Below are 115,343 nucleotides of genomic sequence, written 5' to 3' on the forward strand. Positions count from 1 at the left end.
CGGCAATCTGGCGCAGATGGCCAGCGAGATGCGCCGTTCGGTGTCCGGTTTCACCTTGCCGGCGCCCAGTGCCGATGCAACTGCGGAGTGATCATGGCTGAACGGCACGAATACGTACTTCCCGCGTTGTGCGAGGAGTTGCTCAAGGTCAAGGAGCAGCTGGACCTGTTCGTGCGCGGTGGTCGCGAGTACACCCAGGAGTTGAACGGCCTGACGGCATCGTTGCGACAGATTGCCGATGCCCTGGCTGTGCTCGGTTTCGGCCAGCCGCGCAAGGTCATCATCGACCAGTTGGCGGTGATCCAGAGCCTGGTGCAGGGGACCCGCGAGCCCAACGATGCCGTGTTGATGGACGTCGCCGGGGCACTGCTCTATGTCGAAGCCACGCTGGCGGGCATGGCGGGACCCAGCGATACGCCGGGGCGCGATGAGCAGCAGACGTCCAGCACCGACCTGGTGCAGATTCGCCAACTGGTGATGCGCGAAACCCGCTTCGGCCTGCAGGAGGCCAGGGACATACTGGCCGATTCCAGCGACGGCCGCTGGGACCGGCAACGGCTGCGCACCTTGGTGCCGCTGCTCACCCAGCTGCGCGGTGCGCTGGTCATGCTGCCGTTGCCCAGGGCCGCCGCGGTGCTGCAAGGCTGCAATGACGCCGTTCAAGCGCACCTGTTGGACGAGCCGACGGCATCGGTACCTGTGCCCCTGGAGCAGGTGACGGCTGCACTCGCGGCGGTCGAGCATTACCTGCAGCGCACCAGCGAAGCACCGCAGCTTGCCCATGAGAGCCTGCTGGCGGTGGCCGAGGCTGGCCTGGCAGCGGCTGCGCCAACAGACCCACACGGCGAGGCGCATGCCGCGACGGGCCCGGAGCCCGACCCCGTGGATACCCAATTGCTGGAGATCTTCCACAGCGAGGCCTTGAGCCACCTGAGCGCCGTGGAGCGATTTCTCGCCCTGGACGAGCAGGGCAACGACGTCGCCGTCACCGACGAATTGCAGCGTGCCCTGCACACGCTCAAGGGCAGCGCGCTGGTGGCCGGTGTCACGCCGCTGGCCGAACTGGCCACGGCCTTCGACGTCATGGCCCGCGAGCTGCGTGCCCACCGGCTGCCGTTCCAGGCCCGAACGCTGGGCCTGCTGGGCGATGCCCACTATCTGATGCGGCAGAAGCTGCTGCAATTGCCTGCGCAGCCGCTGACGCCCATTCCCGGTGCCGGCGAGCTGATCCGGCAGGTACAGGAACACACCACCGAACGCCTGCAGGGCGTACAGACGCTGGGCGATGCCCGGCAGGTCCAGGCGCCGCAACTGATCGAGCGGTTGCTCGACGAGGGCATGGATATCCTGCTCGATGCCGAGCGCTTGCTGCAGCGCTGGCAACAGACGCCGGCCAGCCGTGTGGAGTTGCCACGGCTGCTCGACCAGCTGACCCTGCTGGGCGAACAGGCGCAACTGACGGACGTGCAGGCGCTCGACGAGCTGTGCGAGGCGCTGCTCGATCTGTATGGCGCGGTCGAAGAAAGCAGCCTGAGTGTCAGCACGGATTTTTTCCAGCAGGCCGAACAGGCCCAGGAGGCCATGATCGGCATGCTCGATCAATTGGCGGCCGGCCAAGAGGTCAAGGCCCAGCCCACTCACGTGCGTGCCCTGCGGGCACTGCTGCAGGGTGCCCTGGCCCCGCACGCCATGGGTGTGGTGCAACGCGAAGGCGGCGCGGTGATCGATCTTGCCCTGCTTGGCAACGTCGCTGCGGCAGATGCCGACGATGAAGGGTCATTCACCGAGGAATCCATCGAGCAGACCCAGCGGCGCTGGCTGAGCGAACCCGGCTACGAAGGGGCATCTCGGCACTCGTCGCATCCAGGCCCGCTGGAGCCTGGAATCGATCAGGTGGACGACGCCGACGGTGAATTGCTGGGTATCTTCATCGAAGAGGGATTGGACATCGTCGAGAGCGCAGGCGCGGCACTGGTGCGCTGGCAGGCCGAACCGGGCAACCATCTCGAAGCGGAAAACCTGCTGCGCGACCTGCACACGCTCAAGGGCGGCGCCAGGATGGTGGAGATCGGTCCGCTGGGCGACCTGGCCCACGAGCTGGAATCGGTGTACGAGCGCATCTCCCAGGGGCAGTTGCAGGCCTCCAGCCAACTGTTTGGCTTGCTGCACAAGGGTCACGACCGCCTGGCCCAGATGCTCGACGCGGTCCGCTCGCGGCAGGCGTTGCCGGCCGCCGGAAAGCTGATTGCCGCGATCGCCGAATTCGCCGCGGGCAGTGAGCCAGCCGGGCACGCCGGGCCAGCTGCTTCGGCCAAGCCCGCAGTTGCCGAACCGGTGGCCGCCGAACGTGGTCCCGTCGATGTGATCAAGGTCGGCGCCGAGCTGCTCGATGAATTGGGCAACCTGGCGGGGGAAACTGCAATCTTTCGCGGACGCATCGAGCAGCAGGTCAATGACGCCCAGGCGGCGCTGCAGGAAATGGAAACCACTATCGAGCGCATGCGCGATCAGCTGCGCCGCCTCGATACCGAAACCCAAGGCCGCATCCTCAGCCGTCAGCAGGTCGATGGTCAGGCTTACGAAGACTTCGACCCACTGGAAATGGACCGTCATTCACACCTGCAGCAGCTGTCGAGGGCCCTGTTCGAGTCGGCCTCGGACCTGCTCGATCTGAAGGAAACCCTGGCCGGCCGCAACCTGGAAGCACAGACGTTGCTGCAGCAACAGGCGCGCGTCGACAGCCAGTTGCAGGAGGGCTTGATGCGCACGCGCATGGTGCCGTTCGAGCGCCTGCTGCCGCGCCTGCAGCGTGTAGTGCGCCAGGTGGCCGAAGCGCTGGGCAAGGAGGTCGAGTTCGAAGTCAGCCAGGCCCAGGGCGAGATGGACCGCAGCGTGCTGGAACGCATGATCGCGCCGCTCGAACACATGCTGCGCAATGCCGTCGATCATGGCCTGGAGCCGCTCGAGCAGCGCCTGGCCGCCGGCAAGCCTGCGGCGGGGCACATTCGCCTGGCACTGCTTCACCAAGGCGGCGACATCGTCATCGAAATGAGTGACGACGGTGCCGGGGTGCCCCTGCAAGCGGTGCGCGCCAAGGCCATCAAGCGTGGTTTGCTGGATCCGCACAGCGACCTCAGCGACCACGACGTGCTGCAGTTCATCCTCCAGCCTGGCTTCTCCACCGCCACCAAGGTGACGCAGATCTCCGGCCGGGGCCTGGGCATGGACGTGGTCCACGAAGAGGTCAAGCAGCTGGGCGGCGCCATGAGTATCGACTCGCGGCCGGGGCAAGGTGCGCGGTTCCAGATTCGCCTGCCGTTCACCGTGTCGGTCAACCGCGCCCTGATGGTGCAGTGTGGCGAAGAGCAGTATGCAATTCCCCTGAACAGCATCGAGGGGATCGTGCGGGTCATGCCAGGCGAGCTGCACGATGCCTATCAGTCTGCCCCACCGCGCTACGGCTACGCCGGGCGGGTGTATGACCTGCGCTACCTGGGCACCCTGCTGCACGGCCTCGCCGTCCCCTCGCTGACGGCGCAGAGCCAACCGTTGCCCGTGCTGCTGGTGCGCGCGTTCGATCAGCAGGTGGCGGTGCAGGTCGATGCCTTGGCCGGCTCCCGCGAAATCGTGGTGAAAAGCCTGGGAAGCCAGTTCGCGGCCGTGCCGGGCCTGGGCGGCGCGACCATCCTGGGCGATGGCAGCGTGGTGCTGATCCTCGACCTGCTGGCTCAGCTGCGGGCCCGTCAGGGTGTGGCCGTGGCTCGCGCCGGTTATCAGCACGGCGCGCAGGTACGGCGCCTGCAAGTCCTGGTGGTCGACGACTCGGTGACCGTGCGCAAGGTCACCAGTCGCTTGCTCGAGCGTCATGGCATGCAGGTGCTGACCGCCAAGGACGGGGTCGACGCCATGGCGCTGTTGCAGGAACACAGCCCCGATATTCTCCTGTTGGACATCGAGATGCCGCGCATGGACGGTTTCGAGGTCGCCCGGCGCATCCGCCAGCATCCCACGCTCAAGGACCTTCCCATCATCATGATCACCTCACGTACGGGGCAAAAGCATCGCGAGCGGGCGATGGCCATTGGCGTCAACGAGTACCTGGGCAAGCCTTATCAGGAGAGCCAGTTGCTGGAATGCATCGAACGCTGGGGCCAGGTCCATGCTTGATCGGGCGATCGGCCGCCGCGACAGCCTTACCGCGCTGGTGCTGCCCCTGGCCGATCGAAGCCTGTTGCTGCCCAACGTGGCGGTGGCCGAGCTGATCGACTATCTGCCCGGTGAACCGGTGCTCGGCGCCGCGCGCTGGCACCTGGGAATGATCGAGTGGCGCAACCTGCGCCTGCCGCTGGTCAGCTTCGAAGCGGCCAGCGGCGGCGAAGCGGTGATCGGCGAGCGCGCCCGTATCGTCGTGCTCAATGCACTGGGTGAAACCTCGACGCGTTTCATTGCCGTACTGATCCAGCACGTGCCTCGCTCGTGCCGGGTCGACAGCCAGCTCAGCTACGTTGACGTGCCGCTCAAGCCGCTGGAAATGGCGGCGGTGCAGGTCGGCGAAACCGTAGCGCGGGTGCCGGACCTCACAGCCTTGGAAAACCTGCTGCACAGCGCGGTGTAGACACCTTGTCACGTAATCGTTGCAGGGCTTTACAGCCGTCGGCCTGACCGGCACTCTGGCGTTGCCTTTGCTGCAGGGACCTCGTAATGCTCGACCGCACTTTTCTCGCCTTTGCCTTCTGTGCTGCGCTGCTCAGTGGCAGCCCCGTGCGCGCCGAGGTCCCGGCAGGCTATTCGATGGTCTTGCTGACCGAAAACTTCCCACCCTACAACATGGCCAGCAACGACAAGAACTTCGCCCAGGAAGAGAACATCCGCGGCATCGCAGCGGAACTCGTGCGCGAAATGTTCCGCCGGGCGGACATCCCCTACAGCATGACCCTGCGGTTTCCCTGGGACCGTATCTACAAGCTGGCCCTGAGCAATGCCGGCTATGGGGTGTTCGTCACCGCGCGCCTGCCCGAGCGCGAACAGGCCTTCAAATGGGTTGGCCCACTGGGTCCGGATGACTGGATCATGCTGGCCCGTGCGGACAGCCCGATCACCCTGGAGACCCTCGACCAGGCCCGACCCTACCGGATCGGCGCCTACAAGGGCGATGCCATTGCGCAGAGCCTTGCCGAGCGCGACATGCGCCCGATCGTCGCCCTGCGCGACCAGGACAACGCACGCAAGTTGCTGGATGGCCAGATCGACCTGTGGGCCACGGGCGATCCGGCTGGCCGCTATCTGGCACGTCTGGAAGGGATCAACGGGCTCAAGACCGTGCTGCGCTTCAACAGCGCCGAGCTGTTTCTGGCGCTGAACAAGGACACACCGCAGGCAGTGGTCGAGCGTCTGCAACGATCACTCGATGAGATGCGCCGCGACGGTTTCGTCGATCGGGTATTCGCCGACTATCTATGAGACACGGCACTCCATGAAACAGGGCGATGGCGAATCAGTGGTAGATCCCGCCCTTGCCATGGGCGGCCGTGGCGCGATTGCCGCGCTCGCCGATCATCTGCCGGACCGGTATCCACTCCACTCCCCTGGCCTTCAAGCGCGGTAGTTCGCGCTCCAGCACTTCCAGGGTCTGTGGATAGGGGTGTCCGATGATCACCACCGTGCCCTGTTTGTGTGCCAAGGCAATGGCTTTTTCGAGCTGGCCAGCGATGGCCTCGACGGTGCGCGTGTCATCCAGGAAGACGTCCCGGGAGAGGCTGGCCAGGCCGATGCCCTGGGCTTTGGCGGCGGCCACGGTGGCGGCGCTGGTGCGGCTGTCGACGAAGAACATGCCGTGCTGCTGCAGCTCGTTCATCAACAGGGCCATGGCCTCGGGCTGCGAGGTCATGCGGCTGCCTTCGTGGTTGTTCAAACCGGCGGCATACGGCACGGCGCGCAGCGCGGCCTGCAGGCGAGCGAGTAGCTCACTGGCAGGCATGTCGGGTCGCCAGGCGAACGGGCCGGTCGCAGGATCCATGGGCATGTGCACCATCACGGTCTTCCCGGCCTTGTGCGCCTGGCGGGCAAAGTCTGCGGCGTGTGGCGTGTCGGGCATGATTGCCAGCGTCACTGGGCCGGGCAGAGCCAGGGTGCGGCTGTCGCGAGCCGGGGACTGGCCCAGGTCATCGATGATCAGGCTCAGGTACGCCGGCCCGGCGAAGGCCGGGCCGGCAGTCAGCAACAGCACGGCCAGCAACAGGATGCGGCGCATGTCAGTTGCCGCGCGTCACGCTCAGGCCCTTGAGCAGGCTGAGCGCCTGGCTGATCTGGAAGTCGTCGTCCTGTGGCCGGGCCTTGCGGGCGCCGATCACCGGCTTGCCCGAAGGTCGATCGGCGCCGCCGTTGCCGTTACCCAGATGACCCTGCAGGTCGGCTTCCTTGAAGCTTTCGGTGTCGGCATCGCGGGTGACCTTGCCCTGACGTACCTCAACATCCGGGATGATGCCCTGGGCCTGGATCGAGCGGCCATTGGGCGTGTAGTACAAGGCCGTGGTGATCTTCAGGGCACGATCGTTGTTGAGCGGCAGCACGGTCTGCACCGAGCCCTTGCCGAAGCTGTCGGTGCCCATGAGGATGCCGCGCTTGTGGTCCTGCAGTGCGCCGGCGACGATTTCTGCCGCCGAGGCGCTGCCGCCGTTGATCAGTACCACCAAAGGCACCCGTTCGCTGGCATCGGCAGGGTCTGCCGAGAAGCGCAGTTCCGAGTTGGCGATGCGGCCCTTGGTGTAGACGATCAAGCCCTTGGTGAGGAAGTGGTCGGCCACCTCCACGGCGCTTTGCAGTACGCCGCCGGGGTTGTTGCGCAGGTCCAGAATCAGGCCCTTGAGCTTGCCGTTGTTGTCCTTGCGCAGCTTTGCCAGGGCCTTGCCGACTTCTTCGCCGGTTTTCACCTGGAACTGGGTGATGCGCAAATAGCCATAACCGTTTTCCAGCAACTGCGCCTTGACGCTCTTGACCTGGATAGTGGCGCGGGCCAGGGTCACGTCGAACGGCGTACCGCCGTCGCGCACCAGGGTCAGGGTAATCTTCTCGCCGAGCTTGCCGCGCATCAGGTCGACGGCTTCGGTCATGCTCAGGCCCTGGGTGGGCTGGTTGTTGATCTTGACGATCAGGTCGCCGGCTTCGATGCCGGCCTTGGAGGCTGGCGTGTCGTCGATGGGCGATACCACCTTGATCATGCCGTTCTCGCTGCCCACCTCGATACCCAGGCCGCCGAACTCGCCACTGGTGCTTTCCTGCAGCTCCTGGAAGTCCTCGGGGCCCAGGTAGGCAGAGTGGGGGTCGAGGTTGCTGAGCATGCCCTTGATGGCATTCTCCAGCAGCGTCTTGTCATCCACAGGCTCGACATAGGCCGCCTTGATGCGGTCCATCACCTCGGCGAAGGTCCGCAGCTCGTCCAGCGGCAACGGTGCGGCGGCCGGAGCCGAGCCGACCGACCGGGCAGGCTGGGGAGCCAGATCGGCGGCGATCACTGCCGGGGCAGCACAGGCCACGGCGATCGTCAGGGCCAGCGAGGTAAGGCGGGACAGATGCGGCATGTCTAACAGACTCCTGATACGGGTTCGCGCCTTTGAGGGCTGCTTTTGAACGACTGCGCCAGTCAGCCTCGACACCATTGCGAGGGGTCGGTCGGCTTGCCTTGCTGGCGTATTGCAAAATACAGCGCTGGCGTGCTTTGCCCGCCGCTGGTACCTACGGTGGCGATGGCATCACCAGGCTTGACCACGTCACCGGCCGATTTGAGCAGGGTCTGGTTGTGCCCGTACAGGGTGAGGTAGCCATTGCCATGGTCGAGAATGACCAGAAGCCCGGCGCCGCGCAACCAGTCGGCGAACACCACGCGGCCACCGTGCACCGCATGCACCTGGCTGCCGGCCGATGCGCTGATCATGACCCCGTCCCATTTGGTGCGGACATCGTCGCCGCGGGTTTCCCCGAAACGTGCCAACAGTCGACCATCGACAGGCCATGGAAGTTTTCCCCGCGCCGAAGCAAATGCACCACCGAAGCTTTCGCCGCTGCTCGACACCAGCGGGCCGCTCGGTGCGCGAGGGGCCTGTGGTGCGGGTGCTGGCGCTTCTCGGGTGGCGGCCGCCTGCGCTTCGCGCTGGCGACGGTTTTCAGCCTCCTGGGCGGCCAGCAGGGCCTTCTGCCGCGCTTCCTCGGCTTCGCGAGCCTGGCGTGCCAGGGTTTCCTCGATGGTCTTGAGCACCTTGGCCAGGTCTTCCTGGTCCTGCTGACGCGTCTGCAGCTTCTGATCGCCTTGCTTGTACTGATCGTTGAGCTTGGCCAGGGCGACCTGACGCTCCTTGCGCACCTTGTCGAGGTCTTCGCGCTGGCTGTCCAGATTGCCTTGCTGCACCAGCAACTGCGCCTGCTGCAGATTGATGTCCTTTTCCACACCCGCCAGCTTGTGCAAGGTCTGGTTGAAGTTCTTCAACTGTTCCAGGCGCGCCTGGCTCAGATAATCGTAATAAGTCAGGGTGCGGGCGAACTTCTCCGGATTCTGCTGATTGAGCAGCAGTTTCAGGTATTCCTGGCGCCCGCTCTGATAGGCCGCGCGGGCCTGGATGGCAATGAGACGTTGCTGTTCGACGCGGGCGGCCTGGAGCTTGGCTTTCTCGCCTTGCAGACGCTCCAGTTCGCCCTCAGTCTTTTTTAGTTCTTTCTGCAGGGCCTCCACCTGCTTTTCCAGCTTGCCCATCTCGGTTTCGGTGGTGCGCAGCTCCTTCTGCACCCCGGAGCGTTCCGCCTGCAACTTGCCAAGGGTTTTCTGCAGCTCGGCGATGTCCTTGCGGGTGGCGTCGATCTGCTGCTGGGTTTGCGCGCGCTCGTCGGCGAAGGCCGGGCCGAGCAGGCATGTCAGGGTCAGGAACATCAGGGCGCGGAGCATGGGTCAGCCTTGTACCAGGATCGAGGTGCCGGTCATCTCTTCGGGCTTGGGCAGGCCCATGAGCCAGAGCATGGTGGGCGCCACGTCGGCCAACACGCCGCCGGCGCGTACCTTGACGTCACGCTGGCCGACGTAGATGAACGGCACCGGCTCGGTGGTGTGCGCGGTATGCGCCTGGCCGGTGCAGACGTCTTCCATCTGCTCGCAGTTGCCGTGGTCGGCGGTGATCAACGCTTCGCCGCCGACCTTGTCGAGTGCCGCAGCGATGCGACCCACGCACGTGTCCAGGCACTCGACCGCCTTGATGGCTGCAGCCATGATGCCGCTGTGGCCGACCATGTCGCCGTTGGCGTAGTTGACCACGATGACGTCATAGCGCTGCTGCTCGATGGCTTCGACGATGCGGTCGGTCACTTCCGGCGCGCTCATCTCGGGCTGCAGGTCGTAGGTCGCCACCTTGGGCGAGGGCACCAGGATGCGCTCTTCGCCAGGGAACTCTTCTTCACGGCCACCGGAGAAGAAGAACGTCACGTGGGCGTACTTTTCGGTTTCGGCGATGCGCAGCTGGGTCTTGCCGTTCTTGGCCAGGTATTCGCCCAGCACGTTGGTCAGGCCGGTGGCAGCAAAGGCCGCCGGTGCCGGGATCTTTGCCGAATACTGGGTCAGGCCCACGTAGCCGGCCAGTTTGGGCTGGCGATTGCGCGGGAAATCGTGGAAATCGTCTTCGACGAATACGCGGCTGAGCTCGCGCGCACGGTCGGCGCGGAAATTCATGAAGATCATGGCATCGCCATCTTCGACGCGAACCGGCTCGCCGACCGTGGTGGCCTTGACGAATTCGTCGCTCTCGCCGCGCTCGTAGGCGGCCTGCAGGCCTTGCACGGCAGTGGCCGCGTGGAATTCGGAGGCAGCATCGACGATCAGGTTGTAGGCCGCGCTGACGCGCTCCCAGCGGTTGTCGCGATCCATGGCGAAGTAGCGGCCGATCAGGCTGGCGGTGCGCCCACGGCCAAGGCGGGCGAACGTGGCATCCATCAGTTCCAGCGAGGCCTGGGCGCTCTTGGGCGGGGTGTCGCGGCCGTCGAGGAAGGCGTGCAGGTAGATCTTCTGAGCACCGCGCCCCGCGGCCAGTTCGGCCATGGCCACCAGGTGATCCTGGTGGCTGTGCACGCCACCGTCCGACAGCAGGCCCATGAAGTGCACCGCCTTGCCGGCGGCCACGGCCTTGTCCACGGCTGCACAGATCGTGGGGTTGGTGAAGAACTCGCCGTCGCGGATGGCCTTGGTCACGCGAGTGAAATCCTGGTACACCACACGCCCGGCCCCCAGGTTCATGTGGCCGACTTCCGAATTGCCCATTTGCCCGTCGGGCAGCCCGACATCCATGCCCGACCCCGAGATCAAGCCATTGGGCTGGCGTGCCATGAGGGCATCGAGCACCGGCTTGCGAGCCGAATAGACCGCGTTGTACTCGTGGTTTTCACTGTGACCGAAACCATCGAGGATGATCAGGACCAAGGGTTTGGGCGTGGCTGTCATGGATCCCACTCGCTATGTCAGAAGAGCATTCAGGAGAAGCCCGGCATTTTAGGGCATTGCGGGCCTGCGTGACGAATCATGGCGGTTTATTTCACCGCGGGTGCAAGAACAACAAGCACAGACCCGCAATCAGGCCGAGCGGTTCCGTCCGGCGGGCTTTGGCCGGACTTGGCGGCTGTGTATACTGGCCGACATTTTAACGCCCTGGAACCCGCTGATGGTCGCTCACCTGATTGAATTCGCCACAAATCACTATCTGCTCGTGACCGCGTTCGTGGTCCTGCTGGTCATGCTGATCATGCTGGAAATGAGCAAGGGCGCCAAAAGCCTCAGCCCCCGCGAGCTGACTGCGCTGGTCAACAGCGACCAAGGCGTGGTCGTGGATATCCGCAACAAGAAGGACTACGCCGCGGGCCACATCGTCGGCGCGCTGAGCATTCCCCAGGACAAGCTGGCCAGCCGCGTCGGCGAGCTGGAAAAATACAAGGGCAAGACCCTGATCGTGGTCGATGCCATCGGCCAGCACGCCGGCACTGCCTGCGCCGAGCTGGTCAAGGCCGGCCACACCGCCGCCAAGCTGGCCGGTGGCGTCTCGAGCTGGCGCGCCGACAACCTGCCTGTGGTGAAGTGACATGAAGCCGATCCTCGTCTACTCCAGCGACTATTGCCCCTACTGCTCGCGCGCCAAGTACCTGCTGGAAAGCAAGAAGGCGCCGTTCACCGAGATCAAGGTCGACGGCAAGCCCGAGCTGCGCCGCGAGATGGCCGCCAAGGCTGGCCGTACGTCGGTGCCCCAGATCTGGATCGGCGAGTTGCACGTCGGCGGCTGCGACGACCTGTTCGCCCTCGAGCGCGCCGGCAAGCTGGACGCGTTGCTGGGGGCCTGATCGGTCCCCTTACCCCCACACCTCTGAAGATCACAAGGATCTGCGATGACCGACCAAGCGAACAATGGCGCTGCTGCCGCCGAAAACGAACCGCAGTTCTCGCTGCAGCGCATCTACGTGCGTGACCTGTCGTTCGAGGCGCCGAAAAGCCCGGCGATCTTCCGCCAGCAGTGGGAACCCAGCGTTTCCCTGGACCTGAACACTCGTCAGAAAGGCCTGGAAGGGGACTTCCACGAGGTCGTGCTGACCCTGTCGGTCACGGTCAAGAACGGTGAAGAAGTCGCGTTCATCGCCGAAGTGCAACAGGCCGGTATCTTTCTGATCAAGGGCCTGGACGAGGGTTCGATGAGCCACACCCTGGGTGCGTTCTGCCCCAACATCCTGTTCCCGTATGCCCGCGAGACCCTGGACAGCCTGGTGACCCGCGGCTCGTTCCCGGCGCTGATGCTGGCTCCGGTGAACTTCGACATGCTCTATGCCCAGGAACTGCAGCGCATGCAGGAATCGGGCGAAGCGCCTGCGCCTCAGTAAGCGTTGGCTTGCAGTGAACGAAAAGCGCCTTTCGGGGCGCTTTTTCGTAGGTGCGTGGTGCCCATTTCGCGAGCCCTCTGCCCGCGAAGAGGCCCTCAAGCCTTACTCGAACCCCAGCTGCCGCCAAGCCTCATACACCGCCACGGCCACCGTGTTCGACAGGTTCAAACTGCGGCAGCCTTCGCGCATCGGCAGGCGCAGCTTGTGCTGGCTGTCCAGCGCGTCCAGCACCTCGGCCGGCAGCCCACGGCTTTCCGGACCGAACAGGAACGCGTCGCCCTTCTGGAAGCTGGCATCATGGAACGGTCGCGAGCCCTTCGTGGTGAAGGCGAAAACCCGTGGCTGCCCCAGGCTTTCCAGGCAACTGGCCAGGTCGGCGTGGCGCTGCAGGGTGGCGTACTCATGGTAATCGAGGCCGGCGCGGCGCAGGCGCTTGTCGTCCAGCTCGAAGCCGATCGGCTCGATGAGGTGCAAGGCGCAGCCGCTGTTGGCGCACAGCCTGATAATGTTGCCCGTATTGGGCGGAATCTCTGGTTGAAAAAGGATCACGTGAAACATGCGCGGCACCGAACTGAAGGACGGGCAGCATTCTACTCCTGATCCGAGCGAGCGTTCGCAACTGTGGCCACGGGTGTTGGGCTCGCTGGCGATCATTGGCTTGCTGGTCGGACTGATGATCGGTCGCCTGACCAATCCCGAGCCTGCCCGCTTGGACAACATCGAAGTGCACCGCGACCAGTTGGTGCTGTGGTTCAACGATGAGCCGCGGTTGCATGGCGAGGTGGTGGAAGGAACGGTGGCGATGCTGTTCGACGCCACCGGCGCTCCGGCCAGCGGGCGGTTGCTGGTGGGCGGCAAGCCGGTGACCTGGCGCATTCAGCGCAGTGATCAGGGGTTGTTGTTGACGGTGGTGGCAGCGCGTCCGTTGCAGATGCAATGGCGCGCGGTGCAGCTCGATGGACGCTGGCAAACCACCGTCGAGCTGCGCGAGCAATAAAAGAGGGGACCCCAGCCTGCCTGTACCGGGGCCCCCCAAGCGGGGATGAAATACCCGACCTTGCAGCCGGGCGTTTCGATGTAAAGAAGGGGAGTCCCGGCCTGCCTGTACCAAGGTCCCCAAAACAGTTGTTCGGTATTCCAGCTTTTGGCTGGAGTCGCGGTGTAAAGAGGGAATCCCCGGCCTGCCTGTACCGAGGTTCCCGAAACTGGGTAATGGTTAGTACATTGCAGCGTGCGTGCCAGTTTTGTTGCAGAAGCTTTCTGAACGCCAAAAACGTTTTGTCTTGGAATCTATCTGATTGGAATGTAAGGGAAAATTATTTTTATCGGATAACAGTCTTTTAGCTTATTGAAACGGACGAGGTTTTATCCGAGCAATAAGCGATGTTCGCTAGCGCATCGTGTGGGTGCACTGCACAAGGCGAATGCACAAAAGCGGAGAGTTTCTTCAAACCCCCTGTAGCAGCGGCGCAAGCCGCGTCGGCGGTACGTGCGGTGCATCAGACCCAGCGCGGTGAGGCCGGACGCGGCTGGCGCCGCTGCTACAGGGATCGGGTATGCCGTGGGGGTGTGTGCTGGGCATCTGACGTACCCCTGTAGCAGCGGCGCAAGCCGCGTCGGCGGTATGTGCGGTGCGTCTGCCCCAGCGCGGTGAGGCCGGACGCGGCTGGCGCCGCTGCTACAGGGATCGGGTATGCCCGTGGTGGTGTGCGGAACCTCAGGCTTCTTCGACTTCGTCTTCGTCGGCGCCGTCGACCTTCATGCCCAGCTCCTTGATCTTGCGCGTCAGGGTATTGCGACCCCAGCCCAGCAGCACGGCCGCGTCACGACGACGCCCGGCGGTATGCTTCAGGGCGGTCTCGATCATGATCCGCTCGAAGCTGGGCACGGCGCTGTCGAGCAGGCTCGATTGCCCGCGTGCCAGCGCCTGGTCGGCCCATTGGCGCAACGCCTGCTCCCAGTTGGTCACCGGTGCCGCGTCCTGCGGCAGGCTCAGCAGCTCGGGCGGCAAATCGCCGGTGTGCACTTCGCGACCCGAGGCCATCACCGTGATCCAGCGGCAGGTATTCTCCAGCTGACGCACGTTGCCGGGCCACGGCAGGTTCTTCAGGTAGTCCTCGGTCTCGCTCTTGAGCAGCTTGGGCTCGACCGCCAGCTCCTGGGCGGCGCGGCTGAGAAAGTGTCGGGCCAGGGTCGGGATGTCTTCGCGACGGTCCGACAGGCGCGGAATGTGGATGCGAATCACATTGAGGCGATGGAACAAGTCCTCGCGGAACTTGCCGGCGTGCACCAGGGTTTCCAGATTCTGGTGGGTGGCGGCAATGATGCGCACGTCGACCTTGACCGGTATGTGCCCGCCGACGCGGTAGAACTCGCCATCGGCCAGCACGCGCAGCAGGCGCGTCTGGGTGTCGGCCGGCATGTCGCCGATTTCGTCGAGGAACAGTGTGCCGCCGTCGGCCTGTTCGAAGCGGCCTCGGCGCAGGTTGGCAGCGCCGGTGAAGGCGCCTTTTTCATGGCCGAACAGCTCCGACTCCATCAGGTCCTTGGGAATCGCCGCCATGTTCAGCGCAATGAACGGCGACGCGGCCCGCGGGCTGTGCCGATGCAGGGCGTGGGCGACCAGCTCCTTGCCGGTGCCCGACTCGCCATTGATCAACACGGTGATGTTGGAGTGGCTGAGGCGGCCGATGGCGCGGAAGACTTCCTGCATGGCCGGTGCTTCGCCGATGATCTCGGGCGTGCGGGTAAGAGCCGGTACTTCGGTCAGGCCTTGCTGTTCCTGGGCGTGCTGGTTGGCACGCTTGACCAGCGACACTGCCTCGTCGACGTCGAACGGCTTGGGCAGGTACTCGAACGCGCCGCCCTGGTAGGAAGCGACCGCGCTGTCCAGGTCCGAGTGCGCGGTCATGATGATCACCGGCAGGCGTGGATGCTGTTCGCGAATGCGCGCCAGCAGGTCCAGGCCACTGGCGCCGGGCATGCGGATGTCGGAGATGATCACGTCGGGCTGCTGGCGTGCCAGTCGGCTCATGACACCATCGGCGCTGTCGAAGCTCTGGGTGGTCATGCCTTCTTGCTGCAGGGCCTTTTCCAGTACCCAGCGGATGGAACGGTCGTCATCGACGATCCAGACAGTTTCACTACGGCTCATGACGAAGCGGCTCCTTGTTCCAGCGGCAGGAAGATCGAAAAGGTGGTGTGGCCGGGGTGGCTTTCACACTCGATCAAGCCCTGGTGCTGACTGATGATGTTCTGGGTAATGGCCAACCCCAGGCCGGTGCCGTCGGGACGGCCACTGACCATGGGGTAGAAGATGGTTTCCTGCAGTTGCGCAGGAATGCCCGGACCGTTGTCGGTGATCTCGATCTTGCTGACCAGGCGATGCCGCACATGGCCGATGGTGAACTGGCGCATGGCGCGGGTGCGCAGGCTGATGCGTCCCAGGCGTAGCTCGTTCTGGCCGCTGATCGCCTGCATGGCATTGCGCACGATATTGAGCACGGCCTGGATCATCTGCTCGCGGTCGATCAATACATCCGGAATGCTCGGGTCGTAGTCGCGCACCAGAGTGATGCAGCCCTGGCTTTCGGCCTCGACCAGGTTGGCCACGCGCTCAAGCACCTCGTGGATATTGGTCATGGCCAGCAAAGGCAGCTTGTTCGAACCGAGCATGCGGTCGACCAGATTACGCAGGCGGTCGGCTTCCTCGATGATGACGTTGGTGTAGTCCTTGAGGCTTTCCTCGGGCAGCTCGCGCGCCAGCAATTGAGCCGCGCCACGGATGCCACCCAGCGGATTCTTGATCTCGTGGGCCAGGCCGCGCACCAGCATCTTGGTGGTCTCCTGCTTGGACAGCTGGGCCTCTTCCTTGGTGATGCGCAGCAGACGATCGCGCGGATGCACTTCGAGCAGCAGCCAGGTGGCGCCGTTGCTGAGGATCGGCGTCACTGCGTAGTCGACCGTCAGCGTCTGCCCGGCCAGCGCGGTCAGCATCGCTTCGCGCTTGGTGAAGGGGTGAGCCTGTTCGACTGCCTGGCGCAGGGAGTTGAGGGCTTCGGTGGATTCGGTGAACAACTCGCTGATGAACTGACCATGGCTGCGTTGGCCACTGATCGCCAGCAGCATCTCGGCTGCGGGATTCATGTACTCAAGGCGCAGGTCGGCATTGAGCAGAATGGTGGCAGTGGTGAGGTTGTCGAGTAACAGTCGGTGCAGGGCATCGCTGATGGTCATGGGGACAGGTGACCTCTTTTGGCACAGGGCGCCCGTGGCAGCGCCCGGGTTCGCGCGCGAAACAAACTCGCTGGTGCAGGGAAAATGCAAGAACCAAACCAAGGCTCCGAAAAGAAGCGCGGATCCTGCAAATGGGTACCATTAGTGCTTCGCAGCAGGGGATCGTCGGTCTGTGAAATGCCATGGCGACCCAAAATGGCACGGCATGCCTGGCAATGACCAGCATAGCGCACCAAAAAAGTGCGGGCAGGGATATATCGTTTTCGGCTGCCGCTGCTCAGTCGTCCTCCGGCTTGTCCTTGAGTGGACATTCCGGGCGTACACCGTAGTCGGAACTTCGGCAGGGGTGAACCCGGCGTTTCTGGATCAGCGAGATACGCTGCAGGTGGACCGGCTGGGCTGGCGTGCGCTCGATCACATGGTCGTCCTGATCGATGATCTCGGCGGCCAGGGTATGAGTGCCGCGGTCGACGTTGCTCAGGGCGAACACCGGACTGCGCCCCGGCGCCTGTGCCACTTCGCCGTCGAGCAACAGGCGGTAGCGATGGTTGGGCTGCAAGGCCGGCTCACTGGTCAGGGTCACGATCAGTGAACCGTCTTCCTCGCGCACGGCGGTGTCCGGCAGGGGCCCGAGGATGCGCAGCATCTGATAACGCGTCGCCGCGGTTCTGTTCGGCACTGGCACCTTGCTGGTGCGCGGCGGCATCACGGTAGCCGGGGCGGTGGGCGTGGCGCGTGCAGGCATCGGCACCCGTTCGGCGCCCTTGCGCGGCTGGTCGGTGAAAACCCGGTTGCCATTGGCGTCGACGTAGGTGTACACCGCGGCATGGGCCGACGCGGCGATCACTACCAGCCAGAGCAGCGTCCAGCGCATCACGGCAGGTGAACCCGCTGGACCGTGAAGGTGACGGTGGCGCTCTGCTGGATCACGGCTTCGCGGGCATCGAGGACCTGTACCGCCAGGCCATGTTCGCCGCGATCGACATTCACCAGTTGCAGGCGCGGCACGTTGCTTGGCTGACCATAGGGCTCGCCGTCGAGCACCAGGCGCAGGCGATCTCCCGAACGCAGGCGTGGCACGATCGCCACGCCCACATCGAAGGTGCCGTTGTTGGCCCGCAGCGCTTCGTCGGTTGGCAGCCCGGTCAGTTCCAGCTGGCTGTACTGGGTCTGCGGCACCGCGACGGTGGTGCTCGGCAGGGTGGTTGGCGCGGGCTTGCGCAGCGACTCGACGCTGTTGAGCGGCGGCAACTCGACCGTTTGGCTGGCACGCCCCTGGGGCGGCTGGTTGCTGTAGGCCGTGTTGCCCTCGGCGTCGGTGTATTTGTAGATCTGCGCCACGGCGGGCAGCGCACACAGCAGCAACAGGCAGGCTAGGGGTGAGCGCATGGAAACTTCTCTGAGTGGCGCTTGCATGGGGGCCAGCATAGAGCAATTGAGGGGGTGCGTGCAGCGTTGCCATGGTAGGCGCAGAACGAAAAAAGGCCACCCGAGGGTGGCCTTTCTGTCACATCACAGGGATCAGACGCTGTAGTACAGGTCGTATTCCAGTGGGTGTACGAAGGTGCGGACCTTGATTTCTTCTTCGCTTTTCAGGGCGATGAAGGCGTCGATGAAGTCATCGCTGAACACGCCGCCCTTGGTCAGGAACGCACGGCCCTTGTCCAGCTCTTCCAGGGCTTCCTTCAAGCTGCCGCAAACCTGCGGGATTTCCTTGGCCTCTTCGGGCGGCAGGTCGTACAGGTTCTTGTCGGCGGCATCGCCGGGGTGGATCTTGTTCTGGATGCCGTCCAGGCCAGCCATCAGCAAGGCTGCGAAAGCCAGGTACGGGTTGGCTGCCGGGTCTGGGAAGCGCGCTTCGATACGACGGCCTTTCGGGCTGTTGACGTAAGGAATACGGATGGAAGCCGAACGGTTGCGGGCCGAGTAGGCGAGCATGACCGGCGCTTCGAAACCTGGGACCAGACGCTTGTAGGAGTTGGTCGACGGGTTGGTGAAGCCGTTCAGCGCCTTGCCGTGCTTGATGATGCCGCCGATGAAGTACAGCGCGGTGTCGGACAGGCCGGCATAGCCTTCGCCAGCGAAGGTGTTCTTGCCATCCTTGGAGATCGACATGTGCACGTGCATGCCCGAGCCGTTGTCACCGTACAGTGGCTTGGGCATGAAGGTAGCGGTGCGGCCGTAGGCGTCGGCAACGTTGTGCACGACGTACTTCAGGGTCTGCACTTCGTCGGCCTTGGCGACCAGGGTGTTGAACTTGACGCCGATTTCGTTCTGGCCGGCAGTCGCCACTTCGTGGTGGTGAACTTCGACGACCTGACCCATCTCTTCCAGTGCGTTGCACATGGCGGTACGGATCTCGTGGTCATGGTCGACCGGTGGCACTGGGAAGTAACCGCCCTTGACGCCTGGACGGTGGCCTTTGTTGCCGCCTTCGACGTCCTGGTCGGTCATCCAGGAAGCCTGTTCCGAGAAGATCTTGAACATGGAGCCGGAAATGTCGGACTTGAACTTCACTTCGTCGAAGATGAAGAACTCAGGCTCCGGGCCGACGAACACGGTGTCGCCGATACCGGTCGACTTCAGGTATTCCTCGGCGCGATGGGCGATGGCGCGTGGGTCGCGATCGTAGCCCTGCATGGTGGACGGTTCGATGATGTCGCAGACCAGGATCAGGGTCGGCTCTTCGGTGAACGGGTCCAGAACGGCAGTGCTGTCGTCCGGAAGCAGGATCATGTCGGAGGCTTCGATGCCTTTCCAGCCTTCGATGGAGGAACCGTCGAACATCTTGCCGACTTCGAAGAAGTCGTCATCCAGGGCATCGCGCGCTGGCATGGTCACGTGCTGCTGCTTGCCTTTGGTATCAGTGAAGCGCAGATCAATCCACTTGACGTCATGATCTTTGATGAGTTGAACCGACTTCGACATGTTGTCCTCCGGGGTGGAATGGGGCCGATTGTGAAAGGGGGCCCCTAAGTATGTGTGATGCCGGGCCCGATAGTCGGCCAAGGCAACCTGCCTCACAAGGGAGCAATTTGCATGCCAGTGCCCTGTGATGGGCGCAACGCTGATTCTCACTATCCGCAGGTTCGAACCCATTCCCCTGTAGCAGCGGCGCAAGCCGCGTCACGCTTCGTCCCTGGCATTAATAGGTATGAAGGCGGGACGCGGCTTGCGCCGCAGCTACACGAGGTGGGTTTGAATAGGGGTGCGCTGGTTTGGTGCGGGTCTGTTTTGGGTGGTCGATATTGGTGCGTTTGCCCGTTCGTACGATAACTGGTCAAACCTTGAGCAATTTCCGCTATAATCCGCGCCCCTCTTTTCAGGCTGGCATTTCGCGCGCTGTTTTCATGAAACTTATCGTAAAAGTCTTTCCAGAGATCACCATCAAGAGCCCGCCGGTGCGCAAGCGCTTCATCCGCCAGCTCGCCAAGAACATCCGCATGGTGCTCCGTGACCTGGACCCGCAGCTGATGGTTACTGGCGTGTGGGACAACCTTGAAGTCCAGACCAAGCTGACGGACGCCAAGGTGTTGCGTGAGATGACCGAACGCCTGAGCTGCACGCCAGGTATCGCGCATTTCCTGCAAGTGGACGAATACCCGCTGGGCGATATGGATGACATCGTGGCCAAGTGCAAGGCGCACTTCGGCCCGCTGCTGCCTGGAAAGATCTTTTCGGTACGCGCCAAGCGTGCCGGCAAGCATGCTTTCAGCTCGATGGATGTGGAACGCACCGTCGGCAGCCAATTGCGCCGCGAGTGTGGTGCTGCCGGCATCGACCTGAAAAAGCCCGACGTGGTGGTGCGCCTGGAAATCCGCGACCAGCGCCTGTTCGTCATCCATGACCAGCACGACGGCATGGGTGGCTACCCCTTGGGCGCGCTGGAACAGACGCTGGTGTTGATGTCGGGCGGTTTCGACTCCACCGTTGCCGCCTACCAGATCATGCGCCGTGGCCTGATGACCCACTTCTGCTTCTTCAACCTGGGCGGTCGCGCTCATGAGCTGGGGGTGATGGAAGTTGCCCACTTCCTCTGGAAGAAGTACGGCAGCTCCCAGCGCGTGCTGTTCATCAGCGTGCCGTTCGAAGAAGTGCTGGGCGAGATTCTCGGCAAGGTCGACAACAGCCACATGGGCGTGATCCTCAAGCGCATGATGCTGCGGGCCGCCACGCGCCTGGCCGACCAACTGAAGATTCCCGCGCTGGTCACCGGCGAAGCCATCTCGCAGGTGTCCAGCCAGACCCTGCCCAACCTGTCGGCGATCGACAGCGCGACCGACAAATTGGTACTGCGCCCGCTGCTGGCGAGCCACAAACAAGACATCATCGATCAAGCAGTTGAAATTGGGACTGCCGATTTTGCCAAACACATGCCAGAATATTGCGGCGTGATTTCGGTCAACCCGACCACCAGTGCAAAATTGCCGCGCGTCGTCCATGAAGAGAAGTCTTTCGACATGGCCGTTCTTGAGCGAGCGCTGGAACGCGCCAAGCTGGTGTCCATTGATGAAGTCATCGACCAGCTGGGCCGGGATATCGAGGTCGAAGAGGTCAGCGAGGCGCTGTCCGGACAAGTCGTCATCGATATCCGCCACCCCGATGCCCAGGAAGACCAGCCGCTGTCACTGGCCGGCATCGAGGTCAAGGCAATGCCTTTTTATGCCCTGAACAGCCGCTTCAAGGAACTGGATTTCACTCGCCAGTACTTGCTGTATTGCGACAGGGGCGTCATGAGCCGACTGCATGCTCACCATCTGTTGAGTGAGGGACATGCCAATGTGCGCGTTTATCGTCCGACATAGAGTCCCAGGGTTGAATGGTGGAAGTATCCGCCATCGCCCTCCCGACCCCCAGACAGCGTAGGAACTACTGCGCTAGGCAATGCTGCGTCAGAAACAGGCTCGGAATGCTCATTTACAACCAGTAAACTGTGCTTCCTCGCCTATTTCTTCCTTGCCTTGCCGTCGCTCGCTACGTTCCTACGCTGTCTGGCCCGGATAGCTTTTTGTTTAATATTCGCCACGTAGAATGCGCGGCAACCGAATCCTCTGATCGAGATACACAAGTGATCGAAAATCTACGCAACATCGCCATCATTGCTCACGTTGACCATGGCAAGACCACCCTGGTAGACAAACTCCTGCGTCAGTCCGGCACCCTGGAGCGCAACGAGCTCAACGACGAGCGCGTGATGGACTCCAACGACCAGGAAAAAGAGCGTGGCATCACCATCCTGGCCAAGAACACCGCCATCAACTGGAACGGCTACCACATCAACATCGTGGACACCCCGGGCCACGCCGACTTCGGTGGTGAAGTAGAGCGCGTGATGTCGATGGTCGACTCCGTGCTGCTGCTGGTCGACGCCCAGGACGGCCCTATGCCGCAAACCCGTTTCGTGACCAAGAAGGCGTTCGAAGCCGGTCTGCGTCCGATCGTCTGCATCAACAAGGTCGACCGTCCAGGCGCGCGTCCGGACTGGGTTCTGGACCAGATCTTCGACCTGTTCGACAACCTCGGTGCCACCGAAGAACAGCTGGACTTCAAAGTCGTCTACGCCTCGGCCCTGAACGGCATTGCCGGTCTGGAACACACCGACATGGCCGAAGACATGACCCCGCTGTACCAGTCGATCGTCGACAACGTACCGGCTCCGAAAGTCGACCGCGACGGCCCGTTCCAGATGCAGATCTCGGCACTGGACTACAACAGCTTCCTGGGCGTCATCGGTGTTGGCCGTATCGCTCGCGGCAGCGTCAAGCCGAACACCCCGGTGGTCGCCATCGGCGCCGACGGCAAGAAGCGCAACGGTCGTATCCTCAAGCTGATGGGTCACCACGGCCTGCACCGCATCGACGTCGAAGAAGCCTTCGCTGGCGACATCGTCTGCGTGAGCGGCATGGACTCGCTGTTCATCTCCGACACCCTGTGCCAGCCGGACAACGTCGAAGCGATGAAGCCGCTGACCGTCGACGAGCCAACCGTTTCCATGACCTTCCAGGTCAACGACTCGCCATTCTGCGGTAAAGAAGGCAAGTTCGTGACGTCCCGCAACATCAAGGAACGTCTGGACAAAGAGCTGCTGTACAACGTTGCTCTGCGCGTTGAAGAAGGCGACTCGGCCGACAAGTTCAAGGTCTCCGGCCGCGGCGAGCTGCACCTTTCGGTACTGATCGAAACCATGCGTCGCGAAGGCTTCGAAATGGGTGTCGGTCGTCCTGAGGTGATCATCCGCGTCATCGACGGCGAGAAGCAGGAACCGTTCGAAAACGTCACCATCGACACCCCTGAGGAATCCCAGGGCAAGGTCATGGAAGAGATGGGCCTGCGTAAAGGCGACCTGACCAACATGGTGCCGGATGGCAAGGGCCGTGTTCGTCTGGAATACAACATCCCTGCTCGCGGTCTGATCGGTTTCCGTAACCAGTTCCTGACCCTGACCAACGGTGCGGGCATCCTGACTTCGATCTTCGATCGCTACGCTCCGATGAAGTCGGGCCACATGTCCGGCCGTCAGAACGGCGTACTGGTTTCGGTCGAAACCGGCAAGGCACTGACCTACTCGCTGGAAACCCTGCAGGCGCGCGGCAAGCTGTTCGTCGAGCACGGCCAGGAGATCTACAACGGTCAGATCGTCGGCTTGAACAGCCGCGACACCGACATGGGCGTAAACCCTACCAAGGGCAAGAAGCTGGACAACATGCGTGCGTCGGGCAAAGACGAAACCATCGCTCTGGTTCCACCTGTTCGCTTCACCCTGGAACAGGCTCTGGAATTCATCCAGGACGACGAGCTGTGCGAAGTCACGCCGAAGTCGATCCGTCTGCGCAAGAAGATCCTGGACGAAGGCGAGCGTACCCGCGCTGCCAAGAAAGCCAAGAACTGATCCGTAGTTCCGGTTGATTGAAAAAGCCCCCGGCGCGAAAGGGTCCGGGGGTTTTTTTATGGCTGTGTGTTGGCAGGTCTGGCCGCGAAAGGGCCGGCCCTGGCACCCTGCATACCTTCCATCGCCCACTTCTCGAGTTTCCTCGGACCGAGCCGATAGCGCAGGCAATATCGATTCCCTCCGAAGGGTGCCCCGTGAGCCTGCTACCTACCAAGATCATGTCCCGCTTCAGCTTGGGCATCCTGTTCATCCTTCTGGTCACGACGGTGGCCATCTACGCGGTCATGGTACTCAGCGGCGAGCCCAAGCTGATCCAGTCCAACACCAAGAGCGCCGAGCAGTCGGCCACGGCCATCGCTCGGCAGCTGTCGATCCAGCTGGCCGAGGTCGAGGGGCGCGTCGCCGCGCTGGCGAGTCTGGGCGCGACGCTGCCGGCCGACGTCGAGCTGGTGAAGGGTGCATTGGCACCGATCATCGACTCACAGGGCGATGCCGCCATTGCCGGCGGTGGCCTGTGGCCCGAGCCCAATGCGTTCAGCGCAGGCGTGCCGCGGCGCAGTTTCTATTGGGCGCGCAGTGGGCAGGGCCTGGGTTATTCCGAGGAATACAATGCCGGCGCCGTCGATGACTATCACGCCGCCGACTGGTACGTGCAGGGCAAGGCATCCGCGCCTGGCCGCTGCGCGTGGTCGGATGCCTACGAGGATCCGGTCAGCAAGATCCTGATGACCACCTGTACCGTGCCCTACAGTCGTGACGGACGTTTCGCCGGTGTGGCGACCATCGACCTGACACTCACGGGCTTGGCCAACTTCCTCAAGTCCAATGGGCAGGTCACCGGTGGTTATGCATTCGCCATCGACCCATCAGGCAAGGTCCTGTATTTCCCGGCCGCCAACGACAAGCCGGCACCTGCCGACGAGGCGGCGATGCTCGCTGCCTACCCTTGGTTCAAGGGCGTTGCCGATTGGCGCAGCAGCGGCCAGCGCGAAGCCCAGACGTTTCATATCGATCAGGACGCGCAACTGGGTGGGGCGGGCTACATCAGTCTCACGCGGGTGCCGGCCAGTGGTTGGGTGGTGGGCCTGGCCACGCCGCAGGCACACATGACCGGCATTGCCAGCAAATTGACTGTGGATATCCTCACCACCTTGCTGCCGATCCTTGCATTGGTGTTCGGTCTGGCCTGGCTGGCCGGGCGCGCGGTGTTCAGTCAGATCAACGAAACCACGGCACAGATCGACAAGCTGGGCGAGCAGGGCGGTGGCGCCAGCGCCGAACTGGACGTGGCTCGCGCGGACGAGATCGGCCTGCTGCGCGGGGCGGTCAACCGTTACGCCGGCAACCTGCGCAGCATGCTCAAGGCCATCGCCGATGAGGCGCTGCGCCTGCAGAAACAATCCGATGACGTTGCTCGGTTGTCGGTGATCATGGCCGAACGCGCCGAAACCCAGCGTCAGGACAACACCTTGCTGGCCACGGCGATCACCGAGATGTCGTCCAGTGCCCAGGAGGTTGCCTCCAACACCACGGAGTGTTCCGACACCGCGCAGCTGTCGCTGTCGACGGCGCGCCAGAGCCAGGGGCATGTTCAGCAGAACAGCCAGACGATCAATTCCTTGACCGGTGATATCGCCAGCGTGGCACAGGCGATTACCAGCCTGGGTCAGGACATCGAAAGCGTCAGCGGCGTGCTCGACGTGATCAAGTCGATTTCCGCGCAGACCAACCTGCTGGCACTCAATGCCGCGATCGAAGCCGCTCGCGCCGGTGAGCAGGGGCGAGGCTTCGCAGTGGTCGCCGACGAGGTGCGCACCCTGGCAGGACGGACCCAGGCTTCGGCCGACGAGATCCAGGAGATGATCGGCGAACTGCGCCAGGCGTCGGTGAAGGCGGTCAATACCATGGTCGCGGGCGAGGACCGCACGCGGACCGTGGCGCAGCAAGCTGACGTGTTGAGCGTGTCGCTGGGGAGCACGGTGGTCGGTTTCGACGACATCGTCCAGCGCACCCAGCAGATCGCTGTGGCCGCCCAGGAACAGAGCCATGTCACCCAGGAGATCAACGAACTGGCAGTGCGCATTCACGCAGCCAGCGAAGACGGCGCGCGCGATGCGTCGAGCCTCAGTGAACTGAGCCAGGGCATGCAGGCTCTGTCGACCCGTCTGGCAGGGCTGAGCCGACAGGGGTGACCGGCGGCAATTGGGCGGCGCTCCCTTCGCGGGCAGAGCCCGCTCCCACAGGGGGCAGGCGTGTGGCGATGTTCTGTAGGAGCGGTCATTGGCCGCGAAAGGGCGCTGCAGTGTGCCTGGCAGGCCGTGGTATGGCCTTCGCGGGCAGGGCCCGCTCCCACAGGGGTAGCAGGGACGTTACTCAGCCTTGGCGCGATACTGGCTTGGGCTGGTAGGCACAGAAGCCTGGGCGAGGCCCGATCTTCGGATGATTGCGGCAGGTGTCCGGACGCTTTTCATAGATGGTGCACAGGCGGCTTTTCTTGTCCAGGTACAGGCAATCGTTGTTGCTCATGCGCGTCAGGGTGAAAATGCCCGACTTCTGGTTGAAGCGCTCGACGATGCCTTCCTTCTGCAAGCGCTTGGCAACGTTCTTGGGGGGGTCGCCTTTCTCGAATTCATCCACCACGCCGATACGGATCAGGTCCTTGATCTTCACTTCCACCGGCAGCGTGCAGCAGGTCGAGATACAGGCGCCGCACATCGGCGCGGAATATTTCTGCCAGGTGTCCAGGCGGTCCACTTCGGCGGCGGCAATCAAAGAGCTTTTCATCGTCAGGTCATCAGGTAACGTGGATCAGGGCGCGAGATCATACCGGCATTGGTGAAAAAGTGAACAACCATCTGCCTGAAACCCTGCTAATCGTGCAAAGTTACGAACCTGAGCTTTCAGCGTGTGTCGAAGCGTCTAGGCTCAGGTATTCCATCTAGAATCGTCAATTTCCCCGAGGACGCATTGCATGTCTCAGGAACCGCTTGTCCGTGACGCCGAGGTGGCCGATTTCCGCGCTGCTGTACTCGCCAAACTCACCTACGCGGTGGGCAAGGACCCCGATCACGCATTCGACCATGACTGGTTCGAGGCCATTGCCCTGGCGGCGCGCGACCACATGGTCGAGCACTGGATGGATCACACCCGGCAGATCTACCGCAAGGGTCAGAAACGGGTCTATTACCTTTCGCTGGAATTCCTCATCGGCCGGCTGCTCTACGACAGCCTGAGCAACCTCGGGCTGCTGGACATCGCCCGTGAAGCGTTGACCGACCTGGGCGTGGACCTGGAACGCATCCGTCTGCTCGAGCCCGATGCAGCGCTGGGCAATGGTGGCCTCGGCCGCCTGGCCGCCTGTTTCATGGAAAGCATGTCGACCCTGGGCGTCGCTGCCCACGGCTATGGCATCCGTTACGAGCACGGCCTGTTCCGCCAGGCCATCGTCGACGGCTGGCAGCAGGAGCAGACGGAAAACTGGCTGAATTTCGGCAACCCCTGGGAGTTCGAGCGTCCTGAAGTGATCTACCCGATCAGCTTCGGTGGCCATGTGGAAACCGTCACCGACAGCGAAGGCCAGCAAAAGCAGGTGTGGTGGCCCAGCGAGACTGTGCGCGCGGTTGCCTACGACACGCCAGTGGTCGGCTGGCGTGGCTCCAGTGTCAACACGCTGCGTCTGTGGCGTGCGCGGGCACTGGAAGAGCTGCATCTGGAACGCTTCAACGCGGGCGACCACCTGGGCGCCGTGGCCGAAGTGGCACGCGCCGAGAGTATCTCGCGGGTCCTGTACCCCGCCGACAGCACCGAGGCGGGCCAGGAGTTGCGCCTGCGCCAGGAGTACTTCTTCGTTGCAGCCTCTCTGCAGGACCTGTTGCGTCGTCACCTCAATGGCAACGACAGCCTGCTCAACCTGTCCGACAAGGCCGCCATCCAGCTCAACGACACTCACCCCTCCATCGCCGTGGCGGAGCTGATGCGCCAGTTGGTGGACGAACATGGCCTGGCCTGGGACACGGCGTGGGAAATCACCGTCAACACCCTGGCCTACACCAACCACACACTGTTGCCCGAAGCGCTGGAAACCTGGCCCGTGGGCTTGATGGAACGCATGCTGCCGCGGCATATGCAGATCATCTACCTGATCAACGCCTATCACATCGATTCGCTGCGTGCCAAAGGCCAGGACGACGTCGATGTGCTGCGCGCGGTATCGCTGATCGAGGAAGACAACGGCCGTCGCGTGCGCATGGGCAACCTGGCGTTCCTCGGCTCGCACAGTGTCAACGGCGTGTCGGGCCTGCACACCCAGTTGATGCGCAGCACCGTGTTCTCCGAACTGCACAAGCTCTATCCCGACCGGATCAACAACAAGACCAACGGCATCACCTTCCGCCGTTGGCTGTACCAGTCCAACAGCGAGCTGACCGCCATGCTGGTCGACAAGCTCGGGCCGCAATTGCTCGACAACCCGGAAGGGCTGCTGAAAAACCTCGAACCTTTTGCCGACCAGCCCGAGTTCCGCAAGGCGTTCGCTGCACAGCGATTGAACAGCAAAAAGGCGCTTGCGCGCATCATTCATGAGCGCGTGGGGGTGGCGGTCAATCCGGAGGCGATGTTCGACGTTCAGGTCAAGCGCATCCACGAGTACAAGCGGCAGTTGCTCAACCTGATGCACACCGTGGCGCTCTACCAGGCCATTCGCGCCGAGCCGGAGACGAACTGGGTGCCGCGGGTGAAGATCTTCGCCGGCAAGGCCGCGGCCAGTTATCACCAGGCCAAGCTGATCATCAAACTGGCCAACGACATCGCCCGGGTGGTCAACAACGACCCGACCGTGCGCGGCCTGCTCAAGGTGGTGTTCCTGCCCAACTACAACGTCAGCCTGGCGGAAAGCATCATTCCGGCAGCGGATCTGTCCGAGCAGATTTCCACGGCCGGCTACGAAGCATCGGGCACCAGCAACATGAAGTTCGGCCTCAATGGCGCCTTGACCATTGGTACGCTGGACGGCGCCAACGTCGAGATGTGCGAATTCCTGGGCAAGGAAAACATGTTCATCTTCGGCATGACCGCCGCTCAGGTGGAAGAACGCAAGCATGCCGGGGGCTACAGTGCCCATGGCGATGTCGCGGCTTCCCATCGGTTGAACGATGTACTGCAGGCCATCCGCGGCGGGGTGTTCTCGCCGGACGATCCATCGCGCTATGTCGGGTTGGTCGATTCGCTGACCAACTACGACCGCTTCCTGTTGTGCGCCGATTTCGACGCGTACTGGGATGCCCAGCGCAAGGTCGAGGACACCTGGCACGACGCCGACAAGTGGTGGCGCATGGCGGTATTGAACACGGCGCGCATGGGCTGGTTCTCTTCCGACCGAACCATCCGCGAGTATGCGCAGGATATCTGGCAGGCGTTGGAGTAGGGCCAGGATCGGCGGCGCTCTTTTCGCGGCCGAAGACCGCTCCTACGGATGTCTGTAGGAGCGGTCATCGGCCGCGAAGGGCTCGCCGCATACTCGGCGGCGAACTATATTCCCTGATAGCGATCTGATGGCTGCCGCGGCGTGGCTAGCGCTCGCTAGGTTTGACCGCACCCGTGTAAACTGTGCGGGCTTTCCCCAACCCCTTTTCTACTCCGGAGTCGTCCATGTCCCGCGTTACCCTGAGTCGCTACTTGATCGAGCAGACCCGCAGCAACAACACGCCGGCCGATCTGCGCTTCCTGATCGAAGTGGTGGCGCGCGCGTGCAAAGAGATCAGCCATGCGGTGTCCAAGGGCGCCCTGGGTGGCGTGCTTGGCAGCATGGGCACCGAAAACGTCCAAGGTGAAGTGCAGAAGAAGCTGGACGTGCTGTCCAACGACATCCTGCTCGAAGCCAACGAATGGGGCGGTCACCTGGCCGGCATGGCGTCCGAAGAAATGGACAACGCCTACCAGATTCCCGGCCAGTACCCCAAGGGTGCCTACCTGCTGGTATTCGACCCCCTCGACGGCTCTTCCAACATCGACGTCAACGTGTCGGTCGGCACCATCTTCTCGGTCCTGCGCTGCCCTACCGAGCACCTGAGCCAGAACGACAGCCTCAAGGAACAAGCCTTCCTGCAGCCAGGCACCGAGCAGGTTGCTGCCGGTTACGCCATCTATGGCCCGCAGACCATGCTCATCCTGACCCTGGGCAACGGCGTCAAGGGTTTCACCCTGGATCGCGAAATGGGCAGCTTCGTGTTGACCCACGAGAACATGCAGATTCCGGAAACCACCGCCGAGTTCGCCATCAACATGTCCAACAAGCGTCACTGGGAAGCCCCGGTGACCAAGTATGTGGACGAGCTGCTGGCCGGTGAAGAAGGCCCGTTGAAGAAGAACTACAACATGCGCTGGATCGCCTCGATGGTCGCCGACGTGCACCGTATCCTGACCCGCGGCGGCTTGTTCATGTACCCACGCGACAGCCGCGAGCCAGAGAAGCCAGGCAAGCTGCGCCTGATGTACGAAGCCAACCCGATGTCGTTCCTGGTGGAGCAGGCCGGTGGTGCTTCGACCGATGGCCGCCAGCGCATCATGGACATCAAGCCCGAGGGCCTGCACCAGCGTGTTGCCGTGTTCCTGGGTTCCAAGCAGGAAGTCGAGCGCGTCACCGGTTACCACACCGAGTAAACGCCGCAAGACCGCATTGAAGCCGGGCGCTGGTGCAGGGGTTGGCGGATTCGTCTGTAGCAGCGGCGCGAGCCGCGTCGGCGGTGCATGCGGTGTGGATGAATCACCGCTGTGCCCCTGACGCGGCTTGCGCCGCTGCTACAGGGGCCGCGTTGAAGACAGGCACTGGTGCATGGGGTGCCTCTGGCCCACCGCGGTAGGCGCACCGTTGCCAATTGGAACCCGCGCCGTTTGCGCTCTTCTAAGCAGCACATCCCCTGTGTCTGCCGTTCAAGGAGAGCCCCCCATGTCGTTGCGCACGTTTGCCTTGCTGCCGTTGTGCCTGTCGCTGTTGATCGCCGGTTGCAGCAATGCCCCCGACGCCAGCATGGCGCCACGTACCGTCGACAGCGTAGACCTGAAGCGCTACCAAGGCACTTGGTACGAAGTGGCCAGGTTGCCCATGTTCTTCCAGCGCAACTGCGCCCAATCCGAAGCCCATTACACCCTGCAGGCCGACGGCAACATTGGCGTGCTCAACCGCTGCCGCACCGACAGTGGCAAGTGGCAGGAAGCCAACGGCACCGCTTCGCCGCAGGTCCCCGGCAAGACCGACAAGCTGTGGGTGGTGTTCGACAACTGGTTCTCCAGAATGGCCCCGGACCTGGCCAAGGGCGACTACTGGGTACTGGACGTGGACGACGGCTACCAGCACGCGCTGGTCGGCAGCCCGAACCGCAAGTACCTGTGGCTGCTGTCGCGCACGCCGCAGGTCTCCACGGCCGTGCGCGAGCGCATGCTGGCGAAAGCACGCCAGCAGGGCTATGACACCACGCGCCTGATCTGGCGCGCGGCGGATGCCGATATCGGCAAGTGATGGCGTGACCCCGCTCGCGCCCGGCCCGTGCAGAGTTGTCCTGCCCAGGCGCGAGTCGCGTTACAATGTCACTCGCTGTGCCCCACGAATCAATCCAAGGAATTCTTGTGCCGACTCCGCCCGTTGTCCCTGCGCTGGCTGCCCAGATGGGCGAAAGTCCGGCGCCCTTGTATGCCCGCGTCAAACAGATGATCGCGGTGCAGATCCTCAACGGTACCTGGCCACCGCACTACCGGGTGCCCTCGGAAAGCGAGCTGGTCAACCAGTTGGGCTTCAGCCGCATGACCATCAACCGCGCCTTGCGCGAGTTGACGGCCGAAGGCCTGTTGGTGCGCATGCAGGGCGTAGGGACGTTCGTGGCCGAGCCGAAAAGCCAGTCGGCGCTGTTCGAAGTGCACAACGTCGCCGACGAGATCGCCGCCCGCGGCCACCGCCACAGCAGCCGCCTGGTATTGCTGGAAGAAGAAGCGGCCGGCGCCGAGCGCGCCTTGACCTTGAACATGCGCGAAGGCCAGCGAGTGTTTCATTCGATCATCGTCCACTACGAAAACGACATCCCGGTGCAGATCGAGGATCGCTACGTCAACGCCCAGATCGCCCCGCAATACCTGCAGCAGGACTTCGTCGAAGAGACGCCGTATGCCTACCTGACCCGTGTGGCACCGCTGACCGCCGGCGAGCACCTGGTGGAAGCCATGCTCGCCAACCCCAGCGAGTGCGAACTGCTGCAGATCGAGCGCGGCGAGCCCTGCCTGCTGATCCTGCGCCGCACCTGGTCGGGCAAGACGCCGGTCACGGCGGCGCGCTTGATCCACCCAGGTTCGCGTCATCGGCTGGAAGGACGCTTCACCAAATAGGCCTGCTGGCGACACAAATACGCCAATCTGCCACAGGTCGCGCAGAACAATGGCTCATCGCGCGGTCACAGCCATAGACCGCCGTGACCCATGGCCCATGTGGAGCAGGACCCAATGAAACTGAACAAGACCCTCCTGGCAACGACCCTTTCCCTGGGCTTGCTGGCCGCTGCCGGTAACAGCCAAGCCGCCGGGTGGTGCGAATCGGGCAAACCGGTGAAATTCGCCGGCCTGAACTGGGAGAGCGGCATGCTGCTCACCGACCTGCTGCAGTTCGTGCTGGAACACGGCTACGACTGCAAGACCGACAGCCTGCCGGGCAACTCCATCACCATGGAAAGTGCCTTGGGCAGCAACGACATCCAGGTATTCGCCGAGGAATGGGTCGGTCGCAGCGAGGTCTGGAACAAGGCCGAGCAGGCGGGCAAGGTGGTGGGTGTAGGCGCGCCGATCACCGGCGCCGTGGAAGGTTGGTACGTGCCGCGCTATGTGGTCGAAGGCGACGCCAAGCGCGGCCTCGACGCCAAAGCGCCCGACCTCAAAGCCATCGCCGACCTGGGCAAATACGCCCAGGTGTTCAAGGATCAGGAAGAACCGAACAAGGGTCGTTTCTACAATTGCCCGGCCGGCTGGACCTGCGAGCTGGAAAACAGCGAAATGCTCAAAAGCTACGGCCTGCTGGACAGCTACACCAATTTCCGCCCAGGCACAGGGCCCGCCCTCGATGCGGCGGTACTGTCGAGCTACAAGCGTGGCGAACCGATCCTGTTCTATTACTGGTCACCGACCCCTCTGCTGGGCCAGGTCGACGTCGTCAAGCTGGCGGAAAAACCCGGTGTGGACAAGACCATCAGCATCAAGGTCGGCCTGTCCAAGGCCTTTCACGACGGTGCGCCGGAATTGCTCGGCGTGTTCGAAAAGGTCAACCTGCCCATCGACCTGCTCAACCAGAATCTGGCGCGCATGAGTCGCGAGCGTATCGAGTCGCCCAAGCTGGCGCGCCTGTTCCTCAAGGAGCACCCGGACGTCTGGAAACCATGGGTCAGCGAAGCGGCCGCCACCAAGATCGAAGCAGCGCTTTGACCTGGTCTTTGGTATCGACAAAGCCCCCAGCATCGAGAGCGCCCCATGTTTCCTGAAAGCTTCACTTTTTCCATCGCCAACTGGGTCAATGACGGCGTCGATGCGCTGGTGACCCGCTATGGCGATGTCTTCCGGCAGATATCCGACACCCTGCTGTGGGCCATCGTCAACCTGGAAAGCCTGCTGCGCATGACGCCCTGGTGGCTGATGCTGGCAATTGTCGGCGGCATCGCCTGGCATGCATCGCGCAAGTGGCTGACCACCGCGGTCATCGTCGGCCTGTTGTTTCTGGTCGGCGCGGTGGGGCTGTGGGACAAGCTCATGCAGACCCTGGCATTGATGCTGGTTGCCACGCTGATTTCCGTCGTGATCGCCATTCCCCTGGGCATCCTTGCCGCACGCAGCGACCGTCTGCGCGCGGTGCTGATGCCGCTGCTCGACATCATGCAGACCATGCCCAGCTTCGTGTACCTGATCCCGGTACTGATGCTGTTTGGCCTGGGCAAGGTACCGGCCATCTTCGCCACCGTGATCTACGCGGCGCCGCCGCTGATACGCCTGACCGACCTGGGCATTCGCCAGGTCGATCGCGAGGTCATGGAAGCGATCAATGCCTTCGGTGCCAATCGCTGGCAGCAGCTGTTCGGTGTGCAATTGCCGTTGGCCCTGCCGAGCATCATGGCCGGCATCAACCAGACCACCATGATGGCGCTGTCGATGGTGGTGATTGCCTCGATGATCGGTGCCCGTGGCCTGGGCGAAGACGTGCTGGTGGGTATCCAGACCTTGAACGTGGGCAAGGGGCTCGAGGCCGGGCTGGCAATCGTCATTCTGGCGGTCGTGATCGACCGCATCACCCAGGCCTATGGTCGTCCCCGTCACGAGGCAGGCCGATGAACGCGCCGAAGATCGAAGTGCGCAATGTCTACAAGGTGTTCGGCAAGCGCGAGAAAGAGGCACTGGCGCTGAGCCAGCAAGGGCAGAGCAAGGAGCAGGTGCTGGCCGCCACCGGTTGCGTGGTCGGGGTCGACGACCTGTCGTTGTCGATCGCCGCAGGCGAGGTGTTCGTCATCATGGGGTTGTCCGGTTCGGGCAAGTCCACCTTGGTGCGGCATTTCAACCGACTGGTAGATCCTTCCAGTGGCCAGATACTGGTGGATGGCGAGGATATCCTGCGCTACGGCATGCCGGCGCTGCGCGAATTTCGCCGTCGCAAGATCAGCATGGTGTTCCAGAGCTTCGGCCTGTTGCCGCACAGAAGCGTGCTGGACAACGTCGCCTATGGCCTCAAGGTGCGGGGCGAGAGCAAGGCGCTGTGCGAGGAGCGCGCGCAGCACTGGGTCGAAGCGGTGGGCCTCAATGGCTACGAACACGCCTACCCGCAGCAGCTTTCCGGCGGCATGCGCCAGCGTGTGGGCCTGGCGCGGGCACTGGCCGCCGACACCGACATCATTCTCATGGACGAGGCATTCAGTGCCCTGGACCCCTTGATCCGCGCCGAAATGCAGGACCAGTTGCTGGAACTGCAGACCCGCCTGCACAAGACCATCGTGTTCATCACCCACGATCTGGACGAAGCGCTTCGCCTGGGCAACCGGATCGCCATTCTCAAGGACGGACGCCTGATCCAGGCCGGCACCGCCAGGGAAATCCTGCACAACCCGGCCGACGACTATGTGGACCGGTTCGTCCAGCGGCGCAGCGTCGCGATCTGAAGCCCCAAACGGCCTGTTATTCAGAAACGTCCGACAGACGTTTCTGAATAACAGGCCTTTCAGACTTTTCTGATTGTGGTCCCCCCATACCCTGCCTAGCGTGCAGGCATTCGCCTCGAACAAGGAATGCCTGCATGCCCGTCACCAAGCACTATCTCAGCCATGAAGCGATACACAAGGCGCTGCGCATTGCCGACCTGACCGACGCCTGCGAGCCGCCCCATGCCGTGCGCCTGCTGGTCAAGGATCTGCTTGCCGGCCTGGTGCGACAAGGCTGGCCCTTGGCCGAGGTGCACAAGGGGCCGCGGATCATCTCTGCCGTGGAAAACTTCCAGCTGTGCGGCGATGATCCCCAGGTGATGGATGAGGTAGGCAACCACAGCTGCTGGGTGGATGACGAACTGCTGCTGCGCACCCAGACCAGCAGCGCGATCATCACCGGCCTGCAAGCGGCGGCGGCGCGTCGGGCACCGGGCGAAACCATCATGCTTGCCGCACCTGGCATCACTTTCCGTCGCGATATCCGTGATCGCTGGCATTGCGCCGAGCCGCACCAGATGGACATCTGGGTACTGGGCGACGCCGAACTGGGCAATCGTCAGGATCTGCTGCGTCTGGTCGGTGATGTGCTGGACATCGCCGTGCCGGGGCGAATGTGGGGGCACAGCTGCGGAGCCTGCGGTTTTACCCGCGATGGCCTCAACGTCAGTTTGGTGACCCGCCAGGCACCGGTGGACATCCTCGCCTGCGGCTGCATCTGCCCGGCGTTCCTGCAGCGTCTGGAGGTCGATCCCCAGGCCCATGGTGGTCTGGTTCTGCGCCTGGGGCTGGACCGCCTGGCCATGCTGCGCAAGGGCGTTCCGGACATCCGCCTGCTGCGCGATGGCCATCCCCAGGTGCAGGCGCAGATGGGCGACCTCAAGGCCTGGCAGCCCCTGTACCGCCAGCCGGCGATCAGCCGTGACCTGTCGCTGGCGGTGGCGCCGGGGTTGGGCATCGAGGACATCACCGAGCAGGTCCTGCAGGTGGCCGGCTACCGCGCCAGCTGGATCGAGGAACTGCACATACGCGGCTGCTGGCCGTTCGAGGAATTGCCCGCGCTGACCATCAAGCGCCTGGGCATCGTTCGCGGCCAGCACAACCTGGTGCTGCAGGTGGTGCTGCGCGACCACGCCCAGTCCCTGACTGCGCAGCAGGCCGACGGCTTGTATCGCGATATCCGCACGGCTTTGCACCAGGGCGTGCCGGGTGGCGCCTATCTGGTAGGGGAGCGCTTGTGAAACCCTGCAGTGGAAACCCTGCAATGAATAGGGAGAATGCGCCGAGCGGTCATTCGGGTTTATGATGGCCAACGGCAGAGACCCAACATCCAACGGAGCGCACGATGCAAACCTTGTACCCGCAGATCAAACCCTACGCCAGGCATGATCTGGCCGTGGAAGAGCCGCACGTGCTGTATGTCGACGAAAGCGGCTCGCCCAAGGGCTTGCCGGTGCTGTTCATCCACGGCGGCCCGGGTTCCGGGTGCGACGCGCAGAGCCGTTGCTACTTCGATCCCAACGTCTATCGCATCGTGACCTTCGACCAGCGCGGCTGCGGCCGCTCCACGCCCCATGCCAGCATCGAGAACAACACCACCTGGCGGTTGGTGGCAGACATGGAGCGCATTCGCGAACACCTGGGCATCGACAAGTGGGTGCTGTTCGGCGGTTCCTGGGGCTCCACGCTGGCCCTGGCCTATGCCCAGACCCATCCCGAGCGGGTCCACGGCCTGATCCTGCGCGGCATTTTCCTCTGCCGCCCGCAGGAAATAGAATGGTTCTACCAGGCCGGCGCCAGTCGCCTGTTCCCCGACTATTGGCAGGACTACATCGCGCCGATACCGCTGGATGAGCGCGGCAACCTGTTGCAGGCTTTCCACAAGCGTCTTACCGGCAACGACCAGATTGCCCAGATGCATGCGGCCAAGGCCTGGTCCACCTGGGAAGGGCGTACCGCGACCCTGCGGCCCAACCCGCTGGTGGTCGATCGTTTCTCCGAGCCGCAGCGTGCGCTGTCGATCGCGCGCATCGAAACCCATTACTTCGTCAACAATGCCTTCCTCGAGCCCGACCAGCTGATCCGCGACATGCCGCGCATCGCCCACCTGCCGGCAGTCATCGTGCACGGCCGCTACGACGTGATCTGCCCGCTGGACAACGCCTGGGCGCTGCATCAGGCCTGGCCAAACAGCGAGCTGCAGGTCATTCGCGACGCGGGTCATGCCGCCTCGGAGCCGGGCATTACCGACGCTTTGGTGCGCGCTGCCGAGCAGATGGCGCGGCGTTTGCTGGACCTGCCCCTGGAAGAAGCGTGAAGGGGCTGCTGCAGCGGGTCAGCCAGGCCCGCGTCGAGGTGGCCGGGCAAACCATCGGGGCCATCGACCAGGGGCTGTTGGTGCTGGTAGCGGTCGAGCCGGACGACACCGCCGCCAGCGCCGACAAGCTCCTGCACAAGCTGCTCAACTATCGAGTGTTCAGCGACGAGCAAGGCAAGATGAACCTGTCGCTGAAGGATGTTGGCGGCGGCCTGTTGCTGGTGTCGCAATTCACCTTGGCGGCGGACACCCGCAGCGGCCTGCGCGCAGGCTTCTCCACTGCGGCTGTGCCGGCCCTGGCGCAGGCGCTTTTCGAGCACCTCGTGGACGCTGCAAAAAAAGCGCATCCACAGGTTCAGGTCGGGCAGTTCGGTGCCGATATGCAGGTAAGCCTGACCAACGATGGCCCCGTAACCTTTTTGTTACAAATTTAATGGCCTATTGCTGGCGAGTTTGCAGTCGTCGTCCGTTTCTCACAGCATAAATACTTGAGCTACCCTGATGCGTTGTGACGCGACGTACTAGATAATCGCGCGCCAGGGGGCCACATTTCGCTACCCGGTATGTCCCGTTTGAAGCGTGTCCGGCTCCGCTTGGGGAATCATTGTGCCCTTTTGGAGTCGGAACAGTGCTCGCCAACCCGGCGCAAGACTGCTGGCCGTTGGTTTTTCGATATGTTTTCGGCGAGGGTTGCTCGTGATTGTTAGTCCTTTAAATGCTTCAAGAACACCCCGCACTCGGTTGCGCAATGCGATGCTGGCCGGGTCTGCACTGTTCTGCCTGTTCAGCGCCAGCCAACTCTGGGCCTTCAGCCTGGATGATGTTGCCGGACGCGCCAAGGAGCTCGCCGGTCAGAAATTCGAAACTCCGCGCAGCAATCTGCCCAAAGAGTTTCGCGACATGAAGTTTGCGGACTACCAGAAGATCCGTTTCCGCAACGAAAACGCCGAATGGGCCGACGCCAAGACCCCGTTCAAGCTGTCCTTCTATCATCAGGGCATGCACTTCGACACCCCGGTGAAGATCAACGAAGTCACCGCTACCACCGTCAACGAAATCAAGTACGACCCAGCGCGTTTCGATTTCGGCGACCTGCAGTTCGATCCCAAATCCACCGATCAGTTGGGCTACGCCGGTTTCCGCGTCTTGTTCCCGATCAACAAGGCGGACAAGCAGGACGAAATCATGACCATGCTGGGCGCGAGCTACTTCCGCGTCATCGGCAAAAACCAGGTCTACGGTCTGTCGGCCCGCGGCCTGGCTCTTGATACGGCATTGCCGTCGGGCGAAGAGTTCCCGCGGTTTCGCGAGTTCTGGGTCGAACGGCCGAACGAAGGCGACAAGCAGTTGGTGATCTTCGCCCTGCTCGATTCGCCGCGCTCAACCGGTGCCTACAAATTGACCTTGCGTCCGGGCAAGGACACGACCGTCGACGTCGAGTCGCGGGTGTTCCTGCGTGACCGTGTCAGCCGCCTGGGCATTGCGCCGCTGACCAGCATGTTCCTGTTTGGCTCGAACCAGCCGTCCCGTGTGCAGAACTACCGTCACGAGTTGCACGACTCCACCGGCCTGTCCATCCATGCCGGCAACGGCGAGTGGCTGTGGCGCCCGCTGAACAATCCCAAGCACCTGGCCGTGAGCAGCTTCACTGTCGAGAACCCGCGCGGTTTCGGTCTGCTGCAGCGTGGCCGCGAGTTCTCCCGTTACGAAGACCTCGATGACCGCTATGACAAGCGTCCGAGCGCCTGGATCGAGCCCAAGGGCGATTGGGGCAAGGGTACCGTCGACCTGGTCGAAATTCCGACCGCCGACGAAACCAACGACAACATCGTGGCCTTCTGGAACCCGGAAAAGATCCCGGAGCCCGGTCAGGCGCTGGAGCACAACTACCGCCTGCACTGGACCACGGACGAAGACGAGTTTCACTCGCCCGACGTTGCCTGGGTCAATCAGACCCTGCGTTCGACCGGCGACGTGAAGCAGTCCAACCTGATCCGTCAGGCCGATGGCAGCATTGCCTTCCTGATCGACTACGAAGGTCCGGTGCTGGCCGCTCTGGCTGAAGACACCGCCGTTCGCAGTCAGGTCAGCGTCGATGACAACGCCGAGCTGGTCGAGAACAACGTCCGCTACAACCCGCAGACCAAAGGCTGGCGCCTGACCCTGCGGGTCAAGGTGAAGGATCCGAACAAGGCCGTGGAAATGCGTGCAGCGCTGGTCAAGGATCTGCCGGTGGAGCCTGTCAAGGCAGCCGAGCCGGTCGAAGACAAGGCTGCGCCCAAGCATGACAAGGCACACGGCAAGGCCGACAAGGCTGCCGAGGTTGCACAGGCTCCGGCACCCGCCGCGCCTGAAACCGCTCCCGTCACACCGACCGAACCGGTCAAGACCGAGCAGGTCCTGACTGAAACCTGGAGCTACCAGTTGCCCGCCGATGACTAATTCTCCAGCTCGGCCAGAATCGCTTGGCGAATATCTGGCTCATTTGCCCCTGGGGGACGCACAGCGCGCAGAACTTGCCGACTGCACGTCCTTCACCGAACTGCACGAGCGCCTGTCCGGGCGCCCGTCGCACGATGCCGTGCTTGGCGCACAGAACTCGGTCGAGCAGCGCCTGCGGCTGGACTCGGCTGCCGAGCTGGAAGAGGCCGAGATGCTTGGCGTCGACGCCAGCGGTCGCCTGCAGCTCAAGGCCACGCCACCGATCAACCGCACGCTGGTGATTCCCGAGCCGTGGCGCACCAACGTGCTGGTGCGGGTATGGCGCAAGCTGACCGGCAAGGCCAGCAAGCCCGAGCCCACCAGCGACAAGCGGGTGCTGCCGAAGGCACGCTGGCGCTGGGTCGGTTCGATGCGTCGCTACATTCTGCTGGTGCTGATGCTGGGCCAGACCATCGTCGCCGGCTGGTACATGAAAGGCATCATGCCGTACCAGGGCTGGGGCATGGTCGACCTCGACGAAGTGGTTCGTCAGCCGATCATGCAGACCGCTACGCAGGTTCTGCCGTACTTCCTGCAGACCAGCATCCTGATCCTTTTCGGTATCCTGTTCTGCTGGGTATCGGCGGGTTTCTGGACGGCGTTGATGGGCTTCCTCGAACTGCTTACCGGTCGCGACAAGTACCGCATCTCCGGTGCCAGCGCGGGCAACGAGCCGATCGAGGCAGGCGCGCGTACCGCGCTGGTCATGCCGATCTGCAACGAAGACGTGACACGCGTCTTCGCCGGTTTGCGCGCCACGTTCGAATCGGTCAAGGCGACTGGTGACCTGGATCGTTTCGACTTCTTCGTGCTCAGCGACACCAACGACCCCGATATCGCGGTTGCCGAGCAACAGGCGTGGTTGGAAGTGTGCCGCGAAGCCGGTGGTTTCGGGCATATCTTCTACCGTCGTCGCCGCCGTCGGGTCAAACGCAAGAGCGGCAACCTCGACGACTTCTGCCGTCGCTGGGGCAGCGAATACCGCTACATGGTGGTACTCGACGCCGACAGCGTAATGAGTGGCGAATGCCTGACCAGCCTGGTTCGCTTGATGGAAGCGACCCCGGATGCGGGCATCATCCAGACCGCGCCCAAGGCTTCGGGCATGGACACCCTGTACGCGCGCATGCAGCAGTTCGCTACCCGCGTGTACGGTCCGCTGTTCACCGCCGGCCTGCACTTCTGGCAGTTGGGCGAATCGCACTACTGGGGGCACAATGCGATCATTCGCATGAAGCCTTTCATCGAGCACTGCGCCCTGGCGCCGTTGCCGGGCAAGGGTGCGTTCGCCGGTGCGATTCTTTCTCACGACTTCGTCGAGGCGGCACTGATGCGCCGCGCCGGCTGGGGCGTGTGGATTGCCTATGATCTGCCGGGCAGCTACGAAGAACTGCCGCCCAACCTGCTCGACGAGCTCAAGCGCGATCGCCGCTGGTGCCACGGCAACCTGATGAACTTCCGGCTGTTCCTGGTCAAGGGCATGCACCCGGTTCACCGGGCGGTATTCCTCACCGGCGTGATGTCGTACCTGTCGGCACCGTTGTGGTTCTTCTTCCTGGTGCTGTCCACCGCGCTGCTGGCGGTGAACACGCTGATGGAGCCGACCTACTTCCTGGCGCCGCGTCAGCTGTACCCGCTGTGGCCGCAATGGCACCCGGACAAGGCGGTGGCGCTGTTTTCCACCACCATCGTGCTGCTGTTCCTGCCCAAGCTGCTGAGCATCATCCTGATCTGGGCCAAGGGCGCGAAAGAATACGGCGGCCGTTTCAAGGTCACCTTGTCGATGCTGCTGGAGATGCTCTTCTCGATGCTGCTGGCGCCGGTGCGCATGCTGTTCCATACCCGTTTCGTGCTCGCCGCGTTCCTGGGTTGGGCCGCGACCTGGAACTCGCCGCAGCGTGACGACGACTCCACGCCCTGGAGCGAGGCGATCAAGCGTCATGGCTCGCAGACGCTGCTGGGCGCGGCCTGGGCTGCCCTGGTGATCTGGCTGAACCCCAGCTTCCTGTGGTGGCTGACTCCGATCGTGGGTTCGCTGATGCTGTCGATCCCGGTGTCGGTGATCTCCAGCCGGACCAATCTGGGCATGCAGGCACGCGATGAGAAGTTGTTCCTGATTCCCGAGGAGTACGACACGCCACAGGAGCTGCTGTCCACCGATCGCTATACCCAGGCAAACCGTGATAACGCGCTCAAGGATGGTTTCGTGCGTGCCGTTGTCGATCCGCGCCAGAATGCCTTGGCCTACGGCCTGGGCACGGCGCGGCACGGCAAGGCTGCGCCGATCGAAAGCATGCGCGCGCAGTGGGTGCATCAGGCACTGGAGGGTGGCCCGCAGAAGCTCGACAACAGCACGCGCATGTCGCTGCTCAGTGATCCGGTAGCGATCTCGCGTCTGCACGAGCATGTCTGGGCTGACCAGAACGTTGCGTGGCTGGAAGCGTGGCGTCAGTCCAAGCAGGCGGAGCGGCAATCGCCGGCTGTGCCAACGCTGGACACCGCTGCAGCGGCAGGCTTGCAGAACGCCTGACCGTGTTGGCCTCATTCGCGGGCAGAGCCCGCTCCCACAAGTAGCAAAAGCACTCCTGTGGGAGCGGGGCGGGCGGCTGAGCCCTCTGCCCGCGAATGCTGCACCTCGATATTCCTGCCATGCCCCCCAACAGCGCCATCTGGCACCCACAGGCATGCTGCAGTTCTTTGTAGGAGCGGTCAGCGGCCGCGAAGGCCGCACCACGGTTACTCCGCCATGCCCTCCAACAGTGCCACCTGGCACTCATTTCATCGCCAAACTTTGTTCAACCCCCTGTTTGAGTTAGGATCGCACCCCGAAATGGTGCGCCCAGGCTTGGCCGTGCCCGAAGTTGGCTAGGGGAATTGGTAATGAACAAGTATCTGTCGCGGCTGCTGCTCGGCGTCATGGCCATGGCGGTCGTGGGTTCGGCGCAAGCGGGCGCTATCGACGAAGCGGTCAAGCGCGGCACTTTGCGGGTGGGCATGGACCCGACCTACATGCCGTTCGAAATGACCAACAAGCGTGGCGAAATCATCGGTTTCGAAGTCGACCTGCTCAAGGCCATGGCCAAGTCCATGGGCGTCAAGCTGGAGCTGGTATCGACCAGCCTGGATGGCATCATTCCAGCGCTGATGACCGACAAGTTCGACATGATCGGCAGCGGCCTGACCCTGACCCAGGAGCGCAACCTGCGCATCAACTTCAGCGACCCGTTCATCGTCGTCGGCCAGACCCTGCTGATCCGCAAGGAATTGGCCGACAAGGTCAAGACCTACAAGGACCTGAACTCGCCGGACTACCGCATCACCTCCAAGGTCGGCACGACCGGCGAGTTCGTGGCGCGCAAGTTGATCGCCAAGGCGCAGTACCACGGCTACGACAACGAGCCTGAAGCGGTACTCGACGTGGTCAACGGCAAGGCGGATGCGTTCATCTACGATTCGCCCTACAACGTGGTGGCGGTGGACAAGGTCGGTAATGGCAAGCTGGTCTACCTCGACGAGCCTTTCACTTACGAGCCCTTGGCGTTCGGCTTGAAGAAGGGCGACTACGACAGCCTCAACTTCATCAACAACTTCCTGCGCCAGGCCCGTGAAGACGGCAGCTACGATCGTATCCACAAGAAGTGGTTCGTGAGCAAGAACTGGCTCGACGAAATGCAATGACTGCGCCTCTGGCCAGACTCTCCCTGACGCGCAGGCCTGCCCTGCGCGGCGGTCTTCTAGCGGATTGAACCCCCTGTGATCAAACACCACAAAGCTCAATGGCCCTGGCACGGGCTTACCGCGCTGGTGCTCATCGGCCTGGCTTTCAGCTTGTACGCTGCCACCTCGCGCATTTCCTATGAGTGGCATTGGAATCGAGTGCCGCAGTACTTCGTCTATCAGGCCGAGCTGCCGCAGCGCGCCGAGGGCTATGGCAGCGTCGAGCAGATCGTCCGGCAGGGCGGGCAGACACGGGTCACCCTGCGCGACGAAGACGGTGGCGAACAGGTGTTGCTGGCGGACAGTGGCAGTGTCGTGCTCGAAGAGGGCGATGACGTCTCCGAAGGCGACCAGATCGGCGTGACGCGCCACTGGACCGCCGGACCGATCGCCTGGGGGCTGTGGACCACGCTGTGGCTGTCGCTGGTGTCCGGCGTGGCCGGCCTGCTGCTGGGCCTGGTCACCGGGCTGTGCCGGTTGTCGAGCAACCCCACCTTGCGCCATCTGTCGACGATGTATGTCGAGCTGGTGCGGGGTACGCCGCTGCTGGTGCAGATTTTCATCTTCTATTTCTTCATCGGTACCGTGCTCAACCTTTCGCGCGAATTCGCCGGGGTGGCGGCGCTGGCGCTGTTCACCGGTGCCTACGTGGCCGAGATCGTGCGCTCGGGCGTGCAGTCCATTGCCAAGGGGCAGGGCGAGGCCGCCCGCTCCCTGGGCCTGGATGCCGGACAGTCGATGCGTCACGTCATCCTGCCGCAGGCTTTCAAGCGTGTTCTGCCACCCCTGGCCGGGCAGTTCATCAGCCTGGTCAAGGACACGTCGCTGGTGTCGGTGATTGCCATTACCGAGCTGACCAAGAGCGGTCGCGAAGCCATCACCACGTCGTTCTCGACGTTCGAGATCTGGTTCTGCGTGGCAGCCCTGTACCTGGTCATCAATCTGCCGCTGTCGTATTTCGCCAGCCGGCTCGAGCGGAGGCTTGCGCAAAGTGATTGAAGTACGCGACCTGTTGAAGGTGTTCAATACCCGTGGCCAGGTGGTGCGCGCGGTCGATCAGGTTAGCACGCAGGTGGCCAAGGGCGAGGTGCTGGTGGTACTGGGCCCCTCGGGCTCGGGCAAGTCCACCTTCCTGCGTTGCCTCAATGGCCTTGAGGCATTCGATGAAGGCTCGGTAAGCATCGATGGCCTGCGCCTCGACGATCCCAAAACCAACATCAATGCCTACCGACGCGAAGTCGGCATGGTGTTCCAGCACTTCAACCTGTTTCCGCACATGACCGTGCTGGAAAACCTGTGCCTGGCGCAGAAAGTGGTGCGCAAGCGCGGCAGGGCCGAGCGAGAGGCCAAGGCACGCGCATTGCTGGCCAAGGTAGGCATCGGCGAGAAGGCCGATGCGTTTCCTTCACGGCTCTCCGGTGGCCAGCAGCAGCGCGTGGCCATTGCCCGGGCGCTGTGCATGGACCCGAAGGTCATGCTGTTCGACGAGCCGACATCGGCACTTGATCCGGAGATGGTCGGTGAGGTGCTGGAAGTGATGAAGACCCTCGCCGAAGAAGGCATGACCATGGTGTGCGTCACCCATGAAATGGGCTTCGCCCGTGAAGTGGCGGACCGTGTGCTGTTCTTCGACCATGGCCGTTTGCTGGAAGACGCGCCCCCGGCCGAGTTCTTCGACGCACCCAAGGATCCAAGGGCACAGGCGTTTTTGCGGCAGGTGTTGTAGTCCGGGTTCTGCGCCGATCCGCAGGCCGCATTCGCGGGCAGAGACCCGCTCCCACAGAAGTATCGCAGGTGTTGTAGTTCTGCTGCCTGTCTGGCTGTGGGGCCTCTTCGCGGGCAGAGACCCGCTCCCACAAGATCGCTGCAGATTCCTGTGGGAGCGGGTCTCTGCCCGCGAAGAGGCCCTCAGGCTCACCCAACCAGGGTCAGACCTTGAACTGACCCACCAACCCCTGCAGATGTGTCCCCAGACGCGCCAGCTCGATGCTCGACGCTGCCGTTTCCTCGCTCGCCGCCGATGTCTGCTCGGAAACGTCGCGCACGTTGAGCACGCTGCGGTTGATCTCTTCAGCCACCACGCTCTGTTGCTCCGCCGCGGCGGCGATCTGCTGGTTCATCGCCTGGATCGTCGACACGGTACGGGTAATGTCGCTCAACGACTCACCGGCACGCCGGGCCAGTTGCACACTGCTGTCGGTCATCGCCCGGCTGCTGTCCAGTGCGCTGGAAACCTCATGGGTACCGGTCTGCAGCGAAGCGATCAATGACTGGATCTCTTCGGTCGATTGCTGAGTGCGTTGGGCCAGGCTGCGTACTTCATCGGCCACCACGGCAAAACCGCGACCTGCCTCGCCGGCACGGGCCGCCTCGATTGCCGCGTTCAGAGCCAACAGGTTGGTCTGCTGCGCCACCGACTTGATCACATCGAGCACGCCGCCGATCTTGCTGCTTTCCTGCTTCAACTGATTCATGGCCTCGCTGGAATGCAGCACCTCGGCGGCCAGTCGCTCGATCTGGCCCACGGCCTGGCTGACCACTCGATCACCTTCACGGGCCTGCTGATCGGCAGCCACGGCAGCTTCCGAGGCTTCCTCGGCGTTGCGCGCCACTTCCTGCACCGTCGCCGCCATTTCATTCATGGCCGTGGCCACCTGGTCGGTTTCGACTTTCTGCGCGTTGACGCCGGCGCTGGTCTGCTCGGTGACCGCGGAAAGCTCCTCGGCGGCACTGGCCAGCTGCGTGACGCCCTCGCTGATGCCACCTACCAGTTCGCGCAGGTTAAGGGTCATGCGCTGCAGGGCCAGCTGAACCTGGCCCAGTTCGTCACGTCGGGTGATGGCGGGCGACTGCCGCAGGTCGCCGGAAGCGACGCGCTCGACACTCGCCAGGGTCTGCCGCAACGGGCCGACGATCTGCGCGGTGATCGCCCATGCCGCAGCGATAACAAGCAGTGTGGCCAGGGCGGCTGCAGTGGCCAGCCACGCCTTGGCCTGGGCCGTATCGGCATCGCGCTTGGCCGTCTGCGAGTCGCCCAGTCGGTCGCTGAGCTCGAGCAGGGTGGTGCCCAATGCCGTCATCTTGTCGATGCTCTGCAGTGTGGCCTGCTGGTTTTCGCTGAATTGCGCCACCGCCGCGCGATAGGCACGCAGGGACTCGCCGGCCTGTTGCAGCCGACCGGTGAACTCGCCGGAGACACTGGCCCCCGCAGCGGCGACCGAAGCGATCGCCTGGTCGATGGCCGCCAGCGCGGGCTGACGTGCTTCGTCCTTGGCGCTATAGGTGTAGCCACGCACTTGAAAGCGCGCCTGCTGGATCAGCCGGCTGGTTTCCACCAGGGTGCTGTAGGCCGTCAGCTCGCCCTGGCTCAGCAGCGCTGCCTGCGCCTGATTGACTTCGGCCACGGCGCGGTCGGCGGTGCTGCCCAGTTGGCTGCGGGCTGTCTCGCGACCCTGGATCGACGCCAGCGATGCGGTGAATTCCCGGCGATAGGCTTGGGTGGTGGCTATTTCCTGCTCGACGAGCGCGATGTCTTCGGGCTGTACCAGAGTGTGCTGGGCGGCCGCAAGATCGGTATCGAGCTGGTCGAGAAGACGGGTGACATTGTCGGCACCGGAACTGCCTTTCTGCAGTTCGAACGACTGAGCGGCAATGCGCAGGTCACGCATGCGGTCGTCGAGTATGGAAATACTGGTGATCTTGTCGGCGCGCTCGATCAAGCGGGTCAGGCCAGACCAGCCCGTGGCGGCAATCAAAAGAGTAAGCAGTAGCACCACACCGAAACCAATCCCCAGTTTCAGGTTGACGCTCAGATTGCCCAGGTAGCGGGCAAAGGTGTTGGACATGATGAAGCTCCCTGACAGGCCGACAGCATGATTGTCGGCAGTTCAGGGGCATCGGCAGGTGTCGCCGAAACTCGATGGTGGCTAAGTGACGTGACCCACCGGGAATCGTCAAGCCTGGACGACGGTGGGTCAGAACAGCCGCGCCAGCAGCACCGCCACGGCGGTTTCGACCCGCAGGATACGTTCGCCCAGCTGCACTGGCTGCAAACCTGCAAGGCCCAGCAGGTCGACCTCGTAGGGAATCCAGCCACCTTCCGGGCCGATGGCCAGGGTCACTGGCTGCTCCGGATGGCGCGGGCAGGGCGGGTAGTCGCCCGGATGCCCGACCAGCCCCAGGGTGCCGGCGCTCACAGCAGGCAGGCGATCCTCGACGAAGGGCTTGAAACGCTTTTCGATCAGCACTTCGGGGAGCTGGGTATCGCGTGCCTGTTCCAGGCCCAGAATGAGCTGCTCGCGAATGGCAGCCGGCTCGAGAAAAGGGGTTTGCCAGAAACTTTTCTCGACCCGATAGCTGTTCACCAGGACCAGCTTGGCCACCCCCATGGTGGCAATGGTCTGGAACACTCGGCGAAGCATTTTCGGGCGGGGCAGCGCAAGCACCAGTGTCAGCGGCAGTTTCGCCGGTGGCGGTTGGTCGAGCACCACGGCGAGTTCGGCCTCGTGATCTTCCAACCTCGTGACCTGGGCACGCCCCATCAAGCCATCGACCTTGCCCACCCGCAGGCTGTCGCCCAGCTCGACACGGTGCACGGCCTGCATGTGGGTGAAGCGTCGATCACGCAGCACTACCTTGTCCGGCGCGGTGAAGTCGGCCGTTTCGAGCAGCAGCAGGTTCATGCCTGAGTCGCAGGCGGCTGGCCGTTGCGGTCATCGTCCTCGGTCGGTTCATCACCGCGCTTGCGGATCAGGGCACCGAACAGGATGCCGATCTCGAACAGCAACCACATCGGCACGGCCAGCAGTGTCTGCGAAAAAATGTCCGGTGGGGTCAGAATCATGCCGACCACGAAGCAGCCGATGATCACGTACGGGCGGATCTTGCGCAGGTACTTGACGTCGACCACGCCGATCCACACCAGCAGTACCACGGCCACCGGAATCTCGAACGCCACACCGAAAGCGAAGAACAGCGTCATGACGAAATCGAGGTAACTGGCGATGTCGGTGGCCATGGTCACGCCCACGGGCGTGGCACTGGCGAAGAACTTGAAGACCAGCGGAAACACCAGAAAGTAGGCGAAGGCCATCCCGGCATAGAACAGGAAGATGCTCGACACCAGCAATGGTATGGCAATGCGTTTTTCGTGCTTGTACAGGCCCGGTGCGATGAAGCCCCAGACCTGGTGCAGGATGATCGGCACGGCCAGGAACAGCGAGACCATCATGGTCAGCTTGAATGGCGTGAGAAACGGCGAGGCCACGTCGGTGGCGATCATCGTTGCCCCTTCGGGCAGGTACTCGCGCAGCGGCGCCGACACCAGGGTGTAGATCTGTTGGGCGAAGGAAAACAGCCCGGCGAAGACCAGGAAAATCACGGCAACGCAACGCAGCAGGCGCGTGCGCAATTCGGTCAAGTGCGAGACCAGCGGCATGGGCTGGTCGTTTTCCGGAATTTCGCTCATGGGGCCCGCGGTGGCTGTGTAGGTTCATTGGAGGATACGGGTATCGCAACAGCCTGGGCGCTGCTCGTGTCACGGTCAACCACAGCCGGTGTCTGCGTGGCAGTGGGCACCGTGGTAGGCGTCACATCGGTGCTCACCGCATCACGATCAAGCACCGGTTGCGCCTGGGCGCCGGGTGGAATCGGATCGGCCAGCGGTGCGGGCGGCTCGCTCGGACGCGCAGCGCGCTGCGGATCGAGGATCTTGCGCGCCTGCTCCTCAAGCGAAAGCACGTGCTCGTTGTGCAGTTGGCGACGGATTTCGTCGGCGCCTATCTCGCGTTCCACTTCGGTCTTGATCGCGTTGAAGCTGCGTTTCAGGCGCCCGATCCACAACCCTGCGGTGCGCGCGGCACCGGGCAGTCGCTCAGGGCCCAGCACCAACAGGGCGATGAGGCCCACGAGCATGAGTTCGCTGAAGCTGATACCGAACATTGATCAGTCTTTCCTGATGGGTTCTTCGACTTTCTGATGCTGGCCGTCGAGGGTATGCGGCGGAGTCAGCGGCGAGCTGGCCTGCGGGTGGACCGGCTGTGTCGGCTGCTCGGCACCCGGTTTGTCGTCGTCGTTCATGGCTTTGCGAAAGCCTTTGATCGATTCACCGACGTCGGTGCCCAGGTTCTTGAGTTTCTTGGTGCCGAAGACCAGTACCACGACAATCAGGATGACGATCCAGTGTTTCCAATCAAACAGACCCATGATTCAACTCCTCCAAAAAGACATTTCAGGCTGACGGCAGGCGGGCGGCTTTCTCATCGTGACCGGACAGGCCGAATCGGCGATCCAGTTCATCGAGTACAGCCTGTGGGTGTTGGCCCAGTTGTGCAAGCATGACCAGGCTATGGAACCACAGATCGGCGGTTTCGTAGATGACATCGCTGCAGTCGCCGCTGTGGGCGGCATCCTTGGCGGCAATGATGGTCTCGATCGATTCTTCGCCGAGCTTTTCCAGAATCTTGTTCAATCCCTTGGCGTACAGGCTGGCGACATACGAGCTGTCGGCGCTGGCGCCCTTGCGTTCTTCGAGCACCGCAGCGACGCGGTCCAGAGTGTCATTCATGGCCATGGCCTGCGGAATAGATGGCAGCGGGATCTTTCAGGACGGGGTCGACGACGGTCCATTGGCCGTTCTCGAAGACCCGATAGAAGCAGCTTTGGCGACCAGTGTGACAGGCGATGTCACCGACCTGCTCGACGCTGAGCACGACCACGTCGGCGTCGCAGTCCAGGCGCAGCTCGTGCAGTTTTTGCACGTGACCGGATTCCTCACCCTTGCGCCACAGCTTGCCACGCGAACGGGACCAGTAGATCGCCCGGTTTTCGGCAGCGGTCAATGCCAGTGCCTCGCGGTTCATCCAGGCCATCATGAGGATGCGCCCGGTGTGGTGATCCTGGGCAATCGCCGGCACCAGGCCGTCGCGGTCCCATTTGATCTCGTCCAGCCAGTCTTTCATGTGCGACTCCGACAACAGAGAGGGCTAGTGTGCCAGCCGATGGCGCGACTGGCTATCGGCGCACGACCAGGTACAAGCCCGATGCCAGCATCAACCAGGCGGGCCATGCCTGGACGCTGTCCAGGGCTATGCCGGAGACGGCGGTGACCGTTCCACCCACCAGCAAGGCGCCGCCGAGCAGCCGCAGGGCCCAGCGATCGTGGCGTTGCTCCCAGGGCGGCGGTGGATCCTTGCGATGGGGCTGAGACATTCGTTCGAGCAGATCGCGGGTCATGTTGGCTAGGTGAGGCAATTGCTCGACCTGCGATTGAACATTCTGAAACAAAGATTTCGGGCTGACCCGCTGGCGCATCCAGCGTTCCAGGAACGGCTGGGCGGTGCTCCACAGGTCGAGGTCCGGGTACAGCTGTCGACCCAGGCCTTCGATGTTGAGCAGGGTTTTCTGCAGCAGCACCAGTTGCGGCTGGACTTCCATGTTGAAGCGTCGTGCGGTCTGGAACAGGCGCATGAGCACCTGGCCGAAGGAGATGTCCTTCAGTGGCTTCTCGAAGATCGGCTCGCAGACGGTGCGGATCGCCGCTTCGAATTCGTTGAGCTTGGTCTCGGCCGGTACCCAGCCCGAATCGATGTGCAGCTGCGCCACGCGGCGGTAGTCGCGCTTGAAGAAGGCGAACAGGTTGCGCGCCAGGTAATCCTGATCTTCGGGGGTCAGGCTGCCGACGATGCCGCAGTCGATGGCGATGTAGCGCGGGCTCCACGGTGCCACGGTGCTGACGAAGATGTTGCCGGGGTGCATGTCGGCATGAAAGAAACTGTCGCGAAACACCTGGGTGAAGAAAATCTCGACGCCGCGCTCGGCCAGTAGCTTCATGTCGGTGCGCTGGTCGGCCAGGGCAGCCATGTCGGTGACCTGCACGCCGTAGATGCGCTCCATCACCAAGACCTTCGGCCGGCACCAGTCCCAGTAGACCTGAGGCACGTAGAGCAGGTCGGAGTCTTCGAAATTGCGCCGCAGCTGGCTGGAGTTGGCCGCTTCGCGCAACAGGTCGAGTTCGTCGTAGATGGTACGTTCGTAGTCGGCGACCACGTCGACCGGGTGCAGCAGGCGCGCGTCGGCGGACAGCCGCTCGGCCTGGCGGGCGAGCAGGAACAGCCAGGCCAGATCCTGGCTGATCACCGACTTGAGCCCCGGGCGAACGACCTTGACCACCACCTCTTCACCGGTCTTGAGCCGAGCGGCGTGAACCTGGGCCACCGAGGCCGACGCCAATGGCTCGACGTCGAAGCGACTGAACACGTCGGTGATCTTCGCACCCAGTTGCTGCTCGATGAGGGCCATGGCCTGCTTGGGGTCGAACGGCGGCACCCGGTCCTGCAGCAGCATCAGCTCATCGGCGATGTCTTCGGGCAGCAGGTCGCGGCGGGTGGAAAGGATCTGCCCGAACTTGATGAAGATTGGCCCCAGGTCCTGCAAGGCCAAGCGCAGGCGCGCGCCACGGTTGAGTTCCTGGCGGCTGCGCGGCAGCCAGCGCCAAGGCATGGCGAAACGGGTGATTTTCAGCCACCACGGCAGTGGCAGGGCGAACATCAGGTCATCGAGGCGGTAACGAATGATGACGCGCTGGATGCGCAACAGACGGCGGACGGCAAGCAGCTTCATGCGTTATCGCTGGAATTGTGGGATCGGGCGAGGCGCTCAATACGCGCCTCGAGGCGTTCGACGTCGACTTTCAAAGCATCCAGCTCACTGAAACGGGCCTGGGCTTCCTGCTCGCCCACCAATGTACGCGCTTCCTCGGCCAGGTATTCGCCCAGGTTCTGCGTCGCCGTGGCCAGACTCTGACGGGTCCAGCCCGTGCGGCTGCGCAAATGCCCGGCCAACAAGGCGGTGGGCACCGGACCCAGCCAGCGTGAGACTTCGTATTCCCAGTCCAGTTCAAGGTCCTGCAGCACCTTGACCAGGTCCAGCAGCGCGGCGCTGTCGCCGTCCAGATCGACCTGCGGGCTGTGCAGCACCGCGGTCTTGTCCTTGCGCAGTGCCAGCTGCACCAGGCTGGCAGCCGGCGCGCGCAACGTGCAGTCGGGCGGCGTGGCCCACTGCTGGGCCAGCATCAGGCCATTGGCACTGGGCAGTATGTACAGGGTAAACGCGGGCTGGCGGCCCTGGATGGCAATCACCTTGCCGTGCAGGTGCGCCAGGCGCGGCAACGCCGTGGCGTCCAGGCGCAGCACACGGTTCAGACCGTGTTCGACACTGGCGATCAGGCCACCGAGCAGCATCAGGGCTTGATCCCGCGGTGCAGGGCAACGATGCCACTGGTCATGTTGTGGTACGTGACGCGGTCGAAACCGGCCTGCACCATCATGGCCTTGAGGGTTTCCTGATCGGGATGCATGCGGATCGATTCGGCCAGGTAACGGTAGCTTTCCGAATCGTTGGTGATCAGCTTGCCGGCCAGCGGCATGAACGCGAATGAATAGGCGTCGTAGACCTTGGACATCAGCTTGTTGGTAGGCTTGGAAAACTCCAGCACCAGCAGGCGCCCGCCTGGCTTGAGCACGCGCAGCATGGAAGCGATGGCCGCTTCCTTGTGGGTGACGTTGCGCAGGCCGAAGGCGATGGTCACGCAATCGAAGTGATTGTCGGGGAACGGCAGCTTTTCCGCATCGGCCTGGACGAATTCGATGTTGCCGGCCACGCCGCGGTCGAGCAGCCGGTCGCGACCGACCTTGAGCATCGAGGCGTTGATGTCGGCGAGCACCACCTGGCCGGTAGGCCCTACCAGGTCGGAGAACTTGCGTGCCAGATCGCCCGTGCCGCCGGCGATGTCGAGCACCCGGTTACCCACGCGCACGCCCGAGAGCTCGATGGTGAAGCGCTTCCACAGCCGATGCATGCCGCCGGACAGCACGTCGTTCATCAAGTCGTACTTGGCCGCTACCGAGTGGAACACCTCGGCGACCTTTTCGGCCTTCTGGCTTTCCGGTACGTGCTTGTAGCCGAAGTGAGTGGTGGGTTCGGCATCGCCGCCTTTGCGCTGATCATTCATATCGCTGTCACCAGGAAAAATTACGCACCATTCTAAGCCGCACAAGGGCGCTTTGTCTTGGCACGATGGATTGCCGGGGCAACCGGGTTAAACTGTGCGCCATTGAACCCTTACCTGTTGGAATCCCCGATGACCCAGATCAACGTCGAACGCAAACACAATCTGGGCCGCGACGCGGCGCGGCAGAAAGCTGAAGTGGTGGTCCAGAAGCTGATCGACCGCTATGACGTGCAGGCTACCTGGCAAGGCGACACGGTGGCGGTCAAGCGCAGCGGTGCACAGGGCACCGTGCAGATCGACGACGAAGCGATTCGAATCGATCTGAAGCTGGGCATGATGCTGGCGATGATGAGCGGCACCATCCAGAGCGAGATCGAAAAGGCCCTGGACAAGGCCCTGGCGGCTTAAAGCATCAACCTGACCACGGATTCGGCGGGGTCGCGGGATTTGCCGGCCGCGCGCAATTGTTCCAGGTAGTCGGCCCAGAGCTGCTCCTGGCGCAGCGCCAACTGGTACAGGTAGTCCCAGGTGAACAGGCCGCTGTCATGGCCGTCGTCGAAGGTCAGTTTCAAGGCGTACTGGCCTGCAGCTTCGACCTTGGCCAGGCCAACCCCCAGTTTGCCGACCTGCAGGATCGGCTTGCCGTGGCCCTGGACCTCGGCGGACGGCGAGTGCACGCGCAGGAACTCGGCGGGCAGGTGAAACACCTCGTCGGGGCCATAGGTCAGGCTCAAAGTCTTGGAGGCCTTGTGCAAATTGATGGCGCTGGGGATTCTGGTCATGGTGGGTCTCGAAGTCGCGCGGTGTCTGTTTCGCGGCCACGGACCGCTCCTGCGAACCCGGCCTGTGCGAACGATCATTGACGTCGCCCGCGAGCCGCGTTCCGTAGGCGCGGTCAGCGGCCGCAAAGGCCGCACCGCGCATGACAGGCCGTCTTACAGAATGTAGCGCGACAGGTCTTCGTTCTGCGCCAGCTCACCCAGGTGGCTGTTCACGTACTCGGCATCGATCTGGATCGGCGCCTCGCTGTGCGCAGCGGCCATGTCGCCGGCGCTGAACGAGACTTCCTCCAGCAACCGCTCGAGCAACGTGTGCAGGCGGCGCGCACCGATGTTCTCGGTCTTCTCGTTGACCTGCCAGGCGATCTCGGCCAAACGCTTGATCCCTTCGGGCACGAACTCGATGTTCAAGCCTTCGGTCTTCAGCAACTCGCGATACTGCTCGGTCAGCGAGGCATGTGGCTCGCTGAGGATGCGCTCGAAGTCCTGCGGGCTCAACGCCTTGAGTTCGACGCGAATCGGCAGGCGACCCTGCAGTTCGGGAACCAGATCGCTCGGCTTGCTCAGGTGGAACGCACCCGAAGCAATGAACAGGATGTGGTCGGTCTTGACCATGCCCAGCTTGGTGTTGACCGTGCAGCCTTCGATCAACGGCAGCAGGTCGCGTTGCACGCCTTCACGGGACACGTCGGCACCGCCCACATTGCCGCGCTTGGCCACCTTGTCGATTTCATCGATGAAGACGATACCGTGCTGCTCGACGGCTTCCAGTGCCTTGGCCTTGAGCTCTTCCTCGTTGACCAGGCGGCCGGCTTCTTCGTCGCGGACCATTTTCAGCGCGTCCTTGACCTTGAGCTTGCGGCTCTTCTTCTTGCCCTTGCCCATGTTGGCGAACAGGCTCTGCAGCTGGTTGGTCATTTCTTCCATGCCGGGAGGCGCGGAGATGTCCACGCCACCCATCTGCTCGGCCACCTCGATCTCGACTTCCTTGTCGTCCAGCTGGCCTTCGCGCAGGCGCTTGCGGAACAGCTGACGGGTGTTCGAATCGTTGCTCACCGGCTCTTCGTTGAAGCCTGCACGGGCGGCGGGCAACAGCGCATCGAGAATGCGCTCTTCGGCCGCATCCTCGGCGCGGTGGCGAACCTTGACCATTTCCTGCTCGCGCAGCAGCTTGATAGCCGCATCGGCCAGGTCGCGGATGATCGATTCGACATCGCGGCCGACATAGCCAACTTCAGTGAACTTGGTCGCTTCGACCTTGATGAACGGTGCATTGGCGAGCTTGGCCAGGCGCCGCGCGATTTCGGTCTTGCCGACGCCGGTAGGGCCGATCATCAGGATGTTCTTGGGCGTCACTTCGACGCGCAGTTCTTCGGGCAGCTGCATGCGCCGCCAGCGGTTGCGCAGGGCAATGGCGACAGCGCGCTTGGCATCGTCCTGGCCGATGATGTGGCGATTGAGTTCGTGGACGATTTCGCGGGGGGTCATGGACATGGTGTGTTCCGGACTCGGAGGTTCAGGCAGGGAAGGGGTGAAGGCTTGCGACGCATAGCGTGCAGGCCTGGCACCACAACCGTCTGATCACTCGGCGAGATCCTGCTCCTCGATGGTCATGTTGTGATTGGTGAACACGCAGATGTCGCCAGCGATGCCCAGGGCGGTCTCGACGATTTCCCGTGCGCCCAGCTCGGTCTTCTTGAGCAGCGCACTGGCCGCGGCCTGCGCGAACGCGCCGCCGGAGCCCATGGCGATCAGGCCGTCTTCGGGCTCGACCACGTCACCGTTGCCGGTGATGATCAAGGAAGCGTCCTTGTTGGCCACCGCCAGCATCGCCTCGAGACGGCTGAGCGAGCGGTCGGTGCGCCATTCCTTGGCCAGTTCCACGGCGGCACGGACCAGATGGCCCTGATGTTTCTCCAACTGGCCTTCGAAACGCTCGAAGAGCGTGAAGGCGTCGGCGGTGGCACCGGCAAAGCCGGCGATGACCTGGCCGTGGTACAGGCGACGGACTTTCTTGGCGTTGCCTTTCATCACGGTATTGCCGAGAGAAACCTGGCCGTCGCCGCCCATGACGACTTTGCCATGACGGCGGACTGAAACGATGGTGGTCAAGGGGAGAGTCTCCACGCAGCGGGGCGAAAATGCCCTGATGGAAACGAATATGGGGGTGGGTGAGAGGATTTCAACCTTTGCAGGTTGTGGGGCGCGTGGAGACAGCTTGCGGGGGGTCAGGAGGTTCGTGTAACGGCTTTCGCGGCCGATGACCGCTCCTACGGTCTGTAGGAGCGGTCATCGGCCGCGAAAGCCGCCCTGCGGCTTACTGCCGGATCTGCCTTTGCTGCAACAGCAGGTTACTAAAGCCACTGCCGGCCAGCTGTTTCTGCGCCACGGTCAGCTGCTCGCGGTTGCTGAACGGACCCACCAGTACCCGGTACCAGGTGTCTTCCTTGACCGTCCCGGACTCCACGTTCACCGACTGCCCCAGCAGGATGATCTGCGCCCGCACCCGGTCGGCATCCGCCTGCTTGCGGAACGAACCGGCCTGCAGGTAGAACTGCGTGGTTGCGGCAGGCTTGATCACCGGCGGGGCCGGCGGCGGGGTCGCGCCACTGAGTGCCGCCTGGGCACGGGCGGTATCGATCTTGGCTGCCTCGGCCGGGGTTACCGGCGCCTGGGCCGGAATCGGTGGGGTTTTCTCGGGCACCGCTTCGGGTGGCACGATCACTTCGGATTCAGGCAGCAGCGTATAGAAGTCGTACTTGGGTTTGACCGGGGCCTGCGGGCTGGGCGGCGTCTTGTTCGCCTCGGCGATCTTTTCCGCTTTCAGTTGCTCGGCCTTGACCCGCTTGACGTCGCTGTTGCCCGGCTCGAGCTTCATCAGGAACACCACGAAGGCCCCCACGCTCAGGCCGATCGCCAGCCACAGCCAGCCTGGGATGGGCTTCTTCGCAGGTGCGGAATTGCGGCTGGCGCCGCGTTTGGGTGCGGGTTTTTTCTTGGCAGCCAACTTACATACGCTCCAGTGTTTCCAGGCCCAACAGAGCCAATCCTTGCTTGAGGGTGCGACCGGTCAGCGCCGCCAGGCGCAGGCGGCTGTTTTGCTGAGCGGGGTGTTCGGCCGCCAGAATCGGGCAGTTCTCGTAGAAGCTGGAGAACAGCCCGGCCACATCGTACAGGTAAGTGCACAGCACATGGGGCGTGCCTTTCTCGCCGACGTTGTTCAGTACTTCGGTGAACTGCGCCAGCTTGGCAGCCAGTTCCTTCTCGTGCTCGGCTTCCAGCACGATCTGCCCTTCGACGTCCGCGAAGTTCTTGCCCAGCTTGCGGAACACACCGGCCACGCGGGTATAGGCGTAGAGCAGGTAGGGCGCGGTGTTGCCTTCGAAATTGAGCATAAGGTCGAAGTTGAAGCTGTAGTCGCTGGTGCGGTGCTTGGACAGGTCGGCATATTTCACCGCCCCGATGCCCACGGCTCGGGCGATCACGCGCAGGTCGGCCTCGGCGGTCTCGGGGTTCTTTTCCTTGACCAGGGTGTAGGCGCGTTGCTCGGCTTCATCGAGCAGGTCGACCAGTTTCACGGTGCCACCGTCACGGGTCTTGAACGGACGTCCGTCGGCACCGTTCATGGTGCCGAAACCCATGTGCTCCGGCTGCATGCCGTTGGTGATGAAACCGGCACGGCGCGCGACCTCGAACACCTGCTGAAAGTGCAGGGCCTGGCGCTGGTCGACGAAGTACAGCGCGCGGTCGGCCTTGAGCACGTTGCTGCGATAGCGCACCGCTGCCAGGTCGGTGGTGGCGTACAGATAACCGCCACCGGCCTTCTGCACGATCACCGGCAGGGGCGTGCCTTCGGCCGTCTTGAATTCTTCGAGGAACACGCACTGCGCGCCGTTGCTTTCCACCAGCAGACCCTTGGCCTTCAGGTCGGCGACCACGTTGGCGAGGTCGTCGTTGTAGGCGCTTTCGCCCATCACGTCGGCCGGCGTCAGCTTGACGTTCAGGCGCTCGTAGGTGCTTTGGCAGTGCGACAGGGAAATTTCGTTGAAGCGCTTCCACAAGGCCAGGCATTCGGCATCGCCGGCCTGCAATTTGACCACCAGGCCGCGGGCACGCTCGGCGAACTCTGCGGATTCATCGAAGCGCTGCTTGGCCGCGCGGTAGAAATTCTCGAGGTCGGACAGCTCGTCGCTGGTGGCGGGCTTTTCCTGAAGATAGGCCAGCAACATGCCGAACTGCGTGCCCCAGTCGCCAACATGGTTCTGGCGGATCACGGTATCGCCTAGAAACTCAAGCACATTGGCCACGCCGTCGCCAATGATGGTCGAGCGCAGGTGGCCTACGTGCATTTCCTTGGCGAGGTTGGGTGCAGACAGATCGACCACCACACGCTGCGCGGGGCCGGCCTTGCGCACGCCGATGCGGGCATCGGCCAGGGCGGCGTCCAGGCGCGCGGCCAGGGCCGCACTGTTCTGGAAGAAATTGAGGAAGCCGGGGCCGGCGATTTCCACCTTGCTCACCTGCTCGTCGGTCGGCAGTGCGGCAATCAGCTTTTCTGCCAGGTCGCGCGGCTTCATGCCGGCAGGCTTGGCCAGCATCATGGCGATGTTGCTGGCGAAATCGCCGTTCTTCTTGTCGCGCGAGTTTTCCACCTGGATTGCCGGCGTCAGACCTTCTGGCAGCACACCTTCGGCGACAAGGTGGGTCAGGGCTTGTTGAATCAGCTGGCGAATGGTGTCTTTCATGGGGTTCTCGGTCGACCGCAGGTACGGCGGTGCTGGATGCACGGGTGGAAAAACTGGGCATTATCCGGTTGTTGGCCGGGGTTGCCAACCCGCAAATCCCCCCTGCAAACCACCACCCCTGTAGCAGCGGCGCCAGCCGCGACGGCGGACGCCGCCGATCCCTGCCTCAGGTGCGCCTATCTCAATACAAATCCACCGGGTCCACATCCAGCGACCAACGCACCTGTCGCCCGCTCGGCAGTTGCTCCAGTTGCAGCATCCAGGCATTGAGCAGGCGGTGCAGCGGGGCGCGCAGCGTTGCCTGGACCAGCAACTGTGCGCGATAGCGTCCGGCGCGCCGTTCCATGGGCGCCGGGACCGGCCCCAGCAGCTCCAGGCCGCCCAGGGCCAGTTGCGCCACCAGCACTTCGGCTGCCGCACAGGCCTCATCCAGAAAGGCTTCGGCCTGGCCCGGCTTGTGCGCTTCGGCACGCAGTAGCGCCAGGTGCGCGAAGGGCGGCAGGCCTGCGCCCCGTCGCTCGGCCAGGGCCTGCTCGGCGAAAGCGAAGTAGCCCTGCTCGGTCAGTTGCACCAGCAGCGGGTGGTCGGCCAGGTGGGTCTGAATGATCACCTTGCCCGGTTCCTCCGCGCGACCGGCGCGGCCTGCCACCTGAACGATCAACTGTGCCATGCGCTCGCTGGCGCGGAAGTCGCCGGAGAACAGCCCGCCGTCGGCATCCAGAATCGACACCAGGGTGACCCGTGGAAAGTGATGCCCCTTGGCAAGCATCTGGGTGCCGACCAGGATGCACGGATGGCCTTTCTGGATGGTTGCGAACAGCTGGTTCATCGCGTCCTTGCGCGAGGTGCTGTCGCGGTCGACGCGCAGCACCGGGTAATCGGGAAAGAGGATCGCCAGGCGTTCCTCGGCGCGCTCGGTGCCTGCGCCGACCGGACGTAGGTCCACCGTGCCGCACTTGGGGCACTGGCGCGGCACGCGTTCGACATGCCCGCAATGATGGCAGCGTAACTCGCCCGAGCGTTGGTGGACCGTGGTACGGGCATCGCAGCGTGGGCACTCGGACAACCAGCCGCAGTCGTGGCACAGCAGGGTGGGCGCGAAGCCGCGGCGATTGAGAAACACCAGCACCTGTTGGCCATTGGCCAGGGTCTGGCCGATGGCCTGCTGCATCGGTCCGCTGATGCCGCTGTCCAGCGGCCGGCTCTTTACATCCAGGCGCATGAACTTGGGTTGCTGGGCGCCACCGGCGCGATGGTCGATGCGCAGCAGGCCGTAGCGGCCGGTATGGGCGTTGTGCAGGCTCTCCAGGGAAGGCGTGGCCGAGCCCAGCACAATGGGAATGTTCTCTTGGCTGGCGCGCACCAGCGCCAGGTCGCGTGCGTGGTAACGCAGGCCTTCCTGCTGTTTATAGGAGCCGTCATGCTCTTCGTCGATGATGATCAGCCCAGGGTTCTTCATCGGCGTGAACAGCGCCGAGCGGGTGCCAATGATGATGTCGGCCTCGCCATCGCGTGCCGCCAGCCAGGCGTCGAGGCGGTCGCGGTCATTGACCGCCGAGTGCACCAGCGCGATGCGTGCGTTGAAGCGCTGCTCGAAGCGCGCCAGGGTTTGCGGGCCGAGGTTGATTTCCGGGATCAGCACCAACGCCTGTTTGCCGGCTTCCAGGCATTCGTGGATCAGTTGCAGGTACACCTCGGTCTTGCCGCTGCCGGTCACGCCCGCCAGGAGAAACGCATGGAAGCCGCCGAGGCTGGCGCGAATCGCCTCGAAAGCCGCGCGTTGCTCTTCGTTGAGCGGCAGTTCCGGTTGCGCCAGCCAGTGTTCGGCCCGCGGCCCGGGGCCGTGGCGGCGCACTTCCACGCTGACCAGTTGCTTGGCCAGCAGCAGGTCGAGGCTGTCCTTGTTCAGTTGCAGCTTGCTCAACAGCTGATGGGCGACGCCATGGGGGTGCTGGGCCAGGGTCTTGAGGGCATCGCGCTGCTTGGGCGCGCGAGCGATGCGCGGATCGTCCAGGCGTGCATCGGCGGCGGCGTGCCAGAAGCGCTCCTGGCGCGCTTCGGCCGGTTCGCCCTGACGCAGCAGCACCGGCAACGCCCAGCTGAGGGTGTCCCCCAGGCCGTGCTGGTAGTACTGCGAAGTCCACAGGCACAACTTGAACAGCGCAGGTGGCAGGGGGCTTACCGCATCGAGCAGGGCAATGGCGGGCTTGAGCTTGTCGGGCGGTACATCGCTGTGGCTGGCCACTTCGATCAGGATGCCGATCATTTCCCGCCGCCCGAATGGTACCCGCAGGCGCATGCCGGGCATGAACACGGTGTGCGCAGTGTTGGCGGGCGCCTTGTAGTCGAACAGGCGTCGCAGCGGCGAGGGCAGGGCGAGGCGCAGGATGACGTCGGGCACGCGGGAGTTCTCTTGAGTGGAAGCAACTGCAGTCGCAGGAGCGGTCATCGGCCGCGAGGGCTGTGCCGCGGTGTTACCGAAATGACGCGGTGCGCCATTCGCGGCCGGAGACCGCTCCTACGTGATTTACGGGTCGCGGCTGGTTGCCGCTCGCACGGGGTTCGAGGTGCGCAGACTAGCAGACGACGGCCGGTGCGAGCGACACCTTGCGTGTTCGCCCTGTTCTGTTAATATACGCGGCCTAATTACGTGCGGTACTCGACAATGGTGTCGGGTGGCGGCACGCAGCCTGAGGAAGTCACCATGAAAGCCGATATCCATCCAGTATACGAAGCCATCGACGCTACCTGCAGCTGCGGTAACGTCATCAAGACCCGTTCGACTCTGGCCAAGCCACTGAGCCTCGACGTCTGCTCCGAATGCCACCCGTTCTACACTGGCAAGCAGAAGACTCTGGACGTTGGCGGTCGTGTTGACCGTTTCAAGCAGCGTTTCGGCGGCTTCGGCGCCAAGAAAGCTTGATTGGTTTGCTCTCGCTGTTGAAGAAGGCGCCCCTTGCGGGCGCCTTTTTTGTGGGCGTTTTCTGGCTTGGCGCCGCTCAGGCCGAGGCCTTCTGCCCGGCTCCGAGCGGGCTGGGCACCGCCCAGGTCCGCCAGGTCATCGATGGCGATACCCTGCGCCTGCAGGATGGCCGCAGCGTCCGCCTGATCGGTATCAATGCGCCTGAGATCGGTCGCCAGGGGCGCGGCGACGAGCCCTACGCCGTGGCCGCGCGGCGCCGGTTGCAGGCGCTGGTCGATGACAGCGACGGCCTGGTCGGCCTGCAGTTGGGCCGCGAGAGCCAGGATCGCTACCAGCGCACCCTGGCCCATGTCTATGGCCGCGGTGGGCTGAACTTCGAGGCGCAATTGCTGGCCGAAGGACTGGCCCTGCAGGTCGCGGTGGCGCCCAATGTCGAGCAGGTGGCCTGCCAGCAGCAGGCCGAGCACGCCGCACGCATGGCCGGGCTGGGGCTGTGGCGTCAATCGCCGGCCATCGCCGCCGCGCAGGTGGAGCGTGCCGGCTTCGCCCTGCTCGGCGGGCGGGTCAGCAAGGTCGAACGCAACCGCGCCGGGGCCTGGATCGAACTGGACGACTCGGTGGTCCTGCACGTCGCGCCCAAGGTGTTCGCGCTGTTCCCCGAAGGCTGGCTCGATGCCCTGAAAGGCCAAAAGGTCGAGGCCCGCGGCTGGGTGCTGGATCGCAATCGGCGCGGCAATCGGGCTGCCGGGCAGTTGCGCTGGATGTTGCCGGTGAGCACCCCGCAGATGGTGCAGATACAGCCGTGAACCGGCCAGAGGCGCCTGTGCATGGGCTGCCTCGCAGGCCCTCGACGGCCCTGTCGGTACCCGCCGAAAGTCGTAGGCCAGGGGCCTTGACGCATGTGACCGGGTAGTCTTGTCGGGTGTAGGCATCTTGCGTATCCTCGCGGGTCTCGTCAGACCAACGTAAAAGCGGAACGCCCCCAATGTCAGATTTGAAAACTGCCGCTCTCGAGTACCATGCCCATCCACGCCCAGGCAAACTGAGCGTCGAACTCACCAAGCCCACTGCAACCGCCCGCGACCTGTCGCTGGCCTACAGCCCCGGTGTAGCCGAGCCCGTTCGCGAAATCGGTCGCGATCCCGAGCTGGCCTACAAGTACACCGGCAAGGGTAACCTGGTAGCGGTCATCTCCGACGGTACCGCCATTTTGGGCCTGGGCAACCTCGGCCCGCTGGCTTCCAAGCCGGTCATGGAAGGCAAGGGCGTTCTGTTCAAGCGTTTCGCCGGCATCGACGTCTTCGACATCGAAGTCGACTCGGAAAGCCCGCAGGCCTTCATCGACACCGTCAAGCGTATCTCGATCACCTTCGGTGGCATCAACCTGGAAGACATCAAGGCGCCCGAGTGCTTTGAAATCGAACGCGCGCTGATCGAGCAGTGCGACATTCCGGTATTCCACGATGACCAGCACGGTACCGCGATCGTCACCGCAGCCGGCATGATCAACGCCCTGGAAATCGCCGGCAAGACTCTGGAAGACGCCAAGATCGTCTGCCTGGGCGCTGGCGCCGCCGCTATCTCGTGCATGAAGCTGCTGGTCAGCATGGGCGCTCGCATCGAGAACATCTTCATGATCGACCGCACGGGCGTGATCCACGCCGGCCGCGACGACCTGAACCAGTACAAGGCGGTCTTCGCCCACACCACCGAGAAGCGCACCCTGGCCGATGCCCTGCAGGGCGCCGATGTGTTCGTCGGTCTGTCGGGCCCCAACCTGCTGAGCGCCGAAGGCCTGAAGTCGATGGCCGCCAATCCGATCGTGTTCGCCTGCTCCAACCCCGATCCGGAGATCTCCCCGGAACTGGCGCACGCCACCCGCGACGACGTGATCATGGCCACCGGTCGTTCCGACTACCCGAACCAGGTCAACAACGTGCTGGGCTTCCCGTTCATCTTCCGTGGTGCCCTGGACGTTCGCGCCAAGCGCATCAACGAAGAAATGAAGATCGCCGCCGCCAACGCCCTGCGTGAACTGGCCAAGCTGCCCGTGCCCCAGGAAGTCTGCGACGCCTACGGCGGTATTTCGCTGGAATTCGGTCGCGAGTACATCATTCCCAAGCCGATGGACCCACGCCTGATCACCCTGATCTCCGACGCCGTGGCCAAGGCTGCGATCGAGACCGGTGTGGCCACCCTGCCGTACCCCAAGCATTACCCGCTGCAGAGCGTGGATGACGTGTTCAACGGCTAAGCCTTTGGACGCGCCATGAAAAAAGCCCCGGCTCGCGAGAGTCGGGGCTTTTTTTGTGATCCGAGTGACGCCTTCGCGGCCACTGACCGCTCCTACGGGTGTGCACGATCTGACGCCTTCGCGGCCACTGACCGCTCCTACGGGTGTGCACGATCTGACGCTTTCGCGGCCACTGGCCGCTCCTACGGGTGTGCACGATCTAGCGCCTTCGCGGCCACTGACCGCTCCTACGGGTGTGCACGATCTGACGCTTTCGCGGCCACTGGCCGCTCCTACGGGTGTGCACGATCAGGCGCCTTCGCTGCCACTGACCGCTCCTACGGATGTCCACAAACCGTGTAGGAGCGGCCAGTGGCCGCGAAGGGATCGACGCGGTCTGGTATCAGAACAGGTCGATCGGCGCCGATTCGTCTGCCGGGAGCGGGCTGCCCGGTGCGCTGCCGCCACCGAACTCGCTGTTGGAAGGCGGTGTGTCTTCGCTCTTGAACAGCTCGAAGTAGGCGCCCGGCGTGCCCGGTGCGGCCGCGCGGCCGCTGATCGGGTCTACCCGCAGGCTGAGGATGCCGTCGGGCTCGGGCTGCACATGAGCCGGCTTGTCCTTGAGCGCGGCGGCCATGTAGGTCATCCAGATCGGCAGTGAAACGGTGCCGCCAAACTCGTGCCGGCCCAGGGTTTCAGGCTGGTCGAAGCCCGACCAGACAGTGGTCATGTAGTCGGCGTTGTAGCCCGAGAACCAGGCATCCTTCGAGTCGTTGGTAGTGCCCGTCTTGCCGGCCAGGTCGGTGCGACCCAGGGCCATGGCGCGGCGCCCGGTGCCCTTCTTGATGACGTCCTCGAGCATGCTGGTGAGGATGAACGCGGTGCGCCCGTCGATGATCCGCTCGGCAATCACCGGGGCCGGGGCGGCGCCTGGCGTCAAGGTGGCGTCCACCGCGATGGGGGCCGACACCGTGGTCGCGTTGGCCGGTGCCGCCTGGGGCGTGGCGGCGGCGATGTCGTCGGCCGGTACCGTCGGCGGATTGGCGCGGAACAGGGTCTCGCCGTTGCGGCTGTCGATACGTTCGATCAGGTACGGCGAAACCTTGTAGCCGCCATTGGCGAACACGCTCCAGCCCGTGGCGATTTCCATCGGTGTCAGGGTGGCGGTGCCCAGTGCCAGCGACAGGTTGCGGGGCAGGTCCTGCTTGTTGAAGCCGAACTTGCTGATGTAGTCGATGGTGCTGTCTACACCCAGGCTCTGCAGCACGCGGATCGAGACCAGGTTGCGCGACTTGTACAGTGCTTCACGCAGACGGATCGGGCCCAGAAAGGTATTGGTGTCGTTCTTGGGACGCCAGACCTTGTCCACCGACTCGTCGACGAACACGATGGGGGCGTCGTTGACCAGGCTGGCGGGCGTGTAGCCCTTGTCCAGTGCCGCGCTATAGATGAACGGCTTGAAGCTGGAGCCCGGCTGGCGCTTGGCCTGCATCGCACGATTGTAGTTGCTCTGTTCGAACGAGAAACCACCGACCAAGGCACGGATGGCGCCGGTGCGCGGGTCCAGCGACACCAGCGCGCTCTGCACCGTCGGTACCTGGCTGAACTTCAAGGTGTCATCGTCTTGACGCTGTACGCGGATCAGATCGCCTACCTGCGCAACGTCCGACGGCTGCGCAGGCGTGCGCCCGACACTGTTGGTGTTCATGAAGGGGCGCGCCCATTTCATGCTGTCCCAGGCAATCGACTCCTGCTTGTCGTCGCGGGTGAGCACGACGATGCCCGTCTTGTCGACCTTGGTGACGATGGCAGGCTCCAGGCCGTTCAGCGGACGCTGGCGAGTCAGTTCCTGGGCCCACTCGCGCGGCGTCTTGCCGGGCAGGCGAGCTTCCGGACCGCGATAGCCATGGCGTTGATCGTAGGCGATCAGCCCGGAGCTGATGGCGTGGTTGGCGTCTTCCTGCAGATTGCTCGGCACCGTGGTGGTGACGTTGAAGCCCTGTGTATAGGCCTCGCTGCCGTAGCGACCGACCATTTCGGCACGGGCCATTTCGGCGATCCACGGCGCGCTGACTTCCGGGGTGGGCACGTGATAGCTGGCGTTGAGCGGCTCGCCGACGGCAGCGTTGTAGCTGGCTTCGTCGATCTTGCCCAGGCGGAACATGCGCCCCAGGATCCAGTCGCGACGCTCCTTGCTGCGTACCGGGTTGGCCAGCGGGTTGAAGCGCGAAGGCGCCTTGGGCAGGCCGGCGATCATCGCCATCTGCGCCAGGCTTACGTCGCGGATCGACTTGCCGTAATACACCTGTGCGGCGGCTTCGATCCCGTAGGCCCGGTTGCCCAGGTAGATCTTGTTCACGTACAGCTCGAGAATCTCATCCTTGGTAAGTTGGCGCTCGATTTGCAAGGCAAGGAGGATTTCAGTGATTTTGCGTGAAAAACTGCGTTCGGACGTCAAGAAATAGTTCTTGGCGACCTGCATGGTGATGGTACTGCCGCCGGTCTGGATATGACCGCTGCGCACCAGCTGCGAGGCGGCGCGCATGAGGCTGCTGGGGTCGACGCCGTAATGGTTTTCGAAATTGTCGTCTTCTGCGGACAACAGGGCTTGGATGAAATGTGGCGGAATCTCGGCGAACTTGATCGGCGAGCGGCGCATCTCGCCGAACTCGGCGATCAGTTTTCCGTCGCTGCTGAAGACCCGCAGGGGGATCTGCAGCTCGACGCTGCGCAGGGCGTCGACAGACGGCAAGCTGGGGCTGAGATACAGAAATGCCCCGCTGAGTACGAGCAACAGCCCGCAGACGACGGCGAGGAAAGACCACCAGAAAAACTTCAGCAGGCGTATCAAGGCTTTTGGATTTCCAGATAAAAGAATGGGTTAAGCGCAGCACGCGGTACGTGGAAAAAAACGCTGGGCATTATAAGCATTTTTCGACCCGGAGCGTCATTTGCGCTTCTGTCAAGACTGCTATTAAATGCCTCGTACGACAAAGGGTCCGTAAGTCGCGGATAGTAATAGGGAATCGGTTGTGCGTGGACTCTTCAGCAAGAAAGCACATTCGCTATTGGGCATCGACATCAGCTCCACGTCGGTCAAATTGCTCGAGCTGAGCCGCACGGGCAACCGTTTCCGGGTCGAGTCGTATGCCGTGGAACCGTTGCCGGCCAATGCCGTGGTCGAGAAGAACATTGCCGAACTCGAAGGCGTCGGGCATGCCCTGAGCCGCGTGCTGGTCAAGGCGCGCACCGGTACCCGCATCGTCGCGGTGGCCGTGGCCGGTTCGGCGGTGATCACCAAGACCATCGAGATGGACGCCGGCCTGTCGGACGACGAGCTGGAAACCCAGCTCAAGGTCGAGGCCGACCAGTACATTCCCTACCCCCTCGAAGAAGTCGCCATCGACTTCGAAGTGCAGGGCTATTCGGCGCGCAACCCCGAGCGGGTCGAGGTATTGCTGGCTGCCTGCCGCAAGGAAAACGTCGAGGTCCGCGAGGCTGCCCTGGCCCTGGCCGGGCTGAGCGCCAAGGTGGTGGATGTCGAGGCGTATGCGCTGGAGCGTGCCTTTGGCCTGCTCACCGCGCAGCTGGCCGGTGGCAACCAGGCCCTGACCGTGGCCGTGGTGGACATCGGCGCGACCATGACCACCCTCAGCGTGCTGCACAACGGCCGCATCATCTATACCCGCGAGCAGTTGTTCGGTGGGCGCCAGCTGACCGAGGAAATCCAGCGCCGCTACGGCCTTTCCAACGAGGAAGCCGGCCTGGCCAAGAAGCAGGGCGGGCTGCCCGACGACTATGTGGCCGAAGTGCTGCAACCGTTCAAGGATGCCGTGGTACAGCAGGTGTCGCGCTCGCTGCAGTTCTTCTTTGCCGCCGGCCAGTTCAACGATGTCGACTACATCATGCTCGCCGGTGGCACTGCTTCGATTTCCGGCCTGGATCGACTGATCCAGCAACGCCTGGGCACCCCGACCCTGGTGGCCAACCCGTTCGCCGACATGGCCCTGAGCAGCAAGGTCAATGCCGGTGCGCTGGCCAGCGATGCACCGGCCTTGATGATCGCCTGTGGCCTGGCGCTGAGGAGCTTCGACTAGATGGCAAGGATCAACCTGCTGCCGTGGCGCGAGCAGCTGCGAGAAGAGCGCAAGCGACAATTCCTGATTGCCATGGCCGGCGTGCTGGTCGGCGCCATCGCGGTCATTTTTCTGGCGGACCGATTCATCGGCAATGCCATCGACACCCAGACGGCGCGTAATGCCCACCTGCAGTCCGAGATCGTCCTGCTCGATCAGCGCATCAAGTCGATCAGTGAGCTCAAGGCGCGGCGCAAGCAATTGCTCGAGCGCATGAAAACCATCCAGGACCTGCAGGGCAACCGCCCGATCATCGGGCGCATCTTCGACCAGATGGCGCGCACGCTGCCCGACGGCGTGTACTTCACCGACGTGAAAATGACCGACAAGAGCATTGCCATTGCCGGCGCCGCCGAGACCAACAACCGCGTGTCCGACCTGTTGCGCAACCTCGACGCTTCGCCCTGGCTGGAAGCGCCCGCCCTCAACGAAGTCAAGGCCAACACCAGTGCCGACGTCAACGGCGCCAACAGTTTCCAGCTGACCGTGCGCCAGACCGCTCCGGTCCAGGCCGAAGGGGACGACAAATGAACCCTTCGAGCTGGATGGACAGCCTGCGCAAGGTCGAGCTCAGCGAGCTTGACCTGAACAACATCGGTTCGTGGCCGACTGCGGTCAAGGTGATTGCCGGCGTCTTGCTGATGGCGCTCATTCTCGGCCTGGGCTACAACTTCCACATCTCGGACCTCGAAGCGCAATTGCAGCAGCAGGCCGATCAGGAAACTGCGCTCAAGGAGCAGTTCTCCACCAAGGCCTTCCAGGCGGCGAACCTGGAAACCTACACCGAGCAGATGCAGGAAATGGAAACGTCGTTCGGTGCGATGCTGCGCCAGTTGCCCAGCGACACCGAAGTGCCGGGCCTGCTCGAGGACATCACTCGCACCGGTCTGGGTTCGGGGTTGGAGTTCGAAGAAATAAAATTGTTGCCTGAGGTGACCCAGCAGTTTTATATCGAGCTGCCGATACAGATCAGCGTGACCGGCACCTACCACGACCTGGCCACCTTCGTCAGTGGCGTGGCCAGCCTGCCACGGATCGTCACCCTGCACGATTTCGAAGTGAAACCCGTGGACCCGAAGGCCAGTAACAGCCAACTGCGCATGAGTATCCTGGCCAAGACCTACCGCTACAACGATCAAGGCCTGCCTAGCGCGGACGCGGCACCGACACAGGGGCAAGCGAAATGAAAGCAGTATTCGTTGCAGCCCTGGCTGCGTGCATGCTGGTGCTGGCAGGTTGCGGTGGCAACGGCGATTTCGCCGACCTCGACGCATTCATGGCCGAGGTCAAGGCCAGGCCCAAGGGCAAGATCGAACCGATACCGCGCTTTGCGCCCTATCAGGCGTTCAGTTACGAGGCTGCGTCGTTGCGCAGTCCGTTCCAGCCACCGATCAAGATCGAACTGGTGAACAGGCAGAAGGGCTCCCGGCTCATCAAGCCCGACACGACGCGGGTCAAGCAATTCCTGGAGGGTTTCAACATCGAGGATTTCGAAATGGTCGGCACCCTGGGCAATGCCGGTGGGCGCTTTGCCCTGATGCGCGGCGCCGGTGGCGTGCACCGCCTGAAGGTAGGCGATTACCTGGGTCGCAACGACGGGCGGATCATCGCCATCAGCGATGCCCAGGTCGATGTCGTTGAAATCGTTCCCGATGGGGATGGTGGTTGGTTGGAGCGGCCTCGCACCATCCCGCTCAAAGAGCGCTCGTAAAGGGCTTGGGTCAAGCATGTCTAGTGGAACTCGAAAATGAACAGGATTCTCTCAGCCTTCGGTATTTCGCTAGGGATAGCGATGCTTTCACCGATCGTCATGGCCGCGAACTTGAAGACGCTCGACGTTGCTTCCCTGCCCGGTGATCGCATCGAGCTCAAGCTTTCGTTCGACGGCCCGGTCACGGCGCCACGCGGCTATACCACCGAGCAACCGGCCCGGATCGCCCTCGACCTGCCGGGTGTGACCAGTCAACTGGGCGCCCGCAGCCGCGATCTGGGCGTGGGCAATGCCCGCAGTGTGGTGGTGGTCGAGGCCACCGACCGCACGCGGATCATCGTCAACCTGACAAAGCTCGCGCCCTACAGCACTCGCGTGCAGGGCAACGACCTGTTCGTGTTGGTGGGCGAGGGTGCCGCGGCCCTGCAGGGTACGGCGATACCAGCGCCGACAGCGGCCAGGCCCGCCCCGCGACCCGCAGCCGTGCCTGCGCCTGCGCGCGCGGCAGTGCCCGCCGGCCGTGCCATTCGCAACGTCGATTTTCAGCGCGGCGAGCTGGGCGAAGGCAATGTGATCATTGACCTGAGCGACCCGACCATCAGCCCCGATATTCAAGAGCAGGGCGGCAAGATCCTGCTCACTTTCGCCAAGACCCAGCTGCCCGATCCGTTGCGCGTGCGTCTGGACGTGAAGGATTTCGCGACCCCGGTGCAGTTCGTCAACTCCTCGGTCGGCGCCACTGGCGCGACCGTGACCATCGAGCCCAGCGGCAGCTTCGACTACTCCTCGTACCAGACCGAAAACCGCCTGACCATCAGTGTGCGGCCGCTGACCAACGAGGACGTCGCGCGGCGCAATGTCGAGCGCAATGTCTATACCGGCGAGAAGCTCTCGCTGAACTTCCAGGACATCGACGTGCGTTCGGTGCTACAGCTGATCGCCGATTTCACCAACCTCAACCTGGTGGCCAGTGACACGGTGCAGGGTGGCATCACCCTGCGCCTGCAGAACGTTCCCTGGGATCAGGCGCTGGACCTGGTGCTCAAGACCAAGGGCCTGGACAAACGCAAGGTCGGCAACGTGCTGCTGGTGGCCCCGGCCGACGAGATTGCCGCCCGCGAGCGCCAGGAGCTGGAGTCGCAGCGGCAGATTCAGGAGCTGGCGCCGCTGCGCCGCGAGTTGATGCAGGTCAACTATGCCAAGGCTGCCGACATCGCCAAGCTGTTCCAGTCGGTGACCCGCGGCGAGAACGTCGAGACCGAGCGTGGCTCGATCACTGTCGACGAGCGCACCAACAACATCATTGCCTACCAGACCCAGGATCGCCTCGACGAACTGCGTCGTATCGTTACCCAACTGGATATTCCGGTGCGTCAGGTGATGATCGAGGCGCGCATCGTCGAAGCCAACGTCGGCTACAACAAGGCGCTGGGCGTGCGTTGGGGCGGTTCGACCAACCTGAGGGGCAAGAACAACTGGACGGCCTACGGGCTGGACAACAATGGCGACGAAGCCGGCAACACCGGCGCCGACGTCGGCAGCAACACGCCCTTCATCGACCTGGGGGCCGCCGATGCAACCTCCGGCATCGGCCTGGGCTTCGTGACCAACAACGTTCTGCTGGACCTTGAGCTCAGTGCCATGGAAAGCACCGGCAATGGCGAGATCGTCTCCCAGCCCAAGGTGGTGACCTCGGACAAGGAAACCGCGAAGATCCTCAAGGGTACCGAGGTGCCGTACCAGGAGGCCAGCTCCAGCGGCGCCACCACGGTGTCGTTCAAGGAGGCTTCGCTGTCACTCGAGGTGACGCCGCAGATCACCCCGGACAGCCGCATCATCATGGAAGTGAAGGTCACCAAGGATGAGCCCGACTACCTGAACGCGGTGCTGGGTGTACCGCCGATCAGCAAGAACGAGGTCAACGCCAAGGTGCTGGTCAACGACGGCGAGACCATCGTCATCGGTGGGGTTTTCTCCAACACGCAAAGTAAAACCGTGGACAAGGTGCCCTTTTTGGGCGACGTGCCGTATGTTGGGCGCCTTTTCCGTCGGGATGTCGTGTCGGAAGCCAAATCCGAGCTGCTGGTATTCTTGACACCGCGTATCATGAATAACCAGGCGATTGCTGTGAGTCGTTGATTCTGTGCGAAATTTGATACTTGTTGGGCCAATGGGTGCAGGCAAGAGCACCATTGGCCGTTTGCTGGCCAAAGAGCTTCGGTTGCCGTTCAAGGATTCCGACAAGGAAATCGAGACCCGTACCGGAGCGAATATCCCGTGGATCTTCGATCAGGAAGGCGAGGCCGGCTTTCGCGACCGCGAGCAGGCCATGCTGGCCGAGCTGTGCGAGTTCGACGGCCTGGTGCTGGCTACCGGCGGTGGCGCGGTCATGCGTGATGAAAACCGCCAGGCATTGCACGCCGGCGGGCGCGTGGTCTACCTGCACGCCTCGGTCGAACAGCAAGTCGGTCGCACGGCACGCGATCGCAATCGGCCTCTATTGCGCACCGCCAACCCGGAGGCCACGCTGCGGGCCTTGCTGGCAATCCGCGATCCGCTGTACCGCGAGATCGCCGACCTGGTGGTGCAGACCGACGAGCGCCCACCGCGCATGGTGGTCCTCGATATCCTCGAACGCCTGCAACGCCTGCCGCCGCGCTGAAGGCGGCCGTACGCGCGGCTATCCGCTACCGGCGCAGGGCGCCGTTTGACGGCATTCGATTCACAGAACAATAGTGGGGACACATGCAGACACTCAAGGTTGACCTCGGCGAACGCAGCTATCCGATCTACATTGGCGAAGGGCTGCTAGATCAGGCTGGGCTGCTGGCCCCGCACATTGCCGGGCGAAAGGTGGCGGTCATCTCCAACGCCACGGTGGCGCCGCTCTATCTGGATCGCCTGACCCAGACCCTGGGCGCCTATTCGGTGGTGCCCGTGGTGCTTCCGGACGGCGAAGCGTTCAAGAACTGGGAAACCCTGCAGACCATTTTCGATGCCATGCTCACGGCACGTCTGGATCGGCGCGTTACGGTCATTGCCTTGGGCGGCGGTGTCATTGGTGACATGGCCGGGTTCGCTGCTGCCTGCTACCAGCGCGGTGTCGATTTCATCCAAGTGCCGACCACGCTGCTGTCCCAGGTCGACTCGTCGGTGGGCGGCAAGACCGGCATCAACCATCCGCTGGGCAAGAACATGGTCGGCGCATTCTATCAGCCGCAGGCGGTGTTGATCGACACCACCACCCTGGCCACCTTGCCGCCGCGCGAGCTGTCGGCGGGGCTGGCGGAGGTGATCAAGTACGGATTCATCTGCGACGAACCGTTCCTGGGCTGGCTGGAAGATAACGTCGATGCCCTCAGGGCCGTCGACCAGGCTGCCCTGACCGTGGCCATTGCCCGTTCCTGCGAGGCCAAGGCACGAGTGGTGGGTGCGGACGAACGCGAGTCCGGTGTGCGCGCCACGCTGAACCTGGGGCATACTTTCGGCCACGCCATCGAGACCCATATGGGGTATGGTGTGTGGCTTCACGGTGAGGCCGTGGGGGCCGGTACGGTGATGGCGCTGGAGATGTCCATGCGCCTTGGCTGGATCACCCAGGCCGAGCGGGATCGCGGCATTCGTCTGCTGCAGCGCGCCGGCCTGCCGGTGGTGCCGCCGGCGGAAATGACGCCGACCGATTTCCTCGAGCACATGGCAATCGACAAGAAAGTGCTGGATGGCAGTCTGCGCCTGGTGCTGCTGCGCAGCATCGGCGAAGCAGTGATCACCGCCGACTACCCGCACGATGTGCTTCAGGCGACCCTGGAAGCGGATTACCGCGCCATCGTCGCCGGGCTGGAAGCCTAGTGGAGCCTGTTCCAGCAGGACGTGTTTCCAGCAACCCATCAACGATCCACCTTTGTTCTACGAGAGTTCGATGACAAGTCTGCATGCCGATGAGGCCTTTCTCGGCCACTACCAATTGGATCATGACCCCTTCGCCGCAAGGGTGCCTGGCTTCAAATTCTTCCCGGCCCAGCGCAAGCCGGTGCTGGGCCAATTGCACCATCTGGCGCGCTATAGCCAGCTGTTGCTGGTGGTTACCGGCCCGCATGGCAGTGGCAAGACCCTGCTGCGCCAGGCTTTGGTCGCCAGTACCAACAAGCAGTCGGTGCAAAGCATCGTGGTGTCGGCGCGCGGGGCCGGCGATGCCGCCAGCGTGCTGACCCAGGTCGCCCAATCGCTCAACCTCAATACTCTGGAAGTGCCGGCCCTGCTGGCGCAGATCGTCCAGCTGGGGCTGACAGGGCAGGAAGTCTACCTGCTGGTGGACGACGCGGAACAACTCGACGAATCCGCACTCGAAGCCCTGCTGGCGTTGGCGGCGGGCACCGCGGACGGGCGCCCACATGTGTTCCTGTTCGGCGAGCCTTCATTGATCGCGGGCCTGGAGCAGTTCAGCGCCGGGCAGGAATTGTTCCACGTGATCGAGCTGCAACCGTACAGCCTCGAGGAAACCCGCGAATACCTGGCGCTGCGTCTGGAGGGTGCCGGTAAGGGAATCCAGTTGCTCACCAATGATCAGATCGCCGACATTCACGAGAACTCGGATGGTTGGCCAGGAGCCATCAACCAGGTTGCTCGTGACGCACTGATCGAGGCCATGATCGCTAGCCGCTCGTCGGTGAAGCGTCCTGCTATGGGGTTTAAGATGCCTAAGAAACACGTATTGGCGATTTCCGCCGTTGTCGTCGTCGCTGTGGCTGCCGCCTGGCTGATCCCCAGCCGCGACGGCAAGGCACCGAGCACGACAGAACAGGCCCAGTTGCCGATGGGGCAGGGGCAGCCAAGTGCCGCTCAATCCAACAACGGCAATCCATCGGTCGAATTCAATGGCAGCTCCCAGTCGTTGCCGATGAATGGACAGCAGCCGGTCATGCGTGGCCCGCTGGCAGAGTCCACCGGTATGGGCGACGGAGAAGAGACGGGCGACGCGGTGAATACGTCGCCGCAGCCGCCTACCGTGACCACCATCGCACCGCCAGCCGGTGTGCCTGTAGGTTCGCCTGCAGCGGTCGCGCCGAGCCCAGCGCCTGCGCGTCAGACAGCTCCGCCAGCAACCACCAAACCTGCGCCGACCACAGCCGTCAAGCCTGCGCCTGCGCCCACCGTGGCGGCCAAGCCAGCTCCGGCGGCCCCTGCAGCGGCCGGCAAAGCTGCCGCCGGCGGCAGTTGGTATGCCGGGCAGTCGCCAAGCAATTATGTGGTGCAGATTCTGGGGACCAGCAACGAAGGCGCTGCGCAGGCCTACGTCAAGGAACAGGGTGGCGAGTTCCGCTACTTCAAGAAAACCCTGCAAGGCAAACCGCTCTACGTGATCACCTATGGCAGCTTCGCCAGCCGTGATGCCGCCGTTGCCGCCATCAAGAACTTGCCAGCCAAGGTCCAGGCTGGTAAACCTTGGCCACGCACTGTCGCCAGCGTCCAACAGGACCTCGCGACAGCTCGCTGATTGTCGGGCGGCACCCTATCCCCGCCGCCCCACCCTCCGGCGTCATCTGAATCCCAAGCCTGCCCCGCACTGCGAGGCAGGCTTCGCCGTCCCTGTCCCCTGGTTTGCTTTGAAAGGCTCAAGCACGGGCCCTGCAGGCATGCGGGCTTGCACTGTCAGGCTGCGGGATTCAGAATCCAGCTCAAGTCGCTATCACAATAGCCTGCTGGAAACGTTCACATTTGCGACAAATGAGTTATTGATTTCGTCGCTGAATTTGTGACCACTCGTAGCGCTGTGTACAATGACCTCCCTTTTGCCCCCGCAAAGCCGGCGAACGTTCGGCGCGTGTGGTAACTAGTTGAATCGAAAAGAAATTGCCTCGAACAAGAGGCAGCCTGGTGAGAATGTGTCTATGAAAACAGGTCTGTATCGTCCGGATGAATTCAAGGATAACTGCGGTTTTGGCCTGATTGCCCATATGTCGGGTGAGCCCAGCCATAACCTGTTGCAAACGGCCATCGAGGCCCTGACCTGCATGACCCACCGCGGTGGGATCAACGCCGACGGCAAGACCGGCGACGGGTGTGGCTTGCTGATCCAGAAGCCCGACCTGTTTCTGCGTGCCATCGCCCAACAGCACTTTGGCAACGAACTGCCCAAGCAATATGCCGTGGGCATGGTCTTCTTCAATCAAGACCCGGTACGCGCCCAAGCGGCCCGCGAAAACATGAACCGCGAAATCGAGGCTGCCGGCCTGCAGTTGGTCGGCTGGCGCGACGTGCCCATCGACACCAGCGTGCTGGGCCGCCTGGCCCTTGAGCGCCTGCCAAAAATCCAGCAAGTGTTCGTCGGAGGCGAAGGCCTGAGCGATCAGCAGTTCGCGATCAAGTTGTTCAGTGCCCGCCGCCGGTCCTCCGTGGCCAATGCCGCCGACACCGATCACTACATTTGCAGTTTTTCGCACAAGACCATCATCTACAAAGGCCTGATGATGCCGGCCGATCTCACGGCCTTCTATCCAGACCTGTCCGACGAGCGTCTGCAGACCGCCATCTGCGTGTTCCACCAGCGCTTCTCCACCAATACCCTGCCGAAATGGCCGCTGGCCCAGCCATTCCGCTTTCTCGCCCACAACGGCGAGATCAACACCATCACCGGCAACCGCAACTGGGCGCTGGCCCGTCGCGCCAAGTTCGCCAACGATCTGATCCCGGATTTGGAAGAGCTCGGCCCGCTGGTCAACCGCGTGGGTTCCGACTCTTCGAGCATGGACAACATGCTCGAACTGATGGTCACCGGTGGTATCGATCTGTTCCGTGGCGTGCGCATGCTGATTCCGCCGGCCTGGCAGAACGTCGAGACCATGGACCCGGACCTGCGGGCGTTCTACGAATACAACTCGATGCACATGGAGCCCTGGGATGGGCCGGCCGGCGTGGTCATGACCGACGGCCGCCATGCCGTGTGCCTGCTCGACCGCAACGGCCTGCGTCCGGCGCGCTGGGTCACCACCAAGAATGGCTACATCACCCTGGCCTCGGAAATCGGCGTGTGGAACTACCAGCCCGAGGACGTCATCGCCAAGGGGCGTGTGGGTCCGGGCCAGATCCTGGCGGTCGATACCGAAACCGGCCAGGTGCTGCACACCGATGACATCGACAACCGCCTGAAGTCGCGCCACCCCTACAAGCAGTGGCTGCGCAAGAGCGCGCTGCGCATCCAGTCGACCATGGAAGACAACGACCACGGTTCGGCTTTCTACAGCAGCGACCAGCTCAAGCAGTACATGAAGATGTACCAGGTGACCTTCGAGGAGCGCGACCAGGTGTTGCGCCCACTGGGTGAACAGGGCCAGGAAGCTGTGGGTTCGATGGGCGACGACACGCCGATGGCGGTTCTGTCGCGTCGCGTGCGCACGCCTTACGACTATTTCCGCCAGCAGTTCGCGCAGGTGACCAACCCGCCGATCGACCCGCTGCGCGAAGCGATCGTGATGTCCCTGGAAATCTGCCTGGGTGCCGAGCGCAACATCTTCCAGGAGTCCCCGGAGCATGCTTCGCGGGTGATCCTCAGCTCGCCGGTCATCTCGCCCGCCAAGTGGCGCTCGCTGATGAACCTGGATCGGCCGGGGTTCGATCGGCAGGTCATCGAGCTGAACTACGATGAAGCCATGGGCCTTGAAGCCGCCGTGCGCAACATCGCCGATCAGGCCGAAGAGGCGGTGCGCGCCGGACGTACCTTGCTGGTGCTCAGTGACCGCAACATCGCTGCGGGCAAGCTGCCGGTGCATGCGTCGCTGGCCACCGGTGCGGTGCACCATCGCCTGACCGAGAAAGGCCTGCGCTGCGACAGCAACATCCTTGTGGAAACCGCTACCGCCCGCGATCCGCATCACTTCGCCGTGCTGATCGGCTTTGGCGCTTCGGCGGTCTATCCGTTCCTGGCCTATGAAGTGCTGGGCGACCTGATCCGCACCGGTGAAGTGTTGGGCGACCTCTACGAGGTGTTCAAGAACTACCGCAAGGGCATCACCAAGGGTTTGCTCAAGATTCTCTCGAAGATGGGCATCTCCACCGTGGCGTCGTACCGCGGCGCCCAGCTGTTCGAGGCCATCGGTCTGTCCGAGGAAGTCTGCGAGCTGAGCTTCCGCGGTGTGCCGAGCCGCATCAAGGGCGCGCGCTTCGTCGACCTGGAAGCCGAGCAGAAAGCCCTTGCCGCCGAGGCCTGGAGCCCGCGCAAGCCGATCCAGCAAGGCGGTCTGCTGAAGTTCGTGTACGGCGGCGAGTACCACGCCTACAACCCGGACGTGGTCAACACCCTGCAGGCCGCCGTGCAGCAGGGCGACTACAGCAAGTTCAAGGAATACACCGCGATCGTCGACAACCGTCCGGTGTCGATGATCCGCGACCTGCTCAAGGTCAAGACGCTCGACGAGCCGCTGGGCATGGACCAGATCGAACCGCTGGAAGCGATTCTCAAGCGTTTCGACTCGGCGGGGATTTCCCTGGGTGCGTTGTCGCCCGAAGCCCACGAAGCGCTGGCCGAGGCAATGAACCGCCTGGGTGCGCGTTCCAACTCCGGTGAAGGCGGCGAAGACCCTTCGCGCTACGGCACCGTGCGCAGTTCGAAGATCAAGCAGATCGCGACCGGCCGCTTCGGGGTCACCCCCGAGTACCTGGTCAACGCCGAAGTGCTGCAGATCAAGGTGGCCCAGGGCGCCAAGCCCGGCGAGGGCGGCCAGCTGCCCGGCGGCAAGGTCAACGGCCTGATCGCCAAGCTGCGCTATGCCGTGCCTGGCGTGACGCTGATCTCGCCGCCGCCGCACCACGACATCTACTCCATCGAGGACTTGTCGCAGCTGATCTTCGACCTCAAGCAGGTCAACCCGGCCGCGCTGGTGTCGGTCAAACTGGTGGCCGAGGCAGGTGTGGGCACCATCGCCGCCGGCGTGGCCAAGGCCTATGCCGACCTGATCACCATTTCCGGCTACGACGGTGGCACCGGTGCATCGCCGCTGAGCTCGATCAAGTATGCCGGTGCACCGTGGGAACTGGGCCTGGCTGAAACCCACCAGACCCTGCGCGGCAACGACCTGCGCGGCAAGGTGCGGGTACAGACCGACGGCGGCCTGAAGACCGGCCTGGACGTGATCAAGGCGGCGATCCTGGGTGCCGAGAGCTTCGGCTTCGGCACCGCGCCAATGATTGCCCTGGGCTGCAAATACCTGCGCATCTGCCACCTGAACAACTGCGCCACCGGCGTGGCCACGCAGAACGAGAAGCTGCGCAAGGATCACTACATCGGCACGGTCGACATGGTGATCAACTTCTTCACCTACGTGGCCGAGGAAACCCGCGAGTGGCTGGCCAAGCTGGGCGTGCGCAGCCTGGGCGAGCTGATCGGGCGCACCGATCTGCTGGAAATGCTGCCGGGTGAAACCGCCAAGCAGCAGCACCTGGACCTGACCCCCTTGTTGGGCAGCGACCATATTCCAGCCGACAAGCCGCAGTTCTGCCAGGTGGAGCGCAACCCGCCGTTCGACAAGGGCCTGCTGGCCGAGAAGATGGTGGAAATGGCCTTGCCGGCGATTCAGGGCAAGACCGGTGGCGAATACGCGATGGACATCTGCAACTGCGACCGCTCCATCGGCGCGCGCATCTCCGGGGAAATCGCCAAGCTGCATGGCAACCAGGGCATGAACGCCAATCCGCTGACCTTCCGTTTCAAGGGCACTGCGGGCCAGAGCTTCGGCGTCTGGAATGCCGGTGGCTTGAACATGTACCTGGAGGGCGATGCCAACGACTACGTCGGCAAGGGCATGACCGCTGGCAAGCTGGTGATCGTGCCGCCCAAGGGCAGCCCGTTCAAGACCCAGGACAGTGCCATCATCGGCAATACCTGTCTGTACGGCGCCACCGGCGGCAAGCTGTTCGCCGCCGGTACCGCAGGCGAGCGTTTCGCGGTGCGCAACTCCGGTGCCCACACGGTCGTGGAAGGCACGGGCGATCACTGCTGCGAATACATGACCGGCGGTTTCGTCTGCGTGCTCGGCAAGACCGGCTACAACTTCGGCTCGGGCATGACCGGCGGTTTCGCCTACGTGCTCGACCAGGACAACAGCTTCGTCGACCGGGTCAACCACGAGCTGGTGGAAATCCAGCGCATCAGTGGCGAAGCCATGGAGGCCTACCGTACTCACCTGGAGCGCGTGCTGGCCGAATACGTCGCCGAAACCGACAGCGAATGGGGCCGCAACCTTTGGGAAAACCTGGACGACTATCTGCGTCGCTTCTGGTTGGTCAAGCCCAAGGCCGCCAACCTGAAATCGCTGCTGTCCAGCACCCGTGCCAACCCGCAGTGATATGCGCCTGAACAGTTTGATGAGGTTTTAACAATGGCTGAACGTCTGAGTAATGACTTCCAGTTCATCGAGGTCGGGCGCAAAGATCCGAAGAAGAAACTGTTGCGTCAACGCAAGAAAGAGTTCGTGGAGATCTACGAGCCCTTCAAACCCGCGCAGTCGGCCGACCAGGCCCACCGCTGCCTGGGCTGTGGCAACCCGTACTGCGAGTGGAAGTGCCCGGTGCACAACTTCATTCCCAACTGGTTGAAACTGGTGGCCGAGGGCAACATCCTCGCCGCCGCCGAGCTGTCGCACCAGACCAACACCCTGCCTGAAGTGTGCGGCCGGGTGTGCCCGCAGGATCGTCTGTGCGAGGGTGCCTGCACCCTCAATGACGGCTTCGGCGCGGTGACCATCGGTTCGGTGGAGAAGTACATCACCGACACCGCGTTCGCCATGGGCTGGCGCCCGGACATGTCCAAGGTCAAGCCGACCGGCAAGCGCGTCGCCATCATCGGCGCCGGCCCGGCCGGTCTGGGCTGCGCCGATGTGCTGGTGCGCGGTGGCGTGACTCCGGTGGTGTTCGACAAGAACCCGGAAATCGGCGGTCTGCTGACCTTCGGTATCCCCGAGTTCAAGCTGGAGAAGAGCGTGTTGAGCAATCGGCGCGAAGTCTTCACCGGCATGGGCATCGAGTTCCGCCTGAACACCGAGGTGGGCAAGGACATCAGCGTCGAGCAGTTGCTGCAGGAATACGATGCGGTGTTCATGGGCATGGGCACCTACACCTACATGAAGGGCGGCTTCCCCGGTGAAGACCTGCCTGGCGTGCATGACGCCCTGGATTTCCTGATCGCCAACGTCAACCGCAACCTGGGCTTTGAAAAGTCGCCGGAAGATTTTGTCGACATGAAGGGCAAGAAGGTCGTGGTGCTGGGCGGTGGCGATACGGCGATGGACTGCAACCGTACCTCCATTCGCCAGGGTGCCAAGGCGGTGACCTGTGCCTATCGGCGTGACGAGGCGAACATGCCGGGCTCGCGCAAAGAGGTGAAGAACGCCAAGGAAGAGGGGGTCAGATTCCTCTACAACCGCCAGCCGATCGCCATCGTCGGTGAAGACAAGGTCGAAGGGGTGAAGGTGGTCGAAACCCGTCTGGGCGAACCCGATGCCCGTGGCCGTCGCAGCCCCGAGCCGATTCCGGGTTCCGAGGAGATCATCCCGGCCGATGCCGTGGTCATCGCTTTCGGTTTCCGCCCAAGCCCGGCGGCGTGGTTCCAGGACCACAGCATCCAGACCGACAGCCAGGGCCGCGTGGTGGCGCCGGAGCAGGGTCGGTTCAAGCACCAGACCAGCAACCCGAAGATCTTCGCTGGCGGCGACATGGTCCGCGGTTCGGACCTGGTGGTGACCGCCATCTTCGAAGGCCGCAACGCTGCCGAAGGGATCCTGGATTACCTGGAAGTCTGAGTCAGGCTAAGCGGTGGTGAGCTAGGAGCGGTCATCGGCCGCGAAAAGCGCACCGCGGGGTGTTCAGCCATACCGCAGCGCACCCTTCGCGGCCGATGACCGCTCCTACGGTGGAACTGCGGTGGCATGAGCGAGATGTAGGAGCGGTCCGTGGCCGCGAACGGGACGACCCGGTGCTCAGGCGGCCATTACGGCCTGAATGTCGCGGGCCAGCTCGCGCACGCGGGCTTCCTCGGTGTCCCATGAGCACATGAAGCGAGCGCCGCCGCTGCCGATGAAGGTGTAGAAGCGCCAGCCCTTGGCGCGCAGGGCTTCCAGGGCCGGTTCCGGCATCTGCAGAAACACCCCGTTGGCCTCTACTGGAAACATCAACTCCACCCCCGGTATACCCTCGACCAACGCCTTGAGCAGTTGCGCGCAATGGTTGGCGTGCCCCGCATGCTTGAGCCAGGCATCGTTCTCCAGCAGCCCCACCCAAGGCGCCGACAGGAAACGCATCTTCGACGCCAGCTGCCCCGCCTGCTTGCAGCGATAGTCGAAATCTTCGGCCAGCCGGTGGTTGAAGAACAGAATGGCCTCGCCCACGGCCATGCCGTTCTTGGTGCCGCCGAAGCACAACACATCCACTCCCGCTTTCCAGGTCAGCTCGGCCGGTGTACAGCCCAGAAACGCACAGGCGTTGGCAAAGCGCGCGCCATCCATGTGCAGGTTCAGGTTCAGTTCCTTGCAGGTGGCGCTGATGGCCTTGAGTTCTTCGGGGCGGTACACGCTGCCGACTTCGGTGGCCTGGGTCAGGGTGACCACGCGCGGCTTGGGGTAGTGGATGTCCTGGCGCTTGAGCGCGACTTCGCGAATGGCCTGAGGGGTCAGCTTGCCCAGCTCGGTGCGTGCTGTCAGCAGTTTGGAACCGTTGGAGAAGAATTCCGGAGCACCGCACTCATCGGTTTCGACGTGCGCGGTTTCCGAGCAGATGACGCTGTGGTAGCTCTGGCACAGCGACGACAGGGCCAGGGAGTTGGCCGCAGTGCCGTTGAAGGCGAAAAACACTTCACAGTCGGTTTCGAACAGGCGGCGGAATTCATCGGCGGCGCGTGCGGTCCACTGATCGTCGCCATAGGCACGCTGATGGCCCTGGTTGGCCTGCTCCATGGCCGCCCAGGCCTCGGAGCAGATGCCCGAATAATTGTCGCTGGCGAACTGTTGGGTTTGGTCGTTCATGGGCGGGTCCTTGGTGTTAAGTATGGGGGGCACTGTAAACCAACTGTGAAAGATGTGTCGTCTAGGCGGGCCTCTTCGCGGCCACTGGCCGCTCCTACGGGAAACGTGTCGTCCATGCGGCCAGCTCCTGGGCTGTGTGAGGCTCGCGTGGGAGCGGTCTGTGGCCGCGAAGAGGCCGGTATGACAACCCATAAACTGGAGCTTTTTCTCGGATGACCCGAAATCATGCACTGGATCTGCTCAAATGGCTGGCCATGCTGTGCATGGTCCTCGACCACCTGCGCTATGTCGGCTGGTCGCTGGACTTTCTCTACGTGCCGGGCCGCCTGGCTTTCCCCTGGTTCTGCCTGGCGATTGCCGCCAACCTGACGCGCCGCCCTGAGGCTCCCCTGGGCGGCCGCTACCTGGCCTGGTTGCTGAGCTTCGCCGCTCTGTCGGAAATCCCCTACCGCCTGTTCGTCTACCCGGCCGACACTCTCAACGTGCTGCCCACCCTCGCTCTGGGCTTGATCGTCGCCAAGGCCTGGCAGCAACGTCGACAACCCGCCATGGCCGCACTTGGCTGCGCGGTGGTTGCCGTGGCGGCGTTGTTCGACCACCAGCTGATGTTCGGTCTGGCGGGCGTGCTGCTGCCATTGGGGTTTGTCCTGGCCTGGCAGCGCCCGCTGTACTGGGCGTTGCCCCTGGGCGTGCTGTGCCTGGCCGCCAACGCTTGGGCCAACCTGTTCGAATCCGCGCGGCACTTCTACTGGCCGGCAATCGGCGGCATCGTTGCCTGTCTGCTGGCACCAGGGCTGGGCCTGCTGGTGCTGCGCGTCGGGATACACAAGGCAGTTGTCCCCATGCGCCGTTGGGCGTACGCCATCTACCCCCTGCATTTCCTCGCCCTGCTGGGCCTGCGCCTGCTGTTGCGGGCACTCTGACGCTGGCCTGATCGCGCCATGTCGTAAACGAACCTCTGCAAGGCGCGCGCAGGCATTTGGTCGGATCGCGCCGGCCCTACCATCGCAATCAAAGGGGGCAGCCGTTGCCGGTCGCCTTCGTCCAACATGCCAGGCGCCACGCCGCCGCTGGGGAGACCGCGATGTTCAGCAAACAAGATCAGATCCAAGGTTATGACGACGTCCTGCTGGCTGCCATGAACGCCGAGGACCAGCGTCAGGAAGACCACATCGAACTGATCGCCTCGGAAAACTACACCAGCAAGCGCGTGATGGAAGCCCAGGGCAGCGGCCTCACCAACAAGTACGCCGAAGGCTATCCGGGCAAGCGCTACTACGGTGGCTGCGAGCACGTGGACAAGGTCGAGCAACTGGCCATCGATCGCGCCAAGCAACTGTTCGGTGCCGACTATGCCAACGTCCAGCCGCACTCGGGTTCCCAGGCCAACGCCGCGGTCTACCTGGCACTGTTGCAGGCCGGCGATACGGTCTTGGGCATGAGCCTGGCCCATGGCGGTCACCTGACCCACGGTGCCAAGGTCAGCTTCTCCGGCAAGCTCTACAACGCCGTGCAGTACGGCATCGACACCGACACCGGCCTGATCGACTACGACGAAGTCGAGCGCCTGGCGGTCGAGCACCAGCCGAAGATGATCATTGCCGGCTTTTCGGCCTACTCCAAGACCCTCGACTTCCCTCGCTTCCGTGAAATCGCCGACAAGGTCGGAGCCTACCTGTTCGTCGACATGGCCCACGTTGCCGGGCTGGTTGCCGCTGGCCTGTACCCCAACCCGATCCCGTTCGCCGACGTGGTCACCACCACCACCCACAAGACCCTGCGCGGTCCGCGTGGCGGGCTGATCCTGGCCCGTGCCAACGAAGCCCTGGAAAAGAAATTCAACGCCGCGGTATTCCCCGGCGGCCAGGGCGGCCCGCTGATGCATGTGATCGCTGCCAAGGCGGTGTGCTTCAAGGAAGCGCTGGAGCCCGAGTTCAAGACCTACCAGCAGCAGGTCATCGACAACGCCCAGGCCATGGCCGGCGTGTTCATCGAGCGTGGCTTCGACGTGGTTTCCGGCGGTACCGACAACCACCTGTTCCTGGTCAGCCTGATTCGCCAGGGCCTCACCGGCAAAGACGCCGACGCCGCCCTGGGCCGTGCGCACATCACCGTGAACAAGAACGCCGTGCCGAATGACCCGCAGTCACCGTTCGTGACCTCGGGCCTGCGCATCGGTACCCCAGCGGTCACCAGCCGTGGTTTCAAAGTAGCCCAGTGCCTTGATCTGGCCGGCTGGATCTGCGACATCCTCGACAATTTGGGCGATGCCGACGTCGAGGCCAACGTGGCCCGTCACGTGACGGCCCTGTGCAGCGACTTCCCGGTCTACCGCTGAGAGTGGAGTGAACACCATGCAACGTTATTCTGGCTTCGGCCTTTTCAAGCACTCGCTCAGCCACCACGAAAACTGGCAGCGCATGTGGCGCACACCGACCCCCAAGAAGGTCTACGACGTCGTCATCGTCGGCGGCGGCGGGCACGGCCTGGCGACCGCCTATTACCTGGCCAAGGTCCACGGCATCACCAATGTGGCCGTGGTCGAGAAGGGCTGGCTGGGTGGCGGCAATACCGCGCGCAACACCACCATCGTGCGCTCCAACTACCTGTGGGATGAGTCGGCCCACCTGTACGAACATGCCATGAAACTGTGGGAAGGCTTGTCACAGGACATCAACTACAACGTGATGTTTTCCCAGCGCGGGGTGTACAACCTGTGCCACACCCTGCAGGACATGCGCGACTCCGAACGCCGCGTCAGCGCCAACCGCCTCAACGGCGTGGACGGCGAGCTGTTGAACAACAAGCAGGTGGCCGAAGAGATCCCCTACCTGGACTGCACCAGGAACACCCGTTACCCGATCATCGGCGCCACCGTCCAGCGCCGTGGCGGCGTGGCCCGTCACGACGCCGTGGCCTGGGGCTATGCCCGCGCCGCCGATGCCCTGGGCGTGGACCTGATCCAGCAGACCGAAGTGACCGGCTTTCGCAAGGAAAACGGCGTGTGCATCGGTGTCGAAACCAACAAGGGTTTCATCGGTGCCAAGCGCGTCGGTGTGGTTACCGCCGGCAACTCCGGGCACATGGCCAAGCTGGCCGGTTTCCGCCTGCCGGTCGAATCCCATCCGCTGCAGGCGCTGGTGTCCGAGCCGATCAAGCCCATCATCGACAGCGTGATCATGTCCAACGCCGTCCATGGTTACATCAGCCAGTCGGACAAGGGCGACCTGGTGATCGGTGCCGGTATCGACAGCTGGGTCGGCTACGGCCAGCGCGGTTCGTACCCGATCATCGAACACACCCTGCAGGCCATCGTCGAGATGTTCCCGGTGCTCTCGCGGGTGCGCATGAACCGCCAGTGGGGCGGCATCGTCGACACCACGCCGGACGCCTGCCCGATCATCTCCAAGACCCCGGTGCCGAACATGTTCTTCAATTGCGGCTGGGGCACCGGTGGCTTCAAGGCCACGCCGGGCTCGGGCCATGTGTTCGCGGCCAGCCTGGCCACGGGCGAGATGCACCCGCTGGCCAAGCCGTTTTCCATCGAGCGCTTCCACAACGGCGCGTTGATCGACGAACACGGCGCCGCCGCCGTCGCCCACTGACAGGAGAAACCACCATGCTCAACATCTTCTGTCCACACTGTGGCGAGCTGCGCAGCGAAGAAGAATTCCACTGCTCGGGCCAGGCGCACATTGCCCGCCCGCTCGACCCGGGTGCGTGCACCGACGCGCAATGGGGCGAGTACATGTTCTTCCGCAACAACCCGCGCGGCCTGCAGCACGAGCTGTGGATCCATGCCGCCGGTTGCCGCCAGTATTTCAATGCGACCCGCAACACGGTGACCTACGAGATCCTGGAAACCTATCGCATCGGCAGCCAGCCGCAGTTCGTCGAAAAGACCATTGATGAGGCGCCGCAGATCGCCTCGGGAGACAAGCCATGAGCCAGGTCAATCGCCTCTCCACCGGCGGACGTCTGGAGCGCAGCAAGAAGCTGACCTTCACCTTCAATGGCACGACCTACATCGGCTATGAAGGCGACACCCTGGCCTCGGCCCTGCTGGCCAATGGCGTCGACGTGATCGGCCGCAGCTTCAAGTATTCGCGTCCGCGCGGCATCGTCGCAGCCGGTGCCGAGGAGCCCAACGCGGTGCTGCAGATCGGCGCCACCGAAGCCACTCAGATCCCCAACGTGCGGGCGACCCAGCAGGCGCTGTACCAGGGCCTGGTTGCCACCAGCACCAACGGCTGGCCGAACGTCAATACCGACATGATGGGTATCCTCGGCAAGGTCGGCGGCAAGCTGATGCCGCCGGGGTTCTACTACAAGACCTTCATGTACCCGCAGTCCTTCTGGATGACCTACGAGAAGTACATCCGCAAGGCTGCCGGCCTGGGTCGTTCGCCGACCGAAGTGGACCCGGATTCCTACGACTACATGAGCCGCACCTGCGACGTGCTGGTGGTCGGCGCCGGCCCTGCCGGCCTTGCCGCTGCCCTGGCCGCCGCACGCAGTGGCGCCCGGGTGATCCTGGCCGACGAGCAGGAAGAGTTCGGCGGCTCGCTGCTCGACACCCGTGAAAGCCTCGATGGCAAGCCTGCCGGCGAATGGGTCGCCGCAGTGATCAGCGAGCTTGCAGGCATGCCTGAAGTGGTGCTGTTGCCCCGCGCCACGGTCAACGGCTACCACGACCATAATTTCCTGACCATTCACCAGCGCCTCACCGATCACCTTGGCGACCGTGCGCCGATGGGCCAGGTCCGCCAACGCATGCACCGGGTTCGCGCCGGGCGCGTGGTGCTGGCAACCGGTACCCACGAGCGGCCCCTGGTGTACGGCAACAACGACGTGCCGGGTAACATGCTGGCCGGCGCCATCTCTACCTATGTACGTCGCTACGGCGTGGCACCGGGCAAGAAACTGGTGCTGTCGACCAACAACGACCACGCCTACCGCGTAGCCCTGGACTGGCACGACGCCGGCCTCAAGGTGGTCGCCGTGGCCGATGCCCGCCACAACCCGCGCGGCGCGCTGGTCGAGGAAGCACGGGCCAAGGGTATTCGCATCCTCACCGCGAGCGCGGTGATCGAAGCTCGCGGCAGCAAGCATGTCACCGCTGCCCGCGTCGCTGCCATCGACGTCAAGGCGCACAGGGTAGTCAGCCCCGGCGAATGGCTCGATTGCGACCTGGTCGGCAGCTCGGGCGGTTACAGCCCGGTGGTGCATCTGGCCTCGCACCTGGGCGGCAAGCCCGTCTGGCGTGAGGACATCCTCGGCTTCGTGCCGGGCGAAGCACCGCAGAAACGCCTGTGCGTCGGCGGCGTGAACGGCGTGTATGCCTTGGCCGATGCCATGGCCGACGGTTTCGAAGGCGGTGCCCGAGCGGCCTCGGAAACAGGCTTCGGCGTCGTCGAAGGCACCTTGCCCAATGTCTTGACCCGCGTCGAAGAGCCGACCCTGGCGCTGTTCCAGGTGCCCCACGACAAAGACACGGCGCGCGCGCCGAAGCAATTCGTCGACCTGCAGAACGACGTCACTGCGGCCGCCATCGAACTGGCTACCCGCGAGGGTTTCGAGTCGGTCGAGCACGTCAAGCGCTACACCGCGCTGGGCTTCGGCACCGACCAGGGCAAGCTGGGCAACGTCAACGGCCTGGCTATCGCCGCCCGTTCGCTGAACGTCACCATTCCGGAAATGGGCACGACCATGTTCCGCCCCAATTACACGCCGATCACCTTCGGTGCGGTGGCCGGGCGTCACTGTGGCCACCTGTTCGAGCCGGTGCGTTTCACCGCGCTGCATGCCTGGCATGTGAAGAACGGTGCCGAGTTCGAAGACGTCGGCCAATGGAAGCGCCCCTGGTACTTCCCCAAGCGTGGCGAGGACATCCATGCTGCCGTCGCCCGCGAGTGCAAGGCAGTGCGCGACAGCGTCGGTCTGCTGGACGCCTCGACCCTGGGCAAGATCGACATCCAGGGCCCGGACGCCCGCGAATTCCTCAACCGCATCTACACCAACGCCTGGACCAAGCTGGACGTGGGCAAGGCACGCTACGGCCTGATGTGCAAGGAAGACGGGATGGTCTTCGACGACGGTGTCACCGCCTGTCTGGCCGACAACCACTTCCTGATGACCACCACCACCGGCGGTGCCGCGCGGGTCCTGCAATGGCTGGAAATCTACCAGCAGACCGAATGGCCAGACCTGAAGGTCTACTTCACTTCGGTCACCGACCATTGGGCGACCCTGACCCTGTCCGGCCCCAACAGCCGCAAGCTGCTCAGTGAAGTGACCGACATCGACCTGGACAAGGACGCTTTCGGCTTCATGACCTGGAAAGAAGGGCAGGTGGGGGGTGTGCCGGCGCGCGTGTTCCGCATCTCCTTCACCGGCGAGCTGTCGTACGAGGTCAACGTCCAGGCCGACTACGCCATGGGCGTGCTGGAGAAGATCATCGAGGCCGGCAAGCAGTACAACCTGACCCCCTACGGCACAGAAACCATGCACGTGCTGCGTGCCGAGAAGGGCTTCATCATCGTCGGCCAGGACACCGACGGGTCAATGACCCCCGACGACCTGAACATGGGCTGGTGTGTCGGGCGGACCAAGCCCTTCTCGTGGATCGGCTGGCGCGGCATGAACCGCGAAGACACCGTGCGCCACGAGCGCAAACAACTGGTCGGCCTCAAGCCGGTCGATCCGAACAAGTGGTTGCCCGAGGGTGCCCAGCTGGTGTTCGACCCCAAGCAGGCGATCCCCATGAGCATGGTCGGCCACGTAACGTCGAGCTATGCCAGCAACTCGCTGGGTTATTCGTTCGCGATGGGTGTGGTCAAGGGCGGTCTCAAGCGCATGGGCGAACGGGTGTTCTCGCCGCAGGCCGATGGCAGCGTGATCGAAGCCGAAATCGTCTCCTCGGTGTTCTTCGATCCGAAGGGCGAGCGGCAGAACATCTAGCACAAGGCGCCTGTAGGAGCGGCCAGTGGCCGCGAAAGGCACGCTGCGGCGTGCCAGGCCTACCGCAGCAAGCCCTTCGCGGCCGATGACCGCTCCTGCGGGAGCTCACCACCTTCTTCCAGGCTTGAACAGCATTCACTGACAGGTGCAGCAAAATGACCACAGTCAACGTATACCAGCAACGCCCCGCTTCGGGCGCCAAGGCCGAAGACCCGCTCCACCATGCCGACCTCGCCAGCCTGGTGGGCAAGGGTCGCCAGGGCGCCGGTGTGACCCTGCGCGAGAAAAAGCTGCTGGGTCACCTGACCCTGCGCGGCGACGGCCATGACCCGATCTTTGCCGGCGCCGTGCACAAGGCAACCGGCCTGGAATTGCCCGGCGCCTTGAGCCTGGTCAGCAGCGGCGACACGTCGCTGCAGTGGCTGGGCCCGGACGAGTGGCTGCTGATCGTTCCCGGTGGCGAGGAACTGGCCACCGAGCAACGCCTGCGCGAAGCGCTGGCCGGGCTGCATGTCGCGGTGGTCAACGTCAGCGGCGGCCAGTCGCTGATCGAACTGAGCGGGCCGAATGTGCGCGACGTGCTGATGAAGTCCACGAGCTACGATGTGCACCCGAACAATTTTCCGGTAGGCAAGGCGGTGGGTACGGTGTTCGCCAAGTCTCAGCTGGTGATCCGCCGCACCGAAGAGGACACCTGGGAGCTGTTGATCCGCCGCAGCTTCGCCGATTACTGGTGGCTGTGGTTGCAGGATGCCTCGGCCGAGTATGGGCTGAGCATCCAGGCCTGACAGTGCAGGGATTGCACAGCCCTGTGGGAGTGGTCATCGACCGCGAACCAGGCGCCGCGGTGCATCGGACATATCACCGTGCGCCGTTCGCGGCCGATGACCGCTCCTACAGTTGTTTCGACCTCGACACCAAGGACTACCCATGAGCCGCGCCCCTGACACCTGGATCCTCACCGCCGATTGCCCCAGCGTATTGGGCACGGTGGATGCGGTTACGCGCTACCTGTTCGAGCAGGGCTGCTATGTCACCGAGCACCACTCGTTCGATGACCGACTGTCGTCGCGCTTCTTCATCAGGGTCGAGTTTCGTCAGCCCGACGGCTTCGATGAAGTTGCCTTTCGCGAAGGCCTCGCCGAGCGCGGAGCCAGCTTCGGCATGATCTTCGAGTTGACCGCGCCGCAATACCGGCTCAAGGTGGTGATCATGGTTTCCAAGGCCGATCACTGCCTCAACGACTTGCTCTACCGCCAGCGCATCGGCCAGTTGCCGATGGACGTGGTCGCGGTGATCTCCAACCACCCGGACCTCGAGCCGCTGGCGCGCTGGCACGACATTCCCTATTACCATTTTCCGCTCGACCCCAAGGACAAACCCTCCCAGGAGCGCAAGGTGTTGCAGGTGATCGAGCAGGCCGGCGCCGAACTGGTGATCCTCGCCCGCTACATGCAGGTGTTGTCGCCAGAGCTGTGTCGGCGTCTGGACGGGTGGGCGATCAACATCCATCACTCGTTGCTGCCTGGTTTCAAGGGCGCCAAACCCTATCATCAGGCCTACAACAAAGGCGTCAAACTGGTCGGGGCAACCGCGCACTACATCAACAACGATCTGGACGAAGGTCCGATCATCACCCAGGGTGTAGAGGTGGTCGATCACAGTCACTACCCCGAAGACCTCATCGCCAAGGGCCGCGACATCGAATGCCTGACCCTGGCCCGAGCCATCGGCTACCACATCGAGCGCCGCGTGTTCCTCAACGCCAACCGCACGGTAGTTCTGTAGCAGCGGCGCGAGCCGCGTCAGGGCATCGCACGAACAAACGCATGACCGCAGCACGCAAAACCCAAGCTCAAAAACAACAAACAGCGAGGTGAAAGCATGTCTGGTAATCGTGGAGTGGTGTATCTGGGCTCCGGCAAAGTCGAAGTGCAGAATATCGATTTCCCCAAATTGCAGGACCCCAGGGGCAAACGCATCGAGCATGGCGTGATCCTGCGCGTGGTCTCGACCAACATCTGCGGCTCCGACCAGCACATGGTCCGTGGCCGTACCACCGCTCAGGTCGGCCTGGTGCTGGGCCATGAGATCACGGGCGAAGTCATCGAAGCCGGCCGCGACGTGGAACACCTGAAAGTCGGCGATCTGGTTTCGGTACCGTTCAACGTCGCCTGCGGCCGCTGCCGCTCCTGCAAGGAGCAGAACACCGGCGTCTGCCTGACCGTCAACCCGGCGCGCCCCGGCGGCGCCTATGGTTACGTCGACATGGGCGACTGGGTCGGTGGCCAGGCCGAGTTCGTGCTGGTGCCCTATGCGGACTTCAACCTGCTGAAGCTGCCGGACCGCGATGCCGCCATGGAGAAGATCCGCGACCTGACGTGCCTCTCCGACATTCTGCCGACCGGCTATCACGGTGCCATGACCGCAGGCGTTGGCCCTGGCAGTACCGTCTACGTGGCCGGTGCAGGCCCTGTCGGGCTTGCTGCCGCGGCTTCCGCGCGCCTGCTGGGTGCGGCAGTGGTGATCATCGGTGACGTCAACCCGGTACGTCTGGCGCATGCCAAGGCCCAGGGCTTCGAGATTGCCGACCTGTCCCAGGACACACCGTTGCACGAGCAGATCGCCGCCTTGCTGGGCGAGCCGGAAGTGGATTGCGCAGTCGATGCGGTAGGCTTCGAAGCACGCGGTCACGGTCACAGCGGGGCCAAGGCAGAAGCACCGGCTACCGTGCTCAACTCATTGATGGGCGTGGTGCGTGTGGCAGGCAAGATCGGCATTCCCGGCCTGTACGTTACCGAAGATCCGGGCGCGGTGGACGCGGCGGCGAAGATGGGCAGCCTGAGCATTCGCTTCGGACTGGGTTGGGCCAAGTCACACAGCTTCCATACCGGCCAGACTCCGGTGATGAAGTACAACCGGCAGCTGATGCAGGCCATCATGTGGGACCGCATCAAGATCGCCGATATCGTCGGCGTGGAAGTCATCTCGCTGGACGAGGCCCCGCGCGGCTACGGCGAATTCGACGCGGGCGTACCGAAGAAATTCGTCATCGACCCGCACAAGCTGTTCAGCGCCGCCTGACCAGACCCGCTCCTGCAACGAGCATACAACTCCCCTGTAGGAGCGGCCATCGGCCGCGAAGAGGCCACCGCGGTGTATCTGCACGACCGCAGCGCGCCTTTCGCGGCCACGGACCGCTCCTACGTGGCTTCATCTTTGCCATTACACAATTTTCACCCCCGAGGAACATAATGGGACCGAACTGCCGTTTGACGACGGTCCGTCTATCTGTCCCCGAGGTTGCTGCACAATGAACATCACTCGCGCCATGGCCCTGGCTTCCCTGATGGCCGTTGCCACCAGTCCCGCCTTCGCCTTCAACCTGAACGACGCGGTCAATGCCGCCTCCACCCTGCAGAACGGCAAGCAAGGCAACAACGCTGCCGTCGCTGCAGCCCCGGAAGCCGCAGGCCTGCTGAACACCTTGGGTTCGACCCTGAACATCACTCCGACCCAGGCCATCGGCGGCACCGGCGCCATGCTGGGCCTGGCCAAGAATCAACTCAGCACCGCCGACTATTCGCAACTGAGCAAATCCGTTCCCGGCATCGACAAGCTTTCGGGCAACAACGCCTTGGGTGGATTGGGAGGCCTGAGCGGCCTGCTCGGCAAGTCCGACCAGAAAAACATCAGCGCACTGAACAACGCCCTTGGCGACGTGAAAACCACCAGCGACATGAACAGCGCCTTCAGCGCGCTGGGCATGAACAGCGGCATGGTCGGTCAGTTCGCGCCAGTCATTCTTCAGTACCTGGGCCAGCAGGGTGTCGGCGGCCCGTTGCTGCAAAGCCTGGGCAGCATCTGGGGCGCCACCGGCAGCTGATCAACGTCCCGATTCGGTGCGCAATGTGCCGATCAATTGGTCTTTCTCGGTCCATAGCTGGTTGACCCAGTTCTGGACCTTGAGCCGAAATACCGCATCGTTTTCATAATCGCCATCGATCAGGCCCGGATCGATGCTGCGCGACTTGATATCCACGATCACCTTGCGCACATCCCCGCACAACAGGTTCCAGAAGCCAGGGGTACGCCCGCGCGGATACACCACCGTGACGTCCAGCAAGCGATCCAGTTGCGGCCCCATCGCGGCCAGTACGAAGGCCACGCCGCCTGCCTTGGGCTTGAGCAGATAGCGGAAAGGGGAGGCCTGCTGCTCGCGCTTGGCCTGGGTGAAGCGAGTCCCTTCCAGATAATTGACGATGGTCACCGGCTGACGCTTGTACAGCTCGCACGCCGCCTTGGTGATTTCCAGGTCCTGGCCCTTGAGGTGTGGGTGCTTGTCCAGAAACGCCTTGCTGTAGCGCTTCATGAACGGATAGTCCAGCGCCCACCAGGCCAGCCCCAGGAACGGTACCCAGATCAGCTCCTTCTTCAGAAAGAACTTGAAGAACGGCGCGCGACCATTGAGTGCCTGGATCAACGCGGCAATGTCGATCCACGACTGGTGATTGCTTACCACCAGGTAGGACGTGCCCTTGCGCAAGTCGCGTGCTCCGCGAATATCCCACTCGGTACGGGTGCAGACCTTGAAGATCAGTTTGTCGATCTCCGACCAGGTCTCGGCAATCCACATGACCGCCGCCGAGGCATGGTCGCGCCAGCGACCACGCACCACCAGCTTGACCAAGGCGAACACCAGCAAGGGGCCGATCAACACCAGCGTATTGAGCAGCAGAAGGGCGGTCGCAAGACAGCCGGTGAGAAGGCGGCGCATAGGGCTACTCTGGCTTCATGAAGCAGGCAATGATAAGCACAAGCGCGCCTGTAACCAATTCTGCCCGAGGGTTTCGTCAACAAATGTTTCACTTTTATCTCGGTATGCTGCGCGCATTGCACACTGCCCCGAAGGAATCCCAGGTGAAGAACGTACTCGCCCTGTTGTCCATACTGGCCCTGCCCGCGCTGGCAGCAGAGCCGACCCTGTATGGTCGCTATGAATACATCAAGCTGCCCGAAATTGGCGGGCAGACGCTCAAGGCCAAGATGGACACCGGCGCACTGACAGCGTCGCTGTCGGCCAAGGACATCCAGACGTTCACCCGCGACGGCGACGACTGGGTACGCTTTCGCCTGGCCACCAAGGATGCCGACAACAAGATTTACGAGCACAAGATCTCGCGCATGAGCAAGATCAAGAACCGCGCCGAAGAAGACGACGATGGTGAAGGTACCGAAGTCTCGCAACGCCCCGTGGTCGACCTGGAGCTGTGCCTGGGCGACGTCAAGCGCACCATCGAGGTCAACCTGGTAGACCGCAGCAGCTTCAACTACCCCCTGCTGATCGGCGCCAAAGGCCTGCGTGAATTCAAGGCCGCGGTAAACCCTGCCCGCCGCTTCGTCGCCGACAAGCCCGACTGCTGATTCGGGGCGTGGCTTGCGAGGCACATCCCATAGTCTTGCCACCGGGATGACACTGGTCGCCAGTGACAAGGCGTTTCGTTTTGTCGAGGGACTCGAGGTACAGGACTGGTGCGAGGTCGCGTGAGCACCCCGGCCTGTCAGGCCGACGGCACAGTCGAGCGCAGCGACTCGCGCTCACTCACCTCGGCATACCACCCTGCCAATTCCGGATAGCGCTGCCGCCAGCCAGACTCCGGCATGCGAAAATCAACATACCCCAGCGCACAGGCCACGCCGATCGCCGCGATATCGAACGCTGCGCTCAACTCCGCGACCGCCGTGGCCTCCAGATACGCCAGTCCCCGTTCGATCTTTTCCGCCTGATGATCCAGCCACAACGGCCAGTGCAGCTCAGGCGGCCGCAGGGCCTTCTCGTAGCGAATCAGCACGGCCGCGTCGAGCATCGCATCCGCCAATGACGCCACCGTCAACCGCCGCCAGCGCGACGCCCCTTCCCGAGGGATCAGCGGGTTGCCCACATGCTGGTGATCCAGATACTCCAGGATCACCCGACTGTCATGCAGCGTAGTGCCGTCTTCGAGTACCAACGCCGGAATCTTCCCGGCCGGGTTATCATGGTTCACTGAAGCATCCGGGCTGACAGGGCTCAACGCCACCGTCTTCAGAGCGACCCGCTCCAACTGACCGGTCTCATGCAGCAGCACCATGACCTTGCGAGCAAAGGGGGAGGCGGGGTTGTGGTAGAGCGTCATGGCGGGCATGAGGTGTTCTCCTTGGATAAGGAAACACCCTGTATCAGCTGTGAGATGGGGTCAAGTCGTCTCAGCTTGATCGTGATCCACGCTCTCCGACATTGGGTGCGTTGGCCAGGAATGCAGGTTCACAGCTCAACTTGTACACAGGGCTATCGCTCAGCGTTGTGTCACTTCCGCTATGCCTTCGAGCAGACCTGCCTTCTTTCTCAACAGATGCCATGGCCCATCGGCAATGATTCTGCCCTGCTGAATAACCAGAACCCGGTCGAAACGCGCCAATGCTTCGATATCGTGAGTAACGCAGATCAATCCTTTACCTTTGAATGCATGCATCAGGGTGTCCCACGTTGCCATGGCCAGCTCCTGATCGAGTGAAGCGGTTGGCTCGTCGAAAAGATTGAAGCGTCCAGGTCTGTTCAACAAGCGAAGCAGGCCAAGCCGCTTGGCCTGTCCACCGGAAAGGTTGGAAGCGTTGTCGTTGAGATTCAATTGGCTCAGGAGTGCGCTCAATGATAGTTGCCGGGCCTGCTTCAACAGTTCAGGTCCGGCGGCATGGCCATACATCACGCCCGATTCCAGATCGCCCGGCAGAAATACCGCACTTTGCGGGCAGTAGCGCAGCGCGCGCAGCTGCAAGGCGCCGCAGATACGCTGGACGCAGATACCATTCAAAGAGAGATATTGTCGATACGCCGCATCCATACCCGCCAGCAACTCGAGCAGTGTTGACTTGCCTGCACCACTGGGGCCCGTGATGGCCACGCTCTCATCGGACTTGAATCGCAGGGAAGCGTCGAGCGTCAAATGTCGGCCTGACACCTCGCATGCTGCCAACTCCAACGAGGAGAAGAGGGGTGTCCCAGGTTCCAGGGATCGGTCCGGTCCATCGAATCGCGGAAGGCTGAGGGTCTGCTGCAGTTTCACTCTGTCAGCCATGAACTGGTGGGCCGAACGATAGGCTTCGGCAATGCCCGATATGTTGGTGAGAAATCCACCCGCAATCGAGCACAGGGCAACCAACTCGCCGATGGTCAATGTCGGGTTTGTCACCCCCTGGTTTCGAACGCCCCACACCAGAAGTCCACACGTGGAAAGCCCGATGAAGAGCATTTTCGCGGACCCCAGCGCCGCGGCAGAACTGGCGACGGTGGTAGCGCAACGCGCGTAGCGCTCGAATGCGAGGTTGAGCGGGGATAGCGTTTGTTCTGCCGCGCCTTCCAGCTTGATCGACCGTGCGGCGCGCAGCGTGCTGAACAGACGTTCAGAGACTTCGTCTTCGCTGTCGTTGACGTCGTTGATATGTCGAGTCCGCCACTGAATGATTCTGTGGCACACATATAAATAGATGCATGACGCCGTCAACAGCGCTGCAAAGAGTTGGGCGCCGCCAAAGTGCACAAACAGAACGCTGACGACAAGGATCTCGATGATCAGGGGCAGCCCAACGGTGACAAAGAAATTCAGTATCTGCTCATGAGCGGTAATGCCTCGGTCCGTCGATTTGATCAAATGGCCGATTCTCAGATTGTCGAAGACGCAGAATTCTTTCTTGAAGATTTCTGCTAGCCAGCTGATGGATCGATCCTTGACCGTCTGCTGTACCAGTCGAGTCAGGGCATACGTCTGGATGGGTGCAACCGCAGCTGTCACCAGTATGACCAACGCATAACCACCGAGCAGATAAGGTATCGCCAGGTTTTCACCGCTGTTGTCGAGTGACAGGTTGTCAATAATGGAACCCAGCAAGAGTGGAGGCGCAAACAACGAAAGCTTGAGGATGAATATCGTGATCAAGGTAGCCCCGAACAGGGCTGGCCTTTGCGTTACTGCATGCGCCAGGAAACGCCTCATACCGATGGGGCCTCATTTCAATGTTGGTTTGTTCACGAGCTGAATGCACAATTAGCCCGAGCAAACCAGTGGGCGTAGTGCGAGGCAGATAGAGATATCATTATGTTTGATTCGATACAACGTTAACGCACAGTGCTGCGTCCTGAAAAATTGTAGGATATTTAACAGTGAGCTATCAGAGTAATTAGCTTCAAAGTAGGGCGTGATCTTCGATTGTTTGATGTAGAACGGTTTGATGTGTAGGATTTGGAAACTTCGGTTGCTCGGATGATAAAGTTAAACAAAACATTACCGCCTAGTTAACCAGGGGTAACTTCCTTCCTCCCAGCTCAGCCCTTCCTCACCAATCCCCACACCCCCAGCACCGCAGGAACCCCCAACCCCACCCACGCCAGGGCATCCCACCCGCCATCCCCCAACAGGGCGGCGAACAATCCGGTGGTGCCGAGCACGCTGACCAACAGCGGAATGCGGAACACCGGCCAGAACATCGACTTCTTCCTTTTCGTCACGCCGTGGCCTCTGCGCCAGAGGCCTTGGCGGCGCGGCGGCGGACCCACCACAGGTACACGCCACTGCCCAGCACGATGATGGTCAATACATCCAGCGCCGCCCACAGGATCTGCATCGGCATGCCGCCGTAATCGCCGAAGTGCAGCGGCTGCGACAGGCCCATGGCGTCCATGTACCAAGGCCGTTCGACCACGGCAGTGACGTCCAGCGTGGTGGCGTCGATCAGCACTGGCGTCAGCAGGTGCGAGGTCAGGTGGGTACCGCCTTGCATGAACACCGCGTAATGATGTTCGCTGGAAAAGCGCGTCCCGGGGAAGGCGATGAAGTCGGGTGTCATGCCTGGCGCAGCGCCATGGGCGATGTCCAACAGGCGGGTGGCGGGCGCCAGTTGTTTGAGCGGTGGCGCGTCGCGGTAGGGTTCGATCAAGGCGCTGAGGGTTTCTGCCCGCCAGGCACCGATCAGCAGGTCGGCGCAGGCGCTGATCACCCCCGTCACGCCCACCACCAGCGCCCAGGTCAAGGTGACCACGCCGATCAGGTTGTGCAGGTCGAGCCAGCGGGTGCGGGTGGATTTCTGATTGCGCACGGTGCCAAACGTGAGTTTGCGCATGAACGGCGCATACAGCACCACCCCGGAAACGATCGCCAGCACGAACAGCAGACCCATGAACGCCAGCAACAGCTTGCCGGGCAGGCCGGCATACATGTCCACATGCAGGCGCAGCATGACCATCATGAAGCCACCGTTGGCCGAGGGCGTTTCCACGGCTTCGCCGGTACGCGCATCGAGCATGAAGGTGTGCGACGAATTGGGCTCGGTGTCGGCGGTGGCAGCGGTAATCGCCAGCACACCGTGGGGCTCGTCCTCGTCCCAGCCGAAGTACTGCACCACCTCACCCGCACGATGGGCCTGGGCGGCTTCCACCAGCTGTTGCAGATCCAGTTGAGGGGTGTTGGCAGGCATTTCGCGGAACTGTGGCGCATCGCCCAGCAGGTGTTCGATCTCGTGATGGAACACCAGGGGCAGGCCAGTGATGGCCAGCATCAGCAGGAAAAGGGTGCAGATCAGGCTGGTCCAGGTGTGGATGAAGGACCAGCGGCGGATGGTGGTGCTTTTCATTTCAGGGCCTGCAAAAAGAACCCAGCCGTCCACACAGGGATGGCTGGGTCATGGCGCGTTGAGTGCCAGGACGTTATCACCTGTAGTCGATACTGGCGACCGCTGTCGGGTAGCGGTCGGGTGCATACACGCCTTTGCGCTGGTCAGAACACCTGGTTCTGCTGGCGCCGCCGCCACTGGCTCACTTTCTCGGCCAAGGCGCGGGGGCTGTCCAGGTCTTGGCGGCGCGCACGGCTGAACAGCAGCATGGCCAATTCCGCGGTGACCAGCGCATCGGCACTGGCGTGATGGCGCTCGCCGACCTGCAGGCCGAAATGCATGGTCCAGTCGTCCAGTCCAGCTGCGCGCAGCAGCGCATCGGGGCAGAGCATCGGCGCCAGCTCGGCGACATCGATGAAGGGGTGTTGCAACGTGTAGCCCAGACTGTCCTTGAGCGCGCGGCCCAGCATGTGCTCGTCGAACGGTGCATGGAACGCCAGCAGCGGGCTGTCGCCGACGAAGGTCATGAAATCGAGCAGGGCGTCTGCCGGCGCCTGGCCGGCGGCGATCGCTTCCGGCCCCAGGCCATGGATCAACACACTGGCGCCCAGGCGAGGTTGCTCGCGCAGCAATGTGCGTTCGAACTGCTGAGAGAAGTCCACCGCGCCGTCTTCGATGACCACCGCGCCGATCGACAGCACCTGGTCCTTGTTCAGGTTCAAGCCACTGGTTTCCAGGTCCAGCACCACCCAGCGCTGTTCGCGCAGGCTGCAGTCAGCCAAAGGCTGCGGGCCTGGCAACCCTTGCAGGCGCTGCTGCAGCTCGACTGCCAGCGGGGTGGGGCGTGGCCGTCGCCACGGGAACAAATTCACAGTTGATACCTCAGGCTCAGGCTGGCCTGCAGGCGTTGGGCCTGACGCAGCGACTCGCGCAGGATGCGCCGGTCCAGGTGGTTGAGTTCGGCGGGGTCGATGCGATTGGAGTAGGGCAAGTGCTGCCGAGCCTGGGCCTGATGCTGCTGCATGCGCGTCTGCTGGATGAAATGGTACGCCTCTTCGTAGGCGGCGCCGTCCTGCGCGTCGATGACCTCCTTGGCCACCAGTTGGCGCAGGCGCTCCAGGGTATTGCCGGTGTCGATGCCGTTGGCCAGGGCCAGCAGGCGCGCGCCGTCGACGAAGGGCGTCAGGCCTTGCACCTTGAGGTCCAGGGTGGCTGCCTTGTCGCTGCCTTGACGGGTCAGCACGAAGTCGCGAAAGCGCCCCACCGGTGGGCGTTGGCGCAAGGCGTTCTGCGCCAGCATGCGCTGGAACAGGCGATTGTCGGCCACCTGCTCCAGCACGCTGCGGCGCAACTGCGCACACGCCGAATCATCGCCCCATACCGTGCGCAGGTCGAAGTAGATGCTCGAATTGAGCAGGTTCTCCGGGCTCGCTTCGCGAATGAAGCCGGCGAAACGCCGTGCCCATTCCAGACGCGACAGGCACAGCTCGGGGTTGCTGGCCATGACGTTGCCCGAGCACAGGCTGAAGCCGCACTGTGCCAGGGCCAGGTTGATCTGGTGCGCCAGTGGCAGCAGCTTGCCGCGGATTTCGGCAGCGTGGGCAGCGTCGCGGGCTTCGAAGACGATGCCGTTGTCCTGATCGGTGTGCAGGGTCTGCTCGCGGCGGCCCTCACTGCCGAAACACAGCCAACTGAAAGGCACGCCCGGATCACCGCGCTCTTCCAGCACCAGCTCGATCACCCGGCAGACGGTGTGATCGTTGAGTAAGGTAATGAGCTGGGTGATCTGCGTCGACGATGCGCCATGGGCCAGCATGCGCTCGACCAGAGCGCTGATCTCCCCGCGCAAGGCAATCAGTTGTTCCAGGCGCGACGCATGGCGAATGGTGCGTGCCAGGTGCACCAGATCCACCCGCTGCAGGGAAAACAGGTCGCGCTCGGAGACCACGCCGCACAGGCGCTGGTCTTTCACCAGACAGACATGGGCGATGTGTCGTTCGGTCATGGCCACGGCAGCATCGAAGGCGCTGGCTTCGGGGCTGAGGTGGAAGGGCCGCGGAATCATGTAGCGCTCGATGCCCGCACCGAAATCGGTGGCCGCGTCGGCCACGGCCTGGCGCAGGTCGCGCAGGGTGAAAATGCCCTGGGGGGCCTTCAGGTCATCGACGATGACGATGCTGCCCACTTGCTGCTCGTGCATCAGCCGCACGGCGTCGCGCAGCGGCAGAGAGCCTGAGCAGGTCACCGGGTGGCGCATGGCAAGGTCCCCCAGTCGGGTGTTCAGCGAATACTGGGTGCCCAGGGTTTCCACGGCCTGGCGCTGCACTTGCTGGTTGACCTGGTCGAGCAGGCTGCTCACCCCGCGCAGGGCGAAGTCGCGGAACACCGTCGACAGCGCGAACAGCTTGATGAAGGCCGGCTTGTTCAATTGCAGGCAGAAGGTGTCTTCGGCTGCCAGATGCTCGGTGCGCGTGGCCCGTTCGCCGAGCAGGGCGGCCAGCGGAAAGCACTCGCCGGCAGTGATCTCGAACGTGGTTTCGGTGCCGCGACGCGCACTGTGCGGCCGCTCGCCCACCACCTGCCCCTGCTTGACGATATAGAAATGCTCGACAGCGCCATCGGCCGGTTTGATGATGCTTTCACCGCCGGCATAGAAGCGCAGCTGGCACTGCTCGACCAGGTACGCCAGGTGGGCGTTTTCCATCTGGTTGAACGGTGGGAAGCGTTGCAGGAACTGCACGGTGCCGTGGATGTTCTGCAGCACCGCGGTCTTGCCCGCCTGGGTGAAGGCGTCGGTTTTGCTCATGGCCATTACCGCTCGATAGGTCGAATCGGAAGTTGTTGTTATGGGAGATTTGTCTTTATCGTTCGGCCATGGTCGACTGCATGGGCGAAGGTGCCCATTGGACGTAAGTCTAAAAGGCGGGATCGAGCGCAATGGCCAGATGGATAGGTTCTGGATGACGGGAAGCGTATGTCCGATCACGAATTGTTGTTGAGCGATGCCGAGCGTGAAGCGCTCAGCGAACTGGGCCAGGTGCAGGCGCTGCCGCCGCAGCTGGTGCTGGTAGTGGATGATGACGACGACACGCGGGATGTCCTCGCGCAGATTCTGGCGCTGCATGGCATCGAGTGCCTGCAGGCCGACAGCGCCATGGGCGCAATGCTGCAGTTGCGCGCCAACAGGGGCATCGGGCTGTTGATCACCGACCTGCGCATGGGGCCCGAGTCGGGCCTGGACCTCATCCGTGAAGTACGCGAGTCGGAGCGTGCGGCGCTGCCGATCATCATCATTTCAGGCGATGCCAGCGTGAAGGATGCGATTACTGCCATGCACCTGAGCGTGGTGGATTTTCTCCTCAAGCCGATCGACCTGGACCTGCTGGTAAAACTGGCGCGCGAAGAGCTCGGCTTGATCTGAAGCCTCTCCCAGGTTATCCAAGGTTATCCTGCGCCTGCCTGTGGATAACCTGTGTCGACCCCTCTGCAGGCCGCGTCCTGCAAGGCCCACAGGCAATCGTTCAAAAAACAGCCAATTTACGGCATGTTGTGCACAATCCACGGGGACCAGACTGTGGATAACCTCGGCGTAGATCGCTGTACACCAAGCTCGGCGCGGCCTGCAGCCAGTTGATCGTTTTCTGATCAGTCGCGTTTGCGTCGATTCCACCAGATATCCACACTGTAGATAGCCAGCCCCGCCCAGATGAAGATGAACGTCATCAAGGTCGCGGGAGCCAGGTGTTCGCCGAACACCTGAACGGCCAGCAGCAACACAAGCGTTGGCGCGATGTACTGCAAGAAGCCCAGCGTGGTATACGGCAAATGACGCGCCGCGGCATTGAAGCACAGCAGCGGCACCAGTGTGATCGGCCCTGCAGCCATCAACCAGAGCGCGTCGCTGGTGGTCCAGAAGGCCGGTTGGATACTGACGGCATCGCCGTGCCAAAGCAGCCAGCCCGCGGCCAGCGGTACCAGCAACCAGGTTTCGATCACCAACCCCGGCAACGCCGCCACCGGTGCCCGCTTGCGAATCAGTCCGTAGAAACTGAACGTCAAGGCCAGTGCCAATGAGACCCATGGCAGGCTGCCCACCTGCCAGACCTGCTGCGCCACCCCCGTCGCCGCCAGTGCCACGGCGATCCATTGCAGCGGGCGCAGCCGCTCACGCAGGATCAGCAGCCCGAGCAATACGTTGAGCAGCGGGTTGATGTAGTAGCCCAGGCTGGCCTCGAGCAGTCGACCGTTGTTCACCGCCCACACATAGACCAGCCAGTTGGCGGCGATCAGGCAACCGCTGCCCACCAGTATCGCCAGGCGTACGGGGTTCTCGCGCAATTCGCGCAGCCAGCCGGGGTGTTTCCACACCAGCAGCAGCAACGACCCCAGCAGCGCCGACCAGAGCACCCGCTGGGCGATGATCTCCACGGCCGGGTAGTGCGCAAGGGTCTTGAAGTAGAGAGGGATGAACCCCCAACAGATGTAGGCGCTCAGGCCCAGGATGTACCCCCGACGGGGATTGGCGACTTGCATGGAGCTCCCTGCTGGCACGGTTTCGATATCGAATCGCTGGTCGGTAACTGTTACACATCAAACCATTGGAAACAAAAAGGCGAGCACTGCTTTCAGGCACAGCTTCAGGCTAGAACAGCTTCAGCGGCTCTTCATTGAGTGCGGCCAGCTGCTCGCGCAGCGCCAGCACCTGGTCACCCCAATACCGCTCGGTGCCGAACCAGGGAAAGCTGCGCGGAAAGGCTGGATCTTCCCAGCGCCGCGCCAGCCAGGCGCTGTAGTGCATCAGGCGCAGCGCCCGCAGGGGTTCGATCAGCGCCAGCTCACGCGGATCGAAGTCGTGGAATTCGCGGTAGCCGTCCATCAGCTCGGACAACTGGCCGAGGCATTCCTGGCGGTCGCCGGCGAGCATCATCCACAGATCCTGAACCGCCGGGCCCATGCGGCAATCGTCGAGGTCGACGATATGAAACACTTCGTCGCGGCACATCATGTTGCCCGGGTGGCAGTCGCCGTGCATGCGGATGTTCTGGTGCGGTGTGGCCTTGTACACCTCTTCCACGCGCTTGAGCAGGTCTCGGGCGACCGACTCGTAGGCGGGCAGCAGGCTGCGCGGTACATGGTTGCCTTCGAGCAAGGTCTGCAGCGAATCGTGGCCGAAATTCTGCACCCCCAACGCTTCGCGGTGCTCGAACGGGCGTGTGGCGCCCACGGCATGCAGGCGGCCCAGCAGCTGGCCCAGGCGATAGAGCTGATCGAGATTGCCCGGCTCCGGCGCCCGGCCGCCGCGGCGAGGAAACAGGGTGAAGCGGAAACCGGCGTGCTCGAACAGCGTTTCGCCTTCATGCACCATGGGGGCGACCACGGGCACTTCGCAATCGGCCAGCTCGGCGGTGAAGGCGTGTTCTTCGAGGATGGCCGCGTTGGTCCAGCGATCGGGACGGTAGAACTTGGCAATCAGCGGTTGGCCATCTTCGATGCCCACCTGGTAGACGCGGTTCTCGTAGCTGTTGAGCGCCAGCACCCGGGCATCGCTGAGAAAGCCGATGCTTTCCACGGCGTCGAGCACCAGGTCTGGGGTCAGTGTTTCAAAAGGGTGGGCCATGCGTACTCCTGCGCGCGGCAGGCTGCCGCGTCCGGCTCGCCATGGTAGCGCAGACGCGGCGGCAGCGGTGGCGCGTTACGCGCCGATCACCCCGCCATCCTCGCGGCTGATGGCAATCACCGAGGAGCGCGGCTTGCCGTTGGGCAGGTGCTCGGGGAAGGTCGAACCACCGTTTTCACCCGGATGCTGGATGCCGATGAACAGGGTGCGTTGATCGGGGGCGAAGCTGACGCCGGTGACTTCGCAGCCGACCGGGCCGACCATGAAGCGACGGATCTCGCCGCTGGCCGGGTCCGCGCAGAGCATCTGGTTGTTGCCCATGCCGGCGAAGTCACCCGCGTTGCTGGTGTCGCCATCGGTCTGTACCCACAGTCGACCGGCATCGTCGAACGCCAGGCCATCGGGGCTGTTGAACATGTTCTGCGGATTGATGTTGGACGAGCCGCCCTTGGCCTGGCCAGGGTGCACGCTGGGGTTGCCGGCCACCAGGAACAGGTCCCACTCGAATTCCATGGCGCCGTGCTCGTCGCCGCTTTCGCGCCAGCGCAGGATCTGACCGTAGACGTTCTTCGCGCGCGGGTTGGGGCCGCCGACCGGTTGGCCGTCGTCACCGCGTTTGACGTTGTTGGTCAGGGTGCAATAGACCTGGCCATCTTTCGGGCTGACCACGATCCACTCGGGACGGTCCATGCGCGTGGCCTGCATGACGGTGGCAGCCAGTCGCGCGTGGATCAGTACCTCGGCCTGGCTGGCAAAGCCTTTGCTGGCATCCAGGCCGTGCTTGCCATGGGTCAGCTCCAGCCATTGGCCACGGCCCTTGGGGTGGTCGGGGTTGCCGTCGCCGTCGTCGAAACGCGCAACGTACAGTGTGCCGTGGTCGAGCAGGTCACGATTGGCCTTGGGGTTGTGGTGGTCGATGCGATCGCGGCTGATGAATTTGTAGATGAATTCGCCGCGCTCGTCGTCGCCCATGTACACCACGGCATGCCCGTCGCGGGTTTCGGCCAGGGCTGCGTTCTCATGCTTGAAGCGACCTAGTGCGGTGCGCTTGACCGGCATGGCGGTGGGGTCGAACGGGTCCACTTCCACGACCCAGCCATGACGGTTGAGTTCGTTGGGGTTGCGCGCCATGTCGAAGCGCGGATCGTGGGGGTGCCAATTGATTTCCTTGCTGGCCGCGACCACGCCGTAGCGTTTCTGCGCCGGGGTGAACGCCAGCGTTGCGTCGGTGCTGCCGAAGCAGTCGGTAAAGTTTTCTTCGCACGTGAGGTAGGTGCCCCAGGGCGTCTTGCCATTGGCACAGTTCTGGAACGTGCCATGCACCAGTTGCCCGGTGCTGTCGGCGGCGGTCTTGAGCAGAGCGTCGCCTGCGGCTGGCCCGCTGACGCGGATCGGCGTGTTGCCGTGAACGCGGCGGTTGTACTGCGAGCCCTGGACGAAGTGCCAGTGGCCGGCCTTGCGCTGGATCTCGATCACCGACAGGCCTTCGCAGGCCAGGGCCTTGCGCACCTCTTCAGCCGACTGCGGGCTGCCGCCGTGGGCGTAGAGGTAGCGGTAGTTGGTGTATTCGTTGTTGATGGCCATCAACGCGCGATTGGCGTCGTTGGGGAAGGGGAACAGACTCATGCCATCGTTGTTGTCGCCGAACTGCACTTCCTGGGCTTCGGCGCTGCCGTTGCCGCTGGGGTCGAACGCAGGGCCGCCGGCTTGCAGGGGTTGCCCCCAGCTGATCAGCACGCTGGCCCGATAGCCTGGCGGCAGGCTGATGGTGTCGCTGGTGGCAGCCGCAATGCCGGTGAAACCGAGCAGGCCGCTGTTACCGGCGCTCACGGCGCTGGCCATGGCCGTGCGGGTCAGCAGGTTACCGCCCATGAACATTGCGGCACCGCACAATGCGCCAGCACCGATGAAGCGACGACGGCTCAGGCCGGTGATCTTTTCCAGGTCGGTGGCTTGATGTTCTTCTAATAGGCTCATGATCATCTCCCTTCAGGTCAGCGAGTACCTTAAGGAGGGATTATGACGAACAGGTTGCAGGCAGGGGGTGTGCCGATGCGTGCGTGCAGAAATGTTTCCGAATACAGCAATACGGGGGGGAACCACGGTGCAAAGCCAGCATGAATGCGCACAAGAGAATTAGCTAACCAGATGGGCTAAGATACACTGTAGTCACCTGTACAAAGGAGTCGCCACCGATGGCCATTCACAATGTTCACGATGCCAAAAGCAATCTGTCCCGGCTACTGGATCAAGCTGCGGCCGGTGAAGTGGTCGTCATTGCCAAAGCCGGCAAGCCGGTTGCCCGGCTGGTGGCTTATGACACGCCACTAGCGGGTGAAGCAAAGCGTATCGGTTTCATGCTTGACCTGGAGGTACCCGAAGACTTTGATGAGCTGGACATTGAGGTCGCCAATCTCTTCGAGGGCAAGGTGTGAAGTTACTGCTCGACACGCATATCCTGATCTGGGTTGCCAAGGACAGCCCGATGCTTTCAGCAAGTGCTCGATCGTTGATCGGCAATATGGATCACGAGGTGTACTTCAGCGCAGCGAGCCTGTGGGAAGTGGCCATCAAGAACGGTCTGAGCCGCAGCGCCACGGTCATCGATACGGCGCGTCTGCGCCGGCAGCTATTGCTCAATGGCTACAGCGAGCTACCCATCACTGCAGCCCATGGCATGGCCGTGGAAAAACTGCCGCCCATTCATCGCGATCCGTTCGATCGCCTGCTATTCGCCCAGGCTACCCTCGAGAGCATGCAGTTACTGACGGCCGACGCATTGTTGAGCCAATACGGCACACCCGCATTGCACGTTTGAATCGTCCTACCCAATAAGCTCCAGATGCAGATGCTCGGCAACGCTTTGGGCACTGGCGTCCTTCAGGTAGGGCACGCGACCCAGGCAGGGCGCTGGCATGCGTTCGGCCAGGGTGGCGAGGTTATCTTCCAGGCGTGAGGTTTTCGGTTCGATGATGTTGGCCACCCAGCCGGCCAGCTGCAGGCCGTCGCGGGCGATCGCTTCCGCACTGAGCAGCGCATGGCTGATGGCGCCCAGGCGCACGCCCACCACCAGAATCACCGGCAGTTTCAGGGCAATGGCCAAGTCCGACAGGTTGGCCTGGTCGGACAGCGGCACGCGCCAGCCGCCGGCGCCTTCGATCAGGGTGAAGTCTGCCTGCTGGGCCAGCACGTGGCGCATGGGCGCCAGCAACGATCCAACCGTCAGCGCCACGCCAGCCTCGCGAGCGGCAATGTGTGGAGCGATCGCCGGTTCGAAGGCCACTGGATTGACCTGCGCATATTCCAGGCTGATCGAACTCTGCGCCATCAAGGCCAGCGCATCACTGTTGCGCAGGCCCTTGGGTGTGACATCGCAGCCCGAGGCGACGGGTTTGGCACCCAGCGTACTGAGGCCCTTGAGCCGGGCGGCGTGCAGCAGGCCGGCCGCCACCGTGGTCTTGCCGATGTCCGTGTCGGTACCGGCGATGAAATAGGCGCTCATCAGAATTGTCCTTGCTCGACGGGTTTGCGCAGCACAGCGTAGACCACCTGGTAAGTGGCTGGCAGCCCCTGGGGTGCACGAAAGGCTTCATAGGCTTGCAGCAGACCAAGCATGCGCGCGCGGCCGGTCAGGCCGTCGGGTCGGCCGGGGTTGAGATTGTGCGCGCCCAGCGCCTTGAGTTCATGGGTCAGGCCGCGCACGTCCGCGTAGTGCAGCACATGGGGCACGTTATCCAGGCTCAGTACCTCCAGACCGCTGTTGGCGCACAGGCGCTGGTAGTCGGCGAACTCACGGAAGCGGTTGACGTGCACCCGGCCATCCACTGCGCGCCAGCTCTGGCGCAGCTCGTGCAGCGTGCCCGCGCACAGGCTGGCGAATGCCAGCACGCCACCGGGCTGCAGTGTTCGGTGGGCCTCGGCAAGCACCGCGGCGAAGTCGCTGCACCATTGCACCGCCAGGCTGGAATAGATCAGGCCACAGCTGCCATTGCGCAACGGCAGTTGCTCGGCATCTCCGGCCACATGCCAAGAGGTGCCGCCCTGGGCGCGGGCGTGGGTCAGCATGCCTTCGGCAATGTCCAGCGCCACGCCGGCGACCTCGGGAAAACGCTGCGCCAGGGCGCGGCTGAAATAGCCCGTGCCGCTGCCCAAGTCGAGCCATTGCGAGGGTTGCAGACCGGTCGGCAGGCGTGCGAGCAGCGCGTGCCCAACGTCGCGTTGCAACTGCGCGACGCTGTCGTAACTCGCCGCTGCCTTGGAAAAGGAAGCCGCCACCCGCCGCTTGTCCGGCAACGCAGACCCCGCCTCGGCCCCTGTAGCAGCGGCGCAAGCCGCGTCATCTACCATCGCCAAACGTGCGCCAAACGCAACACCCTTGCCGTTATTCATCAAAACCTCGCTCACGCAGGAAGGCCTGAATTGCACCGGCGACCCTTTGCGAGTCCTCCAGCATGAACGCATGGCTGGTCTGCTCGACCAGGCCGATCTCCGCCTCTGGCAGCAGCTCCCGCAACGCGCTTACGGCACCAACAGGCACCAGCGAATCGTTCCCGGCAAACAGGTGCAGTTGCGGCCCGGCAAACGCCTGCAACGCGGCCCGGGTATCCAGCTCCGCCAGCACATGCAGGCCCTCCACCAACGTCTGTGTCGAAGTCGGCTCAGCAACCGCCAGTCGCCGAGAAAGCCCGCGCGGATCAGCAGCGCCTTGCGCACAAAGCGACGCGAAGCGCTTCAGCAGGTTTTTCGGATCCGCCTCGCAAGCGGCCAGAAACGCTTCGAACGTCTTAGCGGGCATCGCCTCCGGCCAGTCGGCGCGGGCCACGAAACAGGGGTTGCTGGCCAGCGTCAGCAAGCCACGACAGCGCTCGCCACGGCGCGCCGCCAGTTCGGCAGCAAGCATGCCTCCCAGCGACCAGCCGCCCAGCCAGACACCGTCCGGCAGGCGTTCGTCGAGCGCGTCGAGCCAGTCGGAAAGCTGGATGGAACCGGGCTCGGGCAAGGCTTCGATCCGCGCCTGCACGGGTTCAGCGAGCCCTCGCAAGGCGGCGACCAGGGGATCCAAAGCACCGTTGCCCAGGCCCCAGCCAGGTAGCAGGATCAAGCGATCAAGCATGTTCAGCTCCCAGCAACGGGTAGCACTCAGCCAGCGCATCGAGCAGTCGCTGCACTTGGGCACTGCTGTGAGCGGCCGAAAGCGTGACCCGCAATCGCGCACTGCCGACAGGCACTGTTGGCGGGCGAATGGCCGTCACCAGCACTCCGCGCTCGCGCAACAGCCGCGACAAATGCAGGGCTCGCCCGGCGTCGCCGATGAGAATGGGTTGAATGGGCGTGAAGCTGTCCATCAAGGTCAGGCCCAACCGGGCAGCGCCCTGTCTGAACTGCGCGATCAGGGTCGCCAGGTGCTCGCGCCGCCAGTGCTCGCTGCGCAGCAGCTGCAGGCTGCGCAACGTGGCGCAGGCCAGCGCCGGTGGCTGGCTGGTGGTGTAGATGTAGGGCCGGGCGAACTGCACCAGCGTCTCGATCAGTTCCTCGCTGCCGGCTACGAAGGCGCCCGCAGTGCCGAAGCCCTTGCCCAAGGTCCCGACCAGCACCTGCACATCGTCCAACCCCAACCCGAAGTGTTCGACGATACCGCCACCGGTGGCGCCTAGCGCACCGAACCCGTGGGCATCGTCGACCATCAGCCAGGCACCCTTGGCGCGGGCCGAAGCGGCCAGTTGCGGCAGCTCGGCAAGGTCACCGTCCATGCTGAAGACGCCATCGGTCACCACCAGCGTATTGCCGGTGGCTTTGTCGAGGCGCGTTTCCAGGCTGGCGGCATCGTTGTGCAGGTAACGGCTGAAGCGCGCGCCGCTGAGCAGCCCGGCGTCTAGCAGCGAGGCGTGGTTGAGCCGGTCCTGCAGCACGGTATCGCCTTGCCCCACCAGGGCGGTGACCGCCCCCAGGTTAGCCATGTAGCCGGTGGAAAACAGCAACGCCCGCGGACGCCCGGTCAATTCGGCCAAGGCCTCTTCCAGCGCGTGGTGAGGGCTGCTGTGACCGACCACCAGATGCGATGCTCCACCGCCCACGCCCCAGCGCTCGGCGCCCTCGCGCCAGGCCTTGATCACTTCGGGGTGGTTGGCCAGGCCCAGGTAGTCGTTGCTGCAGAAAGCCAGCAGCGGTTGGCCATCGACCACCACGCATGGCCCCTGCGGGCTTTGCAGCAATGGACGCTGACGATAGAGGTCGGCGGCGTGGCGCTCGGCCAGGCGCGCGCTGAGGTCGAAGGGCATGCAGGCCTCGAATGGCAGGGGGTGAACGCCGGCCGCTGGGGCCGGCGCAGGGTCAGGCGGACGCGGCGTCGTAGAACAGGTCGCTGCTCTTCTGCTCGACCAGGGCCTGTTCGATGGCCGCTTGATGGACCTCGTCGGCGTGTTCTTCACGAGCTTCGGGAGCGATCCCCAGGCGGGCGAACAACTGCATGTCCTTGTCTGCCTGCGGGTTGGCCGTGGTCAACAGCTTGTCGCCATAGAAGATCGAGTTGGCCCCGGCCAGGAAAGCCAGTGCCTGCATCTGTTCGTTCATCGCTTCGCGCCCGGCGGAAAGGCGCACATGGGACTGCGGCATGAGAATGCGCGCCACGGCGAGCATGCGGATGAAATCGAACGGGTCGATATCCTCGGCGTTTTCCAGCGGTGTACCGGCCACTTTCACCAGCATGTTGATCGGCACCGACTCGGGATGCTCGGGCAGGTTGGCCAACTGGATCAGCAGCCCGGCGCGGTCGTCCAGCGACTCGCCCATGCCCAGGATGCCGCCGGAGCAGATCTTCATGCCGGCGTCGCGCACGTGGGCCAGGGTCTGCAGGCGTTCGCTGTAGGTGCGGGTGGTGATGATGCTGGCGTAGAACTCCGGCGAGGTGTCCAGGTTGTGGTTGTAGTAGTCGAGGCCGGCCTGGGCCAGCGCCTTGGTCTGGTCTTCGTCCAGGCGCCCCAGGGTCATGCAGGTTTCCAGGCCCAGCGCCTTGACCCCGGCAACCATTTGCAACACGTAGGGCATGTCCTTGGCCGAAGGGTGTTTCCAGGCCGCGCCCATGCAGAATCGCGTCGAACCGATGGCCTTGGCGCGGGCGGCTTCCTCGAGCACCTTCTGCACTTCCATCAGCTTTTCTTTTTCCAGCCCTGTGTTGTAGTGCCCCGATTGCGGGCAGTACTTGCAGTCCTCGGGGCAGGCGCCGGTCTTGATCGACAGCAGGGTCGAGACCTGGACCCGATTGGGGTCGAAATGCGCCCGGTGCACGCTTTGCGCCTGGAACAGCAGGTCGTTGAACGGCTGCACGAACAGCGCCTTGACCTCGGCCAGGGTCCAGTCGTGACGAACGGTTGCAGTTGTACTGGCGCTCATCGGCGATTCCTTGTTTATGCTTGGGCGCGCGCAGGGACGCTGGAATGTCCATGGGCGCAACGCGGCTATTGAGTTGAATGCGGGCATGATTAAGGAAGCTCCATGCACTGTCAACCTTCTACGGCTGCCAGGGTCTACAAGTGGCTAGAAAATGATCAGATTTGCCTGCTGTGCGACGAAGCGTCGGGCAATCCCTATGCCCTGTGCGAGGCCTGCGAATGCGACCTTCCCTGGCTGGAGGAGCAGTGCACGGTGTGCGCATTGCCCTTGGCGATGAGTGGGTTCACCTGCGCGCCCTGTCGGCGTCGGCCACCCGCATTCGGCAAGGTGGAAACCCCCTGGCACTATGGTTTTCCCCTCGACAGCCTGATCACCCGCTTCAAGCACAACAGCCAGTGGCCCTATGGACGTTTGCTGGCCGAGTTGACCAGTCACTGGCTCGATCATCGTTTCAACGAAGGGTTGCCACGCCCGCAGTTGCTGATCCCGGTGCCCATGGGGCGCAAACGCCTGCGCAGACGCGGTTTCAACCAGGCTGAAATGCTCGCTCGGTGGTTGTCCGAGGCACTGCACATCGACTGCGATTCGACCCTGGTGCAACGACCGCGCGAGACCCAGGCGCAGCAGGAACTGGGCGCCAAGGCGCGGCTGCACAACCTGGAACGAGCCTTTGCCTTGATGCCCGGTGCGGTGCTCGACGGAGTGCACGTCGCCTTGGTCGACGATGTGATGACCACCGGCGCCACCGCGCAGGCCCTGGCCACGCTGCTTCGCGAGGGCGGCGCCGCGCGGGTCGACGTCTACTGTCTGGCGCGCACGGCCAAGCCCGAGTAGCCTTGGGCCATGACCTTGCCTCCTTTGCTGGCCCAGTACATCGCCCGTCGTCCGCAACGCATCGAACTGCTGCGTCATATCGCCGAGCAGGGTTCGATCACCCGTGCCGCCAAGGCGGCTGGCCTGAGCTACAAGGGCGCCTGGGACGCCATCGACGAACTCAACAACCTGGCCCAAACGCCGCTGGTCGAACGGGTCGTGGGCGGCAAGGGCGGTGGTGGCGCGTGCTTGTCCGCGGAAGGGCAGCGCATGCTGCGCCTTTACCAGAAGCTCCAGGCCTTGCAGGCGCAGGTGCTCGAAGCCGCCGAGGACGTCGGCGACCTCGACCTGCTGGGCCGACTCATGCTGCGTACCAGTGCCCGCAATCAACTGCACGGCCGCGTGACTGCCATCGACGCTCAAGGGCGCAACGACGAAATCACTTTGGACCTGGGCGCGGGGTTGAGCCTGCGCGCGCAGATCACCCATGACAGCACGCAAACCCTGACGCTGGTGCCCGGCGCTGGTGTGGTGGCCTTGATCAAGGCGGGTTGGTTGTGCGTGTTGCCACTGGATGCTCCCGCCATGCCTGGTCACAGCTGCCTGGAGGGTGTGCTGGAGCAGGTCCTGAAGGACGCTCGAGGGCCTTGCGAAATGCGTATCGGCCTGGCGAATGGGCAGACCCTGTGCGCACTTTCCGAGCACTGCTCGATCCGTGAGGGCGACTCGGTCAATGTGTGGCTCGATCCTGCCAACGTTCTACTCGGTACTCCGCTCTAACCCGCGCCATACCCGCCGAACCCTGTCGATCCCGCCTTTCAGCGAACCAGCCCGCAGCCGCCACGGCACCGTGACGGCCGCCGGGCGGGTATTGACTTTGCGCAGGCGTAAACGTATGTTTCAAACAGCCGTTTGATAGCGACAACCTGTCGCAGGTCGAACCCATCGGAATTCATCAGCAGAGGTTTATCGCTATGCCTGAGTACAAGGCCCCCTTGCGTGATATTCGCTTCGTCCGCGACGAGTTGCTCGGCTACGAAGCGCACTATCAAAGCCTGCCCGGCTGCCAGGATGCGACCCCGGACATGGTCGATGCCATCCTCGAAGAAGGCGCCAAGTTCTGCGAACAGGTACTGGCGCCGCTGAACCGTGTGGGCGACATCGAAGGCTGCACCTGGAGCGAAGACGGCGTGAAGACGCCGACCGGCTTCAAGCAGGCCTACAAACAGTTCGTCGAAGGCGGCTGGCCAAGCCTGGCCCACGACGTCGAACACGGTGGCCAGGGCCTGCCCGAATCCCTCGGTCTGGCGGTGAGCGAGATGATCGGCAGCGCCAACTGGTCGTGGGGCATGTACCCCGGCCTGTCCCATGGCGCCATGAACACCATTTCCGCCCACGGCACGCCCGAGCAGCAAGAGGCTTACCTGACCAAGCTGGTGTCCGGCGAGTGGACCGGCACCATGTGCCTGACCGAACCACACTGCGGCACCGACCTGGGCATGCTGCGCACCAAGGCCGAACCCCAGGCCGACGGCAGCTATGCAATCAGCGGCACGAAGATCTTCATTTCTGCCGGCGAACACGACATGGCCGACAACATCGTGCACATCGTGCTGGCACGCCTGCCCGATGCACCGGCTGGCACCAAGGGCATCTCGCTGTTCATCGTGCCCAAGTTCCTGCCTGACAGCGATGGCGCGATCGGCGCGCGCAATGCGGTGAGCTGTGGCTCGCTGGAACACAAGATGGGCATTCACGGCAACGCCACCTGCGTGATGAACTTCGACAGCGCCACCGGCTACCTGATCGGCCCCGCCAACAAGGGCCTGAACTGCATGTTCACCTTCATGAACACGGCACGCCTGGGCACTGCCCTGCAGGGTCTGGCCCATGCCGAAGTCGCGTTCCAGGGTGGCCTGCGCTATGCCCGCGATCGCCTGCAGATGCGCTCGCTGACCGGCCCCAAGGCGCCCGACAAGGCTGCCGACCCGATCATCGTGCACCCGGACGTACGGCGCATGCTGCTGACCATCAAGGCCTTCGCCGAAGGCACGCGGGCCATGGTCTATTTCACCGCCAAGCTGGTGGACGTGCTCAAGTTCAGCCAGGACGAGGAAGAGCGCAAGCGCGCCGATGCCCTGCTGGCGTTCATGACGCCGATCGCCAAGGCATTCATGACCGAAGTCGGTTTCGAGGCCGCCAACCACGGCGTGCAGATCTACGGCGGGCACGGTTTCATTGCCGAGTGGGGCATGGAGCAGAACGTGCGCGACAGCCGCATTTCCATGCTGTACGAAGGCACCACCGGCATCCAGGCACTCGACCTGCTGGGGCGCAAGGTGCTCATGACCCAGGGCGAGGCCCTCAAGGGCTTTACCCGGATCGTGCACAAGTTCTGCCAGGCCAACGAAGGCAACGAGGCCGTTGCCGAGTTCGTTACACCCTTGGCGCAGTTGAACAAGGAGTGGGGCGAGCTGACCATGAAGGTTGGCATGGCCGCCATGAAGGATCGCGAAGAAGTCGGCGCAGCATCGGTCGATTACGTGATGTATTCGGGTTACGCCTGCCTGGCCTATTTCTGGGCCGACATGGCTCGTGTGGCAGCGCAGAAGCTGGCCGAAGGTACGGGCGATGCCGCGTTCT

At 63.3% G+C, this 115,343-nt stretch carries 100 protein-coding genes and 1 pseudogene (2 of these 101 cut by a window edge); 56 read left to right on the plus strand and 45 right to left on the minus strand.

Annotated elements, in window-relative coordinates; all coding sequences use genetic code 11:
- From IFU31_RS09940 to IFU31_RS09955, 4 genes are all read left to right on the plus strand, one after another.
- On the plus strand, positions 1-91 hold the 3' end of the coding sequence (locus tag IFU31_RS09940) for a methyl-accepting chemotaxis protein (protein WP_192102827.1). Its footprint begins 1,967 nt before the window's first position; the window shows 91 of its 2,058 coding nt (coding positions 1,968-2,058); the start codon falls outside the window, past its left edge; the stop codon is at positions 89-91.
- A 2-nt stretch (positions 92-93) separates the two neighbouring features.
- Positions 94-4,167 carry a response regulator gene (locus tag IFU31_RS09945; RefSeq protein WP_192102828.1) on the plus strand — a complete coding sequence of 1,358 codons (4,074 nt, stop codon included), beginning with the start codon at positions 94-96 and terminating at the stop codon, positions 4,165-4,167.
- Positions 4,160-4,615, plus strand: a complete 456-nt coding sequence (locus IFU31_RS09950; protein ID WP_122714520.1) for a chemotaxis protein CheW — start codon at positions 4,160-4,162, stop codon at positions 4,613-4,615. The genes IFU31_RS09945 and IFU31_RS09950 overlap by 8 nt, the downstream gene beginning before the upstream one ends.
- Positions 4,616-4,701: 86 nt before the next feature.
- A complete protein-coding gene (locus tag IFU31_RS09955; RefSeq protein WP_192055856.1) occupies positions 4,702-5,460 on the plus strand; it encodes a substrate-binding periplasmic protein in 759 nt (252 codons plus the stop codon).
- A gap of 34 nt (positions 5,461-5,494) precedes the next feature.
- Here IFU31_RS09955 and IFU31_RS09960 read toward each other — a convergent pair whose 3' ends face one another.
- The 4 genes from IFU31_RS09960 to gpmI form a co-directional block, all read right to left on the minus strand.
- The gene (locus IFU31_RS09960; RefSeq protein WP_192102829.1) at positions 5,495-6,250 is read right to left on the minus strand and encodes a divergent polysaccharide deacetylase family protein; all 756 of its coding nucleotides are present in this window, start codon (positions 6,248-6,250) and stop codon (positions 5,495-5,497) included.
- A 1-nt stretch (position 6,251) separates the two neighbouring features.
- A complete protein-coding gene (locus IFU31_RS09965; protein WP_192102830.1) occupies positions 6,252-7,577 on the minus strand; it encodes a S41 family peptidase in 1,326 nt (441 codons plus the stop codon).
- A gap of 62 nt (positions 7,578-7,639) precedes the next feature.
- The gene (locus IFU31_RS09970) at positions 7,640-8,932 is read right to left on the minus strand and encodes a murein hydrolase activator EnvC family protein (RefSeq protein WP_192102831.1); all 1,293 of its coding nucleotides are present in this window, start codon (positions 8,930-8,932) and stop codon (positions 7,640-7,642) included.
- A gap of 3 nt (positions 8,933-8,935) precedes the next feature.
- Positions 8,936-10,471 (minus strand): 2,3-bisphosphoglycerate-independent phosphoglycerate mutase, encoded by a 1,536-nt coding sequence (gpmI, locus tag IFU31_RS09975; protein WP_122480490.1) that lies wholly within the window; start codon positions 10,469-10,471, stop codon positions 8,936-8,938.
- A 217-nt stretch (positions 10,472-10,688) separates the two neighbouring features.
- Between gpmI and IFU31_RS09980 the strand changes: the two genes are divergently transcribed.
- From IFU31_RS09980 to secB, 3 genes are read left to right on the plus strand one after another with little or no spacing between them, the layout of a single operon-like run.
- The gene (locus IFU31_RS09980; RefSeq protein WP_122480489.1) at positions 10,689-11,102 is read left to right on the plus strand and encodes a rhodanese-like domain-containing protein; all 414 of its coding nucleotides are present in this window, start codon (positions 10,689-10,691) and stop codon (positions 11,100-11,102) included.
- Position 11,103: 1 nt separating this feature from the next.
- On the plus strand, positions 11,104-11,358 hold the full coding sequence (grxC, locus tag IFU31_RS09985) for a glutaredoxin 3 (protein WP_122480488.1): 255 nt from the start codon (positions 11,104-11,106) through the stop codon (positions 11,356-11,358).
- A gap of 45 nt (positions 11,359-11,403) precedes the next feature.
- Positions 11,404-11,889 carry a protein-export chaperone SecB gene (gene secB, locus IFU31_RS09990; RefSeq protein ID WP_122480487.1) on the plus strand — a complete coding sequence of 162 codons (486 nt, stop codon included), beginning with the start codon at positions 11,404-11,406 and terminating at the stop codon, positions 11,887-11,889.
- A 102-nt stretch (positions 11,890-11,991) separates the two neighbouring features.
- On the opposite strand, the gene trmL is transcribed toward secB, so the two are convergent.
- On the minus strand, positions 11,992-12,447 hold the full coding sequence (gene trmL / locus IFU31_RS09995) for a tRNA (uridine(34)/cytosine(34)/5-carboxymethylaminomethyluridine(34)-2'-O)-methyltransferase TrmL (protein WP_122480486.1): 456 nt from the start codon (positions 12,445-12,447) through the stop codon (positions 11,992-11,994).
- Between trmL and IFU31_RS10000 the strand changes: the two genes are divergently transcribed.
- Positions 12,446-12,886 carry a hypothetical protein gene (locus IFU31_RS10000; RefSeq protein WP_192102832.1) on the plus strand — a complete coding sequence of 147 codons (441 nt, stop codon included), beginning with the start codon at positions 12,446-12,448 and terminating at the stop codon, positions 12,884-12,886. The two genes, trmL and IFU31_RS10000, sit on opposite strands and share 2 nt — an antisense overlap.
- A 720-nt stretch (positions 12,887-13,606) precedes the next feature.
- Here IFU31_RS10000 and ntrC read toward each other — a convergent pair.
- The 5 genes from ntrC to glnA all read right to left on the minus strand — a co-directional run bounded on the left by ntrC (position 13,607) and on the right by glnA (position 19,053).
- Positions 13,607-15,043: a nitrogen regulation protein NR(I) gene (gene ntrC, locus IFU31_RS10005; protein WP_122480484.1), complete on the minus strand. Its 1,437-nt coding sequence runs from the start codon at positions 15,041-15,043 to the stop codon at positions 13,607-13,609.
- The gene (glnL, locus tag IFU31_RS10010) at positions 15,040-16,125 is read right to left on the minus strand and encodes a nitrogen regulation protein NR(II) (protein ID WP_122480483.1); all 1,086 of its coding nucleotides are present in this window, start codon (positions 16,123-16,125) and stop codon (positions 15,040-15,042) included. Before glnL ends, ntrC begins: the two co-directional genes overlap by 4 nt.
- Before the next feature lie 277 nt (positions 16,126-16,402).
- The gene (locus tag IFU31_RS10015; protein ID WP_192055938.1) at positions 16,403-16,999 is read right to left on the minus strand and encodes a DUF4124 domain-containing protein; all 597 of its coding nucleotides are present in this window, start codon (positions 16,997-16,999) and stop codon (positions 16,403-16,405) included.
- A complete protein-coding gene (locus tag IFU31_RS10020) occupies positions 16,999-17,514 on the minus strand; it encodes a DUF4124 domain-containing protein (protein WP_185794922.1) in 516 nt (171 codons plus the stop codon). Before IFU31_RS10020 ends, IFU31_RS10015 begins: the two co-directional genes overlap by 1 nt.
- Before the next feature lie 132 nt (positions 17,515-17,646).
- On the minus strand, positions 17,647-19,053 hold the full coding sequence (gene glnA, locus IFU31_RS10025; protein ID WP_122480480.1) for a glutamate--ammonia ligase: 1,407 nt from the start codon (positions 19,051-19,053) through the stop codon (positions 17,647-17,649).
- Between the two features lie 422 nt (positions 19,054-19,475).
- Here glnA and thiI point away from each other — a divergent pair, with 422 nt between their 5' ends.
- The 3 genes from thiI to IFU31_RS10040 all read left to right on the plus strand — a co-directional run bounded on the left by thiI (position 19,476) and on the right by IFU31_RS10040 (position 25,206).
- The gene (gene thiI, locus IFU31_RS10030) at positions 19,476-20,930 is read left to right on the plus strand and encodes a tRNA uracil 4-sulfurtransferase ThiI (RefSeq protein ID WP_192055847.1); all 1,455 of its coding nucleotides are present in this window, start codon (positions 19,476-19,478) and stop codon (positions 20,928-20,930) included.
- A 263-nt stretch (positions 20,931-21,193) separates the two neighbouring features.
- Positions 21,194-23,014: a translational GTPase TypA gene (typA, locus tag IFU31_RS10035; protein ID WP_122480478.1), complete on the plus strand. Its 1,821-nt coding sequence runs from the start codon at positions 21,194-21,196 to the stop codon at positions 23,012-23,014.
- A gap of 194 nt (positions 23,015-23,208) precedes the next feature.
- Entirely contained in the window at positions 23,209-25,206 is a 1,998-nt protein-coding gene (locus IFU31_RS10040; protein WP_192102833.1) for a methyl-accepting chemotaxis protein, read from the plus strand.
- 181 nt (positions 25,207-25,387) lie between these two features.
- On the opposite strand, the gene IFU31_RS10045 is transcribed toward IFU31_RS10040, so the two are convergent.
- A complete protein-coding gene (locus IFU31_RS10045) occupies positions 25,388-25,798 on the minus strand; it encodes a YkgJ family cysteine cluster protein (RefSeq protein WP_122480476.1) in 411 nt (136 codons plus the stop codon).
- Between the two features lie 187 nt (positions 25,799-25,985).
- Here IFU31_RS10045 and IFU31_RS10050 point away from each other — a divergent pair, with 187 nt between their 5' ends.
- The 15 genes from IFU31_RS10050 to IFU31_RS10120 all read left to right on the plus strand — a co-directional run bounded on the left by IFU31_RS10050 (position 25,986) and on the right by IFU31_RS10120 (position 44,462).
- Positions 25,986-28,436, plus strand: coding sequence for a glycogen/starch/alpha-glucan phosphorylase (locus IFU31_RS10050; RefSeq protein WP_192048040.1), 2,451 nt, complete (start codon positions 25,986-25,988; stop codon positions 28,434-28,436).
- Positions 28,437-28,660: 224 nt separating this feature from the next.
- On the plus strand, positions 28,661-29,671 hold the full coding sequence (locus tag IFU31_RS10055) for a class 1 fructose-bisphosphatase (protein WP_122480474.1): 1,011 nt from the start codon (positions 28,661-28,663) through the stop codon (positions 29,669-29,671).
- A 367-nt stretch (positions 29,672-30,038) separates the two neighbouring features.
- Entirely contained in the window at positions 30,039-30,527 is a 489-nt protein-coding gene (locus IFU31_RS10060; protein WP_446730953.1) for a lipocalin family protein, read from the plus strand.
- 146 nt (positions 30,528-30,673) lie between these two features.
- Positions 30,674-31,384, plus strand: coding sequence for a histidine utilization repressor (gene hutC / locus IFU31_RS10065; protein ID WP_240998863.1), 711 nt, complete (start codon positions 30,674-30,676; stop codon positions 31,382-31,384).
- Positions 31,385-31,498: 114 nt separating this feature from the next.
- The gene (locus IFU31_RS10070; RefSeq protein ID WP_122480471.1) at positions 31,499-32,467 is read left to right on the plus strand and encodes an ABC transporter substrate-binding protein; all 969 of its coding nucleotides are present in this window, start codon (positions 31,499-31,501) and stop codon (positions 32,465-32,467) included.
- A gap of 45 nt (positions 32,468-32,512) precedes the next feature.
- On the plus strand, positions 32,513-33,364 hold the full coding sequence (locus IFU31_RS10075; RefSeq protein ID WP_122480470.1) for an ABC transporter permease: 852 nt from the start codon (positions 32,513-32,515) through the stop codon (positions 33,362-33,364).
- Positions 33,361-34,182, plus strand: coding sequence for a quaternary amine ABC transporter ATP-binding protein (locus tag IFU31_RS10080; RefSeq protein ID WP_192058986.1), 822 nt, complete (start codon positions 33,361-33,363; stop codon positions 34,180-34,182). The genes IFU31_RS10075 and IFU31_RS10080 overlap by 4 nt, the downstream gene beginning before the upstream one ends.
- Positions 34,183-34,316: 134 nt before the next feature.
- Positions 34,317-35,462, plus strand: coding sequence for a PheS-related mystery ligase SrmL (srmL, locus tag IFU31_RS10085; RefSeq protein ID WP_192102835.1), 1,146 nt, complete (start codon positions 34,317-34,319; stop codon positions 35,460-35,462).
- Between the two features lie 104 nt (positions 35,463-35,566).
- Entirely contained in the window at positions 35,567-36,538 is a 972-nt protein-coding gene (pip, locus tag IFU31_RS10090) for a prolyl aminopeptidase (protein ID WP_122480467.1), read from the plus strand.
- Positions 36,535-36,972 carry a D-aminoacyl-tRNA deacylase gene (dtd, locus tag IFU31_RS10095; RefSeq protein ID WP_122480466.1) on the plus strand — a complete coding sequence of 146 codons (438 nt, stop codon included), beginning with the start codon at positions 36,535-36,537 and terminating at the stop codon, positions 36,970-36,972. The genes pip and dtd overlap by 4 nt, the downstream gene beginning before the upstream one ends.
- 262 nt (positions 36,973-37,234) lie before the next feature.
- Positions 37,235-38,980 carry a glucan biosynthesis protein G gene (locus IFU31_RS10100; RefSeq protein WP_342214285.1) on the plus strand — a complete coding sequence of 582 codons (1,746 nt, stop codon included), beginning with the start codon at positions 37,235-37,237 and terminating at the stop codon, positions 38,978-38,980.
- Positions 38,973-41,549, plus strand: coding sequence for a glucans biosynthesis glucosyltransferase MdoH (mdoH, locus tag IFU31_RS10105; RefSeq protein WP_192058990.1), 2,577 nt, complete (start codon positions 38,973-38,975; stop codon positions 41,547-41,549). The genes IFU31_RS10100 and mdoH overlap by 8 nt, the downstream gene beginning before the upstream one ends.
- A gap of 350 nt (positions 41,550-41,899) precedes the next feature.
- A complete protein-coding gene (locus tag IFU31_RS10110; protein ID WP_122480464.1) occupies positions 41,900-42,697 on the plus strand; it encodes a transporter substrate-binding domain-containing protein in 798 nt (265 codons plus the stop codon).
- Positions 42,698-42,772: 75 nt separating this feature from the next.
- Positions 42,773-43,735, plus strand: a complete 963-nt coding sequence (locus IFU31_RS10115; protein ID WP_192102836.1) for an ABC transporter permease subunit — start codon at positions 42,773-42,775, stop codon at positions 43,733-43,735.
- Positions 43,728-44,462: an amino acid ABC transporter ATP-binding protein gene (locus tag IFU31_RS10120; protein WP_192102963.1), complete on the plus strand. Its 735-nt coding sequence runs from the start codon at positions 43,728-43,730 to the stop codon at positions 44,460-44,462. Before IFU31_RS10115 ends, IFU31_RS10120 begins: the two co-directional genes overlap by 8 nt.
- A 202-nt stretch (positions 44,463-44,664) precedes the next feature.
- On the opposite strand, the gene IFU31_RS21880 is transcribed toward IFU31_RS10120, so the two are convergent.
- The 11 genes and pseudogenes from IFU31_RS21880 to ubiE all read right to left on the minus strand — a co-directional run bounded on the left by IFU31_RS21880 (position 44,665) and on the right by ubiE (position 52,745).
- A complete protein-coding gene (locus IFU31_RS21880; RefSeq protein ID WP_425312022.1) occupies positions 44,665-45,528 on the minus strand; it encodes a methyl-accepting chemotaxis protein in 864 nt (287 codons plus the stop codon).
- Positions 45,520-46,581, minus strand: a pseudogene (locus IFU31_RS21885) (methyl-accepting chemotaxis protein); the annotation flags it as partial. The gene IFU31_RS21880 and the pseudogene IFU31_RS21885, both read right to left, overlap by 9 nt.
- A gap of 129 nt (positions 46,582-46,710) precedes the next feature.
- The gene (locus IFU31_RS10130) at positions 46,711-47,418 is read right to left on the minus strand and encodes a 16S rRNA (uracil(1498)-N(3))-methyltransferase (RefSeq protein ID WP_185794931.1); all 708 of its coding nucleotides are present in this window, start codon (positions 47,416-47,418) and stop codon (positions 46,711-46,713) included.
- The gene (tatC, locus tag IFU31_RS10135) at positions 47,415-48,203 is read right to left on the minus strand and encodes a twin-arginine translocase subunit TatC (RefSeq protein ID WP_122480460.1); all 789 of its coding nucleotides are present in this window, start codon (positions 48,201-48,203) and stop codon (positions 47,415-47,417) included. The genes IFU31_RS10130 and tatC overlap by 4 nt, the downstream gene beginning before the upstream one ends.
- A complete protein-coding gene (tatB, locus tag IFU31_RS10140) occupies positions 48,200-48,676 on the minus strand; it encodes a Sec-independent protein translocase protein TatB (RefSeq protein WP_185794932.1) in 477 nt (158 codons plus the stop codon). Before tatB ends, tatC begins: the two co-directional genes overlap by 4 nt.
- A 3-nt stretch (positions 48,677-48,679) precedes the next feature.
- On the minus strand, positions 48,680-48,940 hold the full coding sequence (locus IFU31_RS10145; RefSeq protein ID WP_122480458.1) for a twin-arginine translocase TatA/TatE family subunit: 261 nt from the start codon (positions 48,938-48,940) through the stop codon (positions 48,680-48,682).
- Between the two features lie 25 nt (positions 48,941-48,965).
- Positions 48,966-49,301, minus strand: coding sequence for a phosphoribosyl-ATP diphosphatase (locus IFU31_RS10150; protein WP_122480666.1), 336 nt, complete (start codon positions 49,299-49,301; stop codon positions 48,966-48,968).
- The gene (hisI, locus tag IFU31_RS10155; RefSeq protein ID WP_122480457.1) at positions 49,294-49,695 is read right to left on the minus strand and encodes a phosphoribosyl-AMP cyclohydrolase; all 402 of its coding nucleotides are present in this window, start codon (positions 49,693-49,695) and stop codon (positions 49,294-49,296) included. Before hisI ends, IFU31_RS10150 begins: the two co-directional genes overlap by 8 nt.
- A gap of 52 nt (positions 49,696-49,747) precedes the next feature.
- Complete coding sequence (ubiB, locus tag IFU31_RS10160) at positions 49,748-51,355, minus strand: ubiquinone biosynthesis regulatory protein kinase UbiB (RefSeq protein ID WP_122480456.1); 1,608 nt, start codon at positions 51,353-51,355, stop codon at positions 49,748-49,750.
- A complete protein-coding gene (locus tag IFU31_RS10165) occupies positions 51,352-51,975 on the minus strand; it encodes a ubiquinone biosynthesis accessory factor UbiJ (protein ID WP_192058993.1) in 624 nt (207 codons plus the stop codon). The genes ubiB and IFU31_RS10165 overlap by 4 nt, the downstream gene beginning before the upstream one ends.
- Complete coding sequence (ubiE, locus tag IFU31_RS10170; RefSeq protein WP_043191385.1) at positions 51,975-52,745, minus strand: bifunctional demethylmenaquinone methyltransferase/2-methoxy-6-polyprenyl-1,4-benzoquinol methylase UbiE; 771 nt, start codon at positions 52,743-52,745, stop codon at positions 51,975-51,977. Before ubiE ends, IFU31_RS10165 begins: the two co-directional genes overlap by 1 nt.
- A 129-nt stretch (positions 52,746-52,874) precedes the next feature.
- Between ubiE and IFU31_RS10175 the strand changes: the two genes are divergently transcribed.
- Positions 52,875-53,153: a polyhydroxyalkanoic acid system family protein gene (locus IFU31_RS10175; protein WP_043191383.1), complete on the plus strand. Its 279-nt coding sequence runs from the start codon at positions 52,875-52,877 to the stop codon at positions 53,151-53,153.
- On the opposite strand, the gene IFU31_RS10180 is transcribed toward IFU31_RS10175, so the two are convergent.
- From IFU31_RS10180 to IFU31_RS10205, 6 genes are all read right to left on the minus strand, one after another.
- A complete protein-coding gene (locus IFU31_RS10180; RefSeq protein WP_122480453.1) occupies positions 53,150-53,527 on the minus strand; it encodes a gamma-butyrobetaine hydroxylase-like domain-containing protein in 378 nt (125 codons plus the stop codon). The genes IFU31_RS10175 and IFU31_RS10180 overlap by 4 nt on opposite strands.
- A gap of 153 nt (positions 53,528-53,680) precedes the next feature.
- Entirely contained in the window at positions 53,681-55,018 is a 1,338-nt protein-coding gene (gene hslU / locus IFU31_RS10185; RefSeq protein WP_122480452.1) for an ATP-dependent protease ATPase subunit HslU, read from the minus strand.
- An 87-nt stretch (positions 55,019-55,105) separates the two neighbouring features.
- Positions 55,106-55,636 (minus strand): ATP-dependent protease subunit HslV, encoded by a 531-nt coding sequence (gene hslV / locus IFU31_RS10190; RefSeq protein ID WP_043191380.1) that lies wholly within the window; start codon positions 55,634-55,636, stop codon positions 55,106-55,108.
- 205 nt (positions 55,637-55,841) lie between these two features.
- Positions 55,842-56,531: an SPOR domain-containing protein gene (locus IFU31_RS10195; protein ID WP_122480451.1), complete on the minus strand. Its 690-nt coding sequence runs from the start codon at positions 56,529-56,531 to the stop codon at positions 55,842-55,844.
- 1 nt (position 56,532) lies between these two features.
- The gene (argS, locus tag IFU31_RS10200; protein WP_185794935.1) at positions 56,533-58,269 is read right to left on the minus strand and encodes an arginine--tRNA ligase; all 1,737 of its coding nucleotides are present in this window, start codon (positions 58,267-58,269) and stop codon (positions 56,533-56,535) included.
- Between the two features lie 181 nt (positions 58,270-58,450).
- Positions 58,451-60,670, minus strand: a complete 2,220-nt coding sequence (locus tag IFU31_RS10205; protein WP_192102838.1) for a primosomal protein N' — start codon at positions 60,668-60,670, stop codon at positions 58,451-58,453.
- 303 nt (positions 60,671-60,973) lie between these two features.
- Here IFU31_RS10205 and rpmE point away from each other — a divergent pair, with 303 nt between their 5' ends.
- The 3 genes from rpmE to IFU31_RS10220 all read left to right on the plus strand — a co-directional run bounded on the left by rpmE (position 60,974) and on the right by IFU31_RS10220 (position 63,446).
- Positions 60,974-61,192: a 50S ribosomal protein L31 gene (gene rpmE, locus IFU31_RS10210; RefSeq protein ID WP_043193699.1), complete on the plus strand. Its 219-nt coding sequence runs from the start codon at positions 60,974-60,976 to the stop codon at positions 61,190-61,192.
- Between the two features lie 50 nt (positions 61,193-61,242).
- Complete coding sequence (locus IFU31_RS10215) at positions 61,243-61,998, plus strand: thermonuclease family protein (protein WP_446730948.1); 756 nt, start codon at positions 61,243-61,245, stop codon at positions 61,996-61,998.
- A gap of 179 nt (positions 61,999-62,177) precedes the next feature.
- Positions 62,178-63,446, plus strand: coding sequence for a malic enzyme-like NAD(P)-binding protein (locus tag IFU31_RS10220; protein WP_122714552.1), 1,269 nt, complete (start codon positions 62,178-62,180; stop codon positions 63,444-63,446).
- Between the two features lie 382 nt (positions 63,447-63,828).
- Here IFU31_RS10220 and IFU31_RS10225 read toward each other — a convergent pair whose 3' ends face one another.
- Positions 63,829-66,273 carry a penicillin-binding protein 1A gene (locus IFU31_RS10225; protein WP_446731030.1) on the minus strand — a complete coding sequence of 815 codons (2,445 nt, stop codon included), beginning with the start codon at positions 66,271-66,273 and terminating at the stop codon, positions 63,829-63,831.
- Between the two features lie 184 nt (positions 66,274-66,457).
- On the opposite strand from IFU31_RS10225, the gene IFU31_RS10230 reads away from it, so the two are divergent.
- From IFU31_RS10230 to IFU31_RS10275, 10 genes are all read left to right on the plus strand, one after another.
- Entirely contained in the window at positions 66,458-67,522 is a 1,065-nt protein-coding gene (locus IFU31_RS10230; RefSeq protein WP_122480446.1) for a pilus assembly protein PilM, read from the plus strand.
- Positions 67,523-68,092 carry a PilN domain-containing protein gene (locus tag IFU31_RS10235; protein ID WP_122480445.1) on the plus strand — a complete coding sequence of 190 codons (570 nt, stop codon included), beginning with the start codon at positions 67,523-67,525 and terminating at the stop codon, positions 68,090-68,092. It begins immediately after the preceding gene.
- A complete protein-coding gene (gene pilO / locus IFU31_RS10240) occupies positions 68,089-68,748 on the plus strand; it encodes a type 4a pilus biogenesis protein PilO (RefSeq protein ID WP_192102840.1) in 660 nt (219 codons plus the stop codon). The genes IFU31_RS10235 and pilO overlap by 4 nt, the downstream gene beginning before the upstream one ends.
- Positions 68,745-69,272 carry a type 4a pilus biogenesis lipoprotein PilP gene (gene pilP, locus IFU31_RS10245; protein ID WP_192102841.1) on the plus strand — a complete coding sequence of 176 codons (528 nt, stop codon included), beginning with the start codon at positions 68,745-68,747 and terminating at the stop codon, positions 69,270-69,272. Before pilO ends, pilP begins: the two co-directional genes overlap by 4 nt.
- 36 nt (positions 69,273-69,308) lie before the next feature.
- On the plus strand, positions 69,309-71,411 hold the full coding sequence (pilQ, locus tag IFU31_RS10250) for a type IV pilus secretin PilQ (RefSeq protein ID WP_192102842.1): 2,103 nt from the start codon (positions 69,309-69,311) through the stop codon (positions 71,409-71,411).
- 4 nt (positions 71,412-71,415) lie between these two features.
- A complete protein-coding gene (gene aroK / locus IFU31_RS10255; RefSeq protein ID WP_043191342.1) occupies positions 71,416-71,934 on the plus strand; it encodes a shikimate kinase AroK in 519 nt (172 codons plus the stop codon).
- An 83-nt stretch (positions 71,935-72,017) separates the two neighbouring features.
- A complete protein-coding gene (gene aroB, locus IFU31_RS10260) occupies positions 72,018-73,121 on the plus strand; it encodes a 3-dehydroquinate synthase (RefSeq protein WP_192102843.1) in 1,104 nt (367 codons plus the stop codon).
- A gap of 70 nt (positions 73,122-73,191) precedes the next feature.
- Complete coding sequence (locus IFU31_RS10265) at positions 73,192-74,766, plus strand: SPOR domain-containing protein (RefSeq protein ID WP_192102844.1); 1,575 nt, start codon at positions 73,192-73,194, stop codon at positions 74,764-74,766.
- Between the two features lie 394 nt (positions 74,767-75,160).
- Positions 75,161-79,609: a glutamate synthase large subunit gene (gene gltB, locus IFU31_RS10270; RefSeq protein ID WP_185794942.1), complete on the plus strand. Its 4,449-nt coding sequence runs from the start codon at positions 75,161-75,163 to the stop codon at positions 79,607-79,609.
- Positions 79,610-79,642: 33 nt separating this feature from the next.
- Positions 79,643-81,061 (plus strand): FAD-dependent oxidoreductase, encoded by a 1,419-nt coding sequence (locus IFU31_RS10275; protein ID WP_122480439.1) that lies wholly within the window; start codon positions 79,643-79,645, stop codon positions 81,059-81,061.
- Between the two features lie 177 nt (positions 81,062-81,238).
- Here IFU31_RS10275 and IFU31_RS10280 read toward each other — a convergent pair whose 3' ends face one another.
- The gene (locus tag IFU31_RS10280) at positions 81,239-82,279 is read right to left on the minus strand and encodes a threonine aldolase family protein (protein ID WP_122480438.1); all 1,041 of its coding nucleotides are present in this window, start codon (positions 82,277-82,279) and stop codon (positions 81,239-81,241) included.
- A gap of 212 nt (positions 82,280-82,491) precedes the next feature.
- On the opposite strand from IFU31_RS10280, the gene IFU31_RS10285 reads away from it, so the two are divergent.
- From IFU31_RS10285 to IFU31_RS10325, 9 genes are all read left to right on the plus strand, one after another.
- Positions 82,492-83,202, plus strand: coding sequence for a TraX family protein (locus IFU31_RS10285; RefSeq protein ID WP_192102845.1), 711 nt, complete (start codon positions 82,492-82,494; stop codon positions 83,200-83,202).
- Positions 83,203-83,363: 161 nt separating this feature from the next.
- A complete protein-coding gene (gene glyA, locus IFU31_RS10290; protein ID WP_122480436.1) occupies positions 83,364-84,617 on the plus strand; it encodes a serine hydroxymethyltransferase in 1,254 nt (417 codons plus the stop codon).
- A gap of 16 nt (positions 84,618-84,633) precedes the next feature.
- Positions 84,634-85,884 carry a sarcosine oxidase subunit beta family protein gene (locus IFU31_RS10295; RefSeq protein ID WP_192055818.1) on the plus strand — a complete coding sequence of 417 codons (1,251 nt, stop codon included), beginning with the start codon at positions 84,634-84,636 and terminating at the stop codon, positions 85,882-85,884.
- Between the two features lie 14 nt (positions 85,885-85,898).
- Positions 85,899-86,225 carry a sarcosine oxidase subunit delta gene (locus tag IFU31_RS10300; RefSeq protein ID WP_122480434.1) on the plus strand — a complete coding sequence of 109 codons (327 nt, stop codon included), beginning with the start codon at positions 85,899-85,901 and terminating at the stop codon, positions 86,223-86,225.
- A complete protein-coding gene (locus IFU31_RS10305) occupies positions 86,222-89,239 on the plus strand; it encodes a sarcosine oxidase subunit alpha (RefSeq protein ID WP_122480433.1) in 3,018 nt (1,005 codons plus the stop codon). Before IFU31_RS10300 ends, IFU31_RS10305 begins: the two co-directional genes overlap by 4 nt.
- A gap of 155 nt (positions 89,240-89,394) precedes the next feature.
- Positions 89,395-90,027, plus strand: coding sequence for a sarcosine oxidase subunit gamma (locus tag IFU31_RS10310; protein ID WP_185794945.1), 633 nt, complete (start codon positions 89,395-89,397; stop codon positions 90,025-90,027).
- 142 nt (positions 90,028-90,169) lie between these two features.
- Positions 90,170-91,027, plus strand: a complete 858-nt coding sequence (purU, locus tag IFU31_RS10315) for a formyltetrahydrofolate deformylase (protein ID WP_192102846.1) — start codon at positions 90,170-90,172, stop codon at positions 91,025-91,027.
- A 96-nt stretch (positions 91,028-91,123) separates the two neighbouring features.
- Positions 91,124-92,323: a formaldehyde dehydrogenase, glutathione-independent gene (fdhA, locus tag IFU31_RS10320; RefSeq protein ID WP_192102847.1), complete on the plus strand. Its 1,200-nt coding sequence runs from the start codon at positions 91,124-91,126 to the stop codon at positions 92,321-92,323.
- Between the two features lie 229 nt (positions 92,324-92,552).
- Positions 92,553-93,125 carry a DUF2780 domain-containing protein gene (locus IFU31_RS10325; protein WP_122480429.1) on the plus strand — a complete coding sequence of 191 codons (573 nt, stop codon included), beginning with the start codon at positions 92,553-92,555 and terminating at the stop codon, positions 93,123-93,125.
- Here IFU31_RS10325 and IFU31_RS10330 read toward each other — a convergent pair whose 3' ends face one another.
- Positions 93,126-94,016 carry an acyltransferase gene (locus IFU31_RS10330; protein ID WP_192102848.1) on the minus strand — a complete coding sequence of 297 codons (891 nt, stop codon included), beginning with the start codon at positions 94,014-94,016 and terminating at the stop codon, positions 93,126-93,128.
- A 143-nt stretch (positions 94,017-94,159) separates the two neighbouring features.
- Between IFU31_RS10330 and rloA2 the strand changes: the two genes are divergently transcribed.
- Positions 94,160-94,663 (plus strand): retropepsin-like aspartic peptidase RloA2, encoded by a 504-nt coding sequence (rloA2, locus tag IFU31_RS10335; protein ID WP_192055815.1) that lies wholly within the window; start codon positions 94,160-94,162, stop codon positions 94,661-94,663.
- 137 nt (positions 94,664-94,800) lie between these two features.
- Here the strand turns inward: rloA2 and IFU31_RS10340 are convergent, their stop codons facing one another.
- From IFU31_RS10340 to IFU31_RS10365, 6 genes are all read right to left on the minus strand, one after another.
- Positions 94,801-95,424: a glutathione S-transferase gene (locus IFU31_RS10340; protein WP_244657661.1), complete on the minus strand. Its 624-nt coding sequence runs from the start codon at positions 95,422-95,424 to the stop codon at positions 94,801-94,803.
- A 150-nt stretch (positions 95,425-95,574) separates the two neighbouring features.
- The gene (locus IFU31_RS10345) at positions 95,575-97,269 is read right to left on the minus strand and encodes an ATP-binding cassette domain-containing protein (RefSeq protein ID WP_192102849.1); all 1,695 of its coding nucleotides are present in this window, start codon (positions 97,267-97,269) and stop codon (positions 95,575-95,577) included.
- A gap of 329 nt (positions 97,270-97,598) precedes the next feature.
- A complete protein-coding gene (locus tag IFU31_RS10350) occupies positions 97,599-97,781 on the minus strand; it encodes a hypothetical protein (protein WP_192102987.1) in 183 nt (60 codons plus the stop codon).
- Positions 97,778-98,902: a PepSY-associated TM helix domain-containing protein gene (locus tag IFU31_RS10355; RefSeq protein ID WP_185794953.1), complete on the minus strand. Its 1,125-nt coding sequence runs from the start codon at positions 98,900-98,902 to the stop codon at positions 97,778-97,780. Before IFU31_RS10355 ends, IFU31_RS10350 begins: the two co-directional genes overlap by 4 nt.
- A 143-nt stretch (positions 98,903-99,045) precedes the next feature.
- Entirely contained in the window at positions 99,046-99,753 is a 708-nt protein-coding gene (locus tag IFU31_RS10360) for an exonuclease domain-containing protein (RefSeq protein WP_192102850.1), read from the minus strand.
- Positions 99,750-101,693: a putative nucleotidyltransferase substrate binding domain-containing protein gene (locus IFU31_RS10365; RefSeq protein ID WP_192059015.1), complete on the minus strand. Its 1,944-nt coding sequence runs from the start codon at positions 101,691-101,693 to the stop codon at positions 99,750-99,752. The genes IFU31_RS10360 and IFU31_RS10365 overlap by 4 nt, the downstream gene beginning before the upstream one ends.
- A 162-nt stretch (positions 101,694-101,855) precedes the next feature.
- Here IFU31_RS10365 and IFU31_RS10370 point away from each other — a divergent pair, with 162 nt between their 5' ends.
- Positions 101,856-102,302, plus strand: coding sequence for a response regulator (locus IFU31_RS10370; protein ID WP_192055805.1), 447 nt, complete (start codon positions 101,856-101,858; stop codon positions 102,300-102,302).
- A 224-nt stretch (positions 102,303-102,526) separates the two neighbouring features.
- Here the strand turns inward: IFU31_RS10370 and rarD are convergent, their stop codons facing one another.
- The 3 genes from rarD to IFU31_RS10385 all read right to left on the minus strand — a co-directional run bounded on the left by rarD (position 102,527) and on the right by IFU31_RS10385 (position 106,475).
- The gene (gene rarD, locus IFU31_RS10375) at positions 102,527-103,414 is read right to left on the minus strand and encodes an EamA family transporter RarD (protein WP_122480420.1); all 888 of its coding nucleotides are present in this window, start codon (positions 103,412-103,414) and stop codon (positions 102,527-102,529) included.
- Between the two features lie 109 nt (positions 103,415-103,523).
- Positions 103,524-104,498 carry a serine/threonine protein kinase gene (locus IFU31_RS10380; protein ID WP_122714579.1) on the minus strand — a complete coding sequence of 325 codons (975 nt, stop codon included), beginning with the start codon at positions 104,496-104,498 and terminating at the stop codon, positions 103,524-103,526.
- Between the two features lie 75 nt (positions 104,499-104,573).
- Positions 104,574-106,475 carry a PhoX family protein gene (locus IFU31_RS10385; RefSeq protein ID WP_192102851.1) on the minus strand — a complete coding sequence of 634 codons (1,902 nt, stop codon included), beginning with the start codon at positions 106,473-106,475 and terminating at the stop codon, positions 104,574-104,576.
- Between the two features lie 218 nt (positions 106,476-106,693).
- Between IFU31_RS10385 and IFU31_RS10390 the strand changes: the two genes are divergently transcribed.
- Both IFU31_RS10390 and IFU31_RS10395 read left to right on the plus strand, forming a co-directional pair.
- Entirely contained in the window at positions 106,694-106,933 is a 240-nt protein-coding gene (locus IFU31_RS10390; protein WP_122480418.1) for a type II toxin-antitoxin system Phd/YefM family antitoxin, read from the plus strand.
- On the plus strand, positions 106,930-107,316 hold the full coding sequence (locus IFU31_RS10395) for a PIN domain-containing protein (protein ID WP_192102852.1): 387 nt from the start codon (positions 106,930-106,932) through the stop codon (positions 107,314-107,316). The genes IFU31_RS10390 and IFU31_RS10395 overlap by 4 nt, the downstream gene beginning before the upstream one ends.
- Before the next feature lie 6 nt (positions 107,317-107,322).
- Here IFU31_RS10395 and bioD read toward each other — a convergent pair whose 3' ends face one another.
- Genes bioD through bioB form a run of 5 tightly spaced genes read right to left on the minus strand, consistent with a single transcriptional unit; the run spans position 107,323 to position 111,887 of the window.
- Entirely contained in the window at positions 107,323-108,003 is a 681-nt protein-coding gene (gene bioD / locus IFU31_RS10400) for a dethiobiotin synthase (RefSeq protein WP_192102968.1), read from the minus strand.
- On the minus strand, positions 108,000-108,845 hold the full coding sequence (gene bioC, locus IFU31_RS10405) for a malonyl-ACP O-methyltransferase BioC (protein ID WP_192102969.1): 846 nt from the start codon (positions 108,843-108,845) through the stop codon (positions 108,000-108,002). The genes bioD and bioC overlap by 4 nt, the downstream gene beginning before the upstream one ends.
- A 34-nt stretch (positions 108,846-108,879) precedes the next feature.
- Positions 108,880-109,611 (minus strand): alpha/beta fold hydrolase, encoded by a 732-nt coding sequence (locus tag IFU31_RS10410; RefSeq protein WP_192102853.1) that lies wholly within the window; start codon positions 109,609-109,611, stop codon positions 108,880-108,882.
- Positions 109,604-110,776 carry an 8-amino-7-oxononanoate synthase gene (gene bioF, locus IFU31_RS10415; RefSeq protein WP_192102854.1) on the minus strand — a complete coding sequence of 391 codons (1,173 nt, stop codon included), beginning with the start codon at positions 110,774-110,776 and terminating at the stop codon, positions 109,604-109,606. The genes IFU31_RS10410 and bioF overlap by 8 nt, the downstream gene beginning before the upstream one ends.
- Before the next feature lie 52 nt (positions 110,777-110,828).
- On the minus strand, positions 110,829-111,887 hold the full coding sequence (gene bioB / locus IFU31_RS10420; RefSeq protein WP_122480412.1) for a biotin synthase BioB: 1,059 nt from the start codon (positions 111,885-111,887) through the stop codon (positions 110,829-110,831).
- A gap of 102 nt (positions 111,888-111,989) precedes the next feature.
- On the opposite strand from bioB, the gene IFU31_RS10425 reads away from it, so the two are divergent.
- The 3 genes from IFU31_RS10425 to IFU31_RS10435 all read left to right on the plus strand — a co-directional run.
- On the plus strand, positions 111,990-112,721 hold the full coding sequence (locus IFU31_RS10425) for a ComF family protein (protein ID WP_192102855.1): 732 nt from the start codon (positions 111,990-111,992) through the stop codon (positions 112,719-112,721).
- Between the two features lie 9 nt (positions 112,722-112,730).
- Positions 112,731-113,480: a TOBE domain-containing protein gene (locus IFU31_RS10430; RefSeq protein WP_122480410.1), complete on the plus strand. Its 750-nt coding sequence runs from the start codon at positions 112,731-112,733 to the stop codon at positions 113,478-113,480.
- A gap of 194 nt (positions 113,481-113,674) precedes the next feature.
- On the plus strand, positions 113,675-115,343 hold the 5' portion of the coding sequence (locus IFU31_RS10435; RefSeq protein WP_122480409.1) for a phenylacyl-CoA dehydrogenase. The gene runs 137 nt beyond the window's last position; only the first 1,669 of its 1,806 coding nucleotides appear in the window; its start codon is at positions 113,675-113,677; its stop codon lies beyond the right edge, outside the window.

The sequence above is a fragment of the Pseudomonas sp. CFBP 13602 genome (assembly GCF_014842725.1).
GTDB lineage: Bacteria > Pseudomonadota > Gammaproteobacteria > Pseudomonadales > Pseudomonadaceae > Aquipseudomonas > Aquipseudomonas baltica.

Bases quoted from the DNA above. Each gene is read 5' to 3' on its own strand.
- IFU31_RS09945 (WP_192102828.1), top strand. From the start codon at position 94: ATGGCTGAACGGCACGAATACGTACTTCCCGCGTTGTGCGAGGAGTTG.
- IFU31_RS09950 (WP_122714520.1), top strand. From the start codon at position 4,160: ATGCTTGATCGGGCGATCGGCCGCCGCGACAGCCTTACCGCGCTGGTG.
- IFU31_RS09955 (WP_192055856.1), top strand. From the start codon at position 4,702: ATGCTCGACCGCACTTTTCTCGCCTTTGCCTTCTGTGCTGCGCTGCTC.
- IFU31_RS09960 (WP_192102829.1), bottom strand. From the start codon at position 6,250: ATGCGCCGCATCCTGTTGCTGGCCGTGCTGTTGCTGACTGCCGGCCCG.
- IFU31_RS09965 (WP_192102830.1), bottom strand. From the start codon at position 7,577: ATGCCGCATCTGTCCCGCCTTACCTCGCTGGCCCTGACGATCGCCGTG.
- IFU31_RS09970 (WP_192102831.1), bottom strand. From the start codon at position 8,932: ATGCTCCGCGCCCTGATGTTCCTGACCCTGACATGCCTGCTCGGCCCG.
- gpmI (WP_122480490.1), bottom strand. From the start codon at position 10,471: ATGACAGCCACGCCCAAACCCTTGGTCCTGATCATCCTCGATGGTTTC.
- IFU31_RS09980 (WP_122480489.1), top strand. From the start codon at position 10,689: ATGGTCGCTCACCTGATTGAATTCGCCACAAATCACTATCTGCTCGTG.
- grxC (WP_122480488.1), top strand. From the start codon at position 11,104: ATGAAGCCGATCCTCGTCTACTCCAGCGACTATTGCCCCTACTGCTCG.
- secB (WP_122480487.1), top strand. From the start codon at position 11,404: ATGACCGACCAAGCGAACAATGGCGCTGCTGCCGCCGAAAACGAACCG.
- IFU31_RS10000 (WP_192102832.1), top strand. From the start codon at position 12,446: ATGCGCGGCACCGAACTGAAGGACGGGCAGCATTCTACTCCTGATCCG.
- trmL (WP_122480486.1), bottom strand. From the start codon at position 12,447: ATGTTTCACGTGATCCTTTTTCAACCAGAGATTCCGCCCAATACGGGC.
- ntrC (WP_122480484.1), bottom strand. From the start codon at position 15,043: ATGAGCCGTAGTGAAACTGTCTGGATCGTCGATGACGACCGTTCCATC.
- glnL (WP_122480483.1), bottom strand. From the start codon at position 16,125: ATGACCATCAGCGATGCCCTGCACCGACTGTTACTCGACAACCTCACC.
- IFU31_RS10015 (WP_192055938.1), bottom strand. From the start codon at position 16,999: ATGCGCTGGACGCTGCTCTGGCTGGTAGTGATCGCCGCGTCGGCCCAT.
- IFU31_RS10020 (WP_185794922.1), bottom strand. From the start codon at position 17,514: ATGCGCTCACCCCTAGCCTGCCTGTTGCTGCTGTGTGCGCTGCCCGCC.
- glnA (WP_122480480.1), bottom strand. From the start codon at position 19,053: ATGTCGAAGTCGGTTCAACTCATCAAAGATCATGACGTCAAGTGGATT.
- thiI (WP_192055847.1), top strand. From the start codon at position 19,476: ATGAAACTTATCGTAAAAGTCTTTCCAGAGATCACCATCAAGAGCCCG.
- IFU31_RS10045 (WP_122480476.1), bottom strand. From the start codon at position 25,798: ATGAAAAGCTCTTTGATTGCCGCCGCCGAAGTGGACCGCCTGGACACC.
- IFU31_RS10050 (WP_192048040.1), top strand. From the start codon at position 25,986: ATGTCTCAGGAACCGCTTGTCCGTGACGCCGAGGTGGCCGATTTCCGC.
- IFU31_RS10055 (WP_122480474.1), top strand. From the start codon at position 28,661: ATGTCCCGCGTTACCCTGAGTCGCTACTTGATCGAGCAGACCCGCAGC.
- IFU31_RS10060 (WP_446730953.1), top strand. From the start codon at position 30,039: ATGGCGCCACGTACCGTCGACAGCGTAGACCTGAAGCGCTACCAAGGC.
- hutC (WP_240998863.1), top strand. From the start codon at position 30,674: ATGGGCGAAAGTCCGGCGCCCTTGTATGCCCGCGTCAAACAGATGATC.
- IFU31_RS10070 (WP_122480471.1), top strand. From the start codon at position 31,499: ATGAAACTGAACAAGACCCTCCTGGCAACGACCCTTTCCCTGGGCTTG.
- IFU31_RS10075 (WP_122480470.1), top strand. From the start codon at position 32,513: ATGTTTCCTGAAAGCTTCACTTTTTCCATCGCCAACTGGGTCAATGAC.
- IFU31_RS10080 (WP_192058986.1), top strand. From the start codon at position 33,361: ATGAACGCGCCGAAGATCGAAGTGCGCAATGTCTACAAGGTGTTCGGC.
- srmL (WP_192102835.1), top strand. From the start codon at position 34,317: ATGCCCGTCACCAAGCACTATCTCAGCCATGAAGCGATACACAAGGCG.
- pip (WP_122480467.1), top strand. From the start codon at position 35,567: ATGCAAACCTTGTACCCGCAGATCAAACCCTACGCCAGGCATGATCTG.
- mdoH (WP_192058990.1), top strand. From the start codon at position 38,973: ATGACTAATTCTCCAGCTCGGCCAGAATCGCTTGGCGAATATCTGGCT.
- IFU31_RS10110 (WP_122480464.1), top strand. From the start codon at position 41,900: ATGAACAAGTATCTGTCGCGGCTGCTGCTCGGCGTCATGGCCATGGCG.
- IFU31_RS21880 (WP_425312022.1), bottom strand. From the start codon at position 45,528: ATGACCCTTAACCTGCGCGAACTGGTAGGTGGCATCAGCGAGGGCGTC.
- IFU31_RS10130 (WP_185794931.1), bottom strand. From the start codon at position 47,418: ATGAACCTGCTGCTGCTCGAAACGGCCGACTTCACCGCGCCGGACAAG.
- tatC (WP_122480460.1), bottom strand. From the start codon at position 48,203: ATGAGCGAAATTCCGGAAAACGACCAGCCCATGCCGCTGGTCTCGCAC.
- tatB (WP_185794932.1), bottom strand. From the start codon at position 48,676: ATGTTCGGTATCAGCTTCAGCGAACTCATGCTCGTGGGCCTCATCGCC.
- IFU31_RS10145 (WP_122480458.1), bottom strand. From the start codon at position 48,940: ATGGGTCTGTTTGATTGGAAACACTGGATCGTCATCCTGATTGTCGTG.
- IFU31_RS10150 (WP_122480666.1), bottom strand. From the start codon at position 49,301: ATGAATGACACTCTGGACCGCGTCGCTGCGGTGCTCGAAGAACGCAAG.
- hisI (WP_122480457.1), bottom strand. From the start codon at position 49,695: ATGAAAGACTGGCTGGACGAGATCAAATGGGACCGCGACGGCCTGGTG.
- ubiB (WP_122480456.1), bottom strand. From the start codon at position 51,355: ATGAAGCTGCTTGCCGTCCGCCGTCTGTTGCGCATCCAGCGCGTCATC.
- IFU31_RS10165 (WP_192058993.1), bottom strand. From the start codon at position 51,975: ATGCTGCTCGGTGGCCTGATCGCCAGTGTCGAACACGGTCTGAACCGT.
- ubiE (WP_043191385.1), bottom strand. From the start codon at position 52,745: ATGAATGATCAGCGCAAAGGCGGCGATGCCGAACCCACCACTCACTTC.
- IFU31_RS10175 (WP_043191383.1), top strand. From the start codon at position 52,875: ATGACCCAGATCAACGTCGAACGCAAACACAATCTGGGCCGCGACGCG.
- IFU31_RS10180 (WP_122480453.1), bottom strand. From the start codon at position 53,527: ATGACCAGAATCCCCAGCGCCATCAATTTGCACAAGGCCTCCAAGACT.
- hslU (WP_122480452.1), bottom strand. From the start codon at position 55,018: ATGTCCATGACCCCCCGCGAAATCGTCCACGAACTCAATCGCCACATC.
- argS (WP_185794935.1), bottom strand. From the start codon at position 58,269: ATGAAAGACACCATTCGCCAGCTGATTCAACAAGCCCTGACCCACCTT.
- rpmE (WP_043193699.1), top strand. From the start codon at position 60,974: ATGAAAGCCGATATCCATCCAGTATACGAAGCCATCGACGCTACCTGC.
- IFU31_RS10220 (WP_122714552.1), top strand. From the start codon at position 62,178: ATGTCAGATTTGAAAACTGCCGCTCTCGAGTACCATGCCCATCCACGC.
- IFU31_RS10235 (WP_122480445.1), top strand. From the start codon at position 67,523: ATGGCAAGGATCAACCTGCTGCCGTGGCGCGAGCAGCTGCGAGAAGAG.
- pilO (WP_192102840.1), top strand. From the start codon at position 68,089: ATGAACCCTTCGAGCTGGATGGACAGCCTGCGCAAGGTCGAGCTCAGC.
- pilP (WP_192102841.1), top strand. From the start codon at position 68,745: ATGAAAGCAGTATTCGTTGCAGCCCTGGCTGCGTGCATGCTGGTGCTG.
- pilQ (WP_192102842.1), top strand. From the start codon at position 69,309: ATGAACAGGATTCTCTCAGCCTTCGGTATTTCGCTAGGGATAGCGATG.
- aroB (WP_192102843.1), top strand. From the start codon at position 72,018: ATGCAGACACTCAAGGTTGACCTCGGCGAACGCAGCTATCCGATCTAC.
- IFU31_RS10265 (WP_192102844.1), top strand. From the start codon at position 73,192: ATGACAAGTCTGCATGCCGATGAGGCCTTTCTCGGCCACTACCAATTG.
- gltB (WP_185794942.1), top strand. From the start codon at position 75,161: ATGAAAACAGGTCTGTATCGTCCGGATGAATTCAAGGATAACTGCGGT.
- IFU31_RS10275 (WP_122480439.1), top strand. From the start codon at position 79,643: ATGGCTGAACGTCTGAGTAATGACTTCCAGTTCATCGAGGTCGGGCGC.
- IFU31_RS10280 (WP_122480438.1), bottom strand. From the start codon at position 82,279: ATGAACGACCAAACCCAACAGTTCGCCAGCGACAATTATTCGGGCATC.
- IFU31_RS10285 (WP_192102845.1), top strand. From the start codon at position 82,492: ATGACCCGAAATCATGCACTGGATCTGCTCAAATGGCTGGCCATGCTG.
- glyA (WP_122480436.1), top strand. From the start codon at position 83,364: ATGTTCAGCAAACAAGATCAGATCCAAGGTTATGACGACGTCCTGCTG.
- IFU31_RS10295 (WP_192055818.1), top strand. From the start codon at position 84,634: ATGCAACGTTATTCTGGCTTCGGCCTTTTCAAGCACTCGCTCAGCCAC.
- IFU31_RS10300 (WP_122480434.1), top strand. From the start codon at position 85,899: ATGCTCAACATCTTCTGTCCACACTGTGGCGAGCTGCGCAGCGAAGAA.
- IFU31_RS10305 (WP_122480433.1), top strand. From the start codon at position 86,222: ATGAGCCAGGTCAATCGCCTCTCCACCGGCGGACGTCTGGAGCGCAGC.
- IFU31_RS10310 (WP_185794945.1), top strand. From the start codon at position 89,395: ATGACCACAGTCAACGTATACCAGCAACGCCCCGCTTCGGGCGCCAAG.
- purU (WP_192102846.1), top strand. From the start codon at position 90,170: ATGAGCCGCGCCCCTGACACCTGGATCCTCACCGCCGATTGCCCCAGC.
- fdhA (WP_192102847.1), top strand. From the start codon at position 91,124: ATGTCTGGTAATCGTGGAGTGGTGTATCTGGGCTCCGGCAAAGTCGAA.
- IFU31_RS10325 (WP_122480429.1), top strand. From the start codon at position 92,553: ATGAACATCACTCGCGCCATGGCCCTGGCTTCCCTGATGGCCGTTGCC.
- IFU31_RS10330 (WP_192102848.1), bottom strand. From the start codon at position 94,016: ATGCGCCGCCTTCTCACCGGCTGTCTTGCGACCGCCCTTCTGCTGCTC.
- IFU31_RS10340 (WP_244657661.1), bottom strand. From the start codon at position 95,424: ATGCCCGCCATGACGCTCTACCACAACCCCGCCTCCCCCTTTGCTCGC.
- IFU31_RS10345 (WP_192102849.1), bottom strand. From the start codon at position 97,269: ATGAGGCGTTTCCTGGCGCATGCAGTAACGCAAAGGCCAGCCCTGTTC.
- IFU31_RS10355 (WP_185794953.1), bottom strand. From the start codon at position 98,902: ATGAAAAGCACCACCATCCGCCGCTGGTCCTTCATCCACACCTGGACC.
- IFU31_RS10365 (WP_192059015.1), bottom strand. From the start codon at position 101,693: ATGGCCATGAGCAAAACCGACGCCTTCACCCAGGCGGGCAAGACCGCG.
- IFU31_RS10370 (WP_192055805.1), top strand. From the start codon at position 101,856: ATGTCCGATCACGAATTGTTGTTGAGCGATGCCGAGCGTGAAGCGCTC.
- rarD (WP_122480420.1), bottom strand. From the start codon at position 103,414: ATGCAAGTCGCCAATCCCCGTCGGGGGTACATCCTGGGCCTGAGCGCC.
- IFU31_RS10380 (WP_122714579.1), bottom strand. From the start codon at position 104,498: ATGGCCCACCCTTTTGAAACACTGACCCCAGACCTGGTGCTCGACGCC.
- IFU31_RS10385 (WP_192102851.1), bottom strand. From the start codon at position 106,475: ATGAGCCTATTAGAAGAACATCAAGCCACCGACCTGGAAAAGATCACC.
- IFU31_RS10390 (WP_122480418.1), top strand. From the start codon at position 106,694: ATGGCCATTCACAATGTTCACGATGCCAAAAGCAATCTGTCCCGGCTA.
- bioC (WP_192102969.1), bottom strand. From the start codon at position 108,845: ATGGTAGATGACGCGGCTTGCGCCGCTGCTACAGGGGCCGAGGCGGGG.
- IFU31_RS10410 (WP_192102853.1), bottom strand. From the start codon at position 109,611: ATGCTTGATCGCTTGATCCTGCTACCTGGCTGGGGCCTGGGCAACGGT.
- bioF (WP_192102854.1), bottom strand. From the start codon at position 110,776: ATGCCCTTCGACCTCAGCGCGCGCCTGGCCGAGCGCCACGCCGCCGAC.
- bioB (WP_122480412.1), bottom strand. From the start codon at position 111,887: ATGAGCGCCAGTACAACTGCAACCGTTCGTCACGACTGGACCCTGGCC.
- IFU31_RS10425 (WP_192102855.1), top strand. From the start codon at position 111,990: ATGCACTGTCAACCTTCTACGGCTGCCAGGGTCTACAAGTGGCTAGAA.
- IFU31_RS10430 (WP_122480410.1), top strand. From the start codon at position 112,731: ATGACCTTGCCTCCTTTGCTGGCCCAGTACATCGCCCGTCGTCCGCAA.